General features: G+C 67.9%; 88 protein-coding genes and 1 tRNA gene (2 of these 89 cut by a window edge). 40 read left to right on the plus strand and 49 right to left on the minus strand.

Features of this window, described 5'->3' with window-relative positions; all coding sequences use genetic code 11:
* The 10 genes from K4G53_RS02420 to K4G53_RS02465 all read right to left on the minus strand — a co-directional run.
* Positions 1-414, minus strand: the 5' portion of a protein-coding gene (locus K4G53_RS02420) for a PP2C family serine/threonine-protein phosphatase (RefSeq protein WP_260323071.1). It extends 570 nt beyond the left edge of the window; the window shows 414 of its 984 coding nt (coding positions 1-414); the start codon lies at positions 412-414; the stop codon falls past the left edge of the window.
* The gene (locus tag K4G53_RS02425) at positions 411-1,991 is read right to left on the minus strand and encodes an RDD family protein (protein ID WP_221383900.1); all 1,581 of its coding nucleotides are present in this window, start codon (positions 1,989-1,991) and stop codon (positions 411-413) included. The genes K4G53_RS02420 and K4G53_RS02425 overlap by 4 nt, the downstream gene beginning before the upstream one ends.
* Positions 1,988-4,603 carry a transglutaminase family protein gene (locus K4G53_RS02430; protein ID WP_221383901.1) on the minus strand — a complete coding sequence of 872 codons (2,616 nt, stop codon included), beginning with the start codon at positions 4,601-4,603 and terminating at the stop codon, positions 1,988-1,990. Before K4G53_RS02430 ends, K4G53_RS02425 begins: the two co-directional genes overlap by 4 nt.
* Positions 4,600-5,943, minus strand: coding sequence for a DUF58 domain-containing protein (locus tag K4G53_RS02435; protein WP_221383902.1), 1,344 nt, complete (start codon positions 5,941-5,943; stop codon positions 4,600-4,602). The genes K4G53_RS02430 and K4G53_RS02435 overlap by 4 nt, the downstream gene beginning before the upstream one ends.
* A gap of 63 nt (positions 5,944-6,006) precedes the next feature.
* Positions 6,007-6,978 carry a MoxR family ATPase gene (locus K4G53_RS02440; RefSeq protein ID WP_221383903.1) on the minus strand — a complete coding sequence of 324 codons (972 nt, stop codon included), beginning with the start codon at positions 6,976-6,978 and terminating at the stop codon, positions 6,007-6,009.
* 75 nt (positions 6,979-7,053) lie between these two features.
* Positions 7,054-13,197 (minus strand): Ig-like domain-containing protein, encoded by a 6,144-nt coding sequence (locus K4G53_RS02445; protein WP_260323072.1) that lies wholly within the window; start codon positions 13,195-13,197, stop codon positions 7,054-7,056.
* Between the two features lie 151 nt (positions 13,198-13,348).
* Positions 13,349-14,539, minus strand: a complete 1,191-nt coding sequence (locus K4G53_RS02450; protein ID WP_221383904.1) for an adenylate/guanylate cyclase domain-containing protein — start codon at positions 14,537-14,539, stop codon at positions 13,349-13,351.
* Positions 14,529-15,125: a PH domain-containing protein gene (locus K4G53_RS02455; RefSeq protein ID WP_221383905.1), complete on the minus strand. Its 597-nt coding sequence runs from the start codon at positions 15,123-15,125 to the stop codon at positions 14,529-14,531. The genes K4G53_RS02450 and K4G53_RS02455 overlap by 11 nt, the downstream gene beginning before the upstream one ends.
* Positions 15,118-16,026, minus strand: coding sequence for a biotin--[acetyl-CoA-carboxylase] ligase (locus tag K4G53_RS02460; RefSeq protein ID WP_221383906.1), 909 nt, complete (start codon positions 16,024-16,026; stop codon positions 15,118-15,120). The genes K4G53_RS02455 and K4G53_RS02460 overlap by 8 nt, the downstream gene beginning before the upstream one ends.
* A gap of 56 nt (positions 16,027-16,082) precedes the next feature.
* A complete protein-coding gene (locus K4G53_RS02465) occupies positions 16,083-16,970 on the minus strand; it encodes an NAD(P)-dependent oxidoreductase (RefSeq protein WP_221383907.1) in 888 nt (295 codons plus the stop codon).
* A gap of 214 nt (positions 16,971-17,184) precedes the next feature.
* Here K4G53_RS02465 and K4G53_RS02470 point away from each other — a divergent pair, with 214 nt between their 5' ends.
* The 4 genes from K4G53_RS02470 to K4G53_RS02485 all read left to right on the plus strand — a co-directional run bounded on the left by K4G53_RS02470 (position 17,185) and on the right by K4G53_RS02485 (position 22,356).
* Positions 17,185-18,768, plus strand: a complete 1,584-nt coding sequence (locus K4G53_RS02470) for an acyl-CoA carboxylase subunit beta (RefSeq protein WP_221383908.1) — start codon at positions 17,185-17,187, stop codon at positions 18,766-18,768.
* Entirely contained in the window at positions 18,765-19,022 is a 258-nt protein-coding gene (locus K4G53_RS02475; RefSeq protein ID WP_374226134.1) for an acyl-CoA carboxylase subunit epsilon, read from the plus strand. Before K4G53_RS02470 ends, K4G53_RS02475 begins: the two co-directional genes overlap by 4 nt.
* Before the next feature lie 39 nt (positions 19,023-19,061).
* The gene (locus tag K4G53_RS02480; protein ID WP_221383909.1) at positions 19,062-20,747 is read left to right on the plus strand and encodes a DUF885 domain-containing protein; all 1,686 of its coding nucleotides are present in this window, start codon (positions 19,062-19,064) and stop codon (positions 20,745-20,747) included.
* A 169-nt stretch (positions 20,748-20,916) separates the two neighbouring features.
* A complete protein-coding gene (locus K4G53_RS02485; protein WP_221383910.1) occupies positions 20,917-22,356 on the plus strand; it encodes a dicarboxylate/amino acid:cation symporter in 1,440 nt (479 codons plus the stop codon).
* A gap of 78 nt (positions 22,357-22,434) precedes the next feature.
* Here K4G53_RS02485 and K4G53_RS02490 read toward each other — a convergent pair whose 3' ends face one another.
* Positions 22,435-22,992, minus strand: coding sequence for a hypothetical protein (locus K4G53_RS02490; RefSeq protein ID WP_221383911.1), 558 nt, complete (start codon positions 22,990-22,992; stop codon positions 22,435-22,437).
* A gap of 163 nt (positions 22,993-23,155) precedes the next feature.
* On the opposite strand from K4G53_RS02490, the gene K4G53_RS02495 reads away from it, so the two are divergent.
* From K4G53_RS02495 to K4G53_RS02520, 6 genes are all read left to right on the plus strand, one after another.
* Positions 23,156-23,830 carry a TetR/AcrR family transcriptional regulator gene (locus K4G53_RS02495; protein WP_221383912.1) on the plus strand — a complete coding sequence of 225 codons (675 nt, stop codon included), beginning with the start codon at positions 23,156-23,158 and terminating at the stop codon, positions 23,828-23,830.
* Between the two features lie 17 nt (positions 23,831-23,847).
* Positions 23,848-26,370, plus strand: a complete 2,523-nt coding sequence (locus K4G53_RS02500) for an MMPL family transporter (RefSeq protein WP_221383913.1) — start codon at positions 23,848-23,850, stop codon at positions 26,368-26,370.
* A 9-nt stretch (positions 26,371-26,379) separates the two neighbouring features.
* Entirely contained in the window at positions 26,380-27,027 is a 648-nt protein-coding gene (locus K4G53_RS02505; protein WP_221383914.1) for a nucleoside triphosphate pyrophosphatase, read from the plus strand.
* Between the two features lie 130 nt (positions 27,028-27,157).
* Positions 27,158-28,966, plus strand: a complete 1,809-nt coding sequence (locus K4G53_RS02510; RefSeq protein WP_374226135.1) for a biotin carboxylase N-terminal domain-containing protein — start codon at positions 27,158-27,160, stop codon at positions 28,964-28,966.
* A gap of 14 nt (positions 28,967-28,980) precedes the next feature.
* Positions 28,981-29,418: a nuclear transport factor 2 family protein gene (locus tag K4G53_RS02515; protein ID WP_221383915.1), complete on the plus strand. Its 438-nt coding sequence runs from the start codon at positions 28,981-28,983 to the stop codon at positions 29,416-29,418.
* A 48-nt stretch (positions 29,419-29,466) separates the two neighbouring features.
* The gene (locus K4G53_RS02520; RefSeq protein ID WP_221383916.1) at positions 29,467-30,198 is read left to right on the plus strand and encodes a glutamine amidotransferase; all 732 of its coding nucleotides are present in this window, start codon (positions 29,467-29,469) and stop codon (positions 30,196-30,198) included.
* A 134-nt stretch (positions 30,199-30,332) separates the two neighbouring features.
* On the opposite strand, the gene K4G53_RS02525 is transcribed toward K4G53_RS02520, so the two are convergent.
* The gene (locus K4G53_RS02525) at positions 30,333-31,742 is read right to left on the minus strand and encodes an MFS transporter (RefSeq protein WP_221383917.1); all 1,410 of its coding nucleotides are present in this window, start codon (positions 31,740-31,742) and stop codon (positions 30,333-30,335) included.
* A 278-nt stretch (positions 31,743-32,020) separates the two neighbouring features.
* On the opposite strand from K4G53_RS02525, the gene K4G53_RS02530 reads away from it, so the two are divergent.
* Genes K4G53_RS02530 through K4G53_RS02540 form a run of 3 tightly spaced genes read left to right on the plus strand, consistent with a single transcriptional unit; the run spans position 32,021 to position 37,273 of the window.
* On the plus strand, positions 32,021-33,496 hold the full coding sequence (locus K4G53_RS02530) for an MFS transporter (protein ID WP_221383918.1): 1,476 nt from the start codon (positions 32,021-32,023) through the stop codon (positions 33,494-33,496).
* A gap of 1 nt (position 33,497) precedes the next feature.
* Positions 33,498-35,714: a molybdopterin oxidoreductase family protein gene (locus K4G53_RS02535; protein ID WP_221383919.1), complete on the plus strand. Its 2,217-nt coding sequence runs from the start codon at positions 33,498-33,500 to the stop codon at positions 35,712-35,714.
* Entirely contained in the window at positions 35,711-37,273 is a 1,563-nt protein-coding gene (locus K4G53_RS02540; RefSeq protein WP_221383920.1) for an FAD-dependent oxidoreductase, read from the plus strand. The genes K4G53_RS02535 and K4G53_RS02540 overlap by 4 nt, the downstream gene beginning before the upstream one ends.
* A gap of 75 nt (positions 37,274-37,348) precedes the next feature.
* Here the strand turns inward: K4G53_RS02540 and K4G53_RS02545 are convergent, their stop codons facing one another.
* The 6 genes from K4G53_RS02545 to K4G53_RS02570 all read right to left on the minus strand — a co-directional run bounded on the left by K4G53_RS02545 (position 37,349) and on the right by K4G53_RS02570 (position 42,371).
* Positions 37,349-37,732: a hypothetical protein gene (locus tag K4G53_RS02545; protein WP_221383921.1), complete on the minus strand. Its 384-nt coding sequence runs from the start codon at positions 37,730-37,732 to the stop codon at positions 37,349-37,351.
* A gap of 8 nt (positions 37,733-37,740) precedes the next feature.
* Entirely contained in the window at positions 37,741-39,327 is a 1,587-nt protein-coding gene (locus K4G53_RS02550) for a radical SAM protein (RefSeq protein ID WP_221383922.1), read from the minus strand.
* Between the two features lie 16 nt (positions 39,328-39,343).
* On the minus strand, positions 39,344-39,682 hold the full coding sequence (locus K4G53_RS02555) for a hypothetical protein (protein ID WP_221383923.1): 339 nt from the start codon (positions 39,680-39,682) through the stop codon (positions 39,344-39,346).
* A 1-nt stretch (position 39,683) separates the two neighbouring features.
* The gene (locus K4G53_RS02560) at positions 39,684-40,037 is read right to left on the minus strand and encodes a hypothetical protein (RefSeq protein WP_221383924.1); all 354 of its coding nucleotides are present in this window, start codon (positions 40,035-40,037) and stop codon (positions 39,684-39,686) included.
* Positions 40,034-40,792: a prolipoprotein diacylglyceryl transferase gene (locus K4G53_RS02565; RefSeq protein WP_221383925.1), complete on the minus strand. Its 759-nt coding sequence runs from the start codon at positions 40,790-40,792 to the stop codon at positions 40,034-40,036. The genes K4G53_RS02560 and K4G53_RS02565 overlap by 4 nt, the downstream gene beginning before the upstream one ends.
* Before the next feature lie 163 nt (positions 40,793-40,955).
* Positions 40,956-42,371 carry an NAD(P)H-quinone dehydrogenase gene (locus K4G53_RS02570; RefSeq protein ID WP_221383926.1) on the minus strand — a complete coding sequence of 472 codons (1,416 nt, stop codon included), beginning with the start codon at positions 42,369-42,371 and terminating at the stop codon, positions 40,956-40,958.
* Positions 42,372-42,476: 105 nt separating this feature from the next.
* Here K4G53_RS02570 and K4G53_RS02575 point away from each other — a divergent pair, with 105 nt between their 5' ends.
* Together K4G53_RS02575 and K4G53_RS02580 are read left to right on the plus strand one after the other, a co-directional pair.
* Entirely contained in the window at positions 42,477-43,295 is an 819-nt protein-coding gene (locus tag K4G53_RS02575; protein ID WP_221383927.1) for a purine-nucleoside phosphorylase, read from the plus strand.
* 59 nt (positions 43,296-43,354) lie between these two features.
* Positions 43,355-45,115 carry a phospho-sugar mutase gene (locus K4G53_RS02580; RefSeq protein WP_221383928.1) on the plus strand — a complete coding sequence of 587 codons (1,761 nt, stop codon included), beginning with the start codon at positions 43,355-43,357 and terminating at the stop codon, positions 45,113-45,115.
* A 60-nt stretch (positions 45,116-45,175) separates the two neighbouring features.
* On the opposite strand, the gene nirD is transcribed toward K4G53_RS02580, so the two are convergent.
* Complete coding sequence (gene nirD, locus K4G53_RS02585) at positions 45,176-45,556, minus strand: nitrite reductase small subunit NirD (protein ID WP_221383929.1); 381 nt, start codon at positions 45,554-45,556, stop codon at positions 45,176-45,178.
* A 279-nt stretch (positions 45,557-45,835) separates the two neighbouring features.
* On the opposite strand from nirD, the gene nirB reads away from it, so the two are divergent.
* The 6 genes from nirB to K4G53_RS02615 all read left to right on the plus strand — a co-directional run bounded on the left by nirB (position 45,836) and on the right by K4G53_RS02615 (position 52,931).
* Positions 45,836-48,478, plus strand: coding sequence for a nitrite reductase large subunit NirB (gene nirB / locus K4G53_RS02590; protein ID WP_221383930.1), 2,643 nt, complete (start codon positions 45,836-45,838; stop codon positions 48,476-48,478).
* Between the two features lie 2 nt (positions 48,479-48,480).
* A complete protein-coding gene (gene cobA / locus K4G53_RS02595; RefSeq protein WP_221383931.1) occupies positions 48,481-49,515 on the plus strand; it encodes a uroporphyrinogen-III C-methyltransferase in 1,035 nt (344 codons plus the stop codon).
* Positions 49,516-49,529: 14 nt separating this feature from the next.
* Positions 49,530-50,678, plus strand: a complete 1,149-nt coding sequence (locus tag K4G53_RS02600) for a uroporphyrinogen-III synthase (protein WP_221383932.1) — start codon at positions 49,530-49,532, stop codon at positions 50,676-50,678.
* A gap of 217 nt (positions 50,679-50,895) precedes the next feature.
* Complete coding sequence (locus K4G53_RS02605; RefSeq protein ID WP_221383933.1) at positions 50,896-51,777, plus strand: FAD-dependent oxidoreductase; 882 nt, start codon at positions 50,896-50,898, stop codon at positions 51,775-51,777.
* A gap of 115 nt (positions 51,778-51,892) precedes the next feature.
* Entirely contained in the window at positions 51,893-52,615 is a 723-nt protein-coding gene (deoC, locus tag K4G53_RS02610; protein WP_221383934.1) for a deoxyribose-phosphate aldolase, read from the plus strand.
* A gap of 52 nt (positions 52,616-52,667) precedes the next feature.
* Positions 52,668-52,931, plus strand: coding sequence for a hypothetical protein (locus K4G53_RS02615; protein ID WP_221383935.1), 264 nt, complete (start codon positions 52,668-52,670; stop codon positions 52,929-52,931).
* A gap of 77 nt (positions 52,932-53,008) precedes the next feature.
* Here the strand turns inward: K4G53_RS02615 and K4G53_RS02620 are convergent, their stop codons facing one another.
* Complete coding sequence (locus K4G53_RS02620) at positions 53,009-53,821, minus strand: metal-dependent hydrolase (protein WP_221383936.1); 813 nt, start codon at positions 53,819-53,821, stop codon at positions 53,009-53,011.
* A 6-nt stretch (positions 53,822-53,827) separates the two neighbouring features.
* The gene (mfd, locus tag K4G53_RS02625; RefSeq protein WP_221383937.1) at positions 53,828-57,478 is read right to left on the minus strand and encodes a transcription-repair coupling factor; all 3,651 of its coding nucleotides are present in this window, start codon (positions 57,476-57,478) and stop codon (positions 53,828-53,830) included.
* A gap of 279 nt (positions 57,479-57,757) precedes the next feature.
* Here mfd and K4G53_RS02630 point away from each other — a divergent pair, with 279 nt between their 5' ends.
* Genes K4G53_RS02630 through K4G53_RS02640 form a run of 3 tightly spaced genes read left to right on the plus strand, consistent with a single transcriptional unit; the run spans position 57,758 to position 60,030 of the window.
* Entirely contained in the window at positions 57,758-59,263 is a 1,506-nt protein-coding gene (locus tag K4G53_RS02630) for an SDR family oxidoreductase (protein WP_221383938.1), read from the plus strand.
* 43 nt (positions 59,264-59,306) lie between these two features.
* Complete coding sequence (locus tag K4G53_RS02635) at positions 59,307-59,804, plus strand: DUF2505 domain-containing protein (protein ID WP_221383939.1); 498 nt, start codon at positions 59,307-59,309, stop codon at positions 59,802-59,804.
* 4 nt (positions 59,805-59,808) lie between these two features.
* Complete coding sequence (locus K4G53_RS02640) at positions 59,809-60,030, plus strand: SCO4848 family membrane protein (protein WP_221383940.1); 222 nt, start codon at positions 59,809-59,811, stop codon at positions 60,028-60,030.
* A 67-nt stretch (positions 60,031-60,097) separates the two neighbouring features.
* Here the strand turns inward: K4G53_RS02640 and sufU are convergent, their stop codons facing one another.
* From sufU to K4G53_RS02685, 9 genes are all read right to left on the minus strand, one after another.
* Positions 60,098-60,547: a Fe-S cluster assembly sulfur transfer protein SufU gene (gene sufU / locus K4G53_RS02645; RefSeq protein ID WP_221383941.1), complete on the minus strand. Its 450-nt coding sequence runs from the start codon at positions 60,545-60,547 to the stop codon at positions 60,098-60,100.
* 18 nt (positions 60,548-60,565) lie between these two features.
* Positions 60,566-61,891: a SufS family cysteine desulfurase gene (locus K4G53_RS02650; protein ID WP_221383942.1), complete on the minus strand. Its 1,326-nt coding sequence runs from the start codon at positions 61,889-61,891 to the stop codon at positions 60,566-60,568.
* A 508-nt stretch (positions 61,892-62,399) separates the two neighbouring features.
* Positions 62,400-65,057 carry a LuxR C-terminal-related transcriptional regulator gene (locus tag K4G53_RS02655; protein WP_374226139.1) on the minus strand — a complete coding sequence of 886 codons (2,658 nt, stop codon included), beginning with the start codon at positions 65,055-65,057 and terminating at the stop codon, positions 62,400-62,402.
* Entirely contained in the window at positions 65,044-67,776 is a 2,733-nt protein-coding gene (locus K4G53_RS02660; protein WP_221383943.1) for a LuxR C-terminal-related transcriptional regulator, read from the minus strand. Before K4G53_RS02660 ends, K4G53_RS02655 begins: the two co-directional genes overlap by 14 nt.
* 115 nt (positions 67,777-67,891) lie before the next feature.
* Positions 67,892-68,488 carry an aminoacyl-tRNA hydrolase gene (pth, locus tag K4G53_RS02665; RefSeq protein ID WP_221383944.1) on the minus strand — a complete coding sequence of 199 codons (597 nt, stop codon included), beginning with the start codon at positions 68,486-68,488 and terminating at the stop codon, positions 67,892-67,894.
* A gap of 117 nt (positions 68,489-68,605) precedes the next feature.
* Positions 68,606-69,229 (minus strand): 50S ribosomal protein L25/general stress protein Ctc, encoded by a 624-nt coding sequence (locus K4G53_RS02670; RefSeq protein ID WP_221383945.1) that lies wholly within the window; start codon positions 69,227-69,229, stop codon positions 68,606-68,608.
* A gap of 281 nt (positions 69,230-69,510) precedes the next feature.
* Positions 69,511-70,491: a ribose-phosphate diphosphokinase gene (locus K4G53_RS02675; protein ID WP_221383946.1), complete on the minus strand. Its 981-nt coding sequence runs from the start codon at positions 70,489-70,491 to the stop codon at positions 69,511-69,513.
* Positions 70,492-70,494: 3 nt separating this feature from the next.
* Positions 70,495-71,973, minus strand: coding sequence for a bifunctional UDP-N-acetylglucosamine diphosphorylase/glucosamine-1-phosphate N-acetyltransferase GlmU (gene glmU / locus K4G53_RS02680; protein ID WP_221383947.1), 1,479 nt, complete (start codon positions 71,971-71,973; stop codon positions 70,495-70,497).
* A gap of 103 nt (positions 71,974-72,076) precedes the next feature.
* Positions 72,077-72,148 (minus strand) — tRNA-Gln (locus K4G53_RS02685).
* Positions 72,149-72,283: 135 nt separating this feature from the next.
* On the opposite strand from K4G53_RS02685, the gene K4G53_RS02690 reads away from it, so the two are divergent.
* Positions 72,284-72,910 carry a TetR/AcrR family transcriptional regulator gene (locus K4G53_RS02690; RefSeq protein ID WP_221383948.1) on the plus strand — a complete coding sequence of 209 codons (627 nt, stop codon included), beginning with the start codon at positions 72,284-72,286 and terminating at the stop codon, positions 72,908-72,910.
* On the opposite strand, the gene K4G53_RS02695 is transcribed toward K4G53_RS02690, so the two are convergent.
* The 5 genes from K4G53_RS02695 to K4G53_RS02715 form a co-directional block, all read right to left on the minus strand.
* Positions 72,907-74,739 (minus strand): ABC-F family ATP-binding cassette domain-containing protein, encoded by a 1,833-nt coding sequence (locus tag K4G53_RS02695; protein WP_221383949.1) that lies wholly within the window; start codon positions 74,737-74,739, stop codon positions 72,907-72,909. The two genes, K4G53_RS02690 and K4G53_RS02695, sit on opposite strands and share 4 nt — an antisense overlap.
* A 33-nt stretch (positions 74,740-74,772) precedes the next feature.
* Positions 74,773-75,750 (minus strand): 4-(cytidine 5'-diphospho)-2-C-methyl-D-erythritol kinase, encoded by a 978-nt coding sequence (locus K4G53_RS02700; protein WP_221383950.1) that lies wholly within the window; start codon positions 75,748-75,750, stop codon positions 74,773-74,775.
* Positions 75,747-76,619, minus strand: coding sequence for a 16S rRNA (adenine(1518)-N(6)/adenine(1519)-N(6))-dimethyltransferase RsmA (rsmA, locus tag K4G53_RS02705; protein ID WP_221383951.1), 873 nt, complete (start codon positions 76,617-76,619; stop codon positions 75,747-75,749). Before rsmA ends, K4G53_RS02700 begins: the two co-directional genes overlap by 4 nt.
* Before the next feature lie 108 nt (positions 76,620-76,727).
* Positions 76,728-77,888, minus strand: a complete 1,161-nt coding sequence (locus K4G53_RS02710) for a resuscitation-promoting factor (protein ID WP_221383952.1) — start codon at positions 77,886-77,888, stop codon at positions 76,728-76,730.
* Between the two features lie 283 nt (positions 77,889-78,171).
* Positions 78,172-79,074 carry a TatD family hydrolase gene (locus tag K4G53_RS02715; protein WP_221383953.1) on the minus strand — a complete coding sequence of 301 codons (903 nt, stop codon included), beginning with the start codon at positions 79,072-79,074 and terminating at the stop codon, positions 78,172-78,174.
* A gap of 162 nt (positions 79,075-79,236) precedes the next feature.
* Here K4G53_RS02715 and K4G53_RS02720 point away from each other — a divergent pair, with 162 nt between their 5' ends.
* Genes K4G53_RS02720 through K4G53_RS02730 form a run of 3 tightly spaced genes read left to right on the plus strand, consistent with a single transcriptional unit; the run spans position 79,237 to position 84,339 of the window.
* A complete protein-coding gene (locus K4G53_RS02720) occupies positions 79,237-80,331 on the plus strand; it encodes a MoxR family ATPase (RefSeq protein WP_221383954.1) in 1,095 nt (364 codons plus the stop codon).
* Between the two features lie 10 nt (positions 80,332-80,341).
* Positions 80,342-81,808: a DUF58 domain-containing protein gene (locus K4G53_RS02725; RefSeq protein WP_221383955.1), complete on the plus strand. Its 1,467-nt coding sequence runs from the start codon at positions 80,342-80,344 to the stop codon at positions 81,806-81,808.
* Positions 81,805-84,339, plus strand: coding sequence for a DUF3488 and transglutaminase-like domain-containing protein (locus tag K4G53_RS02730; protein ID WP_221383956.1), 2,535 nt, complete (start codon positions 81,805-81,807; stop codon positions 84,337-84,339). The genes K4G53_RS02725 and K4G53_RS02730 overlap by 4 nt, the downstream gene beginning before the upstream one ends.
* A gap of 60 nt (positions 84,340-84,399) precedes the next feature.
* On the opposite strand, the gene K4G53_RS02735 is transcribed toward K4G53_RS02730, so the two are convergent.
* Positions 84,400-85,899: an NAD-dependent succinate-semialdehyde dehydrogenase gene (locus K4G53_RS02735; RefSeq protein WP_221383957.1), complete on the minus strand. Its 1,500-nt coding sequence runs from the start codon at positions 85,897-85,899 to the stop codon at positions 84,400-84,402.
* Positions 85,900-86,079: 180 nt separating this feature from the next.
* Entirely contained in the window at positions 86,080-86,955 is an 876-nt protein-coding gene (gene rsmI / locus K4G53_RS02740; protein WP_221383958.1) for a 16S rRNA (cytidine(1402)-2'-O)-methyltransferase, read from the minus strand.
* A 45-nt stretch (positions 86,956-87,000) separates the two neighbouring features.
* Between rsmI and K4G53_RS02745 the strand changes: the two genes are divergently transcribed.
* Together K4G53_RS02745 and K4G53_RS02750 are read left to right on the plus strand one after the other, a co-directional pair.
* Entirely contained in the window at positions 87,001-88,728 is a 1,728-nt protein-coding gene (locus tag K4G53_RS02745) for a dolichyl-phosphate-mannose--protein mannosyltransferase (RefSeq protein ID WP_221383959.1), read from the plus strand.
* A 67-nt stretch (positions 88,729-88,795) separates the two neighbouring features.
* Positions 88,796-90,625, plus strand: a complete 1,830-nt coding sequence (locus K4G53_RS02750; RefSeq protein WP_221383960.1) for a long-chain fatty acid--CoA ligase — start codon at positions 88,796-88,798, stop codon at positions 90,623-90,625.
* 4 nt (positions 90,626-90,629) lie between these two features.
* Here the strand turns inward: K4G53_RS02750 and K4G53_RS02755 are convergent, their stop codons facing one another.
* Together K4G53_RS02755 and K4G53_RS02760 are read right to left on the minus strand one after the other, a co-directional pair.
* Positions 90,630-91,883 (minus strand): TIGR01906 family membrane protein, encoded by a 1,254-nt coding sequence (locus K4G53_RS02755; RefSeq protein WP_221383961.1) that lies wholly within the window; start codon positions 91,881-91,883, stop codon positions 90,630-90,632.
* A 125-nt stretch (positions 91,884-92,008) separates the two neighbouring features.
* Positions 92,009-93,001, minus strand: a complete 993-nt coding sequence (locus tag K4G53_RS02760; protein ID WP_221383962.1) for a stage II sporulation protein M — start codon at positions 92,999-93,001, stop codon at positions 92,009-92,011.
* Positions 93,002-93,072: 71 nt separating this feature from the next.
* Here K4G53_RS02760 and K4G53_RS02765 point away from each other — a divergent pair, with 71 nt between their 5' ends.
* Entirely contained in the window at positions 93,073-93,873 is an 801-nt protein-coding gene (locus K4G53_RS02765) for an RDD family protein (protein WP_221383963.1), read from the plus strand.
* Position 93,874: 1 nt separating this feature from the next.
* Here the strand turns inward: K4G53_RS02765 and K4G53_RS02770 are convergent, their stop codons facing one another.
* The 4 genes from K4G53_RS02770 to K4G53_RS02785 all read right to left on the minus strand — a co-directional run bounded on the left by K4G53_RS02770 (position 93,875) and on the right by K4G53_RS02785 (position 97,409).
* The gene (locus K4G53_RS02770) at positions 93,875-95,113 is read right to left on the minus strand and encodes an Ig-like domain-containing protein (protein WP_221383964.1); all 1,239 of its coding nucleotides are present in this window, start codon (positions 95,111-95,113) and stop codon (positions 93,875-93,877) included.
* A 64-nt stretch (positions 95,114-95,177) separates the two neighbouring features.
* Positions 95,178-96,644, minus strand: coding sequence for an adenosylhomocysteinase (gene ahcY / locus K4G53_RS02775; RefSeq protein WP_221383965.1), 1,467 nt, complete (start codon positions 96,642-96,644; stop codon positions 95,178-95,180).
* A gap of 72 nt (positions 96,645-96,716) precedes the next feature.
* Positions 96,717-96,944 (minus strand): Trm112 family protein, encoded by a 228-nt coding sequence (locus tag K4G53_RS02780; RefSeq protein ID WP_221383966.1) that lies wholly within the window; start codon positions 96,942-96,944, stop codon positions 96,717-96,719.
* A 78-nt stretch (positions 96,945-97,022) separates the two neighbouring features.
* Positions 97,023-97,409 carry a DUF3499 domain-containing protein gene (locus K4G53_RS02785; protein WP_221383967.1) on the minus strand — a complete coding sequence of 129 codons (387 nt, stop codon included), beginning with the start codon at positions 97,407-97,409 and terminating at the stop codon, positions 97,023-97,025.
* Positions 97,410-97,528: 119 nt separating this feature from the next.
* Between K4G53_RS02785 and K4G53_RS02790 the strand changes: the two genes are divergently transcribed.
* The gene (locus K4G53_RS02790) at positions 97,529-98,041 is read left to right on the plus strand and encodes a metallopeptidase family protein (protein WP_221383968.1); all 513 of its coding nucleotides are present in this window, start codon (positions 97,529-97,531) and stop codon (positions 98,039-98,041) included.
* 40 nt (positions 98,042-98,081) lie between these two features.
* Here the strand turns inward: K4G53_RS02790 and K4G53_RS02795 are convergent, their stop codons facing one another.
* Genes K4G53_RS02795 through K4G53_RS02805 form a run of 3 tightly spaced genes read right to left on the minus strand, consistent with a single transcriptional unit; the run spans position 98,082 to position 103,700 of the window.
* Positions 98,082-99,788, minus strand: a complete 1,707-nt coding sequence (locus K4G53_RS02795) for a DUF5719 family protein (protein ID WP_221383969.1) — start codon at positions 99,786-99,788, stop codon at positions 98,082-98,084.
* The gene (locus K4G53_RS02800) at positions 99,781-103,140 is read right to left on the minus strand and encodes a glycosyltransferase (protein ID WP_221383970.1); all 3,360 of its coding nucleotides are present in this window, start codon (positions 103,138-103,140) and stop codon (positions 99,781-99,783) included. Before K4G53_RS02800 ends, K4G53_RS02795 begins: the two co-directional genes overlap by 8 nt.
* A gap of 29 nt (positions 103,141-103,169) precedes the next feature.
* On the minus strand, positions 103,170-103,700 hold the full coding sequence (locus K4G53_RS02805; RefSeq protein ID WP_221383971.1) for a WhiB family transcriptional regulator: 531 nt from the start codon (positions 103,698-103,700) through the stop codon (positions 103,170-103,172).
* Between the two features lie 393 nt (positions 103,701-104,093).
* Here K4G53_RS02805 and K4G53_RS02810 point away from each other — a divergent pair, with 393 nt between their 5' ends.
* The gene (locus K4G53_RS02810) at positions 104,094-104,795 is read left to right on the plus strand and encodes a TIGR03089 family protein (protein ID WP_221383972.1); all 702 of its coding nucleotides are present in this window, start codon (positions 104,094-104,096) and stop codon (positions 104,793-104,795) included.
* Between the two features lie 32 nt (positions 104,796-104,827).
* Here K4G53_RS02810 and K4G53_RS02815 read toward each other — a convergent pair whose 3' ends face one another.
* Complete coding sequence (locus tag K4G53_RS02815) at positions 104,828-105,382, minus strand: GtrA family protein (RefSeq protein ID WP_221383973.1); 555 nt, start codon at positions 105,380-105,382, stop codon at positions 104,828-104,830.
* 222 nt (positions 105,383-105,604) lie between these two features.
* Here K4G53_RS02815 and K4G53_RS02820 point away from each other — a divergent pair, with 222 nt between their 5' ends.
* From K4G53_RS02820 to manA, 4 genes are read left to right on the plus strand one after another with little or no spacing between them, the layout of a single operon-like run.
* Positions 105,605-106,753, plus strand: coding sequence for a 5-(carboxyamino)imidazole ribonucleotide synthase (locus tag K4G53_RS02820; RefSeq protein WP_374226140.1), 1,149 nt, complete (start codon positions 105,605-105,607; stop codon positions 106,751-106,753).
* Entirely contained in the window at positions 106,750-107,322 is a 573-nt protein-coding gene (purE, locus tag K4G53_RS02825; RefSeq protein WP_221383975.1) for a 5-(carboxyamino)imidazole ribonucleotide mutase, read from the plus strand. Before K4G53_RS02820 ends, purE begins: the two co-directional genes overlap by 4 nt.
* Before the next feature lie 10 nt (positions 107,323-107,332).
* Positions 107,333-108,997 carry an LCP family protein gene (locus tag K4G53_RS02830; RefSeq protein WP_221383976.1) on the plus strand — a complete coding sequence of 555 codons (1,665 nt, stop codon included), beginning with the start codon at positions 107,333-107,335 and terminating at the stop codon, positions 108,995-108,997.
* Positions 108,998-109,033: 36 nt separating this feature from the next.
* Entirely contained in the window at positions 109,034-110,278 is a 1,245-nt protein-coding gene (manA, locus tag K4G53_RS02835) for a mannose-6-phosphate isomerase, class I (protein WP_221383977.1), read from the plus strand.
* A gap of 6 nt (positions 110,279-110,284) precedes the next feature.
* Here the strand turns inward: manA and K4G53_RS02840 are convergent, their stop codons facing one another.
* Both K4G53_RS02840 and glpX read right to left on the minus strand, forming a co-directional pair.
* Complete coding sequence (locus K4G53_RS02840; RefSeq protein WP_221383978.1) at positions 110,285-111,328, minus strand: peptidoglycan bridge formation glycyltransferase FemA/FemB family protein; 1,044 nt, start codon at positions 111,326-111,328, stop codon at positions 110,285-110,287.
* A gap of 90 nt (positions 111,329-111,418) precedes the next feature.
* Positions 111,419-112,441 (minus strand): class II fructose-bisphosphatase, encoded by a 1,023-nt coding sequence (gene glpX / locus K4G53_RS02845; protein WP_221384065.1) that lies wholly within the window; start codon positions 112,439-112,441, stop codon positions 111,419-111,421.
* A 222-nt stretch (positions 112,442-112,663) separates the two neighbouring features.
* Here glpX and K4G53_RS02850 point away from each other — a divergent pair, with 222 nt between their 5' ends.
* The 3 genes from K4G53_RS02850 to K4G53_RS02860 all read left to right on the plus strand — a co-directional run.
* Positions 112,664-113,344, plus strand: coding sequence for a DUF4245 domain-containing protein (locus K4G53_RS02850; protein WP_260323076.1), 681 nt, complete (start codon positions 112,664-112,666; stop codon positions 113,342-113,344).
* 10 nt (positions 113,345-113,354) lie between these two features.
* Positions 113,355-113,969, plus strand: a complete 615-nt coding sequence (locus K4G53_RS02855) for a carbonic anhydrase (protein WP_221383980.1) — start codon at positions 113,355-113,357, stop codon at positions 113,967-113,969.
* Between the two features lie 87 nt (positions 113,970-114,056).
* A protein-coding gene (locus K4G53_RS02860) for a class II fumarate hydratase (RefSeq protein WP_221383981.1) crosses the window boundary here: on the plus strand, positions 114,057-115,343 show its 5' portion. It continues 141 nt past the right edge of the window; the window shows 1,287 of its 1,428 coding nt (coding positions 1-1,287); the start codon lies at positions 114,057-114,059; its stop codon lies beyond the right edge, outside the window.

The following is a 115,343-nucleotide window of genomic DNA, read 5'->3' on the forward strand; positions in this document are numbered from 1 at the left end:
GCTGAGCCGGTACGTGCGGGAGTCGCCGATGTTCATGACCAGCCAGTAGGGCATGCCCATCTGCTCCACGACAACTGCCCCGGTAAGGGTGGTACCGGCGCGGGCACCGGTGGCCTCCCGGATCGAGTTGTCCGCGCGCACCAGGTACTGCTGGAGCACTGAGGCGGTGATGCTCCGCTCCCCCGTGGCAAGCTGCGGCATGGCCGCCAGGGCGCGCACGCACAGGCCGCTGGCGATCTCGCCGGCCTCATGGCCGCCCATGCCGTCCGCCACCGCGAAGACGGGGTCGGATGCGATATAGGAATCCTCGTTCAACTCCCGGCGGAGTCCCCGGTCCGTCCCGTAGCCGTAGGTGAGGCTGAGTCCAGGCCCCTGCCCGGCGATGGAGGGAACACTGGCGGGGTGATGGTTCATGCCTGTCCTAGGTAAAAGGTGCGGTCTCCAAAATGCACGCTGGATCCCGGGGTAACAAATGTGGGGACGCCCGGCACCAGGGTGGTGCGCAGCCCGTCGGGGGTGGTTACGGCGCTGCCGTTGGTTGACTGGCGGTCGGTCACCCAGATTCCTGCACCGTCGGTTAGCAGGTGCAGGTGGGTCTTTGAAATCGAGCGCCCGGGGTCGTCCACGGCCAGCAGCTGCGCGTGCTGCTCGCCGGCCTGACCCACCGGGTTGCGGCCCACCAGGACACTGCGGTCAAGCTGGAAATCTCGGCCGTCATCCAGGCGGATTCGGAGTACTGCCACCGGGGCGGGGCCGCCGGAACCGGGGCGCACCTGGGTGCGCTCGACGTCGTCGTCAACGTGCTGCTGCGGCCGGTGGCCCGGGGCAGGAAGCTGCGGGGCGGGGAATCCTGCTGCCGGGCCAGCCGGGCCTGCCGGACCTGCCGGTGCAAAGGATGCCGGGCTGGTGTAGGGCATCGTCTGGGACGGCATGGTCGCCGACGGTGCAGGGACGTGGCGGGAAACCGGCTGGGGTGCTGGAGCTTGGGGCGCCGGAGCCTGGGGAGCCGGAGCCTGGGAGGCGCCTGCCACCGGAGACACCACCGGCTGGACGGGCGGGAGGTCCAGCGGCGCGAAGCTGTAAGGGCCCTGGATACCGCCCGTGGTGATCGGGTCCCGGCCGGCCTTGACGTCGAAGACCAGGGTCCTGGCGGCGGCATCGTGCCAGCCGCGCAGGCCGCCGTCCTTGTCCCACCGGTTGGAGACCACCACCAGCACAGCCCACACGGCGCCGAGCAGGAGCAGCGGGCCAAGGATGAACAGCGCGGCGTCGAACCACCTGAAAACCACCACGAGCACCGCGGCCACCACGGCCAGCAGGACACCGGCGCCGGTGATCAGGCCGCGCAGGAAGACACCGCCGGCACCCGGCGCGTAGCCGTCCTTGTCGGCGCTGCGGATCCCCATGAGCAGGTTGCCCGGTGTCTTGCCGGTGCGGGCTTCCAGGCCCAGGAGCACGAAAAGGTACACGAGGGTAACACCGAGCCCGATGCCGCCGAACAGCACCAGGGAGGAGGTGTCGTAGACAATGAAGCCGCCGCTTCGGGTCCGGGTGATTCCGGCGAAGCCGATGGCAAAGGTCACCACCAGTACGGCCAGGGCAGGCAGCCAGTCAATGACGGCAGCACCAAGGCGCTTGCCCGCCGTAGCTGGAACAAGCTGAAGGTTCACTGCCATTCCCGTTCCTCCCCCTGGAGCGGCTTCCACCGTGGTGGATCCGCCGGCCTTGCCCGGCTCGGTGCCCTTACCTGCGATGGCCACCGGCTGAGCTGCCGGGGGCCTTTCCACTACCGGGATAGTACCGGGAATCCCCGGTGCGTGCGCGGGCCACGCTCCCTGTGCCGCGTCAAAGCTGCCGCTTCCGGCGGTACCGGGAGTGCGGGGGCGGCGCGCCGCCCGGTTGGGCAGCGGCGCGCCGCAGGCAGTGCAGAAGGTGGCACCCGCGCGGATGTGCTGGTGGCAGCGCGGGCAGCGTTCGGCGTCGGAGCTCACTGCTGGCCATGTCCTTGCTGGTGGTGGCCTGGCTGGCCTTCTGGCTGGGTTTGTCCGTGCGGCGTGCCGCCTTCCTGCGGCACGGTCCCTTGCGCTGGCGCAGCTTCCGGACCGCCAGGGGCACGACGGCGGCGCGCACCCAGGAGCCCGGCCGGCGCGGGCAGCCGCAGCCGGGCGCCGCGCAGGGTCAAGCCCCCTCCCGAGCCCATGGCTGTGCGGGCATCGGCCAGCAGGGACCGCGGCGAGAACCGTGCCTGCTGGCGCCGCCAGAAGCCCACGGTGGCGGTCATTTCCTTCAGGGACCCGTCGACCACCGTCCAGTAGTCGCGGACCTCCTCCTCGCTGGGCTGCCCGGCGCCAAAGATCGACGCGTCGGCCCGGCGTGCCAGCAGGGTGGTGGTCGCCTGGCTGGCCGGGAATGCCTCGGCCAGGACGGCAGCGCTTTCGCGGCGCGTCGAACGGGTGTCGACGGCGGCACCCATGTCGGTTGCCAGGCTCACCACCTCGCTCCATCCTCCGCCCACGCGCTGGGCCGGATTGCCGTCGCTGAAACGCGACTTCCGGCGTCGTGTCTTCAGCAGGGCAATCAGCAGCAGCGGCAGGGCAAGGATAGCGAGCGGAATCGCGACGACGCCCAGCGCACCCAGCAGGGCACCCCAGAACAGCCAGGGGTTGTTTTTCTTCTGGTCGGCGTCCAGCGCGTCGGGCGAGGAGTCCGGCGGCAGGTCCGCGGGCTCCTGCGGCGGGGGCGGCGGCTGCAGCACCTGCGGCTTGGGCTTGGACTTGTTTTCGGGGTCCGGCGGGATGGGGATGTTGTCCTTGGGCGGCGTCGGGTCGAAGCTGACCCAGCCCACCCGCTCGAACGCGACCTCCACCCAGGCGTGGACATCCTTTCCGGTGATCTTCACCTCGCCGGCGCCGTTTTCGGGGCTGGTCGGCTCCGGGTAGAACCCCATCACCACGCGGGACGGGATGCCCAGGTGCCGGAGCATCAGGGACATGGCGACGGCGTACTGTTCGTCGTCACCGAGCATCTGCTTGGCGGTCAGCAAGTTGCGGATCCGCGCGGACCCGTGGCCCGAGACGCTGGGCAGCTGCCCCTCGCTCACCAGCCCGTTGCTGAAGGCGCCGGTTTTCTGGAAGTGCGCCTCGATCTGGCGGACCCTGTCGATCGCCGTGGGCGCATCCGCCGAAAGGTCGTTGGCCTGCGAGCCCACGACCGGCGGTACCTCCAGCGGGTCCGGCAGGGAGACTTTCGCGAAGTCGTACTGTGTCAGCTGGCCGTGTTCGAGCTTGACGGGGTCAGACACCTGGACGCTGTAGGAATCCCCGCGCGCCAGCCCGTTCGTGCTCACGGCGGTGTCCGTGCCCGGGTTGAAGTAGAGGCCGGAGGCCGCGGCGGAGCCACCCTGGTCGAAGCTGATGCCGGTGGTCTTGCGCCCGCCGGGCACGAAGTAGCCCTGGTAGTCCTCGATGCTGATGCTGATCGAGTAGTCATTCGTCGGGACCACTCCGGAGGCTTCGGCGAGGGTGTTGATGGATTTCGCATCCCCCACCTTGCTGAAGTTGCCGGAACCGTTCGGGTCCATGTTGTAGTTGGTGCCGTTGAAGGCATCCAGGGCGCCGAGCCGCACCCGGCCGTCCCGTGGCAGGCCCTTGACCACGAACAGGGTGTCGTCCTTCTTGTCCTTCACGTAGGTCCGGAAGCTGGCCAGGGGCGTGATGTAGTCCTTGGGATCGAACGGTGGGACCACCACGTTCCGGAGGACCTTCCGTTCATCGCCGGCGCTCACCAGCGGGGCAGACACTGCCGTGACGCCGACACTCAGCGCGATCACGCCCGCGGCCATGCCCAGCCTCCTGATCCTGGCGCGCCGGGCGGCTGCGGAGTCGGTCTGCGGGGAGTTGACGGACACCCGCCGGGTGTTGTTCCGGCGCAGCACGTCGCGCCGGAAGGTGGCCCAGGCGATGCCCAGGACCGTCAGGCCGATCCCCCGCTCCAGCGTCAGGAACGCGGCGTTGGTGCTGAAGGCGATCCCGGTGACGAAGAGGACCAGGACCGGGAGGAGGGGCAAGTAGGGGCTCCTGGCCCGCCAGGTCAGGACCGCTGCCACCAGCGCCGTCACGAGGCAGCTGAGGAACGGGACGATGAGCACGCCACCCGCCGTTCCCACCGGGACCCCTACGGTGAGCATGTCCTTCCAGGCGAACACGATGCCCAGGAGCAGGGTCCGAAGGGACTCCAGGCTGGGCACGAAGCCGGCGATCGCCGCGTCGGGGACGGCCAGCCAGGTTCCCAGGACCAGGTAGGCGCCGAGGGCCAGGGCGGTGGTGATCAGCAGCCCCAGCCGCAGGTGGGCGTTGGCTGCGCCGATCGCCAGGCCAAGGAGGATGCCGCCGAATCCGGACAGCAGGTAGTAGGGGTCGCCGCCGAAGCTCAGGCCGAAGCCGAGCAGGCCGAGCCCCAGCAGGACCACCAGGGCTCCGGCGTCGAGCAGGAAGTGCCACGGCGGCTGGCCGTCCGCGAAGGCGGAGTCCTTGCCGGCGGCCTTGCGGCTGGTACGCGTCCGCCGGGGCTGCAGGTGTGGGGAGGTGCCGGGCGCGGTGCTCATGCGGCCGCCTTTCTCAGCACGATGGCGAGGTCGCCCAAGTCACCGAGCGTGAGGACGGTCAGGTCCGCGATGTTGGCGCGGCTGGGTGCTGCACCGGCTTCCACCCGGACCGCCAGGCTGCGCACGCCGGGCAGGACCGAGGATGCGGCGGAACGGAGCTGGGTGGCAGTGACGTTGCTTCCCACCACGAAGAACACCACGGAGGCGTTGGGAACGGTGTCCGCCAGGGTCCGGGCAAGGTCGACGGCGGTGCGGCGCATGGGTGCGCCGGCAACCCGGGTCATGTCGTCGAGCATGTTCCGCCCGGTTTCGCAGCGCAGCGGTCCCTTTTGGGTGAGGACGTCCAGTTCGCGCTGTTCGCGGATGGCCTGCCGGCCGATGGAAGCGGCAACGGAGATCGCCATCTCGAACTCATTTTCCGAGGCGTATTCGTCCGTGTTGATGGACAGTGAGATAGCCAGGTGGGCGCGGCGGGTTTCTTCGAACTGGCGCACCATCAGCTTGTTGGTGCGCGCCGTCGTCTTCCAGTGGATGTGCCTGCGGTCATCGCCGGGAACGTAGTCGCGCAGGGCGTGGAACGAGACGTCCGCGCTGGAGAGGTCGGTGGTGGGCATGCCTTCCAGGTCCCGGATGAAGCCCGCTGCCGAACCTGCCAGGGCGACGGTGCGGGGGTGGACGAAGAGGTCCTCCGGGTCCGTCCAGAGGACCTGGCGGCGCAGGAGGTGCAGGGGGTCTGCCCGGACCGAGCGTACCGGCCCCACCACGATGACGGCGCGCCGGGCGGTGGGGATGGTGAACAGGTCCTCGTGGACCTGGCCGGGTTTCATCCGGGGAAGGTGGAAGACGGCAGTGGTGCTGCCCACCGGCAGTTCCAGGGCGGCGGGCAGCAGCGGCCGGGCGGACGTGTTGGACACGGCAATGCTGCCTACGGCGCTGTCCCCCACTGCCACCCGCGTCCGGGCGAGGTCCAGCACCACCCCGTAGGACGAGCGGCCCAGGATGAAGGCGACCGCGATGATGAACATGGCGAACGCCGCGATGGCCGCGGCCTTGGCTTCCTGCCACCCAAAGGCCTGCCCCGTTGCCCAGAGCAGGATGGCGGCGGCAAGGACCGACCAGCCCAGGATGCTGACCACTGACAGCACCGGCCAGGCGTACTTGAGCCAGGTGTCCCGGACGGCACGCCACGCAGGCGTAAGGGCAAGGGCGGCGGTGTTGGTGGCCTCGGCCCACACGGCCGCTGGGTGCAGGCGGGTGGGGCGGCCGTTCCGGTGGAAGGGTTGCTGGAGTCGCTCCGCGAGCCGGGTCAGCGGGGTGCCGCTGGACGTGCCGTCGGACATAGGGTGTGCCTTCGTTGTTGCGCTGAAAGGGAGTGTGCTGGTGCGGGGCGCGTGCCCGGCGGGTCAGGCGCTGGTGCGCTGCTGCGGGGCGGCGACTTCGGCCAGGATCCTGGTCAGGACCGCTTCAGCGGTCGCACCCGAAAATTCGGCCTCCGGGTCCATGACGAACCGGTGGGTCCACACCACTGCCGCCAGTTCCTTGATGTCGTCCGGCAGGACGAAGTTCCGTCCCTGCGATGCTGCCCAGACCTTGGCGGCCCGGACCATGGCCAGGGCGCCGCGGACGGAGACACCGAGCCGGGTCTCCGGCGCGTTCCGGGTCTCCTCGCACAGCCGGGAGATGTATTCCAGCACCGCGGTGTCCACGTGGGCGGTGGCAGCGAGGTCAGCCATGTCCGCCACCGCCTGCGTGGTGATGACGGCGTTCAATTCCTTGGAACGGTCCTTCAGGTTGGATCCGCCAAGGAGCCGGACCGTGGAGGCGTGGTCCGGGTATCCGATGGAGGTCTTGATCAGGAAGCGGTCCAGCTGGGCCTCGGGGAGGCGGTAGGTACCGGCCTGCTCGATCGGGTTCTGGGTCGCCATCACCATGAAGGGCCGGCCGGCGGAGTACGTGACGCCATCGACCGTCACGCGGGATTCCTCCATGACCTCCAGCAGGGCGGACTGGGTCTTGGGCGAGGCACGGTTGATCTCATCGGCCAGGACGATGTTGTTGAAGATCGGGCCCTTGTGGAATTCGAATTTCTGCGTCTTCTGGTCGTAGATGGTCACACCAGTGACGTCGGAGGGCAGCAGGTCAGGGGTGAACTGGATGCGGTTGTTGGAGCCCTGCACGGTGGCCGCCAGGGCCCGGGCCAGGGAGGTCTTTCCGGTACCCGGCGCGTCTTCGAAGAGGACGTGGCCTTCGGCCAGCATCGCCGTGAAGGTCAGCCGGATGACGTGTTCCTTGCCCAACACTGCCTGGCCGACGTTGGCAACGAGCTTTTCGAACGTGTCGGCAAACCACGCGGCCTGCTCGGTGGTCATGGTCATGAGGTGGTTCCTTCTGCTGTGGTCAGGTTCTCCGCGGGGCCCGGCGGGCCCCGCGGCTGCGTTGCGGTCGGTTGGTCAGCGGTTGGGCATCCCGTTGGGTGGGTTGCACCCGACGTTGGAGGTATCGCAGCGGAGCCAGTTGCCCGCTGCCATGCCTTCGCTCAGGTGGTACCAGATGCCGCTGGGGTTGTTCGAGGTCTTGTACCAGACCTGGTAGCGGTCGGCCCGGGAGTAGGCGCCGGCGTCGAGCCATTTTCCTTCTCCGGTGCACTGGGACGGGTTCCCGGCGATGTAGCTGTCGGTGCCCTTGCGGGGTTCGGTGCAGCTGCGGACCGGGCTGGCGGTGACGTTCCAGGACGTGGGCGGGGGTGGGGTCGGGTCGGCGCCGGAAGTGGATGTGGCGGGTCCACCAATGGCACCATCCACCACGGTCACGGCACGTACGCGCAGCCTGTGGCTCTGGTCCCAGCCACCGGCACCGGCGTCGAACCTGTTTGCAGTCCCGACGTTCTGCCAGCCCCCGCCGTCCATGCTGACCTCGTAGTACTTGAGCGGCCGGCCGTTGGTGTTGGGGTCGTTCCACGTCCAGTGCACCTGGCCGTCGCCCTTTGCCGAGGTGGTGCCGTTGACATTCGGTGCGTTGGCCGGCCCGTACGGGTTGCCGTTGCCGATGGCGCTGGCATCGCCGGAAACGTTGTTCTTGGTGGAGGTGGCGATGATCGTCACGGTGATGTCCCGGCCGTTGGTCATGCCGCCGATGGTTCCGCCGCCGGCCGCGATGGGCCCGCTCCTGCCGTCGGCGTTGTAGGAGTACACGATTTCACTGGCGGTGGATCCGTTACGCTGGGCCTCCGTCAGGGGCGTGAACGTCACCTTAAGCTGCCCGCTGGTGCCGGTAGGCGCCACGCTTCCGCTGCTCACCATGCCCGGCTTGCCCACGGCACGGATCGCCGCCGACTGGGCGCTGGTGGCGCTGGTGCCGGCCTTGTTCGTGGCCGAAACCGTGAACGTGTAGTTCGTCTCAGAGTTGTCCACGGTGACGTTCTGCGAAGTTCCGGCGACCTGCTGGCTTGCCACGACGGCACCGCCGCGGAGGGTAGTCAGGGTGTAGGCGGAGATGGCGTCACCGTTGTTGTTGGGCGCAGCCCAGCTGACTTTCAGCTGGCTTTGCGATCCCACGGACGCGGCCTGTGACGCCGAAGGCGCAGTCGGCGTCGCGGGGACACCGGCCGGTACTTCGGCTGCCGAGTATGGGCTCCATTCGGACGGTTCCTTGGCGTCGTTCCGGGCCAGGACCCGCACCTTGTAGGACACGCCGTTCTGCAGGCCCTTCCAGACATAGCTGACCGAGGTCAGCCCCTGGACCTGGGCGTTCTGCCCTGCAGGCGCGGGTGAGATTTCCAGGTCGTAGGACTTGACCGGCGAGCCCTTGCTGGCCGGAGCCGTCCAGTTGATGGCCAGTTCCCTGTCGCCAAACTTCAGCGACGGTGCCAGCGGGGTATCGGGCTTGACGTCGGGCCGGACGTCGGCCGAGGCCGGGGACCGGTCCGACTCGCCGAACTCATTGGTGGCCGTCACCTGGAAGTGGTACGTGGTGTTGTTGGTCAGCCCGTTGAGCGTGCACGTGTTGGCCGGGCAGTCCTGCCGGAACCCGCCTTCGCCATACACGGTGTATTTGGTGATGGGCGAACCCCGGTCCGCCGCGGCGGACCAGTTCAGCAGCGCGGTTTGGTCGCCCACGCTTTGCGCCTGCGGCGTGGTGGGGGCGGCCGGCTTGTCCTTGACGGTCAGCCGCACCCGCGCAGTGGCGTGCCGGGATGCGTCCCCGGTCTTGTCCTCCACGGTGTAGGCCACCACCATGGTTCCGGTAAAGCCGGGGGCCGGCGTGACCGTCACCGAGTCACCGTTAACCCCCACGTTGCCGCTGCCCGTTTCGGTATTGGCCGCGATGATCTTCAGCGGTGTTTCCGGGAACGGGTTGGCATCGTTCGCCAGGACGTTGATGGTGACCGGTTTGCCGGCGGCGGCGTTGGCTTCGACGTCGTCGTTCGCCACCGGCTTGGGCCGGTTGGAGGCCGTCACGGCAAGCTGGTAGGTCGCCGTCGCTTCGAGCCCGCGCGGGTCCGTCGCCTTCACCTGGACCGCGGCCTTGGAGCCGGTGCCGGTGGAGTCCGCCGCCGAAACCTTCAAGGACTTGCCCTCGACGCTGGCGTTGAACCCGGCGGGGGCGCCGCCCACCAGTTCGTACTTCATTTTCCCGAGGTCGTCCCGGTCGGGATCGGAGGTCAGTTTCGCGAGGTCGGTGGTGGCCGAGTCACCCTTGGGGACGTCGATGGCGGCGCCCAGGAGTTCGGGCGGATTGTTCTTGTTCGGGTCGGGCAGGACCTTTGTGCGGATGCTGAGGGTGGCCTTCAGCCCGGCCGGATCGTCCGGTCCGGTGCCGTCGGTCACTTCGAAGGTCAGCGAACCGGGACCGACGTAGTCTGCGCCGGCGGTGTACTTCAAGCCGGTGCCGTCGCGGGTGACCGGGTTGCTGCCGTCAGCACCGATGAGCTTGATCCGGTCGGCCTGGGTCAACCGTGGCGACTTGCCTTCGCGGACCTTGACCCACTCGTTGAGGTCGACGTCGACGGATTGCCCGGACACCACCTCGAGGACCTCGTCCTTTGCCAGTGTGGGGACCTGCTGGCCGAGGCCGGGAACCCAGATGACGGCCGTGGACTTGAGCCCGTCCACGTCCTCCACGGTGTAGGGGATGAGCTGGGGCTGATCGGTGAGGTCGACCAGCATGTTCCCGTTGCCCCCGGGCCTGGCCGTGGCGGCCTCGGTGCTGATCTTCAGGTTCTCCCCCACCCCGTCGGGGTCTTCGTCGTTCTTGAGGACGGGAACATCCACGGCGGTCTTGCCCATGGTCTGGGCGGACGTCACCCTGTCGTCCCGGGCGAGCGGTGCCTTGAGCGGTACGTCGTTGTCCACCACCATGCGGATGGTGGCCTGGGCTGTGGCGTCCCGGTCGTCGGCGATGGTGTAGCGGACGTTGACCGTCCCGGCCTCGTTGGGGGCCAGGAGGAGGATGCGGCCGCTGTTCCTGCTCACGGTAGCCTGCAGCGCGGGATCGGCCTCGATGCCGTCGGTGAGGATGCGGATGCGGTCGCCGTCGGGATCGGTGTCGTTTGCGGTGGCGTCGACGGCGATCTGGCGGCCGGGCCGGACCCGGACCTCGTCGTCCACGGGCGTTGGCTTCTGGTTCATGTCACCGCGGGGGGCGACGCCAACCGTCACGGTGCCGGTGTTCACGGCGCCCTGGCGGTCCACCACCTTGTAGCGGAAGGTGTCGGTACCGGCCCCGTCCCCGGCGGCGGTGAAGTCAATGAAGCTGCTGCCCACGGTGGCCGTGCCCATGGCCGGGGTGCTGTCGATGCCGGTCAGTTGGACGGAGTCGCCGTCGGGATCGATGCCATCGAGCGGGACAGGGATCCGGACGGTCCCTGCAGCCACCACACGCGCGGTGAGGTTGCGCGGCTGCGGCCGGGAGTTCTCCGCGCCTTCGAGCGGCAGGATATGGATGGTGACGGCGGCGGCGCTCTTCTGTCCCTGGGGGTCCACGGCGTTGTAGATGGCGCGGACGGTCTTGGGCTGGCTGCCCGCGATGAACCGGAGCGTGTTCTCGGAGACGAAGCTCTTGCCGTCGGCCGGGTCCACGGCCTGCGGCAGGACGGGGTCAACGGTCAGTTCCTGGCCCTGCGGGTGCGTGTCGTTGTCCAGGACAGGGATGGTGACGACGTCGTTGACGCGGACATTGACTTCATCCGGCTTGGGCTGCGGTGCCTCGACGACGGCCGGGGCCGGGACGGGCACCACGGAGACGCTGCCCGTGGCGGACTTCCTGCCGTTGGACATCGTGTATTCGAAGAGGATGGGGTCCTTGGTTCCCAGGATGTCCGTGATCCTCAGGACGCTGTGGTTGATCACGCTGACGGATACCGGCGCGTCTTCGGGCAGTTTGACTGACTGCAGCACGAGCACGCCGCCGGAGGGGTCGGAGTCGTTGGCCAGCGGGTCCAGCAGCACGCTTCCGCCGGCAGGCATCAGCGCAACGTCGTGGACTGCCACGGGGTCGCCGGTGTCGTTGCCGGATTCCACATCCACGCGGATAAGGCCCTGGCTGCTTTGGGGCCCGTTGCTGGCGATGTACGTCAGGTAGACCGGGCCCGGGGTGGTGCTGCGGAACGTGAAGGTGCCGCCGTCGGTCACCGGGCCGAGATCGGCCGGACCGTTGGCTTCCACCTGCGCCAGCCGGAGCGCGCCGCCGTTCGGGTCGACGTCGTTCTTCAGCGGCGAGATGACCAGGTCCTGGCCCACCACGGCCGTGACATGGTCCGCGTTGACCACCGGGGCCAGGGCGCCCGGCGGCTGGACGTTGACCACCACCTTGCCGGTGACCGTGGCGCGGCCGTCCCAGATGGTGACCTGGACGTTCTTCTTGCCGGCGGTTGCGCCGGAGTCCTGGAAGGTGAGCAGGCCGTCGCGCCGGACCTTGACCTGGTCCTGGTCGTTGTCCGCCTTGGCGTCCAGCAGGACCAGATCGTCGCCGTCGGGGTCGATCCAGTCGGTCAGGATGTTCTGGCTGACGGTTTTGCCCTGTTCCACCAGCATGGTGGTGTCCTCGCCGCGCTTGAACTTCGGCGGCTTGTTGTCGTCCGGGCCCACCACGCTGAGCGTGACCTGGCCGGTGGCGGACAGGCCGCGGCCGTCGGAGGCGCTGTAGTTGAACGTCTCCGTGCCCGGTTTGGCGTCCGCGGGGACGGTGATCTGGAAAGCTGTCCCGCCATAGATGTTTTCCAGGGTGCCGGACTTGGGCGCGGCCTCCGGCGCCACGGCAGCCGTCAGGACGTCGCCGTCGGGGTCTGAGTCGTTGTCCAGGACGCTGAGGATGGTGGTGCGGCCGGGGCGCACGCCGACGGCGTCGGGCTTGGTTTCCGGCGGCCGGTTGGGTTTGGTCCGGTCCGGCAGGACGTTGATGGTGTTGTTGTCCGCCGATTCCTGGTCCTGGTCGTCGGATTCGTTCTTGGGTGGGATGACGTCGTCCCAGTTGTTGACCAGCTGCATGTTCTGGTTCACCAGCCACACATTGCCCGAGTTCACATCATTCAGGACCACCAGGTCCCGGTTCACCCGGAAAACATACGACGGCGACGCACTCGCCTTGGGCACCTCAACGTTCCTGTCATCACCATCATTGACGCAATCACGCACATACTTGTTCGCACCCGACCACGCCGCATGCACACACCCGCCCAACTGCACCGGCGCCGCAGGAACACCCTCGCCATCGAACGCCACCACCTTCGCCGTCCCGCCATCCAACGGCTGCTTCAACAACGCCTTCCGCGTCGCCACCGCCACGACATCACTGCCCGGCCCCGCCTGCTGCAACTTCGCATCCCGCGCATTCTCCAGCTGCAACCGCTTGCCACCGGGAAGGAACAGGCTGCCCGCGGCAGCATCCAACACCACCGGCCGGTCCCCCACCACCGTCATCTGAAGATCCCCAGCCCCCCTCAGGTCAGCCCACGTATCCGACTCCGACGACGTCACCCCGCCGTCGGCATCGACCCCCGTCACCGTCACCGTCCCGGTCTTCGGATCCGCCGAATAAATCCGGTCATCCGAACCCACAGCAGACACCGTGCCCTCCGAACCCACCAACACCGGCTCAGACGCTTCCTGATCAAAACCATTCACCGTCGACGGCGAAACAGCCCACACCTTCCCCGACGCAGCATCCGTCACCGACATCGTCCGCGCCCCAAAACTCACATCAGCAGCCCCCGGCAACTGCTTATCCCCACCAAGGCGCATATTCGCCGGCGACACCTGGTTCAACGTCGAACCAGTCTCATCATCAACAAACACCTCACCCGCATGCTGCAACACATCAAACGTCGCCGACGCCGGCGTCACCGCACCATCCAAAACACGCGACGGATAATTCAACCGCCCCACCGCATTCTTCGACTTACTGACCACCCACACGCCACCGTCGTTCAACTCCACCTCAGTGGTCTTAAACCCCGGATACAACACAGCACCCGTCACCACAACAGCCAAAACAACACCAAACGCCGTCCCGGCAAGGCGGCGGGAGCGCAGCAGGCGGCGCCATGCGGGCACCCCTGTGGCAGGGCTTTGGGCGCGCGTTTGTCCGCGACGTTTCATTCCTTGAATCCCCCGAAAATATGTGGCCTGCGGCCGGCCGGCTTCCTCAGGAGCCGGGCACCACAACAATACCGCCAATCCACCAACAAGTGGATAAATTCAGTGCAGCGGCGGCGGTTACCACAGCAGCCCCGTTTCCAGTCTGGAATTCCTAGTCCAGGACCAGGCCCTTGCCACGGCCGCGCGTAAGGCGGACCGGCCGGATTTCGCCGAAGCCGCGGACGTTTTCCGGCGGCTGCGGGATCATGATGAACCGTTCGTCATGTTCCAGGGCCGACGCGGTCATCGAGTCCACCAGGACGGTGCCCGGATCGGCAAGGCTGGTCAGGCGTGCGGCGAGGTTGACCGTGGGGCCGTAGATGTCCCCGAGCCGGGACAGGATGCGGCCCCAGACCATCGCCACCCGGGCTTCGGGCAGGATCTCGTCCTCGGTGAAGGCCTCGGCCAGGGCGAGCGAGATCTCGGCGCCGGCCGCCGGGGTTTCGGCAATGTAGAGGACTTCGTCGCCAACGGTCTTGACCAGCCGGCCGCCGCCCACCGAGATGATTTCCGCGCACTTGTTTTCGAAGCGCTGGACCAGCCGGGCGAGGGTCTTCTCATTCATCCGGCGGGACAGGCTGGTGTAGGAGACCAGGTCGGCGAAGCCGACCGCGCGGGCCAGGGGCAGCGGCGCGTCGTCCTCGTCGCCCTCCCGGCCCTCTTCGCTTGCCTGCAGGCCGGCCTCGGCCCGCACCGCGAGCCGCTGGACTCCGGCATTGAGTTGGCGGCGCCAGGAGTAGACCAGCACCTCCTCGAGTGCGTCCACCAGGGCGGGAAGTTCGTTGACCAGGCGTTTGCGGGCCACCGCGTCCGTGACGCCCTGCTCGTGGACCATGTCCTCCACCAGGGCCTCGATCTGCCAGACCACCATGCGGTCGGTCATCTGGCCGATGGCGCGGGTGACGGAAATCGCCGCTTCCTCGGTCAGCTTGCCGGCACGGACCAGGTCCACCACAGTGGACAGGGCCGCCTGGTCACGTTCAGTGAAGGCCACGTCCTCGTCCCCGAAGTTGGGGAAGCCAAGGGCGCGCCAGAGTTTCCGAGCAGAGAGCAGTGAGAGGCCGGCACCGGCTGCGACTTCACGACGGCGGAGCTTGCGTTCGCCGCCGAGGAGCCGGGCTTCGAGCGCTTTCATGGCCAGCCGCTCGGCGGACATGGCGCCTGTGGCGGGATGCCGGTCCACACCGGGCGGCGGTGCGGCGGGTTCCGGCGATGTCGCGGAGTATTCAAAGGAGGCCGTATCAACGGAGCGGGTGTCAGGGGCGATGCTGTTCATGCGTTCCTGCTGGTCCTCATCGTTCATCCCGTCCACCTTCTCTCAAACTTTCCGGTAAAGCCCCGGCTGCGTATTGCCCCGCTGCACCCGGCCCTGCGTCGTCGTCGTCCGGCAGTTCCCCGATGGCATCGAGGATAAAGTCCCGGAACCTGGAGACCTCGGGTACGTCGCGGAAGACCACCACGCCCTGGTACCCGGTCTCCAAGGATATATTCCCGGACCGCACCAGGCGTTGCAGCAGCGTCTCGTGGACTGCCAGGTTGCGCACCGAGGCGAGGTTGACCTGCTGCTCCCGGCGGTTCAGGATGCCGTAGCGGGCCACCATCCGCCGGCTGGTCAGCGTGTAGCGGGTGCCGTGCCAGCGGAGCAGCCGGGGCAGGCAGTAGCCGAGCCACACCGCTGCGGCCGCTGCAACGCAGGCAGCCACCAGCCAGGGCGTCCCCCTGGCGCCGAGGGCCGGCACCGCGCGGGCGCCGCCGCGGATGATCCAGGCGGAGGCGAAGGCGGCCAGTGCGGGTGCCAGCACGAAGGCCACGGCTGCTCCGGCGAGTTTCCTCGGCTGCGGGCGGGTGGTGACTATGACTTGCTCGCCCGGGACGAGGCCTTTACGCATAACCGCCTTCGCCGGGTCCTTCAGGCGCATTCCACGGCCGCAGGTGCACCACGTCCCCCGCTGTCACCACGTGCTCGTGGGAGTCCTTGTCCACCACAAGCAGGGAACCATAGTCGTCCAGCCTGGTGGCGTGTCCGATGATCTCATGGTCACCGGGAAGCTGTGCCCGCACCTGCTTGCCGAGTGTCACCATGGCTGCTTCCACCCGTTTGTGCAGTGACGGGCCGCCTGCCATGCCCGCGGTGGGGTCGCCGTCGGCATTGCAGAAACTGCGGTACAGGACCGCGAAGTGGGACAGGTAGCTCTTGAGGAGGGCGGTACGGTCCGTGGTGCGCGCCCCTTCCAGGAGCACCGACGTCGCCGTGGGGACCGGCAGGTCTTTTTCGCCCAGGGTCACGTTCAGCCCCGTACCGAGGATGACCGGCGGGACGCTGCCGTCCGCCATGGGACCAAGCTGGGCCAGGATGCCGGCAATCTTGCGTCCCCGCACCAGGACGTCGTTGGGCCACTTGAGTTCGGCGGGGAGGCCTGCCGTTTCCACGAGTGTCTCGCGCAGCGCCAGGGCCGCGATCAGGGACAGCCAGGAGTAGCTCTGGGTGGGAAGGGGCCTGCGGTCGGCGTTGACGGGGCGCAGGACCACCGAGACGGACACAGAGCTCAGCGGCGGCGCTTCCCAGCGCCGGTCCAGGCGTCCCCTGGCGGCGGTCTGGTATTCGGCGGTGAGGACGGATAGGTCCGGCCAGGCCGCAGGCTCGACCGCGACGAAGCGGAGGAGGTCGGCATTCGTGGAGCCGGTGGAGTCAACGACGTCGATGCGGGGAATCCCCGCAGCCGAGAGGAAGCGCTCGTCGGCCAGGTCACTTCTGTCCAGGGGGGTGCCCGGTGCGTGTGCGTCGTCCATAGCTAAATCCTACCGAGCCAAATCCCGCCAGGCGCCGTACAGCCCGGGCGCAGGCGCTAGAGGAAGATGTCCGGAACCAGCTGGTCCTCCGGTGCCCCAAGACTGTAGGGGCGGAAGTCCGCCACTCCTGCCGCCGCCAGGACCTGCTCGTCCGTGTAGAAGTTTCCGGTAGCGGCGGCGCCGGCATGGAGGTTGCCTCCGGTCAGGACCGCGTGGGCGGCGTCGGCCATGATCTGCGGCCCGCGGGCAGCCAGTACCATCGTGTCGCCGTGGGGCATGTTCCGGATGGCTGCGGTGTCGATCAGGGTGCACGGCCACAGCGAATTGACCCTGATGCCGTCCTCTTTCAGTTCCTCGGCCAGTCCCAGCGTCGTCAGGCTCATCCCGTATTTCGCCATGGTGTAGGCAAGGTGCTTCCCTGCCCAGTGGGGATCGAGGTTAAGCGGCGGCGAGAGCGTCAGGATGTGCGGCTGCGCCGAGGCGCGCAGGGCGGGCAGCGCCAGCTTGGACAGCAGGAAGGTACCGCGCACATTGATGTCCTGCATCAGGTCGTACTTTTTCATGTCCACGTTGTCCGTGGTGGACAGGTCAATGGCGGAGGCGTTGTTGATGACGATGTCGACGCCGCCGAAGCGCTCCACAGCCGCCGCCACAGCCCCTGCCACATCCTCGTCCCGGCGGACGTCGCCCACCAGCGGCAATGCCTGGCCGCCTGCCTGCACCAGTTCCTCCGCGGCAGTGAAGACCGTGCCCGCCAGCTTGGGGTGGGGTTCCCCGGTCTTGGCCAGGAGCACGATGTTGGCCCCGTCCCGGGCAGCCCTCCTGGCTATGGCAAGGCCTATGCCGCGGCTTCCGCCGGAGATCAGGAGCGTACGTCCGGCGAGGGTGCCGGAGGCCTGGTACGGGCTGCCGGAAGCGGGCAAAGCCTCATCGCTTGAAGTCATGGAAACACTGTAACCCAGGCAAGTTACCGGTGAGTAACATTGCGTGCGGGGTGCCGGATCGACAGAAAATTGTAGGTTCCCTACAGCTGTGGGTGCCCAAACCGTCACTAGACTTGCCACCAGGGTTCGTCTTTTGTGTGGATGCTACTTAATCTCCGCAGCGCCGGGCCCGCCAGCGAACAGAACCAATCTGCAACAGAGCCGGAGACACTTGATGAGCCACGATCTGACAACGACAGCGGGAAAGATCGCCGATTTCCGCGACCGCCAGGCGCGTGCAGAACAGCCCTCCGGCCCCGAGGCCATCGAAAAGCAGCATGCCCGCGGCAAAAACACGGCCCGCGAGCGCATCGAACTCCTGCTCGACGAAGACTCGTTCGTCGAATTCGACGCCCTGGCCGTGCACCGCTCCACAGCCTTCGGCATGGAAAAGAAGAAGCCGCTCGGCGATGGCCTGGTGTCCGGCTACGGCACGGTGGATGGCCGCCTGGTGGCGGTCTACAGCCAGGACTTCACGGTGTACGGCGGATCGCTGAGCCAGGTCAACGGCGAAAAAATCGTCAAGGTGCAGGAGTTCGCACTGCGCAACGGCTGCCCCGTGGTCGGCATCCTGGACGGCGGCGGCGCCCGCATCCAGGAAGGCGTTGCCTCGCTGGCCATGTTCGCGGACATCTTCCGCAACAACGTCCACGCCAGCGGCGTGGTACCGCAGATCTCACTCATCATGGGCCCCTCCGCGGGCGGCGCCGCCTACTCCCCCGCGCTCACCGACTACGTGGTGATGGTGGACAAGACCTCGCACATGTTCATCACTGGCCCCGACGTCATCAAGACCGTCACGGGCGAAGACGTGGACATGGAAACCCTGGGCGGCGCCCGGCAGCACAACGCCACCACCGGCACGTCCACCTACCTGGCGTCCGACGAAACCGACGCCATCGAGTTCGTGCGCGAACTGCTGGATTTCCTGCCATCCAACAACCTGTCCGAGGCCCCCGTGCTGGGCCACCAGCAGGAGCTGGAAATCGACGACGACGACCTCGCCCTGGACGCGCTGGTGCCGGATTCCGCCAACCAGCCCTACGACATGCGCGCCGTCGTCGAGCAAATAGTGGACGACGGGCATTTCCTGGAGATGCAGGCCCTGTACGCCCCCAACGTGATGATCGGCTACGGCCGGGTGGAGGGCCACACGGTGGGCATCGTGGCCAACCAGCCCCTGCAGTTCGCCGGGACCCTGGACATCGCCGCCTCGGAAAAGGCAGCCCGCTTCGTGCGGCACTGCGACGCCTTCAACATCCCGATCATCACGCTCGTGGACGTTCCCGGCTTCCTGCCCGGCAAGGACCAGGAATTCCAGGGCATCATCCGCCGCGGCGCCAAACTCCTCTACGCCTACGCCGAAGCCACCGTCCCCAAGCTCACCGTCATCACCCGCAAGGCCTACGGCGGGGCGTACATCGTGATGGGCTCCAAGAAGCTCGGCGCCGACCTGAACCTGGCCTGGCCCACGGCCCAGGTCGGCGTGATGGGCGCCCAGGGCGCCGTCAACATCCTCTACCGCCGCGACCTCGCTGCGGTCGCCAAGGACGGCGGGGACGTCGAGGCCCGGCGCGCCGAAGTCATCCGGCAGTACGAGGAAGAGCTCCTGAACCCCTACCAGGCGGCCGAACTCGGCTACGTGGACGCCGTGATCGCCCCCTCCGATACCCGCATCCAGATCATCAAGGGACTGCGGGCACTGCGCGACAAGCGCGCCAGCCTGCCCGCCAAGAAGCACGGGAACATCCCGCTGTGACCGCGGCACACGGGCACGAATCCAGCGCGGCGGCCGCCGAAGCCCCGGAAGCCCAGGCCGCTCCCCTGCTCTCGGTTGTCAAAGGGCAGCCGAACGCCGAGGAACTCGCCGCCCTGACCGCCGTCGTCCTTTCCCTCGGCGTCCCTGCCCCCGCCAAGGCAGGCGCCCCGAGCGTCCGGCACTGGGTGCGCAGGCAACAGCTGCGTCTCGCCCCCACGCCGGGGCCGGGAGCCTGGAAGCGCAGCGGCCGGTAATCCCCACCCACCGCCGGCCTGCCGGGTTAGGCTCGGGGGGTGACTATCGAGACTGCACCCGCTTCCCGTCCGCACACCCGGATTGACGCCGTCGCGGACGCGTATACCGACACCCTGATCCGGCTCAACCCAACCCTGGCCACCACCCTTGGCCTGCCCGGGCACGAGACGGAATACCAGGACTTCTCCCCTGCCGGCATCGCCGGGTTCGCTGAGGCCGCACGGGATGCCCTGGCCGCGCTGGAGGGCCTGGAGCCGGAGGATGACGTGGACGCCGTCACGCTCGACGCGATGCGGGAACGCCTCGGCCTGCAGCTGCTGATCCACGCCTCCGGATGGGAATACGCGGAGCTGAACAACATCGCCTCGCCCGCCCAGGACATCCGCGCCATCTTCGACCTCATGCCCACCGCCACCGAACGGGACTGGGAGCACATCGCCGGCCGCGCGCAGAACGTTCCCGCGGCACTGGACGGCTACAGGGAATCTCTGCGCATGGCCCGCGACGCCGGCAAGGTAGCCGCAGCACGCCAGGTGCGGATTGTCATTGAACAGGTCGCCAAGTACGCGGCGCCGGACGGCTTCTTCGCCAAACTCGCGGCAGGGGCCGCCACCGCTGCCGGGCCGTTGCCCGCCGCGCTGCAGGACAGGCTCGACGCCGGCGCCGGCGCCGCCCGCGACGCTTACACGCGGCTGGCGGAGTTCCTCCGCACCGAACTGCTGCCCGCCGCGCCGGAAAAAGATGCGGTCGGCAAGGCCCGCTACGCCCTGGCGTCCCGCTCCTTCCTGGGCGCCGAGGTGGACCTGGAGGAAACGTATGCCTGGGGCGTGCAGGAACTGGACCGGCTGATCGCGGAACAGGAACAGGTGGCCGCCACGATCAACGCCGGCGCCACCATCGCCGAAGCCAAGGAGATCCTGGACAACGATCCGGCCCGTCAGCTCAAAGGCACCGACGCCCTGCGCACCTGGATGCAGGAACTCTCCGACAGGGCCATCGCGGAGCTGGCAGGGGTTCACTTCGACATCCCCGACGTGATGAAGAAACTCGAATGCCGGATCGCCCCCACGGACGAGGGCGGCATCTACTACACGGGCCCGTCCGAGGACTTCAGCCGGCCCGGGCGCATGTGGTGGTCCGTCCCCGCCGGCGAGGACACGTTCACCACCTGGGCCGAAACCACCACCGTGTACCACGAAGGCGTCCCGGGCCACCACCTGCAAATAGCCACCGCCACCTACCGGCGCGAGCTGCTGAACAAGTGGCGGCGGAACGTGTGCTGGACCTCCGGCCACGGCGAAGGGTGGGCACTCTACGCAGAGAAGCTGATGCAGGAACTGGGCTACCTCAAGGACCCCGGCGACCACATGGGCATGCTGGACATGCAGCGCATGCGCGCCGCGCGCGTGGTCTTCGACATCGGCGTCCACCTCGAACTCGACATGCCGGAACGGTGGGGCTCCGGCACGTGGACCGCCGACAAGGGCTACGCGTTCCTCCAGCAGAACCTTCCCATCAGCGAAGGCCAGCTCAACTTCGAATTCATCCGCTACCTCGGCTGGCCCGGCCAGGCCCCCTCCTACAAGGTCGGCCAGCGCCTCTGGGAACAGATCCGCGCCGAACTCGAGGCACGGCCAGGGTTCGACCTCAAGGAGTTCCACACCAAGGCCCTTAACATCGGCTCCGTGGGACTCGACACCCTGCGCCGGGCGCTCCTTGGGTAGCGCGCCCTGCTCCGCGAGACATTAAGCACATCCATGCCGGGAATAAGTAACAAACCGGGCTGCAAGCCCTGATTTTACGGGGCTTGCCAGCTCCGGCGGCATTTTGTCCTGCGTAATATTTCTCAATGTTCTTTCGACGTGGTATGCGCATGCCGTCTAGCTTGTTCTGGTGAGCACTTCTACCAGCAACCCCGCATCCTCCGGGAAGACCGCATTCCAGCTGCCCAAGTGGGCCGGCTCGTTCGGCTTCCAGATCATCGCCGCCCTCATCGTGGGCCTGGGGCTTGGCCTGCTGGCCAAGTACACCGGCAGCACCAAGGCCAACCCGAACGGCCTCGGCGCGACGCTGCAGACCATCGGCTCCAGCTACGTCTCCCTGCTGCAGACCGCCGTCGTTCCCCTGATTTTCACGGCCGTCGTCAGCTCCATCTCCAACCTCCGCCAGGTGTCCAACGCCGCAAGGCTGGCGTGGAACACGCTCCTCTGGTTCGCCATCACGTCCCTGATCGCCGTGCTGATCGGCATCGGCCTGGGCGTCCTGCTGCAGCCCGGCGCCAACACCGGGATCACCGGCGAGGCCAAGTACTCCGGCAAGTCCGGTGACTGGTGGTCCTTCCTGGTCGGCCTGTTCCCCAAGAACTTCCTCGGCCTGGGTGCCAGTTCCACCGTTGCCGAATCCGGCGCCGTCACCACCTCCGTCAGCTTCAACGTCCTCCAGATCCTGGTCATCGCCATTGCAGTGGGCGTCGCCGCCCTGAAGGTGGGCAAGGCCGCAGAGCCCTTCCTCAAGCTCAACGCCTCTGCCCTGGCCGTCATCCAGAAGGTCCTCTGGTGGATCATCCGGATCGCGCCGCTGGGCACTGTCGGCCTCATCGGCAACGCCGTGGCCGTCTATGGCTGGGACACCATCGGTTCGCTCGGCAAGTTCACTGTTGCCATTTACATCGGCCTGGCCCTGGTGCTCTTCGCGGTCTACCCCGTCCTGGTCCGCAGCCACGGCCTGTCCATCAAGCAGTACTTCTCCGGCGTGTGGCCCGCCGTCCAGCTGGCCTTCGTCTCCCGCTCCTCGGTGGGAACCCTTCCGCTGACCCAGCGGGTCACCGAGCGCAGCCTGGGCGTCCCCCGCGCCTATGCATCCTTCGCCGTCCCGCTGGGCGCCACCACCAAGATGGACGGCTGCGCCGCCATCTACCCCGCCGTATCGGCGATCTTCGTGGCCCAGTTCTTCGGCATCCAGCTCGACTTCAGCCAGTACCTGCTGATTGCCCTGGTCTCCGTGCTGGGCTCCGCGGCAACCGCCGGAACCACCGGCGCCGTCGTCATGCTCACGCTGACGCTCTCCACTCTGGGCCTGCCGCTGGCCGGTGTCGGCCTCCTGCTGGCCATCGACCCCATCCTGGATATGGGCCGTACCGCCGTCAACGTGGCAGGCCAGGCCCTGGTCCCCACCATCGTGGCAAAGCGCCAGGGCATCCTGGACGAGTCGCTCTACAACGCGCCCCGCAACGGCACCCCCTTCGTTGAAGAGGACGCAGCCAATGGCAGCACCGCCACGGACGGAAACAGCGCCGACACCGCATCCCGCGAACTGCAGGATGCCAAGGCCTAGCCTCAACCGGTAACCGCAGGGTGCTCCGGGAAGTCCCCGGGAATCTGAACGCCTCAGATTCCCGGGGACTTCTTTGCCTTAACGCCCGCCGCCTCCGATGATGCCGTTCTGCACGGCCTTCGTGACGGCGTCGGCTTCAGCCTGGGTCAACTTCCCGTCCGCCACGGCCTTGTCCAGCCTGGTCTTGAGCTCAGCCGCATGCTCGGCCTGCTCCTCGGTGCGCAGTTCCTGCAGGGCTGCGGTCACCTTCGATTCGTCGATGCCCAGGGATTCGGCCAGCGATTTGGCCAGCACCGCCTCACGGGCGGCGGGGTCCGGCCTCTGGCCCTCCGCCGGGGGCGTGGTGGGCTTGTTGGCCTCACGGAAGGCCTTCAGCGCGTCGGTCACCTTGGCCTCATCGACGCCCAGCTTGGCTGCCAGCTCGGAAGCCTGTACGGGACCGTGGCCACCGCGGCCACCGTGCCGCCCCATGCCGTCCGGCGCGGTGTTGCCATCAGCCGGGGCGCTGGAACTCGTGGTCGGTGCCGGCGCAGGCGCCGTGGTGGTGGCCGATGCCATCCCGGCCACCCCGATCCCGCCTGCCAGTGCCAGCGCAGCCGCTGACAGGCCCAGGGTCATTTTCTTCGTGCGTGTCATCTTCGTTGTCTCCTCGATGGGCCGTCGCTTGACGGCGGATGGTCTGCCTCTTTCGAGACACCTCCAGCATCGGCGGCCAGCTTCTGGAGAGCCTGTTGGGAACCTTTCGTTCTGCTGTGAATCTAAGTTGCCCTGAGTGCAAAGTTGCACGTAGTGTAATTCCGTGACTTCCGCGACTTCACCCGGCGACAGCGGACCTGCCGCACCCTCCCGCCGCGAGCTCAACAAGGCCGCCACCCGGCAAGCCATTACGGACGCTGCCCTCGGGCTCCTGCGCGCCAAGGGCCCGGGGAACTTCACCGTGGAGGACATCGCGGACGCGGCAGGGATCTCGCGCCGCACCTTCTTCAACTACTTCGGCAGCACGGACGCCGCACTTGCCTCCATCGTGCACGGCTTCCTGGACAACGCCATCCAGCAACTGCGGCTTCGGCCCGCCGATGAGCCACTGCTCGAGTCAGCGCAGGCGGCCCTGACGGCCCTCGCCGACCCTCAAGCCGTGGCCCCCTTGGCGGAGCTGTTCACCCTTACCCAGCAGAGCCCGCTCATGCAGCACAGCGAGCTTGAGGCCTGGGACCACTGCAGGGCCCAGGTTTTCGACGTCGCGCGGGAGCGGCTGGGCGGCGGCGCTGAACAGGATGAGCTGTACGTCCACGCGCTGGCCGGCTCCATCATCTCCTGCGGCAAGGCTGCCATGGAGGTCTGGTTCAACCGGCGCGGGCCGGACCTGACGCCCTCCTCCCTGGCCGAGCTCCGCCAGCTGCTCATCGATTCCATGGCCCTGCTGGGCACCGGCTTCACCAACCCTGCATTCCTTTCCGCTTCCCGTTCCTCCTGATCAGATCGGCCCTGCGCATGGCACTCCTCCTCTACCGGCTCGGCACGTTTTCCTACCGCCACCGCTGGCTGGTCATCTCGCTCTGGCTCGCCGTACTGGTGGCCGTGGGCGGATCAGCCGCAGCGTTCCACGGCACCCTTTCCAACAACTTCCAGATCCCGGGGACCGAAACCCAGCGGATCGCGGACAAGCTCAAGCAGGAGCTGCCCTCAGCCTCCGGCGGCAGCGCCACGATCGTTTTCGAAGCCCCCGACGGCGGTTTCACGGCTGAGAGCCGGGCGGCAGTGACGGATGCCTTGAAGAAGCTCCAGACCCTTCCCGAGGTGCGCGGCACGGTCGACCCGTTCGCAACCCAGGCCCAGGTGGACCAGGCGGGCAAGGCCGTCACCGACGGCGAACAGCAGCTGGCGGCAGGCCAGGGGCAGCTCGACGCCGCCAGGGCGCAGCTGGAGGCCGGCAAGGCGCAGCTGGCTGCAGCCGAGCAGCAGCTCACCGCTGCCGGCGCACCGGCAGCCCTGGTCGACGCACAGCTGGGCCAGCAGAAGGCAGCGCTGGCAGCCGGCCAGGCAAAGCTCGACGCCGGCACCCAGGAACTGGAGGCCAACAGGGCCAAGCTGGAACTCGGCAAGCGCCAGGCCCAGGCAGCCTCGGCCATCCGCTTCGTTTCCGAAGACAACAAGGCAGCCGTGGCACAGGTGCAGTTCAAGACCTCCATCAACGGCCTGGGCCCGGTGGTCCGGAAACAGGTGCAGGACATCGCCCACGGGACGTCCGCAGCCGGCGTCACCGCGCTGGCCAGCAAGGAAATCACCGAGGACATTTCTGCGTTGTTCGGCACCGCTGAGGTCGTCGGCATCGCCGTGGCCGCCCTCGTCCTGATCCTCATGCTGGGCACCCTGATCGCCGCAGGGCTTCCGCTGCTGATGGCCATCATCGGCGTGGGAGTCGGCGTCGGGGTCACCTTCGCCCTCTCCGGGCTCTTTGACATGAGTTCAATCTCCCCCATGCTGGCGCTCATGCTGGGCCTCGCCGTGGGCATCGACTACTCGTTGTTCATCGTCAACCGGCACCGGACCCAGCTCCTGGCCGGCATGGACCCCGAAGAGTCCGTCGCCCGGGCCAACGGCACCTCCGGCAACGCCGTCGTCTTCGCAGGCCTCACCGTGATCATCGCCCTTGCTGCGCTGGTGGTCCCGGGGCTTCCGTTCCTCACCGTCATGGGCCTTGCCGCCGCGGGCACCGTAGCCGTGGCCGTGCTCGTTGCCATCACCCTGACCCCGGCCATGCTGTCCCTGATCGGCCGCCGCATCATCTCCAGGCGGGCCTGGGCAAAGGCCGAAGCGCACAATGCCGAGCCCGGCCACGAAGCGGCAGATGACGCCGTCGACCGCGAGCGCAGCACCCGTGGCTGGGGCGGCCTGGTCACCAAGCACCCGTGGGCAGCGCTGGTGGCCGGTGTCCTCCTCCTAGGCACCCTGGCCCTTCCCGCCACCCAGCTGCAGCTGGCCCTTCCCGACGGCGGGTCCGAGCCCCTGGAATCCGAGGCGTACCAGGCCTACGACCTGACCGCCCGCAGCTTCGGCGAAGGCGTCACCGGCCCCATCGTGGCGGTCGGCGAGTTCCCCGCGGACCTGGACGAAGCCCAGGCACAGAAGCTGCAGTACGACATCGCGGACAAGCTCCGCGCCGTGGACAACGTGGTGGCCGCCGTGCCGGTGGCGCTCAGCGAAGACCGCCGCACCGCCGTCTTCCAGGTCATCCCCCAGGAGGGCCCGGCCAGTGCGAGCACCGTCCGGGTGGTCTCGGACCTGCGTGGCCTCAACAGCGACATCAAGGCCGACTATGACGTTGCCATGGGCCTGACCGGGCAGACTGCCGGCAACGTGGACGTCTCCACCAAGCTCGGTGACGCCCTGCCGCCCTACCTGGCGATCGTCGTCGGGCTCTCCCTGGTCCTGCTGCTGCTGGTGTTCCGCTCCATCGTGGTTCCGCTGCTGGCCACGGGCGGCTTCCTGCTCTCCCTGTCCGCCGCCTTCGGCGCCGTGGTGGCCGTGTACCAATGGGGCTGGCTGGGAAACATCTTCGACGTCGCGAACCCCGGCGCGGTACTCAGCTTCCTGCCCATCATCCTGATTGGCGTGCTGTTCGGCCTGGCCATGGACTACCAGGTGTTCATCGCTTCCGGCATGCGCGAGGCCTACACGCACGGGTCCACCGCCAAGGAAGCGGTCCGGGTGGGCTTCCGGCACGCCGCCGCTGTGGTGACCGCCGCGGCGATCATCATGGTCAGCGTCTTCTCCGGCTTCATTTTCAGCCACCTCACCATGGTCCGGCCGCTGGGCTTCGCCATGGCCTTCGGGGTCCTGTTCGATGCCTTCGTGGTGCGCATGACCATCGTCCCGGCCGTCATGTACCTGCTGGGCAGCAAGTCCTGGTGGCTGCCGCGCTGGCTGGACCGGATCCTGCCGGACGTGGACGTGGAGGGCGCCAAGCTCAACCGCGGCCAGGGCGCTCCGGCGTCCGCCGAGCTGGTCCACTAGGCTGAACCCGTGGTCCGCCTGATTCTCGCTTCCCAGTCCCCCGCCCGCACCAAGCTCCTGGCCGAGGCCGGCATCCGGCACACCGTGCTGGTTTCCGACGTCGACGAGGCCGCCGTCCAGGAACGGTACGGCGTCACCGACCCGCACGACACGGCGCTGCTGCTGGCCCGGGCCAAGGCCGAAGCCGTGGCGTCGCTGCCGGAAGCCGAAGGTGCCCTGGTGCTGGGCTGCGACTCCGTCTTCGAGTTCGACGGCGAGGCGCACGGCAAGCCCTACACCCCGGACGTCGCGCGCGAACGGATGCTGCGGATGAGCGGCAGCACGGGGGTGCTGCACACGGGGCACTGGCTGGTGGACTGTCGGGACACGGAGGCCGACGCCGGCGGGGATGCCGAGGGATCGGGCGCGACTTTGGGGGCGGTCGCCTCCGCCGAGGTCTTCTTCCAGGAGATGGACGCCACCGAGATCGATGCCTACATCGCCACGGGCGAGCCGCTGCATTGCGCCGGCTCCTTCACCATCGACGGCCTGGGCGGGGCCTTCATCCGGAAGGTGGACGGCGACCCGCACGCCGTCGTCGGCCTTTCCGTCTCGACGCTCCGGGGCCTGCTGGCAGCCGCCAACGTGCGCATCACGGACCTGTGGCCCCCGCGGTAAAGGCGCCCTTTTTCGGAACCGCTTGTAGCATCCCTACAAAGCAGGGCTGGTTTACACGCGGATTCCGCAAGTAATATCGGCGGAACCTCCAAAACCGCGCTAGGCTCCCTGAAGGAAAGAAGGAGACGCCTTGTCAGCAAATTTGGAGCAGTCCGCAGGAACCACGCAGCCGAGCCTCACAAAGGTGCTGATCGCGAACCGCGGCGAAATCGCCGTACGGATCATTCGGGCGGCCCGGGATGAAGGTATCGCCTCCGTGGCGGTCTACGCCGACCCGGACCGCGACGCACTGCACGTCCGCCTGGCTGACGAGGCCTACGCCCTCGGCGGCAGCACCGCCGCAGAGTCCTACCTGGTGATGGATAAGATCATCGACGCCGCCCGCCAGTCCGGCGCGGATGCCATCCACCCCGGGTACGGGTTCCTGGCCGAAAACGCCCAGTTCGCCGCCCGCGTGATCGAGGCCGGCATCACCTGGATCGGCCCCTCCCCCGAGGCCATCTCCGCGCTGGGCGACAAGGTCCAGGCCCGGCACATCGCCGAAAAGGTTGGCGCTCCCCTGGTACCCGGCACGGCCGACCCCGTGGAGTCCGCGGACGAGGTCCTGGACTTCGTGGACCGGCACGGCCTGCCCGTCGCCATCAAGGCGGCGTTCGGTGGCGGCGGCCGCGGCATCAAGGTGGCCCGCACCCGCGAGGAAATCCCCGAACTCTACGAATCCGCCGTGCGCGAAGCCACGGCAGCCTTCGGCCGCGGGGAATGCTTCATCGAGCGCTTCCTGGATGCTCCGCGCCACGTCGAAACCCAGTGCCTGGCCGACGCCTACGGCAACGTGGTGGTCGTGTCCACCCGCGACTGCTCGCTCCAGCGCCGCAACCAGAAACTGGTCGAGGAAGCTCCGGCACCATTCCTGACCGAGGACCAGAACCGCCGCCTCTACGAATCCTCCAAGGCGATCCTGAAGGAGGCCGGTTACCTTGGCGCCGGCACCTGTGAATTCCTGGTGGGCCAGGACGGCACCATCTCGTTCCTCGAAGTGAACACCCGCCTCCAGGTGGAGCACTGTGTCTCCGAGGAAGTCACCGGCATCGATCTGGTCCGCGAGCAGTTCCGACTGGCCCGCGGCGAGGAGCTTGGCTACGGCGATCCCGAGGTTCGCGGCCACTCCATCGAGTTCCGCATCACCGGCGAGGACCCGGGCCGGAACTTCCTGCCGGCCCCCGGCACCCTCCGCGTCCTGAAGAACCCGACGGGTCCCGGCGTCCGGGTGGACTCCGGCGTGGAGCAGGGCGACGTCATCAGCGGGAACTTCGACTCCATGCTGTCCAAGCTCATCGTCACCGGCGCCAGCCGTCCGCAGGCCCTGCAGCGCGCCCGCCGCGCCCTCGAAGAGATGGTGGTGGAGGGCATCCCCACCGTGATCCCGTTCGACCTCGCAGTGGTGACCGATCCCGCCTTTGCACCCGCCCAAGGGCCGTTCAAGGTCCACACCCGCTGGATTGAAACAGAGTTCAGCAACAACCTGCCGGCCTGGACGCCGGACAGCACCGCCGAGGGCGAGTCGGCGGAGGAGCGCCAGCGCGTGGTAGTCGAAGTCGGCGGCAAGCGCCTCGAGGTGGTCCTGCCCGCATCCCTCGGCACACCCGGCACTGGGGTCGCCGCTGCCGGCAAGCCCGGCAAGTCCAAGAAGCGCTCGCGCTCCGCAGGCCCTGCCGCTGCCACCGGCAACGCGCTGACCTCGCCGATGCAGGGAACCATCGTCAAGGTGGCGGTGTCCCACGGCGACGTGGTGTCCGAGGGCGACCTGGTGGTGGTCCTCGAGGCAATGAAGATGGAGCAGCCGCTGACCGCGCACCGCTCGGGAACCATCACGGGCCTGGCGGCAGCTGCCGGCGAGACCGTCTCCGCCGGCGCCATCATCGCCACGATCGAAGACTAGGAAGCGCCACAGGCATGCTCGCACCAAGTTTCCAGGAAGAAGTGGACCGCTACCACCTGGCGGTTCCCGAGATCACCCGGGGCAACCCTGGCCCCGTCAAGGACCTGTACTCCAGGGCGGACGACGTAACCCTGGCCAACCCTTTCGGCGGCATCGCCCGCGGCTGGGCGCAGGTGGAGGCCCGGCTGGACCAGGCCGCGCGGCAGTTCCAGGACGGCGAGATGCTCGGCTTCGACACCGTCACCTCCTACACTGCCCGCGACACTGCCTACCTGCTGGAAACCGAGCACTTCCGGGCACGGCTGGACGGAGCGGCCGCCACCGAGGAATTCGCGCTCCGGGTCACCAGCATCTTCCGGCGCGAGGAAGGCTACTGGAAGCTGGTGCACCGCCACGCGGACCCGGCGGCGCGGCCCCAGTCGCGCCGTTCCCTGACGCAGCCCGCCGCCTGATCCGCTGCCGCGCTGGCAGGAGGTGCCGCCAGGATGCAGACTTAGGACATGCTGCCGTTCCTGCTCCTCGCCTCCCGTGCGGAAGATGCTGCCGCAGAGGACGAATACGCCGCGTACCTGCGCTACGGCGGGCTTGAGGAGCGGGAACTGCACCGGGTCCGGCTGGAAGCCGCTCCCCTGCCCCCGCTGGACCTATCGAAGTACTCCGGCGTGATCGTGGGCGGCAGCCCGTTCACCTCCAGCGACCCGCCGGACAGCAAGAGCCCTGCCCAGCACCGGGTGGAGCAGGAATTGTCAGGCCTGCTGGATGAGCTGGTGGCCCGCGACTTCCCGTTCCTGGGCGCCTGCTACGGAGTGGGAACGCTCGGCACGCACCAGGGCGCCGTCATCGACCGGACCTTCGGTGAACCGCTGGGCGCAGTGGAGGTGGAACTGACCGCCGCCGGGCTGCAGGACCCCCTTCTGCAAGGGCTGCCCCGGACGTTTACGGCCTTCACCGGACACAAAGAAGCCGTCAGCTCACTGCCCCCGCACGCCGTGCTGCTGGCAAAAGCGGACTCCTGTCCGGTCCATATGTTCCGTATCCGGACCAACCTCTACGCCACCCAGTTCCACCCGGAACTGGATGCGGACGGCCTCTGCACCCGCATCGATATCTACCGGCACGCCGGCTACTTCCCGCCCGAGTCCGCGGAGGACCTGATGGCCGCCGCGCGCCGGTTCACGGTCGCGGAGCCGATGAACATCCTGAAGAACTTCGTGGCGCGCTACGCCCGCTGAGCACGTACGGGGCCGCGTGCGCTCCCGCCCGCTTACCTCCGGCACTTAAGGCACATGCCCGGCTCCACCCCCGTCTTTGCAGGGGCGGCGCCGGGCATGTCAGCCACTAACTGGGCTGGAATGCACGCGGGGCGTCAGGCCACGTTGTTCTCGTAGTCCACGTCGCGGGTTTCGCGGGTCAGGAACAGCGCGATCAGGGTCAGCACCGCCATGGAGGTCAGGTAGATGCCCACCAGGACCGGACTCCCCTTGGCCGTTTCCCAGAGGGCCACGGCGATGAACGGGGCCACCGCGGCGCCCAGGATGCTGGAGAAGTTGTAGCTGATGGCCGAGCCGGTGTACCGCACGTTGGTGGGGAACAGTTCCGGCAGCAGCGCTCCCATGGGCCCGAATGTCAGGCCCATGAGGGAGAACCCGATGACCAGCAGGCCCATGGTGCCCACGAAGCCGCCGCTGAACAGCGGGACGAACAGCAGGCCGAAGACGAAGATGCCTGCCGTGACGGCGAGGAGCATTTTGCGCCGGCCGTACTTTTCAGCAAGGGGTCCGGAGACAAGGGTGAAGATGCCAAAGAAGACGACGCCGGCAATCAGCATCCAGAGGAAATCGTTGCGGCTGTAGCCAAGGCCCGGAACGAACGCGGCGGCAGCTGCTTCAGACATGGGCTTACCCGCCTTTTCGGCCGCGGCCCTGGCACCCTCCAGGGTGGGCTTCGTGCCGTACGTGAGCGTGAACGTGGTCATCAGGTAGAACAGCACATAGGTGGCCAGCATGATGAAGGTGCCCAGGATCAGCTGGCGCCAGCTGGTCTTGAAGACGCGGCCCAGGGGCAGCTTCGCCACCTCGTTGGATTCCACCACTTTGGTGAAGGCGGGGGTTTCGATCAGCTTGAGCCGGACGTAGAGGCCCAGGATCACCATGACGGCGCTGAGCAGGAACGGCACGCGCCAGCCCCAGGCCTGGAAGGCCTCCGGGGCCAGCGTGTAGCTCGCAACAAGGAAGATCACGTTGGCGATGATGAAGCCGATCGGGGCGCCCAGCTGCGGGAACGTCCCGTAGATGGCGCGCTTGTTGGCGGGGGCGTTCTCGGTGGCCAGCAGCGCGGCCCCGCTCCATTCGCCGCCGAGCGCCAGGCCCTGGGCGAAGCGCATGACCACCAGCAGGGCCGGAGCCCAGAACTCCCAGCCCGGAACCAGCGCAGTGGGGAGGCAGCCGATGAGGAAGGTGGCGATACCCATGGTCAACAGTGAAGCCACCAGTGTGCCCTTGCGGCCAAACTTGTCGCCGAAGTGCCCGAAGACGATCGAGCCGAGGGGGCGGGCAATGAAGGCCACGCCGAAGACGGCGAAGGAGCTCAGCAGCTGGGTGGTTTCGTTCGCGCTGGGGAAGAAGAGCTTCGGGAAGACGAGCACGGCGGCCGTGGCGTAGACGTAGAAGTCGTAGAACTCCACGGTGGTGCCGATCAGGCTGGCCACGATGACGCGACCGCGGGAGTTCACCGGCTGCTGTGCACCTGGCAGCGCGGTGGTATCGGTGGAAGACATAAGTAAACGCTTTCGTGAGACCGGCCGGGACCCAGGCAGGATTGCCTCCCGGCGTAAGTAGTTAGAGTCCAATCTTACTTGCCCACGTCCAGTCAATGGACGAAAGGTCCAGCATGCGGACTTGTGTTGTGCGTCTCACCCAGTGGCCCATCACACGGCCTCACGTGGGTCCGGAACACCGGATAGGCAAAAGTCACAGCATGGAAACAAACATCGACCGTCCGTGAAACGCGCCGTACCTACCGTGGAGGAACAACATCCCCCGAAGGAGGTAACCCGTGACTGTCGACCGCACCGTTGATGCCGCCCCCGGCAATTCCCTTGACCTGGATGACGCCGCAGGGCCCGCAGCCGTTGCCACATCAGCCAGCGCACAGCCCGGCTCTACCCGCACCACAGACACCCCCGTCCTTGAATTCCGCCCCGGCCGCTGGATCGCCAACTGGGATGCCGAGAACAAGGAACAATGGGAAACCGCCGGCCGGTCCATCGCCCGCCGCAACCTGAACTGGTCCATCTTCGCCGAATTCCTCGGCTTCGTCGTCTGGCAGCTCTGGTCCATCGTGGTGGTCCAGCTTCCCGCCGCCGGCTTCACCTTCTCCACCTCGGAAATCTTCTGGCTCATCTCGATGCCCAGCCTGGTGGGTGCCACCCTGCGCATCCCCTACACCTTCATGGTCCCCCGCTTCGGCGGGCGGAACTGGACCATCGTGTCCGCCCTGCTGCTCCTGATCCCCTCCATTGGGCTGGCCCTGTGCGTCTCCAACCCGGAAACCCCGTTCGGCGTGATGCTCCTCGTGGCAGCCCTGGCGGGCTTCGGCGGCGGCAACTTCGCCAGCTCCATGGCCAACATCACCTTCTTCTACCCGGCCCGGGAAAAGGGCTGGGCGCTGGGACTGAACGCCGCAGGCGGCAACCTCGGTGCCGCCGTCGCCCAGCTTGCCGTGCCCATCGTCATCACCCTGCTGGCCGCCGGCACCGTCAACCTTCCCATGGCCGGATGGATGTGGGTGCCCTTCATCCTGCTGGCCGCCTTCGGTGCCTCCAAGTACATGAACAACCTCACCAGCGCCAAGGGTGATGTGGCAGGTTCTGTTGCAGCCCTGAAGGAACCGCACCTGTGGGTCATGGCCCTGCTGTACATCGGCACCTTCGGTTCCTTCATCGGCTTCGCCGGGGTCTTCCCCAAGCTGATCAAGGACTACTTCCCGGCGTTCTCCTCCATCGGGGTCGGAACCGTGGCACTGTCCCTGGCGTTCCTCGGCCCGCTGGTCGGCTCGCTGGCCCGCCCCTACGGCGGACGCATGGCGGACCGGATGGGGGGCGCCCGGATGACCGTGGCGGCATTCGCCTCCATGGCCGTCATCACGCTGACTATGATCTGGACCCTGCCGCTGAAGAACTTCTGGCTCTTCCTGGTGCTCTTCCTGATGCTGTTCACCGCCAGCGGCTTCGGCAACGGGGCCACCTACCGGATGATCCCGGTCATCTTCGCCACGTCCAGCCGCGCCGCACGCTCCGGCGCCAGCTCACAGGCCACCCAGCGGCTGGCGTCCTCGGCCCTCGGACTGATCTCCGCCATCGGCGCCTACGGGGGATTCGTCATCCCCCAGGTGCTCAACGCCTCCAACACCGCCAGCGGCTCCTACACCCCGGCGTTCTACGGCTTCGTCGGCGCCTACGCCGTGATGCTCGTAGTCTGCTGGGCCTGCTACCTCCGCAAGGCCAACCGAAACGCGATGGGACACGTCTAACATGACCACAAGCGCCGACACGCACTGCCCTTACTGCGCCCTGCAGTGCGCCATGACGCTGACGTCCCCAGCGGACCCGGCCCCGGCTTCCCAGCCGGGGCCGGGCCCCGCGCCCGTTCTGCCGGCACCCCTCCGGGCACCGCTCGAGGTCAGCCCGCGCGACTTCCCCACCAACCGCGGCGGCCTCTGCCGCAAAGGCTGGACCTCCGCCACCCTCCTGAACCATGCCGGCAGGATCACCGAGCCCCTGCTGAAGGGCCCGGACGGCGTACACCGCCCCATCAGCTGGGACACCGCCCTGGACCTTGCCGCCGCGGCGGTCCGCGACGCGCGCGCCCGGCACGGCGCAGACGCCGTCGGTGTTTTCGGCGGTGGCGGCCTGACCAACGAGAAGGCCTACCAGCTGGGCAAATTCGCCCGGCTGGCCCTGGGCACCTCACGCATCGACTACAACGGCCGGTTCTGCATGTCCTCCGCCGCCGCAGCCGGTATGCGCGCCTTCGGCGTGGACCGCGGCCTGCCGTTCCCCCTGGAAGCCCTGGACTCCGCCAGCACCATCCTGATGCTTGGCTCCAACGTGGCCGAAACCATGCCTCCCTTCGTGCAGCACCTGCAGGGTGCCCGCGACGCCGGCGGCCTCATCGTGGTGGATCCCCGCCGCTCCGCCACGGCTGCCTTCACGGCCGACGGCGGCGGGATCCACCTGCAGCCGCTCCCCGGCACCGACCTGACGCTGCTCCTGGGCCTCTCGCACGTGGTCATCCACGAACACCTGGCGGACACCGCCTTCATCACAGAACGCACCTCGGGCTACAGCGCCGTGGCCCGCAGCGTCAACGCGTTCTGGCCCGAACGGGTCCAGTCCCTCACCGGCGTCCCGGCGGACCTGATCCGGGAAACCGCACGCCGGCTCGCTGCCGGCGCCCGGGAAGGCGGCAGCTACATCCTCACCGGCCGCGGGGTGGAGCAGCACGTGGACGGCACCGATACCGCCACTGCCGCCATCAACCTCAGCCTCCTGCTGGGCCTGCCCGGTTCCGCCCGCAGCGGGTACGGCACCCTCACCGGCCAGGGCAACGGCCAGGGCGGCCGGGAACACGGCCAGAAGGCGGACCAGCTGCCCGGCTACCGCAAGATCACCGATCCGGCCGCCCGCGCCCATGTGGCCGCAGTATGGGGCGTTGCCGAGGAACTGATCCCCGGCCCGGGACTGCCCGCCGTACAGCTGCTGCAGTCACTCGGAAAGCCCGACGGCGTCCGGTGCCTCTTCGTCCACGCCTCCAACATTGCGGTGGCCGCCCCCGACGCCAATGAGGTCATCAGGGGCCTGCGCAGCTTGGACTTCCTGGTGGTCTGCGACTTCTTCATGTCCGAGACGGCGGCCGAGGCGGACCTCATCCTGCCGGTACTGCAATGGGCCGAGGAGGAAGGCACGCTGACCAACCTGGAGGGACGGGTGCTGCGGCGCAGGCGCGCCATCACCCCGCCGGCGGGTGCCCGCAGCGAACTGTGGATCATGGCCCGGCTGGCGGAGCGGCTGGACGCCCCCTCCACCTACAGCGAAGACCCGGAAACAGTCTTCGAAGAACTCCGGCTCGCCTCCGCCGGGGGCCTGGCCGACTACTCCGGCATCGACTACGCCATGCTGGACCGCGGCGACGCCGCCTACTGGCCTTTCCCTGCCGGCAGCACCGGAACTCCGCGGCTGTTCCGGGACGGCTTCGCGCACCCCGACGGCAAGGCGGTCCTGGTCCCCGTGGCGCCGCGCCGCCGTCGTACTCCTGCCGCGCCCCCCGCAGTGGACGGCACAGCCACCGCCGCCCAGGCCATGACCCTCATCACCGGCCGGCTCCTGGAGCATTACCAGTCCGGGGCCCAGACCCGGCGCGTCGCCGAACTCCTGGCCACCCGGCCCCAGGCGACGGTCCAGATCCACCCCTCGGCTGCGGAGGCGATGGGCATCACCGCCGGGGCGCTGGTCTCCGTGTCCAACGCCCGCGGCGAGGTGGCGTGCCGGGCCGAACTGAGCAGTGCCATCCGCCCCGAAACGGTGTTCCTGCCCTTCCATTTCCCGGAACTTGAAAGCGCCAACCGCCTCACGGAAGCCGCCACGGACCCGGTCTCCGGGATGCCCGAGTTCAAGTTCAACACCGTGTGGGTCCGGCCCGTGGCCCCACCCGTTTCCGCCCGCATGCTTCAAACGACGGAGGCCTCATGACCGAGCAGATTGTCATCGTGGGATTCGGCCCGGTGGCCGCCAGGCTGGTGGACGAGCTCCTGCCCGCAGTACGCGGCGGGACAGTCCGGCTCACCGTGCTGGGCGAAGAGCCGGAGGCGGCGTACAACAGGGTCCTCGTCGCCGACCTCGGCGTGGGCCGCACCACGGCGGACGCACTGGCACTCGCCGATGCCGCGGCACTGGCTGCCGACGGCGTGGATGTCCGGCTCGGCGTCCGCGTGCGGCGCGTGGACCGGGCCCGTCAGCAGGTCCTGCTTGCCGAAGGCGAGCCTGTGCACTACGACCGGCTGGTCTTCGCCACGGGGTCGCGCCCGGTCATCCCCAACCTCACCGGCATCAACCCCGACCCCTCCTCCCCCGTGCTGCCCGCCGGCGTCACGGCTCTTCGCGACCTCCGCGACGCCGACGTCCTCCGCCGCGCCGTGGCCGGCGGCAAGCGCGTGGTGGTGCTCGGCGGCGGTGTCCTGGGCCTGGAAACCGCACTTGCGGCAGCCGAGGAAGGCGCCACGGTCACGGTGGTCCACAACGGGCCGCACCCGCTGGGCCGGAACATCGACCGCGGCGGCGGGGCCGTCCTTGCTGCGGGGCTGCGCCGCTGCGGCGTGCGGATGGCCGGCAACGCCCGCTCCACGGGGGTGGAGCACAACGCGCCCGACGGCGGTTTCTCGGCCTTGCTGCTCGACGACGGGTCCGCGATTGACGGCGACCTCCTGGTCATCTCGTGCGGCGTCCGTCCCCGGACCGAGCTGGCCGAGGGCTGCGGACTGTCCACGGGCGCCGGGATCCTGGTGGACCACCGCCTGCGTGCCCACCATGAGCCGCACATCTTCGCCATTGGCGACTGCGCCGAGGTGCGTTGCCCTGACCCCGGCTGCCCCACCTGCCGGAACGCGAAGGGTCCCTCGGGACTGGTGGGCCCCGGATGGCGGCAGGCCGAATGGCTGGCCGAATACCTCACGCTCCTGGCATCGGCCCTGGCCGACGAGGCCGAACTCGTGCCCGCCCTGCCGCCCGAGCAGGCAGCGGTGGTAGTGCTGAAGGCGCGCGGCATGAACATGGCCGTGGCCGGCGACAACTCCGCCGATCCATGGGACGAGGAAGTGCTCACGGCCGGGGCCGCCAGCGGGCGGCCGCGCCTGCAGGTGGCCCAGTGGGCAGATCCGGAGCACGGCCGGTACGTCAAGATGACCACCCGCGGCGGCGTCCTGGAAGGCCTGGTGGCAGTGGGCATGCCGCGCACGGCCGCCGAGCTGGTGGGGCTCTTCGAACGCGGCGCCGAACTGCCGGCGGACCGGTCGCTGCTGCTGCGCCTCGACGGACCGGACCAGCTGGCAGGCGCGGCCGCCCCAGATCCCGCGGGAACAGTCTGCCGGTGCGCCGGAGTCAGCGGGGCCACCATCCGGGACGCGGTGGAGGAAGGCTGCTCCACCGTGGTGGAGGTGTCCAAGGCCACCCGGGCAGGGACAGGGTGCGGCGGTTGCCACGAGGACATCAAGGGCCTGATCGAACGGCACTTCCAGGCGGTGGCGGCCGCCTGACCGTGCCTGGTGGCATGCCGCCCATGGCCTGGGCTGCCTGCAACCCGGTGCTGGTCACAACCCGATGGCCGGGGCTCACGTGCCCAGGATTCGGCCTGCCAGCAGGTATGAGCCCCAAACGCCGGCGGCCAGGAGGACTCCCAGGTAAGCCAGCACCAGCCGTGTGTCGCGCAGGAAGCACTTCGATCTTTCCAGGCCACGCCGGCGCGCCTTCCAGTACCCCAGAAATCCGATGCCGGCAAAGACGGCCAGCGCAATGGGGCCGGCCAGCCACCCGAGCAGTGCGACCGTGGCGAAGATGCAGAGCCGGAGCGGATCAAACGGTGGCTCGTTCGGGCCGGCCCCGGCCGCATCCTTGTGGCCGGCGGGTGTTGCGGAGGAGCGTGTGTGTCCGCCACCGATCAATTGCGACGGCGGGGGCCCGGCAGCAATGCGGCGGGCGTCTGAATCAGGGTCCACGGATCCTCCTAAATCCGGCGCACCGGGAGCAACCGCGCGCCCGTTGCCGTGCTCATCCGTTGCCTGGCAAGCGTAGGCCATGCCTGGACGGCGCAGAACGGCGCGCACTGGTGATCGCCGGCGTCGCTCTTGGTGCCCACATGGACGCAGCATTGGGTGAGCCGTTCCTCGATCATGGTGGAGATATCCATGAAGGGCTTGACCATGATGCGGGTGACCCGCTCGGCGAGGAGCCGGCGCAGGCGCTGCCGCTGCCCAGGCAGCTTGCCCGAAGCCAAAGTGGTGAGCGTTCCGATGCCCAGGTCACACTGCGTGCAAATGTTCTTCCAGAGTTCCGTTGTCCGCGGATGGGACAGGGATGACTGTTCGCTCAGCAAGTCCAGCAAAGAAGTCTTCATGAGGTTCCGCAGCTCCAGCGGGATGGCGCTGTCGGCGATCCTGTTCGCGATGCTGTCCGGATTGAGCTCCAGCCAGGCGAGCAACCGGTCGTGACCGATCAATGCTGCCAGGGACCGCCAGACCCCGGCATCGTCCTTCAGCATGTAGCCCACAGACGCACAGTGCGGATGCGAGCACGGCAGTGCGGTGAGGTCGTGCCAGGAGACCACACCTCCGGTTTGCCCGGCCAGCCTGTCCAGGACGCCTGTGTGGGTGAGCCGTTCCATGGGATCTATGCCGTGCCCACGGCCGGAACCGAAGACCGGCTGCAACGCCACACCGCCCACGAACGGAGTCTCCAGTGCGCGCATCACCACGTCACCGATCCCGCCGTCGTTGACGCCCAGGGAAGCGGTCATGGTCAGGGTGGTGAAGATGCCAGCCTCGGAGAGGCGGGAGATCGCCGCGTCCTTGTAGCGGGTCAAGTCGCCACCACGGTGGTATATGGAGGCTTCCCGGGAAGGCCCGTCGTATTGCAGGTACACCTCCACCCGGTCCCGGTGCCGCGCCAGCAGGGCAAGCAGTTCATCGTCCGTGGCGATCAGCATGCCGTTGCTGTTCACCATGATGCGCACGATCGGCCGGGCAACGAGCTCGTCCAGCAGCTCTTCCAGGTACGGGTAGAGCGTAGGCTCGCCACCGGACAGCATCAGCACATCGAGGCGGTTGTTCTCACGGCCCAGGCGGGTATCAACGTTCTCAAGCACCTCGGCGAGCGGCGCCACACCCTGCAGCTGGGGGCCGGAGGCGGTGAAGCAGGTGGGGCAGCGCAGGTTGCAGTGCTCGATGACGTCCTGGAGCAGGATGCACGTGTGCTGGGTCTGCAGGACGGGGAGCCCATACGCATATGCCTCGGGCACCGGGCGGAAATTATCTGGCTGGTCGGGTACGTGCTGCTTGGTGGGCGCCTGCCACTTCTCCAGGTAGCGAAGGATCTCCGGTGACTCGTCGTACAGCGTCCGCACCAGGCCATGGTCCGGGCAGCCGCGTTCAAGCCAAACGCGACCGTCCCGGACCAGCAGTGCTCCCGACAACCGGCGCACCTGTGCCAGCGGAGGGTTCGTCTCGTGGCACTGCGGGCAGAACGCGGTGACGTAGCGGTGAATCCTGTCGCCGCGCAGCGGCTGGCCCGGACCTGGCAGCTCCCGAATTCCCATTGATCAGCACCCTTTCTCAAATTCCGGCCTGCACGAGGGCACCCACGCAAAGTCCCCCACCGAGCAAGATGAAAATGCCGAACCCAATCAACAGCCCCGCCCCCAGGCCCGAGGTCCGCCGCCGGACCGCCAGCAGAATGGCCATCAGCAGATAGTAGGCAAGGGGTACAAACGCAAGCGCGCCGCGGAGGTAGCTGGAGGACCACATAGTCGGCCCGCCGAGGGGAAGCGTTGCGCTGATGTAGAGCGCATAGAGGGCAAATCCACCGACCAGGACTCCCGCTCCCACGGAGCCGATCTTCGGTTCGCCGGGCTGCGGTTCCCCTGCCGGTGGAACTTCCGGGACGTCGTTCATGTCAGGCCCGGACCTGGACAAGGAAGCTGATGCAGAGGCCCCCGCCGAGCAAGATAAAAGCGCCAAGGCCGATCAGCAGCCCTGCCCCCCACAGCGACGTCCGGCGCCTTACTGCGAACGCGATCGCCACGGCCAGGTAAAGGATGATGGGGATGAAGGGGGCCGGCACGGCGAGAAAGCTGACGGACCAGGCGTAGGGCCCCTGGGCCATCGTTCCCAGCACGTAGACCGCGTACAGCACCACAGCGCCAACCACGGCCCCTATCCCCAGCGACCCGCCCCGTGGTTCGTTGTCCTGTTCGTTCCCCCACGGCGGCGGCGGGATATTCGGAACGCCGGGCGTGTCTCCACTCATGCTGCGGTTCCTTCCATCTCACGGCGGAGCGGTGAGCTGAACACACGCCGTACCCGCCAGGCCAGCAGGGGCAGGACTGCCAGGAGGAACAATTGGGGACGGCTCATCCCCAGCCAAAGCACCTCGTTCCCCCGGACAAACTCCACGAAGAACCTGAAAACGGCGTACGCGCCGACGAAGCAGATGAAAAGGTCCCCTGAATGCGGCAGCCTGTCGCGGAAACGCCACATCAGGGCGAAAGCGGCCAGATGGAAGACAATCTCGTAGGCAAAGGACGGATGAAGCGGGACCCCCGCCGGGGCGCCGGTGAGCGCAGCCTGCGCGGGGGTGAGGACAATTCCCCAAGCCATTCCGGTCGGAGTGCCGGGAAGTTCAGTGAGGAGGCAGCCAACCCGTCCGATCACCATGGCCAGTGCGACCGCCGGCGAAAGCAAGTCCCCTGTGGACTCCTTGTAGCCCGTCAGGCGCTTGCCCAGATGGACGCCAAACCAGGCTCCCACCAGGCCCGCGAGGATGCTGCGGTCGCCATTGCCCCACCAGTCGGCCAGGGAAACCTGGCGCGAGATGTCCCAGGTGAGCACCCTGGAACCGATGGCGCCGAAAGCCACTGCGAAACCGGCAATCGGCCACAATCGAGGGTCTGTGAGGGCGCGGCGGCGCTTCTCGTAGGCGTAGAACAGGAGGGCTGCTCCGATCCCCAGCCCTACCATGCCGGCGTGCACCAGCGCGTTTCCCGCAAAGGGAAGCCCGATCATGGGCAGAGTGTAGCAGCGGCCGCCGTACCGCCTGGCTGCACCTCGACGACCCCTGCGGGTTTCCACAGGCAGGTGCAGGCATGGCCCCGTCAATCCCAACGGCTGGTTAAGGCCGAAGGGTTGGTCCCGGCTTCGGAACCAACCCTTCGATTGCAGGGAACCGCTACATGTGCACGTGCAGCCGGCGCGCGGCCTCGGAGATCGACCCGGTCAGCGACGGGTAGACGGTGAAGGTGCTGGCGACGTCGTCCACGTGCAGCTTCTGTTTCACCGCGATGGCGATCGGGAAGATCAGTTCGGAGGCGTTGGGGCCCACCACCACACCGCCGATCACCGTACCGGAGCCCTTCCGCGCAAAGATCTTCACGAACCCGTCCTTGGCATTGCGCATCTTGGCACGGGCGTTGCTGCGCAGCGACAGCTTGATGACGTCGCCCTGGTACTTGCCGGCATCGATCTCGGCTTCCGACACGCCCACGTTCGCGATCTCGGGCGAGGTGAAGATGTTCGATGCCACCTGGTGGAGCTTGAGCGGCGTCACGACGTCGCCCATGAAGTGCGCCACGGCGATGCGGCCCTGCATGGCGGCCACCGACGCCAGCGGCAGGACACCGGTGCAGTCGCCGGCGGCGTAGATGTTCGGCGCGGTGGTGCGGGAGACGCCGTCGACCTTGATATGGCCGCTTTCGCTGACCGCAACGCCGGCCTCTTCCAGGCCGATGCCAGCGGTGTTGGGGATGGAACCGAGGCAGAGCAGGCAGTGGCTGCCGGTCACCGTGGTGCCGTCGCCCAGGGTCACCAGCACGCCGTTGTCCGTGCGCTCCACTGTCTGGGCTCGGGAACGGGACAGGACACGGACGCCGCGGCGTTCGAAGACTTCTTCAAGGACGACGGCGGCATCCACGTCCGAGCCCGGCAGGACCCGGTCGCGGCTGGAAATCAGGGTGACCTTGGAACCGAGGCCGTTGTAGGCGGAGGCGAATTCGGCGCCGGTCACGCCGGACCCCACCACGATGAGGTCCTCGGGGAGCTCGTCCAGGTTGTAGATCTGCGTCCAGTTCAGGATGCGTTCACCGTCCGGCCGGGCCGTTTCCAGCTCCCGGGGGTGCGCGCCAACGGCCAGCAGGATCGTGTCCGCTTCGACCGTCTCGGTGCCGTCCACGGTGATCACTTCGATGGTGTGGTTGTCCAGCAGCCGGCCGGATCCGGCAATGATCCGCACGCCCTGTTTGTCCAGGGCATCGCGGATGTCCTGGGACTGGCTGCGGGCCAGGTTGAGCAGGCGGTCGTTGATGTGTTTGAGGTCGGCGCGCATCACCGGCACAAAGTCGCCATCGTCGACGTCGAACTTCACTCCCAGTTCCCCGGCCTCGGCAACGCGGGTCATCAGGTCCGCCGTGGCAATGAGCGTCTTGGACGGCACAACGTCGGTCAGCACTGCGGATCCGCCCAGGCCGGCGCGTTCGATGATGGTGACCGTCGCCCCGAGCGAGGCGGCCACCATGGCGGCTTCGTATCCGCCCGGACCACCTCCAAGGATTGCGATCCGGGGTGAGCTGAAATCTGGATGCGTAGTCACAATCACCCATTCTGGTCCATCCGCGGCCGGACCACCAAGAAAACCGGGCGGCCCGGGAGCCCGCCGTGACGGGGGCAACACGGGCGGGCAGGATACCTTTTACTGGTGAGTACAACTGACTTCCTGAACACGGACCCGTTCGCGGCCGCCCGCGCCGCCGCCGACTACATCGCCGAGGAAACCGGGGTGGACCGCCACGATGTCGCACTGGTGCTCGGCTCCGGCTGGGGCGAGGCCGCCGACCTCATTGGCGATACCACCGCGACCCTGTCCGCCGAGGAAGTCCCCGGCTTCCACGCGCCTGCCGTGGAGGGCCACGTCGGCACCATCCGCTCCGTCCTGACCACCGCAGGAAAGCGGGCCCTGGTCCTGGGTGCCCGGACGCACTACTACGAGGGCAAGGGCGTTCGCGCAGTGGTCCACGGCATCCGTGCCGCGGCGGCCGCCGGGTGCGGCACGCTGGTCCTCACCAATGGCTGCGGCGGACTCAACGAGGCGTGGACACCTGGCACCCCGGTGCTGATCCGGGACCACATCAACCTCACCGCGGCCTCTCCGCTGGAGGGTGCCACCTTCGTTGACCTGACAGACCTTTACTCCCCTCGGATCCGCGGCCTGGCCCGCGAAGTGGATCCCACGCTGGATGAAGGCGTGTACGCACAGTTCCCCGGCCCCCACTACGAAACGCCGGCGGAGGTGCAGTACGCCAAACGGATCGGTGCGGACCTGATCGGCATGTCCACTGCCCTTGAGGCCATCGCCGGGCGGCATGCGGGGATGGAAGTCTTCGGAATGTCGTTGGTTACCAATCTCGCGGCCGGCATCAGCCCCCAGCCGCTCAGCCACCAGGAAGTCCTCGAGTCGGGCCAGGCCGCGGGCCCCCGGATTTCCCGGCTGCTGGCGGACATCATCGCCAAGCTCTAGGCCCCGGCCGGACCCGGGGTTGCGGGTGCGGGACGGGTAATGACGATAGCGTTATGCCCATGACGTCTTCCGAAGCCGATGTTCGCCTGCTCGATGAAGCCCGCGAATGGGCTGCCCAGGACCCGGATCCCGCAACGGCAGCTGCACTGCTGGAGCTCGTCCGGCTCGCCGGTGACGGTGACCTCGCTGCCCGGCAGGAACTGGAAGACAGCTTCCGCGGCACCTTGCAGTTCGGTACCGCCGGGCTCCGCGCAGCGCTGGGCCCCGGGCCGAACCGGATGAACCGGATGGTGGTGCGCCGCGCCGCGGCGGGCCTCGCCGCATTCCTGCTCGACGCCGTCGCCACTGCCGCTCCCGGCACCCGGCCGCGAGCCGTCGTCGGCTATGACGCCCGGCATAATTCGGACATCTTCGCCGCCGAGACCGCCGCCATCTTCACCGCGGCGGGGATCGAGGCGTTCCTGCTTCCGGAAGCACTCCCCACCCCCGTTTTGGCCTACGCCGTCCGCGCCCTGAAGTGCGACGGCGGCGTGATGGTCACCGCCAGCCACAACCCCCCGCAGGACAACGGATACAAGGTCTACCTGGGCCGGCACGCCGTGGGCTCCGATGGGGACGGGGCGCAGATCGTGGCGCCCTACGACGCGCAGATCGCCGCGCGGATCAGCGCGGTGGGTCCAGTGGAATCCATCCCGCTGGCAACGGAGGGATGGACGGTCCTGGACAGCTCGCTGGCAGCCGGCTACCGGCAGGCGACGGCGGCACTGGCCAGGGCGGACCTCTTCCCGGCACGCGACCTGCGCATCGTCCTCACCCCGCTCCACGGTGTGGGCGGCGGAACAGCGCTTGAGGTCTTGCAGGCGGCAGGTTTCGCGGATGTCACCGTCGTGGCCGACCAGGCCGAACCGGACCCCGACTTCCCCACCGTGAGCTTCCCGAACCCGGAGGAACCCGGCGCTCTGGACCTTGCCCTGGAGACTGCCGCGCGGCTGGACGCCGACATCGTTATCGCCAACGACCCCGACGCGGACAGGGCTGCCGTCGCCGCGAAGGACCCGGACACCGGTGCCTGGCGCATGCTCCGCGGCGATGAAGTGGGCTCACTGCTGGGCGCGCATATCGCCGCCAGGCTTGCCGCCGGCGGGGGCGCCGGGAGCGCCGGCCCCGACGCGGACAGCAAGGGGGTGTTCGCCAATTCGATCGTGTCCTCCCGGCTGCTGGCGCGGATTGCCGCCGCTTCCGGCTTCGCGCACGCGGAAACGCTGACCGGTTTCAAGTGGATCTCCCGGGTGCCGGGACTGGTCTACGGCTACGAAGAAGCACTCGGGTACTGCGTCGCCCCGGACCTGGTAAAGGACAAGGACGGCATCTCGGCAGCCGTGCTGATCGCCGAACTCGCCGCTGCGGCGAAGGCGGAAGGCAGGACGGTCTTCGACACCCTGGATGAGCTGTACCTGCAGCACGGCGTGCACGCCAGCGACCAGCTGAGCATCAGGGTGGCGGACCTGGGGCTTCTGGACGCCATGATGAACCGCCTGCGGGTCTCCCCGCCGGAATCGTTCGGCTCCTCCGCAGTGGAGGTCTTCACCGACCTCGCCCAAGGCAGCGACCAGCTGCCGCCCACCGACGGGCTCCTCTACATCACCCGCAACCTGACCCGGGTCATCATCCGGCCCAGCGGCACGGAGCCCAAACTCAAGTGCTACCTGGAGGTCATTGAGCACGCCGCGTCAGCCGCGGAGCTGCCCGCCGCACGCCAAGCAGCACGTGCTGCGCTGGACCAGGTCCTGCGCGATGTCAGCGAAGCGCTGGGGCTCTGACCCGGCCTTAAACCAGAAAAAGGGGCGCCCCTGGCGCCCCTTTTTGATGTCCGGGAAAAGCTACAGCTCCACCTCGACGAAACCGTCGGCGATGCGGGTGCGGAATGCCTCAAGGCGAAGGCCGGGGGTGGTGAAGCATTCGCCGGTCTCAAGGTCGTAGACCTCTTTATGCAGGGGTGAGGCGATGGTGGGACGGGTACCCTTCGAACCCAGGATTCCGCGGGCCATCACGTGCGCTCCGGTGGCGGGGTCCCGGTGTGCGACGGCGAAAACCTCGCCCGGACCTGTACGGAAGAGGGCAACCTGGCGCCCGTCCACCAGGGCGGCTTCACCCCACGCGGGTTCGAGGTCCTCCACGGCGCAAACACGGTGCCAGCCGGTTTCGAGTCCGGCGAGGTCTGATTCGGCGGCGAGCGCCCCAAGTTCCAGTGTTGCCGTCATATCCGGCTCCTTCCTGTGCCTGTTTTCCTGTGCTTGTTGCCGCTTGTTGTCCCGGCAGTGGCTGCCTTTGCGGCCGTGTCCCACGCTAGGCCGCGGGTGTTTCAACCGGGTGCGGTGAATGTGTCCGGCGGGTAAAAGAGACCTAACCCGGCCGGAAATGCGTTCGTGATGCAGAAGTTAAGTTGGCGAAACAATTGGGAAACTGAGGCGAAACTGCCCCTCCCTAGGCTGGATGCACAAGCTGCAGAGCACCGTCTGCGGCCCTGCGAAAGGCCCACAGTGACCGAACAGACTTCAAGCACAGAGACTCCGCGCCGCATCGTCGTCGCCGGCGGCGGCCCAGCGGCCCACCGTTTTGCGGACGCCATGCATGCCCGCGGCCTCGAGGGCTGGCATGTCACGGTCCTCACCGAGGAAGCCCACCTCCCCTATGACCGCGTGGCGCTCTCCAAAGCCCTGACCGACACCGGCGTGGACCTCACCCTGGGAACGGCCTCCATGTGGGAGCACGGCTCACTTGCACTGAAGACCGGTGAACGCGTGGTCAAGATCAACGCAGAGGCAAAGACGGTGGAAACCGCGGCCGGGAACGCCTATGAGTATGACGAACTGGTGGTCGCCACCGGCTCGGACGCCATGCGCCTGCCGCTCCCCGGCGCCGAGCACGCCCACGTGTACCGGACCCTTGAGGACGTCTGGGCCATCAACAAGGCCATTGCCGGGCTCACCGAAAAGCTTGGCCGCAAGATCAACGCCGTCACCATCGGCGGCGGCCTCCTGGGCCTGGAGTCGGCGGCGGGCACCGAGCAGCTCGGTGCCACCCCCGTGGTCATCAACGGCGCGCCCTGGCTCATGAACACCCAGCTGGATGAGGGTGCCGGCCAGGCGCTGGGCCGCCTGATCGAAGCGAAGGGCTTCGAGGTGCACGGCGGTGTCTTCCCGTCGGAGATCCTGACGGACGACGACGGCCAGGTCACCGGCGTGCTGATGGCCGACGAACGCATCATCCCCGCCGACATCGTGATCGTGGCCATCGGCGTCAAGCCCCGCGACGAACTCTTCCGCGCCGCCGAGGGCGAAGAACAGGTTTTCAGCCTGGGCCCCCGCGGCGGCGTGGTCATCAACGACTACTGCGCCACCGAGGTGCCGGGCATCTGGGCCATCGGCGAGGTGGCCAACTTCGGCGGCATGTGCCTGGGCCTGGTCGCCCCCGCCAACACCATGGCGGAAATTGTTGCCGACCGCCTGCACGGCGGCGACGCCACGTTCCCCGGCTTTGACACCGCCACGAAGCTGAAGCTCTCCGGCGTGGACGTGGCCAGCTTCGGTGACGCGTTCGCCAGGACCGAGCACGCCCTGGAGATCGTCTACGCCGACCCCGCCAGGGGCGTCTACCAGAAGATCGTCACCACCGACGACGCCAAGACCCTCCTGGGCGGCATCTTCGTAGGCGACGCTTCCCCTTACATGAGCCTGCGTCCGCTCCTGGGCCGCGAACTTCCCGCCGAGCCCGGCGCGTTCCTCAGCGCGGCAGGCGGCGGCGAAGCGCCCGAAACCGAGCTCCCCGACGATGCCACCCTGTGCTCCTGCAACAACGTCACCGCCGGCAGCATCCGTGACGCCATCAACGGCTGCGGCGCCTGCGAGGGCAACGCCCCCGTCCAGGAACTCGGTGAACTGAAGGGCTGCACCCGCGCCGGCACCCAGTGCGGCTCCTGCGTGCCCATGCTGAAGAAGCTGCTGGAAACCGAGCTGACCAAGTCCGGCGTCGAGGTTTCCAAGGCCCTGTGCGAGCACATCGAGCTGTCCCGCCAAGAGCTGTTCGACGCCATCCGTGTCCTGGAGCTGACCTCCTTCGAGGAGATCATGGCCAAGTACGGCACCGGCGCAGGCTGCGACATCTGCAAACCCACCATTGCCAACATCCTGGCCAGCCAGAACAGCGCCTACGTCCTGGACGCCGGCCGCGGCACCCTGCAGGACACCAACGACCGCGCCCTGGCCAACATGCAGAAGGACGGCACCTACTCGGTGGTCCCCCGCATTGCCGGTGGTGAGATCACGCCGAAGAAGCTCGGCGTCATCGCCGCCGTCGCCGAAAAGTACGGCCTGTACACCAAGATCACCGGCGGCCAGCGGATCGACATGTTCGGCGCCCGGCTGGAGCAGCTGCCTGAGATCTGGAAGGAGCTGGTGGACGCGGGCTTCGAGTCCGGCCAGGCCTACGGCAAGAGCCTGCGCACCGTGAAGTCCTGCGTCGGGTCCACCTGGTGCCGCTTCGGTGTCCAGGACTCGGTGGCCATGGCCATCCAGCTGGAGCTGCGCTACCGCGGCCTGCGAAGCCCGCACAAGCTCAAGATGGGCGTCTCCGGCTGCGCCCGCGAATGCGCCGAGGCCCGCGGCAAGGACGTGGGCGTCATCGCGACGGCGGACGGCTGGAACCTGTACGTCGGCGGAAACGGCGGTGCCACCCCGGCGCACGCCCAGCTTCTGGCCAAGGACCTCGACGACGAAACCCTGATCAAGTACATCGACCGCTACTTCATGTACTACATCCGCACCGCTGACCGGCTGCAGCGCACGGCACGGTGGCAGGAAGAGCTCGACGGCGGCATCAAGCACGTCGAGGACGTGGTGGTCAAGGACACCCTGGGCATCGCCGCGGACCTTGAGGCCGCCATGGCCAAGCACGTGGACACCTACGTGGATGAATGGGCCGACACCCTGAAGGACCCCGAGCGCCTCCGCCGGTTCCGTTCCTTCGTCAACGCACCCGACCAGAAGGACGATTCCATCACCTTCGTCCCCGACGAGCGCGGCCAGATGCGGCCTGCCACCGCGGAGGAAAAGGGCAAAGTGCTGATCGGTGCCTCCATCCCGGTCCGCTCCGGCTCGCAGGAACCCAACGGGAACGAGGCATAGCCATGCAGCTCAGTATCGATCTCACCGGCCGGGACGTCCTGGTCACCGGCGCGGACTTCGCCGCGCGGCAGGCCGTGCGCCGCTACGAAGCCGCGGGCGCCGTCGTCTACCGCCTTAGCACCCCCCATGGCGCGGGCCACGACGGTCCCCTGCCCGAGAAGCCCTTCCTGGTGGCAGCGGTCGACGACGGCCAGCCGGGGTGGGAGCCCCTGCTGGACAGGTGCCGCGCAGCGGGCATCCCCGTGGCGGCCGAACCGGCCGCCGGTCCCGCAGGCCACGTCACCCTGGTAGGCGGGGGCCCCGGCACCACCGAGCTGCTCACCGTCGGTGCAGTCAAGGCGCTGCGCGACGCCGACGTCGTCTTCTATGACCGGCTGGCACCGTGCCAGGACCTGCCGTCCCTGACGTCCGCCGAACTGGTGGACGTGGGCAAGAAGCCGGGGCACCACAAGGTCAGCCAGGGCGACATCGAAAAGCTGATGGTGGAAAGTGCCCTCGCCGGCAACAACGTGGTCAGGCTCAAAGGGGGTGATCCGTACGTCTTTGGCCGCGGCGGCGAGGAAGTTGCCTCCTGCGTCGCTGCCGGTGTTCCGGTCCGCGTGATCTCCGGCGTCACCAGCGCCATTTCCGTTCCCGCAGCTGCCGGAATCCCGGTCACGCACCGTGAAGTCAGCCATATGTTCACCGTGGTCTCGGGGCACGCACCGCTGACCGAGAAGGAGCACCAGCACCTGGCAGGCCTGGGCGGAACCATTGTGGTGCTGATGGGCATTGGCACCCTGCACCAGCTGGCTGCGGGCCTGCGCCGCGCTGGAATGCGTGCGGACATGCCCATGGCCGTCGTGGAACGCGGCTACCGGCCCGGGCAGCGCACCACCGTCGCCGACCTTGGCACCATCACCTCCGCGGCCGCCGGCTGCAGCAACCCGGCCGTGCTGGTCATCGGTGAGGTGGTTCGCGTGGCTGAAGCCAGCCGCGGGCATGCTGAGGCGGCCGCCGACCTGGACAGGCTGGCGGCCTCGCTGCTGGGCTCGTGAAAGGATTGACCTCCATGAATGCACTCGCACCGGCCGAATCCGCCCAGGTCGAAGAATCGCCAGACGCAGCGGATGCGCCCCTGGAGGGATTCCGCATCGGCGTCACTTCAGACCGGCGGTCCCAGGACCTGATTGATGCGCTTGAACGCCGAGGCGCGGAGGTGCTGCACGCCCCTGCCCTGAAGATCGCCCCCGTGCAGGAAGACATGCGCCTCATCGAGGACACCCGGGCCATCATCGCTGCCAGGCCGGACCTCTGCATCGCCACCACCGCCTACGGCATGCGCCGCTGGTGCGAGGCCGCAGACTCCTTCGGCATCGGCGATGAACTCCTCGAAACGCTGGGTGCCTGCCGGATGTTTGTCCGCGGCCCCAAAGCCCGGGGGGCCGTGCGCGCGGCGGGCCTGGCCGACGTCGGAATCAGCAGTGACGAGACCACGGCAACGCTGGTGGACATGCTGCTCGCCGAGGGTGTGCGGGGCAAGACAGTGGCCGTGCAGCTGCACGGCTATACGGATGTCCGGCAGCTGGAGCGCCTGCGCATGTCCGGCGCCACCGTCCTGACCGTCACGCCCTACCGCTGGGTGAAGCCCGACGGCGAGGATAAGCTCCCCCGCCTCATCGAGGCAGTGTGCAGCGGAAACCTGGACGTCCTCACCTTTACCAGCGCGCCCGCCGTCGATGCCCTGTGGAGCACCGCGCACGAGATGGGCCTGTACAAGCAGCTGATCGACAGCCTGAAGACCAATGTCACCACCGCCGTGGTGGGACCGGTGACCGCGCAGCCTCTGCTCGACGCCGGTGTCACGCCCCTGATTCCGGAACGGTTCCGGATGGGCGCACTGATCAGGCTGGTATGCGAGCACCTGGCCCTGAACCACGTCCGGCGTCTGGACACCAGGTCCGGCAACATCGAACTGCGCGGCCGCAGCCTCCGCATCGACGGGCAACCCGTGGAACTGGCGCCCGCTCCCCTGCTGCTCCTGCGTGCCCTGCTCGGCGCCGGCGGGGCGGTCCTGTCCCGCGAATCCCTGTCCGACCTGCTGGAACTGCGCGGTTCCGTCCACGCCCTGGACATGACGGTGAGCCGGCTCCGGTCCTCGCTGCCGGACGGGCGGCTGGTGGAGACCGTGGTCAAGCGCGGTTACCGGATCCGCGTCTAGCTGTACCACCCCAGACTGGTCCGGCGGCCCGAATGTGTCGGCCGCCGGCCGGATGAGAGATGGATCACGGGTTCTGTTACCGGCCGGTAAATAGTGGCGAACACGGCCGTGCTAAACGGCAATGGAGGGGTAACACAACTGAAAAAGCAGGCACCTACGCTGGGTTCCATCACGAAGTTCCGGCCGGTCCTCCGGCCGCCAGCGAAAGGGCCAGCACATGTCCGCTCCGGCACCCTCCTCCACCTCCGCCGCCACCCGCATCGTTATCGCCGGGGCCGGCCCCGCCGCGCAGGCGCTGGTGGCGCAACTGTCCCGGGCACGGTTTGCCGGGACCATCACGGTCCTGAGCAACCGCGACGACGCGCCGGAGGAGCTGCTGGAGCTGGCCATGCTGCCCCGGGTGTCCGTTCGCTTCGGCCAGCCTGCCAGCCACATCGACTCCGTGGGGCGTACCGTAGCCACCGCGGACGGCATGGAGTTCGCCTATGACCAGCTGGTCATCGCTACCGGATCCGTCCCGGTAGCCAGCCCCGTCGAGGGCGCCTCGCAGTGCCTGAACTACTCCACGATCGACGACGCACCCCGCATCGCGGAGGCCGTCCAGGAAGTCGCAAGGGAACTCGGCCGCCGCCCGCTGGGCATCCTGGTGGGCAACGGGGCAGCAGCCGGGCAGGCCGAAGCGGTGCTCCGCGCCAAGGGTGTCCGGCCCATCCGCACCACCGCCCGGCCCGCCGCCGTCGTCCCCGGAAAATCGGTCCCGGGGCTGGCGGCGTCCGCGGTGGTCTTCGAGGACGGAAGCAGCATGAGCGGGGACCTGGTGGTCCTGGCCGAGGAACGGGTGGCCCTGGACAGCCTGGCGGCCACAGCCGGCCTCGCGACTGCCTGCAGCGGCGGCATCGTCATCAGCAAGGACTTCCGCACGTCCGTGGCCGGCATCTGGGCGATAGGGGACGCCGCAGCGTTCGACGGCGTCCGCCTGGGCCTGCTCGTGGCGGCAGCGTCCGCGGCGGGAGCCTGCGCAACGGAGTTGTTGACCGCTGCTTCGGCGTCGCCCGCCGCTGCGCCCTCCGGCGCACGGCCCCTGCAGGCGGCCGCCTGACCCGTAGGAAGCCTGAGCCGTGCACCGCTGGGGGGCGGGCCTGCTGTGACAAGATGGTTCCCGAAACGAGTCAAGGACACCCGCCGGGCCCACGAGGCCCTTCGAGAGGACCATCATGAGCAACGAAGCCACCCCTTCCGCCACTGCGGGGACCGGCGCCGCCGGCCCGGGAAACATCGCCGGTTACATCGACCACACCCTGCTCAAGCCGGAGGCATCCGAAGCCGATGTGCTGAAGGTCTGCGCCGAGGCGGCGGAGTACGGTTTCAAATCCGTCTGCGTCAATCCCATCTGGGTTAAGACCGTCACCACCGCGCTCAAGGGCTCGGGGGTCCTCACCTGCTCAGTGGTGGGCTTCCCGCTGGGTGCCACCCCCACCGACGTCAAGGCCTTCGAGGCCCGCGGTGCCGTGCTGGACGGCGCCGAGGAAGTGGACATGGTCATCAATATCGCCGCGGCCAGGGCCGATGACAAGGGCGCCCTGGTGGAGGACATCGCCGCCGTCGCTGAGGCCGTCCATGGCGGCGGCGCGATCCTGAAGGTGATTATCGAAACAGCACTGCTGACGGACGCACAAAAGGTGCTGGCCTGCCAGGCTGCCGTGGAGGCGGGCGCTGACTTCGTGAAGACGTCCACCGGGTTCAACGGCGGTGGCGCCACCGTGGAGGATGTGGCCCTGATGCGCAGGACGGTCGGCCCGGAGGTGGGCGTCAAGGCGTCCGGCGGGGTGCGTTCCCTGGCTGACGCTCAGGCTATGATTGCTGCAGGTGCAACACGAATTGGCGCGAGTTCCGGAATTGCCATCGTCAAGGGTGAACAGGGTTCAGCCGCGTACTGACCGGAACGGGAAGCCGCCACAGATTGAGCCCCGCGGGGCCGAGGAGGAACACATGTCCAGCCAGGTTAATGCGTCCAGCCAGGACACTACGTCGAACCAGGGCTACGTCCGGACCCCGCAGAACGAGAACAAGCTCTCCGGCAGCATTGTCCTCTTCGTCATCCACATGGCCATCTTCCTGGGTTCCATCTACTCGCTGTCCTTCCTCTCTCTGGGCAACCCCTGGCCGATGGCTGTGTGCCTCGGACTGTTTGCCCTGGCTTTCTGGATCCCGCAGACCCTCCTGGGCCGCTCGGACTCCGCAGGCGAGCACTAAGCCCGCAGTAACAGACTGAAAGACCCGGACACTTCGCAGTGTCCGGGTCTTTTGCTGTCTGCCGTGAATGCCTGCCGCTAGAACCACAGCCGCAGCCAGGCGCCGGCGGCAGCCGCCAGCCGCGGCCAGTGGTTCTGCGCCATGGACCACCCGGCCATGCACAGGCCCACCATTGCGTACGCGCTGACCGGAATCAGCACCAGCCACTCCCGCTTGGACCCGGCCCGGCCCAGGAGGGGCACGGACAGCGCACCGTTGGCCCGCCACACGTTCCGCAGCAGCGGCAGCCGGCGCAGCAGCCTGGGCGGTTTGACCACCAGCGGCCAGAGCAGCGGCACTCCCCCGGTGGTGATGAGGTCCCCGACGATGTGCACCACCACGCCGATCAGCATCGACATGGGCAGCCATGTCCACTGCTCCGGCGCGTACACCGTCACCAGGCCCGCCATGATCAGCGCGAAGATCCAGTTCGAGATGAAGCCGCTTTTGGGGAAGAGCTTCAGCGCCTTCGCGGCAATGTTGATCAGGAACATGCACAACAGGCCGGCGCCGACTGAGAGCCGGCCCCAGCCGGTGTCCATGTGGACCTGGGATGCCAGGCCGGCCATGAACACGAAGACTGCCGCACCCAGGATCGAGTGCGTGCCCTGCCGGTGGCCGCCGCTGGCGTTTTCAATGCCCCGCGCAATCGCGTTGGACAGCGGCGGCAGCGCATGGGCCACGGTGCTGGAGCGGTGGTCCCAGTCGCAGACCAGGGCGGTGCCGGCGGTGGCCATGCCGCCGATCAGGATCCCGGTGGGGTCCAGCGGGTACCAGCCCAGGGTGTAGGGGCCGGTGGACGCAACAGCTACCCACGCCGCGGCTCCCGACGCGGCGTGGTGTCCTCCCATCACGTGCTAGCTCACCGCCAATGGGGCATCGGAGAAGATGTTCCGGATCACGCCGTTGGCCCACTCCAGGATCTCGGCGTCCTGCAGGTCCCGGCCGCCGATCCGCGCTGTCTTGGGCTTGGGAATGAGCACTGCGTCCAAGGCAGGCTTGGCTTGCGAGCCCGGGTACATCCGGTTCAGGCGCATGGTCTTGGACTCCGGCAACGTGGCCGGGGAGAACTTGATGAAGTTCCCCTGGAGCGCAACGTCGGACAGGCCTGCTTCACGGGCACCGACCCGGAACCGCGCCACGGCCACCAGGTTCTGGGCCGGCAGCGGAAGTTCACCGTAGCGGTCCACGAGTTCTGCCTGCACCTCATCGATGGCCTCGTTGGTGAGGGCGGCAGCGAGTTTCCGGTAGGCCTCCAGGCGCAGCCGCTCGCCGGGAACGTAGTCGTGCGGCAGGTGCGCGTTGACCGGCAGCTCGATCTTCATCTCGGCCGCCTTTTCCTCGGCTTCGCCGCGGAAGTCCGCCACCGCCTCGCCAACCAGCCGGATGTACAGGTCGAAGCCCACCCCCTGGATGTGGCCTGACTGTTCACCGCCCAGCAGGTTGCCGGCGCCGCGGATCTCCAGGTCCTTCATGGCCAGCTGCATGCCGGCACCCAGTTCGTTGTGCGCGGCGACGGCCTTCAGCCGCTCCAGGGCCACCTCGCCCAGCGGCTTCTCCGACGGGTAGAGGAAGTACGCATAGGCACGTTCGCGTCCACGGCCCACGCGGCCCCGGAGCTGGTGCAGCTGGGACAGGCCGTATTTGTCCGCCCCGTCCACGATCAGCGTGTTGGCATTGGAAATGTCCAGGCCGGTCTCGATGATGGTGGTGCACACCAGGACGTCGAAGCGCCGCTCCCAGAAGTCCACGATGATCTGCTCCAGGCGGCTTTCGGACATCTTGCCGTGGGCCACTTCAACCCGGGCCTCGGGCACTAGCTCCCGGATCTTCGCCGCGGTCCGCTCGATGGTGGACACCCGGTTGTGCACCAGGAACACCTGGCCCTCGCGCATCAGCTCACGGCGGATGGCCGCGGTGGTCTGCTTGTCCGTGTACGGGCCCACGTAGGTCAGGACCGGGTGGCGTTCCTCCGGCGGGGTGGCCAGGGTGGAAGTTTCCCGGATCCCCGTCAGGGACATTTCCAGTGTTCGAGGAATCGGGGTGGCGCTCATGGCCAGCACGTCCACGTTGGTGCGCATCTTCTTCAGCGCTTCCTTGTGCTCCACGCCAAACCGCTGTTCCTCGTCCACGATCACCAGGCCCAGGTCCTTGAACTCGAAGTCCTTGGACAACAGCCGGTGCGTGCCGATCACCACGTCCACGGCGCCGGACTTGACGCCCTCCGCCGTCTCCTTGGCCTCCTTGGCCGACTGGAAGCGGGACAGCGGTTTGACGCGCAGGGGGAAGCCGGAGAACCGCTCGGTGAAGGTTTCGTAGTGCTGCTGGGCCAGCAGCGTGGTGGGCACCAGCACCGCCACCTGCTTGCCGTCCTGGACGGCCTTGAACGCGGCACGCACCGCGATTTCGGTCTTGCCGTAGCCAACGTCGCCGGACACCAGGCGGTCCATGGGGATCTCCCGCTCCATGTCCGCCTTGACCTCGTTGATGGTGGTCAGCTGGTCCGGGGTTTCCACGTACGGGAAGGCTTCCTCGAGTTCGCGCTGCCACGGGGTGTCAGGGCCGAACGCGTGCCCGCGGGAGGCCATCCGGGCCGAGTACAGCCGGATCAGCTCACCGGCGATCTCCTTGACGGCCTTGCGCGCCTTGGACTTGGTGCTGGCCCAGTCCGCGCCGCCCATCTTGCTCAGGACGGGGGTGTCGCCGCCCACGTAGCGGGTCACCTGGTCCAGCTGGTCCGTGGGGACGAACAGCCTGTCGCCCGGGGCGCCCCGCTTGGCCGGGGCGTACTCAAGGACCAGGTATTCGCGGACGCCGTCCCCGCCGCCTGCCACCTTGCGCTGGATCAGTTCCACGAACCGGCCGATGCCGTGCTGTTCGTGGACCACGTGGTCGCCCGCCACCAGCTGCAGCGGGTCCACGGCGTTGCGCCGCTTGGACGGCATCTTCCGCATGTCCTTCGTGGACCCGGCAGAGGTCCGGCCCAGCAGGTCTGCCTCGGTGAGGAGGCCCAGTTTCAGCCCGTCCAGGACAAAACCGCGTCCGACGGCGGCAGTGGTCACCTCGATGATGCCCGCCTGCGGCTCGTGGTCCAGGCTGTCCACGCGGGCGCACGGGATGTCGTTTTCATGGAACAGCTCCGCCAGGCGCTGGGCTGGGCCGGGACCTTCGGTGGCCACCACAATCCGCCACTGGTCACGCACGTGCGAGCCGATGAAGTCCATCATTTCGGCGACATCGCCCTGGTAGCCGCGCGGTTCGCGGGAATGCAGGTTCAGGACGTCAATCTCGGGGAGCAGTTCCGCGTCCTGGGCCAGCGAGGTGATGGACCACCAGGACACACCGTGCGCCAGGGACGAACTGCGGGTTTCAGCCAGTGAACGGAAGCTGGCGGAATGCAGCGCCTCCGTGGCCTGCGCACTCAGGTCCAAAGGTGCCGCTCCGCCATCGGACGCGGTGGACCAGGCGGCCTCGAGGAATTCCTCGTTGGTGGCGGCGAGGTCATGGGCGCGGGTGCGGACTTTTTCGGGTTCGATCACGACGGCGATGGAGTCGGCGGGCAACTGGTCCACGAACGGAACCATGGCATCCACCAGCACCGGCGCCAGCGATTCCATGCCCTCCACGGTGATGCCGCCGGCGATTTTTTCAAGCATGTCCGCCGCGGCCGGGAGCTGGGCCTTCAGTTTCGCGGCGCGGGACATCACGGACGGGGTGATGAGGATTTCCCGGCAGGGCGGGGCATGCAGTTCCGTGGGGTGGTGGATGCCGGGCGCGGACAGCGAACGCTGGTCCGCGACGGCGAACCAGCGCATCTGGTCCACCTCGTCCCCGAAGAACTCGACGCGGATGGGATGGTCCTCGGTGGGCGGGAAGACGTCGATGATGCCGCCGCGGACGGCGAACTCGCCGCGGTGCGTCACCATGTCCACGCGGGCGTAGGCGGCGTCGGCAAGGCTTTTCACCACCTCGGTGAAGGGGACGTCCTGGCCCACCTTCAACGTGACAGGAACCAAATCGCCCAGGCCCGCCACCACCGGCTGGACCACGGCGCGGACGGGCGCGACGACGACGCGCAGCCGGGCCGCCGTCGAGCTTTCCGGGTGTGCCAAACGGCGCAGGACGGACAACCGCCGGCCGACGGTGTCCGAGCGCGGTGAGAGCCGCTCGTGCGGCAGGGTTTCCCAGCTGGGGAACTCTGCCACCGAGTCAGCCGGCAGGTAGGCGCGAAGGGCGGCTGACAGGTCTTCGGCTTCCCGTCCCGTGGCGGTCACGGCCAGTACCACGCCCGGGTCCCTGCCCTCGGCAACGGACGCGAGCCCGTCAGCCATCTCCGCCAGCAGCACCGGACGCAGCCCTGCGGGCGCGCTGATCTGGTAGTCCTGGCCGCGGACGGCGAAGCCACGGGCTGACTCGGCGCGGACGCGGGCGAAGGTCTGGTCCTGCGCCAGCGCGCGGCGCAGTCCGTCCAGCGATGGAGTGGCGGCGGGCTGGCCTGGAAGACTCATGGCAGAAGCTCCTGTGGTGTTCATCGAAGAAGAGCAGGCAACGCGAAAACCCGAAATTCGCTGCGAATCCCGGGTACACCCAGCCTACCGCGCAGCAGTGACATCCCGTCGCGGCCGGCAGCGGCGCCATGTGTATTCAGCGCGAGGTGCGCCCGGTCAGTAGGCTGGCAGGACCGGGCACTATTCGGGCGGCGCGGCCGTCCGGACGGGCTGCCGCTCCGAACCCCAAAGGACGACGTGGGGCCGGATGGCCAGGAATTGCGACGAACAGGAGCCAGCATGACCGGAAGCAATGCCCAGCCTTCGCCGAAGACCGTCCTCGTCACCGGGGCCACCGGGTATATCGGCGGCCGCCTGGTGCCCAAGCTGCTCGAGGCGGGGCACACCGTCAAGGTGCTGGTGCGCTCGCCCGACAAGATCGCCGGGGTGCCATGGCGGGAGAAGGTGGAGGTGGTGCAAAGCAGCCTCGACGACGGCGACGCCCTCCGCAAAGCGCTGGCCGGCGTCGACGTTTTCTACTACCTGGTGCACTCGATGGCTGCCGGCGCCGGCTTCGAGGCGAAGGAAAAGGCGATGGCCGGGACGGCGGCGGACGCTGCCGCGACGGCCGGTGTGGACCGGATCGTCTACCTGGGCGGCCTGCACCCCCAGGGCGTGCAGCTCTCCACCCACATGCGTTCACGCGAAGCCGTGGGCAAGGTCTTCCTGGACAGCCCCGTCAACGCCATCGTGTTCCAGGCCGGGGTGGTGATCGGGTCCGGCTCCGCTTCCTTCGAGATGATCCGCCACCTGTCCGAGACACTGCCGCTGATGCCGGCGCCAAGCTGGGTGCGGAACCGGATCGAGGCCATCGCCGTGCGTGATGTCCTCTACTACCTGGTCGAGGCTGCGTCGCTGGAAGGCAGCATCAACCGGACCTTCGACATCGGCTGCAGGCAGGTGCTCACCTACGCCGGGATGATGAAGGAATACGCGGCGGAAGCGGGCCTGCCGTACCGTGTGGTGCTGGCGCTGCCCGTGCCCGCGCCCAAGCTGGCGGGTCTGTGGGTGGCGCTGACCACGCCCATCCCGCTGTCCATGGCCGTGCCCCTGGTCCAGTCGCTGCAGCATGATGCGGTGTCCAACGAACATGACATTGACCGCTACATTCCGCAGCCCGACGGCGGCCTGACCCCCTACCGCGCGGCCGTCGCCCTGGCGCTGGGCAAGGAACGCGACGGCCAGGTGGAGACGACCTGGGCCAATGCGGGGGTGGCCTCCGATCCGCTGCCCAGCGACCCGGATTGGGCCGGACACAAGGTTTACATCGACGAACGCACCTTCCACGGGAACGTGGATCCTGCCCACGTCTGGACCGTGATCGAGGGCATCGGCGGCAGGAACGGCTGGTACTCGCTGCCCCTGGCCTGGCAGGTGCGCGGCTGGCTGGACAAGCTCACCGGCGGGGCGGGCCTGCTGCGCGGCCGCCGCCACCCGCACACCCTCGCCCAGGGCGAGGTGGTGGACTGGTGGCGCGTGGAACGGATCGAGCACGGGCGGCTGCTGCGGCTGCGCGCCGAAATGCGCGCCCCCGGGCGTGCCTGGCTGGAACTCTCCGTGGAGCCCGACGGCGCTGGCAGCCGCTACCGGCAGCGGGCCATCTTCTTCCCGAAGGGACTGAGTGGGCGGCTCTACTGGCTCGCCGTGCTGCCCTTCCACAGCCTGATCTTCCCGGCCATGGCCCGGAACATCACGGCGGCGGCGCAGAAGCTGGCCGATGCGGACCAGGCACCGATGACACCGTAGGATGTTGGAGGCTTAATCCGTTCCCCACGTCCCAGGAGGACCCATGGCGCTGAGCGCAACCACAACCCTTCCCCACTCCGTCGACAGCGTTGCCGCTGTCCTGGTCAACGAGGACTTCCAGCGCCACGTCAGCCAGCTGGTGGGCGGCGACCTGGAATCCTTCACCGTTGACGGCGACGTTGCCGGAGCGTTCAGCACCACCTCCGTGCGCACCCTCCCCACCACCCGCCTGCCCGACATCGCGCGGAAGGTCGTTGGCGAGCACCTCAAGGTGACCCAGGTGGAAAGCTGGGACGCTCCTGCCGCCGACGGTTCCCGCCAGAGCAACATCTCGCTCAAGATCGCCGGCGCCCCGGTGGACGTCACTGCCGTGCAGCGGCTGGTGGCCGAGGACGGCGGCACGCGCGTGGAGCTCGAAGGCGCAGTCAAGTCCTCCGTGCCGTTCCTGGGCGGCAAGATCGCCGACGCCGCCGAGCCGATGGTGGCCAAGGCGCTGAACCTGCAGGCACAGCAGGCCCAGGCCTGGCTGGAAAGCCACTAGTTCCGTGACGCTTCCCGTTTTCCCTGCGCTGGTCCTGATTGTCGCCGGCGTTTGGTCGCTGGTGGTCTGGCCGCAGTTCCTGCGCCGGGTGATGAAGGACCCGCGTGCCCGTGACGCCGCCGGCAAGGCGACGAGGTTCCTGACCGTGCATGTGGTGCTGGTGAGCATCTCCATGGTGCTTGGACTCGCCACGGCAGTGATCGGTGTCCTCGGGCTGCTGGGGTAGCTCCGCACGTCAGAAGGCTCTCCTCCCGCCGGGAGGAGAGCCTTCTGTCGTCTGCAGGATGTCAGGTTCAGGCGGCCTGGTTGAGCGCATCCTCCGCGGCAACCCAGGAGATCATGGCGCACTTGACCCGCGCGGCATAGCGGGCCACCCCCTCGAAGGCGGCGGCGTCGCCCAGGAGCTCCGGGTCAGCGTGCACCTTTCCCCGTGAGCGGAGGACGTCGCGGAAGCTGTCGATCACATCGTGCAGCTCTGCCACGGTGAGGCCCTCGGCGAGGTCGGTGAGGACCGAGGCCGACGCCATGGAGATGGAACAACCGGCCCCGTCCCAGGCGACCTGCGCCACCTTGCCGTCCTCGACAGCGAGCCGGAGCGTGACTTCATCCCCGCACACCGGATTGAGCTGGTGCGACTGGCCCGTGGAGGCGCCCGAGGGCGCCTCGGTCTCCGCCAGGCCGCTGCCGTGGCGGGCTTTGGAGTGGTCAAGAATGATCTGCTGGTACAGCTGGTCAAGGCTCATGGATTCGACCTTCGTCGGTTAGGCGCGGAAATAGGCACGGACGCCGGCGACGGCTTCCAGGAAACGGTCCACGTCGTCAGTGGTGTTGTAGAGATAGGCGCTGGCCCGGGTGGTGGCGGTCAGTCCCAGCCGCCGGTGCAACGGTTGGGCGCAGTGGTGGCCCACACGCACGGCGATCCCCTGCGAGTCCAGGAACTGTCCCACGTCGTGGGCGTGGACGCCTTCGACGTCGAACGCGGCAAGGCCGATGCGCTCCTGTCCTGCGGCCGGGCCAAGCACGCGGATACCTGCGATGGATTCCAGTCCCGCCACCATGCGCTGCCCGAGCTCCGCTTCCCATCGGTGGATGCGGTCAAGTCCCGTTTCGGTGAGGTAGTTGGCTGCCGCCGCCAGGGCCACCGCCTGCGATATGCGCTGGGTGCCTGCTTCGAAGCGCTGGGGCGCCGGAAGGTACTCGGCGCGTTCCATGGTGACAGTGGTGATCATGGAACCGCCGGTCAGGAACGGCGGCAGGACGTCAAGGTGTTCCTGCCGGCCGTACAGCACGCCGATGCCCGTGGGCGCCAGCATCTTATGCCCCGAAAACACGGCGAAGTCGACGTCCAGTTCCTTGACATCCAGCGGCAGGTGCGGAGCGGACTGGCAAGCATCGAGGACCACCAGGGCTCCGGCGGCCCGGCCCAGGGCAGCCAGCTCTTGCACGGGGTTGATGATCCCCAGGACGTTGGAGGCGTGGGTAAACGCCAGGACCTTGGTACGCGGCCCGATGACGTCCCCGGCCCGGTCCATGCGGAGGCTGCCGTCGTCGGCAATGGGGATGTAGCGGAGCGTCGCGCCGGTGCGGAACGCCAGTTCCTGCCAGGGAATGAGGTTGGCGTGGTGCTCCATTTCGGTGACCACGATCTCGTCCCCTGGGTTCAGGGCGAGATCCTTGAGCCGGCTGTCCCCGCGTCCCTGCGCAGCCCAGAGGCCTGCATTGGACAGCGCGTAGGACAAGAGGTTGAGACCCTCCGTGGCGTTGGAGGTCCAGACCGTTTCCTCGTAGTCCGCGCTGATGAAGTCAGCAATGGTCTGGCGCGCGTCTTCAAAGGCTTCGGTGGCCTCCACGGCGAGGTGGTGTGCGCCGCGGTGCACGGCTGCATTGCGTTGTTCGTAGAACTCCTGCTCGGCCTCGATCACGCTCACCGGGTTTTGCGACGTGGCACCGGAGTCGAGGTAGACCAGTGACTGTCCGTTGACCAGCTGGTTGAGGACCGGGAAGTCGTTGCGGATGCGCAGCACCTCGGCGTTATCCATGACCGGTACGGCACGTTCCAGTGTGGCTGGCGTTGATACTACGGCCAAAACGAACTCCTTGAGCTGCCAACGGGTGACACTCAATTGTCCCACAGCATGGCTGTGGCGGCCGCCCGGGAGGGCGGCCGCCACTACCACCCCGGGCTTCGGCCGAGGGAGCAAAGGGGCCGGCGACGGCTGGGGGGAGAGTCTCGGTCTCAGAAGACTCTAACGTCGCCGGCCCCGTCTAAGCCCGGTCCCGAAGGACCGGAAGTTGATGGGGGTCTTGCTGGTTTTCCTGGCCTGCTCCGCGGCGGGTGCCGCGTTGCCTTGCCTCTTTAAGTAAAGCCTGCGGCGCCCGGTGGTACACGAGTAGGGTGTACTCGAATCCGGGACGGCGAACTACCGGGTGCCCGGACACTGCTACGCAACAACCGGTGCCTGCCGGGTGGACCCGGTTCCGGGAGGCTGCAGGCGGTGGCCAAGGACATCGCGGGGGCATCGCGGGCGTGGCATGAAAGCACGCGGCTGTTACCGGCCGTGCCGGTGGCGGAGGCCGGTTCCGCCGTGCGGGTCCCTACCGGGGCAGGGCCGACTCCAGCTCATCACGGCTGCGCACACCGAGCTTTACGTACGTGCGGTAGAGGTGCCCCTCCACGGTACGGACGGAAACCATGAGCCGCTGGGCAATTTCACGGTCCGTCAGGCCCTGCACCGCCAGCTCGACGATGTCCTGTTCGCGGCGGGTGAGATGGACAGCGGGAGCCGCTGCGATGAACCGGCCCTCGCGGAACCGCTCGCCCAGTTCATGGTCGCACCGCTCGCGCTGGGCCACGGCCTGCCGCGCACGGCGACGTTCCCCGGACTCCTCCAGCACTGTGCTGGCACGGGCATAAGCCTCACGGGCGAGGTTGGCAAAGCCTGCCTCCTCCAGCGAGGCAGCCGTTGCCATCAGGGCATCACCGTCAGCGTTTTCCCAGGCGGTGGACAGGGTCAGCAGGGCTTCGGCCCAGCGTCCCTCCACTCCCGGGGCCGTCTCCTGGATGATGGGTATCACGGAGGGGTCCCCCAGGTCCCAGCAGATGGCCAAGACCTCGAGCAGGTTTCCTGCCCGTGCGGTTGCTTCAGGGGTGGTCATCTGGGTCTGCAGTGCTGCCAGGCCTTTGCCGTCCCGCGCCAGATACTCGGCCGCCGCGGCAGCGTAGGCCTCGGCGAGGAAGTCATATGCCGGCCCGCCGGCAACGGCATCCTTGTAATCCTGTTCCAGGCGCCGGGCCTGTTCCGCATCGCCGAGCCGTGCGGCCACGTAGAAGGCCAACGCTGAGCCGAACCTGTTCAACTGCAGCGGATCATTGAGCCTGAGCGCCTCAACCGCAGGCAGCAGGACCTGGTAGGCGCGTTCCATCCTCCCTTGCCGCAACAGGGAATAGCCGCGGAGGACCTGGAGGCTCCCGTTAAAAGTCGCAGCACCGGCCGGGTGCCCCGCAGCGTAGCTGTCAAGTTCCCGCTCAGCCGACTCCCATTCGCCCATGGCCAGGTAGTCTGCAACCAGGCGGCACAGCACGAATTCAGGGAAGAAGAAAAGGCTGCCCTTTAATGGGGGCAGTTCCGAGGCAGCCAGGAGCGCAGCATCCAGCCCCTGGCCCGCGCGGCCCGCCGCGGCCAGGGCCTGGGCCAAAAGGCCTTCCGCCAGGGCCCGCAATGGGTCAGCGCTCTGATCGTCCGGGGAGGACTGCCGGAGGGCTGCAACCCGTCCGGTGAGGGCCTCAAGATCCACCTCGGCGCCAAGCCGCAGGAGGCACAGCAACTCCTCCTGCCAACCCACCGCACCACCAGGACCGGCGGCGAGCTTACGGACGTCCTCCGCGACCGCCGCCAGGGGCTGGCCGGTCGCCTGGTAGGCCGAGACCTGGAGCAGCAGGACGGCCGGCCCGTGGGGATCGTCAGCCAAGTGCGGCCAGCATTCGTCAAGGAGGGCAGCGGCTTCCGCGTAGGCGCCCTCGTTGTAGAGGGCGCGGGCCTGGATCGCCTGTGCGAGGGGAAGCAGCGAGGGGTTGTGGATCCGGGCTGCAATGGAGCGTGCGCTGTGGTTGCGGAACCTCTGCAGTGCCTCCCTGGCCGCCGCCAGCATCTGGTCGTCGTCCGGGCGAAGGCCGCACTCCAGCGCCCACTCCACCGACCGCAGCAGGCCCTCCCCCCGGAGCAGCCCTGGATCCTGGTGGGCTTTGACCTTTTCGAACAGCTGCAGGCTGCGTGAAACCGAAATGGTGTGCCGGATGGCACTGCCGAAAAGGCCGTTCCAGATGCTGAGCGCGGCTGGAACGCCGGGCATCTCCACCACCATCTGCTGGTCCAGGAGGGACCTGACCAGGGCTGCGCCGCTGATGTCTTCTATGACTTTGCGGCCTACGGGCCCGGCCAGGGCAATCAGCTTGAGGGCTTCCTGTTCCTCCGGACTGCGGCGCAGGTGGTCCTTGGCAACTACGCGCCCGAGCCGGGGCCCGTCCGCGGGCAGGGGGCCCAGAAGGATCCAGATGCCGTTGCGCTTGGCGAGGATTCCGGCTTCGGCGGCGTCATGGAGCAGCGCGTCCAGGATGCGCGGGTTGCCCCCGGAGGCACTCCAGACGGCATCGACCGTTGCCGCAGGAATGGTGCCGTCGAGGACATGGGCCAGGACCTCCTCGATTTGTTCCCGGTTGAGGGGCCGCAGGTCCACGCGCTCGGCGAGTCCGTCGTACCAGAGCTGGTCCAGGGGCTGCGGCAGGCCCGGCCGCGGACTGGCAGCCGCCAGCACGGTGGCCCAGCCGGCCGAAATCAAGTCCGCCAGGATGCCGGCCGAGGCCTCGTCCAGCTGGTGTGCATCGTCCACCGACAGCAGGACCGGGGCCTGGTTGCCGGCCTTGAGCTTTTCAAAGTACGACCACATCGACCGCAGCACCGCTACCGGCGAGACTGACTCTTCCGCCGTGAGGTCACCGGTGTAAGGCGTCAGGACCCCGAACGGCACCGCGGACAGGGCGGAACTGGCGTGGATCCGCAGGACGTTGAGTTCGCCCGCGAGCCGTTCGGTGACGGCGTCCGTGACGGACGACTTGCCAATGCCCGGCCCGGCCATGACGAAGACGGCGTGGCTGGTGCCGTTGCGGATGATGTTGCAGATCCGTTCCACCGGCTCCCGGCGGCCGGTGAGGAGCCTGTGGGCGGCCGCGGGCCGGTGTCCGTTAGACGAGTCCAGTTAGATCACCCCTGGAAGTTACGCCGAGCTTGGTGAAAACCTGGTAAAGGTGGCCTTCCACGGTCCGGACTGAGACGCCCATTTCCAGGGCGATATCGCGGTTGGAAGCACCCCGGCCCGCCATGCGCGCAATCTGCCGTTCGCGGCTGGTGAGCAGCGGGCTGCCACTGCTGGGCACGATGGGCAGGTTCGCCACCGTGGAGGCGAGGATGTCGAGCCGGGCCTGGGCGGTCCTGGCGGACGCGGCGTCCCCGTCCTGGCGGGCGAAGTCCACCGCGAGCGCCATGCACCGGGCCTCGACCACGTCCAGCTCGAGGGTTGCGGCAAGTTCGGCGCCGGCCAGGAGTGCCTTGGCGTTCTTTGTCCTGCTCCCGATGGCCGTCAGCCGGGAGATCTCCGCCAGCGGGCCCTGCCTGTGGCCGGCGATCTCCTCCAGCAGGCGGAAGTCGGCATCGCTGCCGTTCACAGTGGCCGCGAGCAGGTTGATGCCGGCAATGGTCCACCGCCCGGCTGCCATGTTCCGGCGCGCCGATTGCTTCAGGGCGGTGACGGCCTCGGAATCACCCAGCCACCGGCCGGCCACGTGCGCGCAGAACTCGATGATGCTTTCGGCAGCGAACCCCGCTTTTCCAGGTGTCCTTTGCAGCTTCCCGAGGTACCGGCGGGCCTGTGCCGTGTTGCCCGTCTGGGCGTAGGCCAGCGCGGTAGCGGCATACGCGCTGCGAAGTGCTGTCTCGACCGGCTGGAGCTCCAATTGCGCGGCGGCCGAAATGAGGGGTTCCAGGGCAGCGTCGCCGCGGCCGGAGAAGACGTAGGCCATCCCCACCGCCAGCTCCGTGGCGGCACTGCGGTACGGAAGGCTGGTGGCCTGGGGCTGGCCGGTGGAGCGGAGGAGGTCGATGCAGCGCCGCCACTGGCCGGCCACCAGCAGGACGAAATATGCCTCCTTCGTGTACCTCTCGCGGAGGCCTACAACGTGCGAGGCGTCGCTGATCTGGCCGCCGAGCTGCCTCATCAGGCCCAGTGCGTCCATCTCGCGGCCGGTGGTTGCCAAGGCGCCCATCAGGATGATCGCCGACCGGTACCGGAACGCGCTGTCGGGGTTCCGGGCAGGATCCGCTGCCCGTTCCAACTGGGGAATCATGGCGGCGAAGTCGCCGGCGTGGGCGCGGTATTCAAATTCGCTCAAAGCGATCCGGTTCGCTGCCACGGCCACCGGCGCGGGCCACACTGCCTGGTGGCCCACCTTGTCGAGCCGCTGCCGGGCCGAGGCGAAGAGGTCCGGGACCTTGGCCGCGTGCGCAGGCAGCCTGAGCATGACATGCGCCTTGGCGGCGATCACCTCGGCGTACTCTTCAAGATCCAGGCCTTCCAGCTCCGGCTGGGAGATGTCGTCCAGGGCCGCGAGCGCCTGGACCGGCATGTCCAGCTGGAGGTAGGCCGCGGCTTTTTGCCGCTGCGCGGGCGCCCACTCGCGGTCGGTTCTTTGAAGCATGTCCGCGTAGGTCAGGGCGAACCGGGGGTCGAAGAGCTGCACTGCCGCTTCTGCGGCCGCAAGCGCCAGCGCGGGGCTCAGCGCCGCCTCACACTCATGCGTCCATGCGGCGGCGGACATCAACTCCTCCACCGTCATGGTGGCGGGGTCGGGTTCCTGGCCGCCCAGCAGGACGGCGCGGAGCTCACGGCGGCGTGAAATGCTGAGCCAGGTCCGGACCACGTCGCCGATATACTTCTCCCGCAGGGACACCCAGCGGCAGTCCGAGTCGTCGATCTCCAGCAGCCCGCCGTCTTCCATGTCCGCCACGACGTCCGCGCCGTAGACAGCTGTCAGCCTTGACAGTTCCACCCGCCGGGCGCAGGACAGCATCTCGATCACTTCACGGGTTTGCGGTGCTTCGCGTGACCAGCGGGACCGGACGATGTCATCAAGGCTGGCGGCGCCGTCGAGCACTACTTTGTCGCGGAGGGTCCACACGGAATCGGACAGCACCAGGTTGCCGGACAGTTGCTGCTCGGTGACCAGGGCTTTGAGCAGCAACGGATTGCCGCCCACCATCTGGTGGAAGGTGGTGACCAGCGAGGATGAGACGCGGTGCCCCAGCAGGGACAGCAGGACCTGCCTGGTCTGCAGTTCATTGAGGTTGCTGAGCCGGACCTCGGCCAGCCTCCTCTCAGTCAGCAGCCAGTGGAAGTCGGCCGGAAGGTCGCTGGAATTGGGCGCGACTGCGATGATGCGTGCCGTGCGGGTGAGCATGACGTTCAGCAGCACGCCCGCGCTCATGTCGTCGATGCTTCCGGAAGTATCCAGGGTGATGACGCAGGGCCTGCCGGCAGCGTCGCTGCGGATGAGTGAGGTGATGCCGCGGAGGATGGCGGTGGGCGAGCCCATGTAGGCCCGCGGCAGCCGGGCCAGCAGGAAGGACAGGCAACCGTACGGCGTGGCGGCGCCGGAGGGGCCGGAGCGAAGCTGCAGGGACCAGACATCCGGTCCGAGGTCAGCCACCGCGGCCCTGGCCAGGGAAGATTTGCCCACACCCCGCCCGCCGGTGATCACCACACCGAGGGAGTTTTCGCTGGTGAGCGCGCTGCGGACGGCCTCAAGGTTGGCGCTGCGGGCGGGCACGGACCATTTGCCCTCCGGCGGAGCGGAGGGTTTCGTGGGCAGCCCGTCGTCGGGAGGTATTGACCCACGTCCCCAGCTAAGTGGCTCGATTGACATGAACTTATCCCCTACATCCTGCAGTAGCGGGATGTAGCCCCATTGCTCCCCCGCATAGGAAGAAGAGTACCCTGCCCAGCAGACAACGAGACAGGCCAAAGGGCCTTTAAGTTTTTTATTGCAAACGACTGGATTTGTCCGGGTGGAACTTCTGCTGGGCTGCCGTGAGCCCGTCCCGGAGCAATGACTCAACGGCGTCGGCGGCCTCGTCCAGCAGGAACGGAAGCTCCTTGAGCTCGGCCGCACCGAAGTCGCGCAGGACGAAGTCTGCCGTGTCCATCCTGCCCGGAGGCCTGCCAACCCCCACGCGTACCCGGTGGTAGTCCTTGGTGCCGAGCGCCTTGGAGATGTCGCGCAGGCCATTGTGGCCGCCTTCGCCCCCGCCGATTTTTAACTTGACCGTGTTAAAAGGGATGTCGATCTCGTCGTGGACGGCCACCACATGGTCCGGCGCGATGCCGAAGAAATTTGCCAGGCCGGCGACGGGTCCGCCGGAGACGTTCATGTACGTCATGGGCTTCGCCAGGACGACGCGGGGCCCGCCGATCCCCAGGCGCCCCTCGACTACCTGCGCCCGGGCCTTGTGCGTCTTGAAGCCGGCCCCGATGCGGCCTGCGAGTTCATCGAGCACCATCTGGCCGATATTGTGCCGGTTGCCTTGGTACTGCGCCCCGGGGTTGCCGAGGCCGACGATCAGCCAGGTGTCAGTCATGGATCCATCCTATGGTGGGCGGTTCGGGCGGGCGGGACACTGCACTGCCGGACAAGGCTGACATGGCAGTGGCCGGACCCCTGGGGGATCCGGCCACCGGCATGAGCGCGGAAGTGCTTACTCGGCTGCGGCCTCTTCGGCTGCTTCCGGAGCTTCCGCTGCTGCACCTTCGGCAGCAGCTTCGGCTTCTGCTTCCTCGGCGATTTCGATGGCCTCGGAGATGTTCACCACGAGTGCTTCGGCGTCGGTCAGCAGGACGGTGCCCTTGGGCAGGACCAGGTCGGAAGCGTGGACGTGCTCGCCCGCGGCGCGGCCTTCGATGCTGACCTCAATGGCGGTGGGCAGGTGCGTTGCCTCGGCCTCGAGGGACACAACCGTCAGTTCCAGGTTGTGGACAGTGCCGGGAGCGGTCTCGCCCGCAAGGTGGACCGGAACGTCAACCGTGACCTTCTCGCCCTGGCGGACGGTCAGGAGGTCGATGTGCTCGATGATCTGCTTTACGGGATCACGCTGGACATCCTTCACCAGGGCCAGGTGGCCTTCGCCGTTGATGTCCAGGGACAGCAGGGCGTTGGGGGTGCGGACGGCCAGGGTGGTGGCCTTGGCCGGCAGGGTCACGTGGATGGGCTCAGCACCGTGGCCGTAGATGACGGCGGGGATCTGGTGGTTGGCGCGGGCGCGGCGGGCGTAGCCCTTGCCGAATTCGGTGCGCAGTTCTGCTGCGAGCTTCTGCTCAGACATGGATATCTCCTTGAAGACTAAACGGTGTTCAGCAAGGGCGGAGGTCTGGTGTGACCTTCAACGCCGGGCCGGTTGGCAGCCCTTCAAGAAGGCAGTCCTTCAGGTGAAGGACAAGCAGACCCAGTCGATAACGGAGGCTATGCCCTCCCTCGCCAAGGTATCGGGTACTAGGCTACCAGTGCGGGGCCCGTTCCCTGAAATCCCCACCGGTTCCCTGAGCCCGCAAGCTCGCGCGGGGAACCCTGCCGGCGTGGGCCCAGGCCGGCAGGGTTAACGCCCGGCTAGGCCTTGCCGTCGAACAGGCTCGTGACCGAACCGTCGTCGAACACTTCGCGGACCGCACGGGCGATCAGCGGGGCGATGGACAGCACCGTCAGCTGCGGGAAACGCTGGGACGCGGTGAGCGGCAGCGTGTTGGTGACCACCACTTCGCGGGCCCCGGACTCGGAGAGGCGCCGGGCCGCCGGATCGGAGAAGACTGCGTGGGTTGCGGCGATGATGACGTCCTTGGCGCCGGCGTTCTTCAGCACGGTGACAGCTCCGGAGATGGTTCCGCCGGTGTCGATCATGTCGTCGATCAGCACGCAGGTGCGGCCCTCGATCTGTCCCACCACCGTTTTGGAGACCGCCTGGTTGGGCACGGTGAGGTCACGGCTCTTGTGCACGAACGCCAGGGGCGCGCCGCCCAGGCGCTCCGCCCACTGTTCGGCCACGCGGACGCGGCCGGTGTCCGGGGAGACAACCGTGATGTTGTCGGCTTCGACGCGGGTGCGGATGTAGTCGGCCAGCAGCGGGATGGCCATGAGGTGGTCCACGGGCCCGTCGAAGAAGCCCTGGATCTGCGAGGTGTGCAGGTCCACGCTCATGATGCGGTCGGCGCCGGCGGTCTTGTAGAGGTCGGCCACCAGGCGGGCGGAGATGGGCTCGCGGCCGCGGCCCTTCTTGTCCTGCCGGGCATAGGGGTAGAACGGCGACACCACCGTGATGCGCTTGGCGGAGGCCCGCTTCAGCGAATCGATCATGATCAGCTGTTCCATGAGGTGGTTGTTCAGCGGGGCCGGGTGCGCCTGGATCACGAAGGCGTCGGTGCCGCGAACGCTCTCCCCGGCACGGACGTAGATCTCTCCGTTGGCGAAGTCGTAGGCGTCCACGGGCAGCAGGTCGGTGCCGAGTTCCTTGGCGATTTCCCGCGCCAGCTCCGGGTGGGCCCGCCCGGTGGCGAGCACCAGCTTCTTTTCGCCGTGCGCCGTAATTTCGCTCATTTGTTACTTGCCCTCTTCTGTAGATGCCGGGGTACTTGAGGAGTGTTGGGTGGCCGCCTGGGCCAGTTCGGCGGAGCGGGTGCCCGGACGGTTCGCGGCAACCCAGCCTTCAGCGTTGCGCTGCGGCGCAACGTTGATTGCGAGGGCTCCCGCCGGTACGTCCTTGCGGATCACCGCGCCGGCGCCGCTGTAGGCGCCGTCCCCCACGGTGACCGGCGCAACAAAGACCGTGTTGGAACCTGTACGGACGCCGGAGCCGATCACCGTGCGGTGCTTCTTCTCGCCGTCGTAATTGGCCGTGATGTTGCCGCAGCCGATGTTGGTGTCTTCGCCGATTTCGGCGTCGCCCGCGTAGCCCAGGTGGGACAGTTTGGAGCCGCGGCCGATGGTGACGTTCTTGGTTTCGTAGAAGGCGCCGATCTTGCCTTTCTCCCCCAGGACCGTGCCAGGGCGGAGATAGGTGAAGGGGCCGACGGCGGCGCGCGGGCCGATGACGGAGCCGGAACCGTGCGTGCGGACCACCTGCGCGCCTTCACCGACCGTGACGTCGGTCAGGGTGGTGTCGGGGCCGACGACTGCGTCCCTGGCCACAGTGGTGGCCCCGTGCAGCTGCGTGTTGGGCAGGAGCCGGACATCCTCGTCGAGCGTCACGGAGGAGTCGATCCAGGTGGTGGCGGGGTCCACTACCGTGACGCCGGCCCGCATCCATGCCTCCACGGTGCGGCGGTTCAGCTCGGCCCCGAGGGCGGAAAGCTGGACGCGGTCGTTGGCGCCTTCCACCTGCCAGCGGTCGGCGGTGACGACGGCGGCCACCCGGCCGCCCGCCTCGCGCGCCAGTACCAGCACATCGGTCAGGTACTTCTCGCCCTGCGCGTTCTCGGTGGTCACTTTGGCCAGCGCGTCCCGGAGCACGGTGGCGTCGAAGGCGTAAATGCCGGAGTTGACTTCACGGATCAGGTGCTCGTCCTCGGAGGCGTCCTTGTGCTCGCGGATGCCGCTGACGGTTCCGTCTTCCCCGCGGAGGATGCGGCCGTAGCCTGCGGCGTCGTCCAGGACTGCGGTCAGGACAGTCACGGCGTTGGCATCACGCTCGTGGGTGGCGACGAGTTCGGCGAGCAGTTCGCCGGAAAGCAAGGGGACGTCTCCGTAGGTGACCACCACGGTGCCCGTCAGGTGGCCGTCAGCGTCCAGCACCTCGAGGGCCGCCTCGACGGCGCGGCCGGTGCCGGGGATGTCGTCCTGGTCCACGATGACTGCCTTGGGATCCAGCGCTGAAACGTGCCCGGCCACGAGGTCGCGTTCGTGGCGCACCACGATGGCCAGCCGCTGCGGGTTGATGCTGCGCGCGGCCCGGAGGGCGTGGCCCACCATGGACAGGCCGCCGATTTCATGGAGGATCTTCGGTGTACGCGACTTCATCCGGGTACCGGCGCCTGCTGCCAGAACGATTACAGCGGCCGGGCCGGCATTCTCGGGGATCACGTACGGGCTCTCCTTGCTTGATTGGGCTGGCGCCTGGCGGTGTACAGCCGGCTCGCCGGCCCCGCACCGGGCGCCATCCTGCTGAACGCTCCTCGCACAGCAGTTCCGCCCATAGGATTCGAACCTATACTCCACGGCTCCAAAGGCCGGGGTGCTGCCGTTACACCAGAGCGGACCGTGCCGTAGGCGCAAGGCCCGGGCACAAGTCCCTATTTTGCCACGGGTTCAGGGCAGCGCGCGACCAAGGGGCTTCCGCCCCCGGCCGGCCGCACCGGAAAGCGCGCCCCGGCAGGTGGTGCATGATGGAAATGTGAGCAACAACCTTCCGCGGACGCGGATGACTGGCCTGCAGCGGCGAAGCCAGCTGATCGGCGTCGGCCGCGGACTTTTCGCCGTGCGCGGCCTGGACGGGACCACCATCGAGGAAATCGCCGCCTGTGCCGGCGTGTCCAAACCGGTCATCTACGAACACTTCGGTTCCAAGGAAGGCCTCTACACCGAAGTGGTCAACTGCGAATTCCACATCCTGCTGGACGCGGTCAACACCGCCCTCACAGAGGAAGCCAAGCCCCGCGTCCTGGTGGAACGTGCGGCACTGGCCCTGCTGACCTACATCGAAGACCGCACGGAGGGTTTCCGGATCCTGATGCGTGACGCTCCCCCGTCCCAGCCGGAGGGCGCGTTCTCCACGCTGCTGTCCCACGTGACCGCCCGGGTGGAGCACATTCTCTCCGACGAGTTCTCGCGCCGCGGCTTCAGCGGGGAGGACGGGGCCATGTACGCCCAGATGCTCGTCGGCATGGTGGCCATGACCGGCCAATGGTGGCAGGACAGCCGGACGCCCGACAAGCACACCGTCGCCGCGCACCTGGTCAACCTCGCCTGGAACGGCCTGACCGGCCTCAAGAAGGAACCGGAGCTGCAGAGCGGGCCCTAGTCGCCCAGGAGCTCCGATGCCTCAAGCCACTCCAGTTCCAGGGCGTCCTTTTCGTCGGCAAGGTCCTTGAGCTGGCTGTTCTGCTGGGCGAGGGCGTCGAAGTCGTTCTTCTCCGTGCTCTTGACCATGTCGTCGTGGAGTTTCTTCTCCTGCTGGTCAAGCTTCTTGAGCTGCCGCTCGATCCGGTTGAGGGCCTTGCGGGCCTCCCGCTTTTCGGCTTCGGAGGGGCCGGAGGCGGTAGCCGTGGAGGCCGCACCGGATCCTCCCGCGGTGACGGGGCTGCCGCCGCCGGCCACGGTGGAGCCGGCCAGCGCCGCTTCACGCAGCTCGAGGTACTGGTCCACGCCGCCAGGCAGGCCGCGGAGCTTCCCGTCGCCCAGCAGTGCCATCTGGTGGTCCGTGACGCGTTCAAGCAGGTAACGGTCGTGGCTGACCACCACCAGGGTGCCCGGCCAGCCGTCCAGGACATCCTCCACGGCGGCGAGAGTGTCGGTGTCGAGGTCGTTGGTGGGCTCGTCGAGCATCAGCACGTTCGGCTCCCCCACGAGCAGCCGCAGCAGCTGCAGGCGCCGCCGCTCCCCGCCGGACAGGTCCTTCACCGGCGTCCACTGCTTCTGGTTGGTGAAGCCGAGCTGTTCCACCAGCTGTCCTGCCGTGAATTCCCTGCCACCGACGTTGAAGGAACGCTTTTCGCGCTCGATGACCTCGATGACGCGCAGGTCGGCGACGTCGTCGAGCTCCTTGACTTCCTGGGTGAGGACTGCGGTGACCACGGTCTTTCCCCGCTTGAGCTTTCCGGCGTCCGGCGTAATCTCGCCGTTCAGGAGCTTCAGGAGGGTGGTCTTGCCGGCGCCGTTGACACCCACGAGCCCCAGCCGCTCCCCCGGGGCCAGCCGGAGGGTGATGTTGTCGAACAGTTTCCTGCCCCCGTCGCCATCCCGGAAATTCAAGGAGACGTGTTCCAGGTCAAGGACGTCCTTGCCCAGCCGGGCGGTGGCCATCTTGCTCAGCGCCGTGGAATCCCTGGGCTCCGGGACGTCGGCGATGAGGGCGTTGGCCGCCTCGATCCGGAATTTCGGCTTGGAGGTCCGTGCCGGGGCGCCGCGGCGAAGCCACGCAAGCTCCTTCTTGACCAGCTGCTGGCGCTTGCCCTCCACCACCGCGGCCATCCGGTCACGCTCGGCGCGGGCCAGCACATAGGCGGCGTACCCGCCCTCGAACGGGTCCACGATTCCGTCGTGCACTTCCCAGGTCTTGGTGCAGACCTCATCCAGGAACCAGCGGTCGTGGGTGACCACCAGGAAGGCGCCCTGGTTGGCCCGCCATCGTGTCTTCAGGTGCCGGGCCAGCCAGGCAACGCCCTCGACGTCGAGGTGGTTGGTGGGCTCATCCAGCATGATGACGTCGTGGTCCTCAATGAGCAGCTTGGCCAGCGCCACCCGGCGCTTCTGGCCGCCGGAGAGGGCGTGGACGTTGGCGTGCCAGTCGACGTCGGACACCAGGCCGCCCATGATTTCACGGATGCGGGGATTTCGGGCCCACTCGTAGTCCGCCTGGTCACCGACGATGGCCGCGCCGACTGTCAGGTCGCCGTCGAGCACGTCGCTTTGGTCCAGGTACCCGATATTAACGTCGCCACGCTTGGTAACGCGGCCGGAATCCGGGGTGGAGCGGAGGGCGAGCAGCCTCATCAGGGTGGACTTGCCGTCGCCGTTGCGGCCCACCATGCCGATCCGGTCGCCCTCCTCGAGCCCCAGGGTGACGCCGTCCAGGACGGTGCGGGTTGCGTAGGAGACCGTGAGGTTTTCGCCGCCAAGAAGGTGTGCCAAAGGGAACTGCTTTCTGCTGCCGGGCTGGAGGAACTAAAGGAGGGTGTCGGAGATGATGCGCGCGCCGGGGACCGGGCCATGGACGGGAAGGGCAGTCAGGCCGTGGTGCCGCAGGTCCTCGGCCAGCGCCTCGGCCGCGGCGGAGCCGTCCGCCAGCAGGGCCACGGTGGGGCCGGAACCGGAAACGATGCCCGCCACGGCGCCGTGGGACTCCCCGATCCCCAGCGTATCCCGCAGCGCCGGGGACAGTTCGATGGAGGCACGCTGAAGGTCGTTGACCAGGACGCGGCTCAGGGATGCAGCATCGCCGCTGCGGAGGGCGGTCAGGATCCGGGGGTCCACACCCGTGGGTTCCCCGGCAACGATCCCTTCGGCCCCGCGCAGCCGGTCCAGGGTCCGGTAAACCTCAGGTGTGGACAGGCCGTAGTCCGCCACCACCAGCACCCAGTGGGTCTGTGCCTTGGCCAGGGCCGGGGACAGCTCGTCCCCGACGCCGAGGCCGACGGCGGTGCCGCCCAGCAGGGAGAAGGGCACGTCGGCGCCCAGTTCCGCGGCCAGGTGCGCGAGTTCCTCCCGGGACAGTCCGCTGTTCCACAGGGCGTCGCAGGCCAGGAGCGTGGCTGCGGCGTCCGCGGACCCCCCACCCATCCCGCCGGCCACGGGGACCCGCTTGGTGATTTCCAGATGCACGCCTGTGGCATGCTCGGAGACGTCGGCCATGATGGCGGCTGCCTTGTAGGCCAGGTTGCTGCTGTCCAGGGGGATGTCGGCGGCGTCGAGGTCCAGCGTGCTCGCAGGGCTGAGGCTGATGGTGATCCCGGGGGCGGCGGTACTGGTGGCGGCGACCTCTTCGTAAAGGGATACGGCGAGGTACACGCTGGCCACCGAATGGTAGCCGTCCGGCCGGAGCGGGCCCACGGCGAGCGACACGTTGACCTTGCCGGGAGCTTTGACCCGGACGGTCCTGGCGGCGAAGCGCCCTGTGCCCGCCCTTTCAAGTCCCGCGCTCACGGGCGGTTTTCCTTGGCTTCCGCGATCCTTGCGAACGCCGCGATGTCGATGACCTCGCCACGGGCTGTCGGGTCGACGCCGGCAGCGAGCAGGCAGCGTTCGGCCTCCGGTGCTCCTCCCGCCCATCCGGCAAGGGCAGCCCGGAGCGTCTTGCGGCGCTGGGCAAAGGCGGCGTCCACCACGGCGAACACCTGTTCGCGGGTTGCCTTGGTTGCCGGCGGCTCACGCCGGGTAAAGGCCACGAGCCCGGAGTGGATCTTCGGCGCTGGCCAGAAGACGTTCATTCCGATGACGCCGGCCTTGCGCATCTGGCTGTACCAGGCGGCTTTGACGGACGGAACGCCGTAGGTTTTGGAACCGGGGCCTGCTGCCAGCCGGTCCGCCACTTCGTCCTGCACCATGACCAGCCCGTGCTGCAGGCTGGGAAAATGCTGCAGGAGATGCAGCACCACGGGCACCGCCACGTTGTACGGCAGGTTTGCCACCAGCGCGGTGGGCTCCACGGGCAGTTCCGTGACTTTCATGGCGTCGGCGTTGACCAGGTGGAAGGATCCTGCCGCGGCCGGGCGCCATTCCTTTACGGTTTCCGGGAGCTTTGCCGCCAGCACGGGATCGATTTCGACGGCGACCACGGCGGCCGCCGCATCGAGCAGCCCCAGCGTCAGGGAGCCCAGGCCGGGGCCGACTTCGAGGACGGTTTCGTCCGGCCGAACGCCGGCGGCGGCGACGATCCTGCGGATGGTGTTGCCGTCGATAACGAAGTTCTGGCCCAGCGTCTTGGTGGGCCTGACCCCGATCTCCTCTGCCAGCCGGCGTATGTCGGATGCACCGAACAGCGGTGCGGGCGTAGCGGGGATGGGTTCAGTCACCTAGGTATCCTATCCCGCGCCGCCTCCCTGCCCGCCCGCTTAACGGCAGTGGCCGGGCCCGATAATCACGGGCCCGGCCACTGCTGCTAAGGGTTTTGCGCTAAGGAATCAGCGGCTTGCTGCCCAGCCGCAGCCCCACGGCTGCAGGCCGCGCTGGGCGTACACCCGGTTGGCGATGTCGATCTGCTGGGCCTTGGTGGCAAGGCTGGCGTTCGGAGCGTAGGCACCGCCGCCGGATCCGATCCAGGTGCGGATATCGAACTGGAGGCCGCCGTAGTACCCGTTGCCGGTGTTGATGCTCCAGTTGCCGCCGGACTCACACTGGGCAATCTTGTCCCACATGGCTTCGTTCATCATTGCCGGTGCTGCGGCCCCGGTGTTGGCCCCTGCCGGGGCAGCTTCCACGGCCGGCTTGGCCTTGGTGCCCACAGTGACCTTTTCGGTAACAGGCTGGACGGCGACGTTCTCGGAGACCAGGGAGCGGGAGGCTTCACGTCCGTCCACCAGCACCAGCTTGAAGGTGCGCTCGATCTTGCCTGCGGCACCTGCCTGCGTTACTTCCTTCTCTCCCTTGAGCATGTCCGCGCTTTCGGCGGTCACCGTCTGGAAGGGCACCTCCTCGGTGCTGACGGCGGTCTGGCTGGTATCGACCCGCGAAACCTTGATGACCATGTCGTTCACGACGTTGGCATTGGCCGGCTGGGACGTGCGGTCGTTCGCGCCGAGGGTTATGCCGGCCTCTTCGAGGACCTTGCCCACGGTGGCTGCCGTGGTGGTGGCGGTGTTTGCCTTGCCGTCAGCCACGATGCTGACGGACTTGGGGGTGGAGATGGCGACGTAGGAGCCCGCCAGCGACAGCTGCGCGTCCTTCGGAGCGGAAACCGATGACGCACTGGCGACACCGAGCTCGGTGACGAGGTCTTCAACATCCTGGGCGGTGGTGTTGACCGTCTTCTCGGCCCCGTCCAGGCTCACCTTGACCTCTTTGGCCTGGTTGATGTTGATCACGGTCCCGTTGTGGACGGTTGCGTCGAGCGAGGGCGAGACCCGGTCGCTGGGCTTCAGGTCCAGGTTGGCGCTCTTGACCACCTGACCCACCGTCCCGCCGAACGACTGGACGGATGAGACCTTGCCGTCGACGTTCAGCGTGATGGTTTTGTTATTGCCGACGAAGGCTACGAGGCCTGCCACCAGGCCGCAAAGCACCAGCAGCTGGGCGCCAACCTTGATGAAGCTGAACTTGCCGTCCGTTGTGAAGAACTTGATCACGATTGCCCGTAACTCTAGGTCCATCCGGGCACGGGGATCATGCGCAGTAAAATGCCCGGCACCGTCGCCAAAAAGGGACAGTCCGGGCACCAATGCGCCGCCACACTTTCGGCAGCCGGGACACGGGATTTCCCCGTCAGAATCGGCTGCGAAATAAAGTGAAAATATCCGATGGCCTTCCCCGACCCCGGCTAATAGATCTCCACTGTAACCGTAGCGTTATAAAGGGGCCAACATTTTTGCATACCAGGTATTCTCCGGCGTTACCGGAACGGTATCCCGCTCAGGCCCATGAACCGTATGCCCGCACGGTATTTTCGCTGATTCCGGCACAGAGACCGGCCAGGTCAGATCCTGTCAATTCCGCCATGGTCCGCACCGTGTAGGGAACCATGTAGCTGGCGTTGGGCTTGCCGCGATGCGGGTGCGGGGTCAGGAACGGGGCATCGGTTTCCACCAGGAGAAGCCGGGGGTCCGCAACCGCCAGGGCGGAGCGGAGGTTCGCGGCATTCCTGAAGGTCAGGGTGCCGGCGAACGACATCCACCAGCCTGCCTCATTGCAGGTCCTGGCCAGTTCCTCGTCGCCGGAGAAGCAATGGAACACCACCCGCTCGGGGGCGCCCTCTTCGCGGAGCACCCGCACCACGTCGCCGTGCGCATCCCGGTCGTGGATCTGGAGGGTGAGGTCCAGGCGCTTGGCGATGTCGATGTGCCGGCGAAAGGAGTACTCCTGGTGGGCCAGGCCTTCGCCTTCCGTGCGGAAGTAGTCGAGCCCGGTCTCGCCGATGGCACGGATACGTGGGTGGGCGGCGAGGCGTTCAATCTCCTCAAGCGCCGCCTCAAGGTGGCCGCGGGCGGCGTAGTGGGGAGCGTCGTTCGGGTGCAGCGCCACCGCCCCCAGGAGCCGGGGGTCCCGGTCCACTGCTTCCACGGTGAAGCGCGACGATTCCAGGTCGCAGCCCACCTGGACGGCGCCCTGGACGCCCACGGCCGCGGCGGCATCGAGGGCAGCCTTGATGCCTACAGGCGCCTTGCCGTCGGGGAAGTCCAAATGGGTGTGGTTGTCCATGACGGGGACCGGAAGCGGCTCCGGGGCAGGAGGAAATTCCTTCCGGGGACGGCCTTCCAGTCCGGAAGCTTCGTCGGCGGGCGCCTGGTACGCGGCGGGAATCAGCGTATTGCACATCCAAACAGCCTAACCGGCGGCAGATGCCCCCTAATCGCCGGAACATTCTGTCTGCCGCGGCAGTTGTCTTAGTAGTCTGGTACGAACACATGCGAACGCCCACCGACGGGCGCAGGCAGGCTTGCTGTCCCGTCCAGGTGAAACCGGGCTGAAAGGTTGCCGATGGAACCCCACCGACGCACTGCCGACAATGTGAGCGCTCCGAACCTTAACCTGGCCGGCGTCGCAGATTCCGTGAGCCGCTTGAACGCGCACCGGCCTGACCCCATGGACGTGGAGGCGTTCCACGCCGCCAGCGAGCGCATCCTTTCCACCGTAAACACCGTGATTGACGGCAAATCCGACGCCGCCAGGCTGGCGCTCACCGTCCTGCTCGCCCAGGGGCACCTGCTGCTGGAGGATGTGCCAGGCGTGGGCAAGACCCTGCTGGCGAAGACCCTCGCGCGCACCATCGACTGCACGGTCAACCGCATCCAGTTCACACCGGACCTGCTGCCGTCCGACGTGACCGGCGTATCCATCTACAACCAGTCCTCCCGGCTGTTCGAATTCCGACCCGGTGCCGTATTTGCGAACATCGTCATCGGCGACGAGATCAACCGGGCCTCCGCCAAGACGCAGTCCGCCCTGCTCGAATGCATGGAGGAGCACCAGGTCACGGTGGACGGCACCTCCTACCGGCTCGATGAGCCATTCATGGTGGTGGCTACCCAGAACCCCATCGAGATGGAAGGGACCTACCCGTTGCCGGAGGCCCAGCGCGACCGCTTCATGGCCCGGATCTCGATGGGCTACCCGGACAAGGACGCCGAAATCGAGATGCTGGAGACCCACCAGTCGGCCTCCCCGCTGGCGTCCGTGGCAGCCGTGGTGTCGGCCGCCGACGTCGCGTCGATGATCGCCACGGTGCAGCAGGTCTTTGTGTCGCAGTCGGTGAAGGAGTACACGGTCTCCGTCGGCCGGGCGACCAGGGAGAGCCCGCTGCTCCGGCTCGGCGCCAGCCCGCGTTCAATGTTGCAGCTGCTCAGGGCGGCCAAGGCCACGGCGGCACTGGATGGTAGGGACTTCGTCCTGCCGGACGACGTCCGGGAGGTCGCCGAAGCGGTCCTGGCGCACAGGATCATCCTTGACCGGAAGGCGGCCGGTGCGGGCGAAACACCGCACAGCGTGCTGCGGAACATCCTTTCCCGGCTGCCCGTCCCCCAGGACGCCCCCGGCTCCCGGGCCGCGGCGGTAGCCGGCAGCAGGAACCGCTGAAGGCCGAACCATGGCGCTGCTGGACAGACTTCCCCGGCACCTGTTCACCAGGCGCGGATGGGGCATGCTGGCGGCCGGTGCCTTTACCCTGGCCGCGGCCCAGGTCATGGGGCGCCGGGACCTGCTGACGCTGGCGGTCCTGCTGCTGGTGCTTCCGCTGGTGTCCCTGGCCGGCACGCGGCTGGTCAAGCCGCGGTTCCGGGTGTACCGGGAATTCAACCCGGCACCAGTCGAAACGTCCGCCCCCACAACCGTCAGCCTGGCGGTGGCCAGGACCGGCCCGGCCAGCGGGCCGGTGACCATGGAGGAACGGCTGCCCGTCCGTTTTGGCGAGACTCCCGCGTTCCGGTTCCCGTCCCGCTCCGCCGCCGGCGGCACCAGCCGATATGAATACCAGCTCCGGTCCAGCCAGCGCGGCCAGTTCCGGATCGGGCCTGTCACTGCCGAGTTCACCGACCCCTTTGGGCTGTCCCTGCACCGCCAGGCGATAGACGACGGCGACGTCCTCACCGTGACGCCGGCCGCCGTCGTGCTTCCCATGACCGGCCTGGCAGGCGCGCGGGGCAACGACGGCGTGACGGCCACCCGCATCCGCGCCAACCCCAGCGATGACGACGTCATGACGCGTGAATACCGGCACGGCGACCCGATGCGCCGGGTGCACTGGGCCGCCACCGCCAGGCATGGAGCCCTGATGGTGAGGCAGGAGGAATCGGTCACCACGCCCGAGGCCACCATCATCCTGGACCACCGCTACGGGGCGTTTTCCGGCGGGGCCGGTTCTGCGGTGCCGGGGCTTGCCGGGCCGGACGGCCACGCGCTGGCCAGCAGCAAAGCGTTCGAATGGGCGGTGGTTGCCGCCATGTCCATCAGCGCACACCTCGCGGAGCGCAACTATGGGCTGCGGCTGCTGGACGCCGGCGGGGAACCGGCGTTCCTCCACTCCCCCTCGGCGCCGGACCCTGCCGCCGAGGAATTCACTGGAACGGCCGGGCTGCAGTCGGTCGCCGAGAGCCTGGCGGCCATCCAGCTGACCGGGGCACACCATGTGCGGCGGGACGGCGTCCTGGCCGACATCGCACGGAGGAACGGCGGCCGGCGGGGAGCCCAAGAAGTCCGCGGCCACGGCCACCCGGACCCTGGCCCGGCACCTTTCGACGACCACCTCATGGACAAGCTGTCCGCCCACCGGATGCGCGGCCCCCTGATCGCCGTGCTGGGAAGGGTCAGCGCCGAGGAGGCGTTGGCCCTGGCCCCCGCGGCCGCGTACGGAACCAACGCCTTTGCGCTGGTGGCCGCGGAAAAGCCTGAGGAGTTCCAGGACGTCCTCGAAGTGCTGCGACAGGGCGGCTGGCGGGCGGCGGCCGTAACTCCACAGGTCAGCGTCGCCGCCGCCTGGAGCCAGTTCGACCAGGACCCCGCCCTGCCGGCGGCACCGGCCGCGGACGTCCGGCGTGGAGCGGGGATGCCGACATGACTGTTGCACCGGCCAGGCCGCAGGGCACCGGACAGGAAACCCCGCATCCGGCAGGACCCGGGGGCCGCAGGAGGGCGGGCGCTTATCCCTGGGCCATGGCGGTGTCCATTGCGGTGGCTGTCAGCGGGGCCGCGCTGTCCCTGAACGGTGTCCTGCGCGGCTGGAACTGGTATTGGGCCGTCCTGACAACCGTGGCGGCGGTCAGTTTCACCCTTGCCGCCCTGCGGTCCATCCGCGCGCAGCCCCTGCTGGTCACGGCGGGAGGCTTCCTTGCCCTGGGCGCTGTTTTGACCCTGACGTTCTTCCGCAGTTCAAGCATCCTGTGGATCATTCCCAGCGGCGCGAGTTTCCGTGACTTGGACCGGCTGATCAGGCGTGCCAGCGAGACGGTCCTGGCAGAGACGGCACCGGTTGCGCCCAATGTGGGCATTGTGATGGTCATTTGTGCCGTGCTCGGCCTGGCTGTCATCCTCGTGGACGCTCTCGCCGTCCCGCTGGGCATGCCGGCCGCCTCCGGGATGGGGCTGCTGGCACTCCTGGTGGTGCCGGCCATGATCAAGCCGCAGAGCGTGGGTCCGTGGAGTTTCGCCGTGACCGTGGCCGGGTACCTTATGGTCCTGGCCTGCAGCCAGTGGTTTTCGCCGGACGGCAGGATGCAGGCCAACTCCGCCCGCAGTCCCGGCATGCTGCGCCGGGCGGCACTTACCGGCGCAGTTGCACTGACCGCCACTCTGGTCCTGCCGCTGGCCATCCCGGGTTTTGACCGCGGAACCTTTCCGCAGGGCTCCCGGCTGAACCCCTGGGGCGGCTCCACCGGCCTGAATCCCATGATCACCCTTGGCAACAGCCTCCGGACACCGGACGGCAGCGGCCGCATCACCTACGCCACCAGTTCGTCCGCGCCGCTCTATTTGCGCTCAGTCACGGTGGATAATTTCGACGGCGATTCCTGGGGCCCGGACGACCGCGCCGGGTCACGGCTTCCGCTCGCCGGCCGCATAGACCCTGGTTACGCCGTGCTGGCCGATGAGCAGGTACGGCAGGTGACCGCCATAGAGACCGGATCGTTCAGCAGCCCCTACCTTCCCGCCCCCTACGCCCCGGAGACCATCCGCGGCCTGAGCGGCCAGTGGACGTGGGACCCCGCCACGCTCTCCATCAAGGGGACGGACACCACGTCGCGGCGGCAGGAGTATGTGGTTACGTCTGCCGTGCCCAAGCTTTCGGCAGCCCTGCTCGCCCAGTCCTCAGGCGCTGCCCGCGGCATCCCCGACGACTTCACACGGATCCCGGGCAACGTTCCGGACATCGTGAAAAGCACTGCCAGGACAGTGGCCGGTTCCGCTGCCACCCCCTATGCCAAAGCAATCGCCATCCAGAAGTACCTGCGCTCGGCCGAGTTCACCTATTCGCTGCAGTCCCCGGTGCAGGGCGGCTACGACGGCAACGGGCTTTCCGTCCTGGCTGACTTCCTCCAGCAAAAGAGCGGCTACTGCATCCACTACGCGTCAGCCATGGCCGTCATGGCCCGGCTGGAAGGGATCCCGAGCCGGATCGCGGTGGGCTATGCACCCGGCAGGTTGACGGGGGCTACGGCATCAGTGGCAGGGCAGGGCACCCTCCCCGAGTACGAAGCGGACGCCCGGGACGCCCATGCCTGGCCTGAACTGTACTTCCAGGGCCTGGGCTGGGTGCCCTTCGAACCCACGCCTTCACGGGGCGTGGTTCCGGACTATGCCACCGAGGCGGCCGTTTCCTCAGTGCCGGATGCGCTTGGCAACAACGATGGCCTGGTGCCCGATGCCGCACCCGCTCCCACGCCCGCCCCCAGCGCCGCTCCGCTGCCGGCCCCCGGGGCGGGCAACGGCGCCGGCGGTGACGCCCCGCTGCTGCCTTGGCTGCTGGGCACGGCAGCGGCGCTGGGAGCTGGCCTGGTGGCGGCCGCGCCACGCTTGGTCCGCACGGCCATCAGGGCACGGCGGCTGCGGCCGAAGCGCCCGGGCGATGCCGTCCCGCTGGCATGGAGCGAACTCCTTGACCTCGGCACGGACTACGGCCTGCCGCCCGGTGCCAGCGAGACGCCAAGGGCCTACGCCGCACGGTTCCGCCAGGCACTGCTGGGGGAAGCGGGCGGCATGGATGAACAGGCACGCCAGGTTGTCGCCTCCCTGACCGCGGGTTTCGAACGGTACCGGTACGGCCGGCCGGACCCCGCCGACGGCGCTGCAGGCTTGCTGCCTGCAGCGGACGTGCCGGATCCCGGCACCGGCGTGGCCGCGCTTGAAACAGCGCTGCGTGAAAATGCCACCCTCCCCCGGCGCCTGCGTGCGGCCTGGCTGCCGCCGTCCGTCACGGAGCGCCTGGGCCGGCTGGCCGGCCTGCCGTTCCGGGTGGCCGGCAGTGCGGCCAGGAAGGTGGCAGCAGCCGCCGTGCACCGCCGGCGGCATGGCCGGGCGGAAATTCCGGCGCGGGTCACTCCAAGGCCAGGGCCTTCCGCTCCAGGCAGGCGTGCCGGCGGCACCCGAAACTGAAAGGGCGCTGCCGGCCGGGGATGTCCCGGCCGGCAGCGCCCGATCCTTCAGCCGTCAGGCCTACCCGGCGTAGGGGTCGGCGATGCCGATGTACTGGGTGTAGAGGTATTCCTCGATGCCTTCGAGGCCGCCTTCGCGTCCCAGCCCGGACTGCTTGACACCGCCGAACGGTGCCGCGGCGTTGGAGATGACCCCGGCGTTCAGGCCGAGCATGCCCGTCTCGAGCTTTTCGCCCATCCGGATGCCGCGGTTGAGGTCCTTGGTGAAGACGTAAGCCACCAGGCCGTACTCGGTGTTGTTGGCCAGACGCACCGCGTCGTCTTCACTGCTGAAGGTGATGATCGGCGCGACCGGGCCGAAGATTTCCTCGGACAGGATCCGCGTGCCCTCCGTGACCCCGGAGAGGATGGTGGGCTGGTAGAAGTAGCCCGGGCCCTCCACCGGTCCGCCGCCCAGCACGGCCTTGGCGCCGGAGGCAACGGCGTCGGACACCAGTTCGTGGACCTTGTCCCGGCTCTTGGCGTCGATCAGCGGGCCCACCTTGGACTCCGGTTCGGTGCCCCGGGCGGTGGTCATTTCCTTCATCTTCGCGGCGAACTTCTCCGCGAACTCGCCGGCGACCGATTCGTGCACGATGAAGCGGTTGGCAGCAGTGCAAGCCTCGCCCATGTTCCGCAGCTTGGCCAGCATGGCCCCGGCGACGGCGGCGTCCAGGTCGGCGTCCTCGAAGACCACGAACGGGGCGTTGCCGCCCAGTTCCATCGAGGTGCGCAGCACGGTTTCGGAGGCGTCGGCCAGCAGGCGCCGGCCCACCTCGGTGGAACCGGTGAAGGACAGCTTGCGAAGACGGGAATCCTTGATCAGCGGCCCGGTGGTGGCACCGGCGGTTGAGGTGGGAATGACGTTCAGGACGCCGGCGGGCAGGCCGGCTTCCATCATGACGGCCGCGAACAGCTGGGAGGTCAGCGGCGTGAGGTTCGCGGACTTCAGCACCATGGTGCAGCCTGCGGCGACCGCGGGGGCGATCTTGCGGGTGGCCATGGCCAGCGGGAAGTTCCACGGCGTGATCAGCAGGCAGGGGCCCACCGGCTTCTTGGTCACCAGCAGGCGGGACTTGCCGTCCGGCGAGACGGAGTAGCGGCCGAACGCGCGGACGGCTTCTTCGGAGAACCAGCGGAGGAACTCGGCGCCGTAGGTTACCTCGCCGCGGGCTTCGGCCAGCGGCTTGCCCATTTCCATGGTCATCAGCAGGGCGAAGTCCTCGGCCCGTTCGGTCACCAGGTCAAACGCCCGGCGCAGGATCTCGCCGCGTTCGCGCGGCGGGACTTTTGCCCAGGACTCCTGGGCCGCGGCGGCGGCGTCCAGGGCCGCGGCGCCGTCCTCGGGGCCGGCGTCGGCAATGCTCAGCAGCACTTTCCCGGTGGCGGGATCCTCGACGTCGAACGTCTTGCCCGAAGCGGCGTCGCGCCACTCGCCGTTGATGAGCAGCCCGGTGGGAACGGAGGCCAGAAGCCGGCTTTCGCGCTCGGCGCTAACGGCAGGCTGTGCGGTGACAGTCACGATGACTCCCTCGTCAGTAGGGTTGTGGCAGCCCGTGCTGCGGCCGGAGTGACCGGGCTCATTGGGCTGATTAACAGCCAGACTACTGCCGGGCCCGCCCGGGGTCTACGCCGTTGCGCACTGCCAAAGCGCAGCCCTGCTGTGCAGCTGCACAGCAGGGCTGCGGGGCCTGCGGACCCGTCAGCGGGCGGCAAGGACCGCCGCGTACAGCTCCCGCTTGCTGACCCGCACGTCTTCAGCGACTGCCGCCACGGCTTCCTTGAGCCGGATGCCCTGGGCCATCAGCTCGGTGACTGCCGCCACGTGGTCCTCGGGGGTTCCGGCCGCCTGCTCGGGCGCGCCGCCCAGCACCACCGCGATCTCGCCGCGGACTTCAGTCGTTTCCGCCCAGTGCAGCAGCTCACCGACCGTGCCCCGGATGACTTCCTCGTAGGTCTTGGTCAGCTCCCGGCACACAGCGATGGGCCGGTCCGGGCCGAACCTTTCACGCAGGGCCCGCAGCATTGCTTCGAGCCGGTGCGGGGCCTCGAAGAACACCATGGTGCGGCGCTCCCCGGCCAGATCGGCCAGGCGCGAGGCGCGTTCGCCGGCTTTGCGGGGAAGGAAGCCCTCGAAGCAGAACCGGTCCGTCGGCAGGCCCGACAACGCCAACGCGGTGAGGACGGCGGAGGGGCCGGGGACGGCGGTGACAGGCAGCCCTGCAGCGATCGCGCCTTCCACCAGCCGGAAGCCAGGGTCCGACACTGACGGCATCCCGGCGTCGGTCACCATCACCAGCGTGCTGCCCGCCCGGACTTGATCCAGGAGGTCGGAGGTCCGGGACGCCTCATTGTGCTCGTGGTAGCTGATCACGCGGCCGGCGACGGTAACGCCCAGGCTCTGGACCAGGCGGTGGAGGCGGCGCGTATCCTCGGCGGCCACGATGTCAGCCGTGGCGAGCAGCTCGACCAAGCGGGCCGAGGCATCGCCCGTGTTCCCGATCGGCGTGGCGGCGAGCACGATGCGCCCCGCCGTTGAGGGTTCGGGAGCGGGGAGGGGGCTGGGGTTCTGGTCCACCCAACCAGCCTACTGCTGCCGGGTCTTCCAGCCGCAAAAGGTAGCATGGGGCTCGTGACGCAGACCTCGACGCGGCCGCCCGGGGCCGGTGAACCCACCCCTTCGGCCTCCTCCACCGGACCAGGGGCACCTGCGGCCCATACCTCCACAGCGGCCAGGCGTCCCTGGATCAGCCGGCCCGCGGAAACGTTCACCGTCGAAGCCCTGCAGGAAAGGCTCCTCGGCGCGGCCCCTGCCTGGCGGGCCTATCCCCTGTCGCTCCGGCTCTGGTTTGTCCTGGTCCCGGTCCTGACTGCAGTGGCCGGGGGCCTGCTCCGGTTTGTCCGCCTGGAAGTCCCGCACAAACTGGTGTTCGACGAGACCTACTACGTCAAGGACGCCTACTCGTACCTGATCAGCGGGTACGAACGCAGCTGGCCGGACAAAGCCAACGATTCATTCAACGCCGGGGATCCCACGGTCCTGCTGGATTCCCCCGAATATGTGGTCCACCCGCCGGTGGGCAAATGGATGATTGCGGCCGGAATGTGGCTGTTCGGGCCGGACAACCCCTTCGGCTGGCGTTTCGCTGCCGCGCTCACCGGAACACTGACGGTGCTGTTGGTTTCCCTGATCGCCCTGAAGCTGTTCCGCTCACTCCCCCTTGCCGGCGCCGCCGGGCTGCTCCTCGCCGTCGACGGCCACCACCTGGTGATGTCACGTACCGCGCTGCTTGACGTCTTCCTGACGTTCTGGGTCCTCGCCGCATTCGGCGCCCTGCTGCTGGACCGGGACGACGGGCGGCGCCGCCTGGCCTGCCGGCTTGCGCAGGCTGCCGCTTCGAACGGCGGGCAGCCGACGGCCCGCATGCTGATGGCCGGACCATGGCTGGGCATCCGCTGGTGGCGGATCGCGGCAGGAGTCTGCATGGGACTCGCGGTGGGCACCAAGTGGTCCGGACTCTTCTTCCTCGCCGGCTTCGGGCTCCTGACCGTGCTCTGGGACCTCAACGCACGGCGCGTGGCCGGCATCCGCGGCTGGATCAGCGGCGGCGTCATCCGGGACGGCCTGCCGGCCTTTGCAAGCATGGTCCCCGTGGCCGGAGCCGTCTATTCAGGATCCTGGACGGGATGGTTCCTGTCCGGCAATGCCTACTTCCGCCACTGGGCCGAAAGCAACCCGTCCGCGCAGTGGGGCTGGCTGCCAGACTCCGTCCGTTCCCTCGTCCACTACCACCTCGAGGCGTACAAGTTCCACCAGGGCCTGAGCTCCGAACACCCGTACCAGGCCAGTGCCTGGAGCTGGCTGGTCATGGGGCGGCCGACGTCGTTCTTCTATGAATCCCCACCGCAGGGAACCCCCGGGTGCGCCGTGGAGAAGTGCACCTCCGCCATCCTTTCCGTGGGAAACCCACTGGTCTGGTGGCCGGCGGCCATCGCACTGGTCGTCGTGCTGTTCTGGTGGGCAGGGCGCCGGGACTGGCGGGCCGGTGCCGTCCTGGCAGGTGTGGCCGCGGGGTACCTTCCGTGGTTCATGTACCCCGAGCGCACCATGTTCTACTTCTACGCCGTATCCTTCGAACCGTTCCTGGTCCTGGCGCTGGTGTATTGCCTCGGCCTGGTCCTCGGCAGGGCAACGGACCCGCCGTGGCGCCGGCGCTCGGGCCTGTACCTGGTGGCCCTCTTCCTTGCCGCGGCCGTCCTGCTCTCGGCATTCTTCTACCCCATCTGGACGGCGGAGGTCATCCCCTACGTGGACTGGAAGGTCCGTATGTGGATGCCCTCCTGGATCTAGGGCAGGATTGCATGAGACCACCTGAGGAGCCGCTGCCGCGGCGTGGCAGCGGAAACGGAGACCTGCTGTGAGAGAAGCAAGCACGGAACTGCTGGTTGAGCTTGACGCCGACAGCAACGTGACTGACCTGCTGCTGGAGCAGCATGCCGCCAATCCCGCCCATGCGCTGTACCGGCGGAAGGGGCCCAACGGCTGGGTGGACGTGTCGGCGCAGAAATTCCTCCAGGACGTCAGTGCCCTGGCCAAGGGCCTGATCGCCGGCGGCCTGGAGCCAGGGGACACGGTGGCAGTGATGTCCCGGACCTCCTACGAGTGGACCCTGGTGGACTTCGCGATCTGGTTCGCCGGCGGCGTCACCGTTCCCATCTACGAAACATCGTCCGCGAGCCAGGTGGAGTGGATCATCCAGGATGCCGGGGTGCGCCGCGTCTTCGCCGGCGACCGCGCCACGGTGCAGCTGGTCAACGGCGTTGTTGCGGAATCCGCTGCGCTGCGTGACCGCCTGGTCAACGTAGTGCGGATGGATTACGACGGCGAGGCACCGGACCTTGCCAGCCTCGCCGCCGCGGGCGCCGGGGTCAGCGACGCGGAGCTGGAGCGGCAGCGGAGCCGGGCCGGGCTGGACGACATCGCTTCCCTGGTTTACACGTCCGGCACCACCGGAAGGCCCAAAGGGTGCGAGATTACCCACGGGAACTTCGCCCTCGTGGCCAAGAACATCGTTGCCTTCCTGCCGGAAATCCTCCAGGAAAGCAACGCCCGCACCCTGATGTTCCTGCCCCTGGCCCACGTGCTGGCCCGCGCAGTCCAGGTTGTGTGCCTCACGGCCGGAGCAACCCTGGGACACACCCCCGGGGCGGCACAGCTGCTGGAGGACCTGGGGACGTTCAAGCCGACCTTCCTGCTGGTTGTCCCCCGGATTTTCGAGAAGGTGCGGGCAACCGCGGCGCATAAGGCGGCTTTGGCGGGCAAAGGCCGCCTTTTCGAGGCCGCTGCCGCCGCCGCCATCCAGTACTCGCGGGAGCAGGACAGGCAAAGCCGGGGCGAGGGACCCGGGCCGGGGCTCTTCAGCCGCCTGCGGCACGCAGCCTACGACCGGCTGCTGTATCCCCGGCTCCGCCAGGCCCTCGGCGGCGAGGTGGGGTACACCGTGTCCGGTGCCAGCCCGTTGGCCTCGGAGGATGCCCACTTCTTCCGCGGCGTCGGCATCCCCGTCCTCGAAGGGTACGGACTGACCGAAACCACGGCACCGTGCACGGCCAATACGCCGTCCCGCACCAAGGTGGGGACTGTGGGGATACCCATTCCCGGGACCACCATCCGCGTCGCCGAAGACGGCGAGATCCTGGTGAAGGGCATCGGCGTCTTCAAGGGGTACCACGCCAACCCGGCGGCCAACGCCGAAGCATTCGTGGACGGCTTCTTCCGGACCGGCGACTTTGGTGTCCTGGACGCAGACGGCTTCCTCACCGTGACGGGGCGGAAGAAGGACCTGCTGGTCACGGCCGGCGGCAAGAACGTGGCACCGGGCCCGCTGGAGGAACGGATCCGCGCCCACCAGCTGGTGGGGCACGCCGTCGTCGTCGGTGACGGCAAGCCGTTCGTGTCAGCCCTGCTGACCCTGGACCCGGAGGGCGTCGCGAACTGGCGGTCGGAGCGGGGGCTGCCCCCGCTCCCCCTCCGGGAAGCCACCAGCGATCCCCAGATCCTTGCCGCCGTCCAGGAGGCCGTGGACCACGCCAACGAACTGGTGTCGAAGGCGGAATCGGTGCGCACGTTCGCACTCCTGGACACCGACTTCAGCGTGGAATCCGGGCACCTGACGCCGTCGCTGAAACTCAAGCGGGCCGTCGTCGTACAGGACTTCCAGGCGGAGATCGCCAAACTGTACGGCTGAGCTGCTACGCCGTCTCTGCGGCCTCCGGGCCGTCCTGGGCCGCCGACCGCTCCTTGGGTGCCAGGCCACGGCGCCGGCGCGTGGGCCAGGTAAGCACCACGGTCACCAGCGAGGTCACCAGCACAAGGCCGGCGATGGCGATGCCGGCGTCGATCCAGAACTGGCCCGGGAAGAGCCTGATCAGCGTGTCATCGAGGCTGAACGTCCAGGACCCGTCGGCGAAGAAGATCCGGTGGAATTCGGTGAAGAACTGCTGCCAGCCCAGGGCCGCCAGGGTGCCGAGGCCAAGAATCAGCACCAGCGTGATGACCGATCCCGCGAACAGGCCGCGGCGGACGCCGCCGGTGCTCCGCTTGCGCAGGTAGAGGACGGCAATAAGTGCCAGGAGCAGCAGCGCGGCTCCGGCACCGAAGGTGGAGAGGATGACCACCTTCACGTCCGCCATGTGGCTGACTTCGCCGTCCTTGAACAGTTTGTCGCCGCTGCGGTGCACCAGGTCGCCCAGGTAGCGGGGGCCCGCCCAGTTGCTGAGGTAGTCCACCGCGTAGGAGCCGTAAGTCATCCTGTCGTCGGTGCTGAAGCCGTAGCCATCGCCGGGGAATCCGGGACGGTTGTACTCCACCCACAGGAAGAGCGGGCTGGTCACGGCCCGGACGGCCAGGATCAGGAGGATGAACGGGTAGGCGATGGCCAGCAGGACCTGCATGACGCGCGGGGCCACGGGCCGGGCGTTCGCGGCGCTCTCCCGCTGGGCGTTGCGTCGTTCCACCTCTTCCTCGGGCGGGCGGACGTGCAGCGCTGATGTGGGCAGGGGCTCCCGGAAAACCGGAGAGCCGGACTGGCCATCGGCCGCGCTGGAATTGTCGGCGCGCGAAGTTGCGCGCCCGGAAGGTTCGACGGCGGCTTCCGCGGCTTTGCGGTCAGCCCTGCTTTCTGGCTGGGCTGCCTTGCGCACGGCGCCACCGTCCTGCGTGTGGCGCGGGCCGGACGCCTCCGTCCGGGTGGTGCCTGCTGCGGAGGCAGCGGCGGTGGCTGATGATCCGGAGGCAGCGGCGGTGGCTGACGATCCGGCGGTTGATGAACCGGCGCCGGGGGCCGCGCCGGCTTCGGCGGAGCGTCCGGAGTCCCCGCCGGAGGCTTCCCCATCGGCGGGCTTCAGCCAGGAAAACGCGGGCTCGTCGGAGTCCCCGGACGTGTCCAGGAAAGGTTCCGGCTGCGGCGCAGCGCTTTTGGCGCGGGCCGGTGTTTCGTCGTTCACAGCAGCGTCACTTCCGTTGGGTTCCACGCCGGACCCAGTACGCCGGCGCGATTCATTTCTGTTGACGAGCCTACCGTCAGGGACTTCGGCACGGCGAGGAACCACCCCGGCTGGATTACAACGATTCAGGCAGCGATTTCTGCGTATCCGGAATCCTCGTCCCGAAGATCCCCGCGTTCCCCCGCCAGGTACGCCCGCTTCCCCCATACCAGGACGTAGGTCCAGTACGCTGCCAGCACCGACGCGCCGATGCCGATCCGAAACCAGGCCGGCAGCGGGCTGGGCGTCACGAACCCTTCCACCAGTCCCGAGACGAACAGGACCAGGACCAGTCCCAGTGCCACGGTGACCAGGGACCGCCCCTCCACCGCCACCGCGCGGCCCCTTGTCCGGGGCCCCGGCGAGACCATCGCCCAGAAGATCCGAAGGCCGGCGGCGCAGGCAACAAAGACGGCGGTGAGCTCCATGAGGCCATGGGGCAGGATGTAGCTGAAAAAGACGTCGGACTTGCCCGCTGCGGCGAAGATCCCGGCGGCAATTCCCACCCCTTGGGCGTTGCTGAACAGGATCATCGGCACCCAGATCCCGGTGATTCCCAAGGCCACGGCCTGTGCGCTGATCCAGGCGTTGTTGGTCCACACGGCGCCGGCAAAGGAGGCCGCCGGGTTTTCGGAGTAGTAGCCAACGAAGTCTTCGTTGACATACCGGGCGGCCTCCGCCTCGGAGGCGACTGCCCGGAGCGCTTCCGGGGACGTGCCCAGCCAGGCGGCGTAGGCCGCGGCTATGAGGACAAAGGCGGTTCCGCAGGCCAGGGTTAGCCATGTCAGCCGGTACAGCGCCGCCGGCAGGGCCACCACGAAGAACCGGGCGAGGTCCGCCATCGTGTTGGACCGTGCACCGGTGAAGCGGGTCCTGGCCAAGGCGAGGGTGGCGGACAGTGATGCGGACAGCCCGCTTTCCGGAGCCACGGAGCGGATCAGGGACAGGTGGCCGGAGACGGCCTGGTACAGAGCCAGCAGCTCATCGGCTTCGCGGCCGGTGAGCCTGCCTTTGGAGGCCAGGTTCTGCAGCCGCGCCCATTTGTCCGCGTTGACTGCGGAAAAGGCGTCCATATCCACGGCCTCAGCCTAGCGTCCCGCATTAGACTTTGACCGTCCAACACCAGCACCGCGAAGAACAGGGACGCAGCGTGAGCCTGATAGTCACCGGTGAGGCCGTAGTCCTGGAACTGCGGCCCGCGTCCTTTGCCGCGCGGGCGTTGGGCCTGGCCATCGACGTCGTGTTCCATGCGGTCCTGCTGGTGGCAGTCCTGTGGGGCCTGTCGGCGGCTGGGCGGGACCTCGATGACGCAGCCGGGCGCGCCCTGGTCCTCACCGGCGTCGTGTTTTCCCTGGTGGTGGTGCCCGTGGGGCTGGAAACGCTGACCCGGGGCCGGTCCCTGGGCAAGCTCGCCACTGGGTTGCGGGTGGTCCGCGACGACGGCGGCGCCATCCGGTTCCGGCATGCCGTGATCCGCGGACTGACTGGATTCCTCGAGATCTATCTGACGTTCGGCGGCCTGGCACTCGCCGTCGCGCTCTTCAATGACAAATCCCGGCGGCTCGGAGACCTGCTGGCCGGGACCTACTCCGTGCGCGGCCGGGTTCCGGTTGAGCGCGCTGCTGCGGTCTTCGTTCCACCAGCCCTCCTGCCATGGGCTTCGACGGCGGACATCGGCAGGATCCCCGACGCCACGGCGCGCCGTGCCGCACAGTTCATCCGCCAAGCGGGCCGCATGGCGCCGGCGTCCAGGGCGGCGATGGCAGCGTCGGTCGCCGCGGAACTGTCAGCGCACGTGGCTCCGTCTCCGCCACCAGCGACGGGGCCGGAGGATTTCCTGGCCGCCGTCGTCGCCGAGCGCCGGAACAGGGAGTTCAGCAGGCTGGCCCAGGCCCGCCGCCGGAACAGCGCTGTGGGCGAGCGGCTGCAAAAGCTTCCCTTCGGCGAGTGACTTAGTTGTCGTACTCGTTCCAGGGGATGTTCCAGTCCCCGTAGCCGTCGTCAAGGGCTGCGAAGTCGCCTTCGGTATTGATGATCTGGACCACGTCCCCGGTGCCCATGTTGTCGAAGACCCAAGCAGCGCCGTCGGGAGCGAAACCTATGCAGCCGTGCGAAACGTTGGTGTTGCCGATGTAGGGGAAAGCAGACGGCAGGGCCTGGTGGATATACGCGCCGCTGAGGGTGAGCCGGATGGTGTATTCGACGTCCACATCGCCGTAGTAGGCCGGATCATCCGGCTTGAGACCGATGCTTGAGGCCCGGAAGTGGTCATAGCGGTTCTTCTCCATCAGCACTGCGTAGCCCTTGGCCGACGGGAAGCGCTTGTCCCCCATGCTGACGGGCAGCGTCTTGACGGGCTGGTCATTAACGCTGAGCGTGAAGGTGTGTGCGGTGGCATCGGCGACCGCCACCTTCTTGTCACCGATCGAGACGTTCACCTTCTTGTTGAAATTGGCGATCTGCCCGTTCCCCAGGTCCACGCCGAACAACTGCATGTCCATGGAGACGGTGGAGTTGGCGGTCCAGAAGTTCTCGGGCCGGTACCGGACCATGGTGTCGCTGTGCCAGTGGAACGCTCCCACCTGGCCGGCACTGCTGGTGACCTTGATGGCCTTTTCCACGGCCTCTCGGTTGACCACCGGCTCGCTGAAGATGATCTGCAGGGGCTGGCCGACGCCAACCTTCATGCCGTTCAGTGGGTAGACGGCGGCATCTGCCTCATGCGAGCTGGACACTGTGCTGAAGGACTGGGTGGTGCTGGTTTCCCGTCCGGCACCGTCCTTGACCACGTACGTGTAGCTGTATCCGGTGTTGAATTCGAGCGGGCCGGACGCAGACCATGCCGTCCTGTTCGCATCGATGCTGCCCTCGACGGTCTTGCCGGCGGTGCTGGTCAGGGTGACGCGCTCAATGGTGCCGTTGCCCACCTTCAGGGAGACAGGAGCGGCAGGGTTCACCTGCTTGGCGCCGTTGGCCGGCGCGGCATCCAGGCGCACCGGCGGCACCACGGGCGAAGCGATGCCTGGCGAAGTGCGCAGCGCCGATCCGGCTTCGGATTCCACGGGGCCGCCTGCCAGGCCCGGCGCCACGGCGGCGAAAACCCCGCCAACGGCCGCCAGCACGCAGACGGCAGCCACGGCAAGGATCTTTTTCACGGTCCCCCGGCGCCGGGGCTTCACATCAGGCTCCATCTTTCCGATCCTAGGCGCAAAAAATAACGGCCCGGGCGCGTTGCCGCGCCCGGGCCCTTACATCTCAGTAACGGTAATGCTCCGGCTTGTACGGGCCGGCGACGTCGATGTCCAGGTATTCGGCCTGGTCCTTCGTCAGCTCGGTGAGTTCCACGCCCAGTGCGTCCAGGTGCAGTCGGGCAACCTTCTCGTCCAGGACCTTGGGGAGGACGTAAACCTCGTTGGCGTATTCCTTCTGGTCCTTCTTGGTCCACAGTTCAATCTGCGCGATGGTCTGGTTGGCGAAGGAGTTGCTCATGACGAACGACGGGTGGCCGGTGGCGTTGCCCAGGTTCAGCAGGCGGCCCTCGGAGAGGACGATGATGGAGCGCTCGGCGTCCGAGCCACGGTCAAAGACCCACTCGTGCACCTGGGGCTTGATTTCCACCTTTTCGATGCCCGGGATCCTGGCCAGGCCGGCGATATCGATCTCGTTGTCGAAGTGGCCGATGTTGCCCACGATGGCCTTGTTCTTCATGGCCGCCATGTGCCCAGCCATGATGACGTCCTTGTTGCCCGTGGTGGTGATGAAGATGTCGCCCTGGGCGAGCACCGACTCCAGCTTGGCCACCTGGTAGCCGTCCATGGCTGCCTGCAGGGCGCAGATGGGGTCAATCTCGGTGACGATGACCCGTGAGCCCTGGCCGCGGAGAGCTTCCGCGGCGCCCTTGCCGACGTCGCCGTAGCCGCAGACCACCGCAACCTTGCCGCCCATCAGGACATCGGTGGCGCGGTTGATGCCGTCGGGCAGGGAGTGGCGGATGCCGTACTTGTTGTCGAACTTGCTCTTGGTGACGGAGTCGTTGACGTTAATGGCCGGGAAGAGCAGCTTGCCCTGCTCCGCCAGCTGGTACAGGCGGTGGACACCGGTGGTGGTCTCCTCGGTAACGCCCTTGATGGTGGCTGCGGTGCGGGTCCACTTCTTGGGATCGGCGTCCAGCGAGCGGCGCAGGACATCGAGGAAGATGCCGTATTCCTCGGAGTCGGTGGGATCAGCGGAGGGCACATTGCCGGCAGCTTCGAACTCCACGCCCTTGTGCACCAGCATGGTGGCGTCGCCGCCGTCGTCCAGGATCATGTTCGGGCCCAGCTCGGGATCGGTGTCGGCACCGGGCCAGGTGAGGATCTGTTCGGCCGTCCACCAGTACTCTTCGAGGGTTTCGCCCTTCCAGGCGAACACCGGAACACCCTGCGGATCCTCCACGGTGCCCTTGCCCACCACAACAGCGGCGGCGGCTTCGTCCTGGGTGGAGAAGATGTTGCAGGAAGCCCAGCGCACTTCCGCGCCCAGCGCGGTGAGGGTTTCGATCAGCACGGCGGTCTGCACCGTCATGTGCAGGGACCCGGCGATCCGCGCACCCTTCAGCGGCTGGCTTTCACCGAACTCCTCGCGCAGGGACATCAGTCCCGGCATCTCGTGCTCGGCCAGGCGGATCTGGTGCCGGCCGGCTTCCGCCAGGGAAATATCGGCAACCTTGTAGTCAAACGTCATGGGTGGTCCTTTGCTTCGTCCGGGCCCCGTCCGGTTCCCGTGCTGCTGGGTCTGAAAATCGTGCGGGCTGAACTAGTGCCTGTCGGCGCCGGGATCGTGCTGGTCCGATCCGGCCGTGGCTGCTGCGGCCAGCAGTTCCGGTGGCAGCAGCAGGGGGATTCCATCCTCGATTGCGTAGCGGTTCTTTACCCCGTCTTCGCCGGCCGTGGTGGCCACCAGCTCTTCGCCTTCCTGGACCAGGGGCGAGCCGGTCACGGGGCAACGCAGGACGGACAACAGCTCGGGACTGATCTTTGGCATTTGTTCATGCTCCCTGGCGGGCGCGCTCGCGCCGGTAGCGGAAAGATGTGCAGGTCCAAGCCTACCGCCAGATGGGCGTCAGGACGGTTCGCGGAGGACCCTCAGATGCCCGCGGCGCACCCCTTCAGCACCTGGCGGCGCCTCGAGCGCGGAGTGGTGCCCGCGCTGCGCCGGCGGCTGCACCTCGGGGGGAAGGGCCGCGGCATCCCTTACGGCGTTGGCAAGGGCCAGCAGGTCGTCCGGCCCGGGCTGCTGCGGCGTTGACGGCATTGCCAGGCGCAGGACTTCCCAGCCCCGGGGAACTGTCAACGAGTCGGCATGCTGTTCGCAGAGGTCATAGCAGTGCGGCTCGGCATACGTGGCCAGCGGACCCAGGACTGCGGTGGAATCCGCATACACGTACGTCAGGGTGGCTACCGCTGACTGGCGGCAGGCAGACCTTGAACACTGACGTATAGCTCCCACGACATCCCAGACTACCCGGTCGCACCAGTTAACCCGCGCATTGGCGCCCGGTGGGACACACGCCTTTCCTGCCCTGGAGATGTATCGCGTAAATCCACGCCCGGGTTTAGAGTCGATATATGCAGTCATCGAACCATGAATCAGGTTTTTCGGTCCGGTTGGCTGACCCGGATGCCCCGGTTGGTCCGGGCACGGAGCCCGTGGGCCGAAGCTTCTCAAGGCGGCGCCGCAACCGCCATGGACGCGGCCTCCGCGGTGAGGTGGTTCTTCCCACCCACCCCGGCCACCGGACACGGTCCGACCGTTTCGACGACATGGTGCTGGACTCCGCCCAGCGGTTGCACGATATCTGGGGTAAAACCCTGGACGGCGTACGGTTCGGCGTCGACGAGATACCGCCGGACCTTGAGGAACTCGCAGCGAACGCAGCCCCGGTGCCCATGGGCTCCTACACACCCGCCGCTGGAGGGGAAGGACCGATGATTACGGTCTACCGCCGCGTGGTTGAGCAGGCATGCTCAACTGTGGAGGAACTCCAGGACCTGGTCCATGACGTGGTGGTGGAGCACACAGCGGAGATGCTGGGCGTCGCTCCCGAGACCCTCGACCCCGTCTATCGCCGGCGTTACTGACGAGGGCCCGCAGGCGAATCCCCGGGCGGGTGAGGCGTCGCTAGTAGCCCAAACGGACGGGAACTGTTTCCTGTCCCGCGGCCGCCGGCAGGAACGCCAGGGCCGAGACATCGTTCCGTCCGTCCTGCCCCAGCAGCACCGCGCCGTATGCGGCGTCTCCGGAGGCGGACACCACGTAACCCACAACGTCTGATTCTTCGGCCTTTTCCGGGATCGCGATCGCAGCGGTGGTTCCGCCGGCGATGTCTGCGGTGGCAGCCGCCCTGACTTTTCCGTCGGCCGTGATCGGCGCATAGGTGATGGTGGCCCTGGTATCCAGTGCACCGAACACCAGTTGGCGAAGACCGCCCTTGGGGACAGGGACGACGTGCTGGCTGCCCAGCCGTACGCCGGACGGCACCCAGGCCACATCTGAAGCCTGACCGGGCTGCAGCCCACGGCTCATGCGCGCCCCGGCAATGAAGGAGACGTCTGACGAGGCTGCAACCGTGTACTGGCCGGCCGGCACACCAGCCAACGAAACCTCGGTTACGGCGCCGGCTTTCGCCGTGACAACGCCGCCGGACGGCAGGGCCTTTTGGCCGTCCCGCCCGTACAGCTTGATTTCCACCACCGCATCGGAGGCTCCCGGAACCGTCAGCTGCAGGGAAGGCCCGGCGTCCCCGTATCCGGGGCGCCCGGTCAGGGCGGAAATTCCGGCCGGGTCCTGGATGTCCACGCCGGTGACAACCTGGCGGACGGCCGGGGCAGTGCCCGGCGCGATGAAGTCCACGCCGCCCGGGGTCAGGCCCCGCAGGACGCTTTGCTGGATGGACGCGGCCACCGGGCCGCCAGCGCTGCGCACATGCACACTGAGCTGGGATTGGTTTGCCGCCAGCCCTGCCAGGACAACCGACCGGGTGGTGCCCGGGGCCACCAGCAGGCCGCGGCTGCCAGGCGCCTGGATTTGTCCGCCAGGACCGAAGAGTTCAAGGCTGACTGTCGCCGGGGTGCTGGACGCGTTGGTCAGCGCCAGCACGGACGTGCGCCCCACGGTGGTACTCGCTCCGGCCAGCCATTGGTCATTGGAGGGCTGCGCACAGCTGGCCGCGGCGCTGCCCTGCAGGTCGCCGTCGCCCGCAGTGTATTTCATGGCAGCCGCTGCAGAGGCATTCTGGTTTGCCACCGCGTTCGCGCTGAGGACACCCACTTGGTCCGTCGGCTTATCCGCCACAACCCCGGCGCGGAGTTCCTGCGGCGGCGCGGTGGCGGGCGCCGCCCCCGGATCCTTGGCGATCTCAACTGCCCCGCTTCCATCAAGGCGCGCAAGGCGGCTTCCGGGCACCACGCCGCCGGCACTGAGCACGGCGGCGGTTACCGTGGTCGCGGCGGTTGCCGACTCCGGCCGGAACTGGGCGTCGGTGCCTGCTTCCGTGCCCTCCAACAGCCTCGCCGGGCCGGGACAGACGCCAACGCTGGCGCCGGCGGGAACAGCGGCTGCCGCCGGCGGAAGGCTCCTGCTTGACTCCGGGAGGGGGAGCAGCGAGCCCGCCGCCACCAGGGCGGTAGCGCCCGCGAGGATGATGGCCCCCGCCGCCACACCGGCAACGGCAGCGGTGCGCGTCCTGCCCATGGGCAACGCGCTGGCGCCGCTGCCGGTGGCCTTGCCGCTACCGTCTTTTCCTGCTCCGGGGGCCACCGGAGCACTGGCCGGGAGCTCCGTTACGGCCGCGCCCGGTGTTTCGTCGGCCGGTGTCTGCTCATGCATTCTGGTGTTCCTTACGCAGGGAGCCCTCATCGCGTGAGAGGCCGGTCCGCGGCCTTTGCGCGGGCATGGGAATGGCCAGGATTACCGTCAAGCCGATCACGGTTATTTGGGCAGCGGCAGCCCACCATGCCCAGGGATTCCCGTAGCGGATCGTGAGTTGGCCACCCGATGCCGGCAGGGTGAAGGCCTGGGACCAGCCGGAGGTGGTTGAGGTCAGCTTCCTGCCGTCGAGCCAGGCGCTCCAGCCGGGATCGGCGCGCTCGGACAGAACCACGAGGCGGCCTTCCGGCCCCGCCGGAACAGTAGCCTCGACGTCGTCCTTGTTCGAAGGGACCTGTCCCACTGTGGCGCCCTGCGCATCGATAATTCGTACGCGGTGGGCGACGTCGGCGGCCTGGACCACCGGCTGGTTGAGCGGGCTGATGCGCCAGAGCCAGCCAACATCCGTCTGCCCCACGGCAACCAGGCCGGGCACGGCGTCCATGCGGCTGGCTGTGAGCTGGGCTGCGGTATCGGCGGAACGGAGCACGACAAATCCGGCGCCGAGCTGCTCAAGGTCACGGCGCGGGTCCACGCCCTGGCCGGCCACCAGGGTTGCGACAACCCGGCGGATGGAGGCAGTCACGTCGTCGTCGGCGCGCACTTCTTCGGCACCCGGGGCACCGAGGATGTTGCGCGCGGACGCCATGGCGGAGAGGCTGTCGAGGGTGGTTCCTGCACCTCGGACGAGGGACGCGGAGAACGTGCCGTCGTCACCCGTGCTGATCAGGAGCGTACGTGTCTGTTCCGGACCGGTGCCACGGTCGATGGCGGTGGCGGGGAGGGTCCGCGCCGTACCGGCTTCAACCAGGCGCGGTGTACCCAGCGCTCCCCCGGCACCCGCTTCCGCTGCGGACCGGACCTCGCCAGTCCCCTCGGCGGAAGTGGCGGACGTGCCGGCCGGGTGCAGCAGGTTCTGCGCGGACCATACGGCCATGCCGGCGAGCGGACCGGCGAGCAGTACCGCCATCACCACTGCGGCGCCCGCCCTCACGGCCCTCCGGGGCTTGACCCCGCGGGCAGAGGCGGCGTCCCCCCGGGCCAGCAACTGCTCAGCCCCCAGGAGCGCGGCCGCAAGGAGGGCGAACCCGGCTGCGGACACGGCCGGCCCGGTAAAGGGTGTCACCAACGTGTCCGCATTCATTCCCGTGACGACGTGGCTGGCCAGCCAGCCGGACGCCAAGGTGAGGACCGCTGTGATCCAGAACCACCTGGCTGCCCGGTTCCGGCGCCCGGGGAGGAAAAGGCCGACGACGGCAAGAACCAGTAGCGGCGCCGCCACGAAGACTGTGAGCAGCAGGGCCCATGGCACTGTCCCGCCGGCAAAGGCGGCCAGTCCCTGCAGGCCGCCCGCCGGATCGAATTGCAGTGGCTGGCCCAGGAGCTGCTGCCACAACGGAGCCGCATTGAACGCCAGCGGCAGCCCCGGATCCGCCAGGAGCGCGCGGGGCCGGTCAAGGGCGGTGAGTGCGAACGGGATGAACAATGCGGCGCTGGGCAGCAGCGCCCACCAGACAGTGCGGCCGCGCCGGCCCAGAAGCAGGCCGCAGAGCACGATGAGCACGGTTGCCGGGATAAGCAGGGAGGGCGCCGAGGCCGTGGTGGCCGCCAGCGCCAGGCCTGCCGCCGCAGCGGCCGTCCAGGAAGGCGTGCCGTTGATGCCGGGTTTGCCGGCAGAGGGGTCGGCCGCGCTCTCCCCGCCGTGGGACGGCAGGAGGAAGCGCCCGTGGCCCGTTGCCGAGCCTGTGGCACGCAGCAGGCCAAGGACTACCAGCGGGATCATGACGTGGGCAACCAGGGCGCCTGCACGCCCCTGGTTCAGGGCAGCTTGCAGGGCGGGGGCCGCCGCCCAGAAGAGGGCGGCTACGAGGCGAAGGCGGCGCCGGACGGTGAGCCCGCCGGCGGCAAACCAGGCCGTGAGCCCCGAGAGCGGCGCCGCCAGCAAGAGCAGCCACGCCATGGCAGCATTGGCATCCCCGCCGCCGAGGACGCCGAGGATCCAGAGCACGTAGCCGAACGGGTCCCCCCGTCCGGGAAGCCCCGCGCCAAGGCCCACCCACCAGCTTGAGGCGTTGTGCCAGATGTCACCCAGGGTGGCCGAAACCGGAAGCAGGGCGCCACCGGTTACGGCACCGGCACGGAACAGCCCCGTCAGGGCCAGCAGCGAGGCTACCGAGGCGATGATAATGGCCGCCAGGGCACCATTGCCCACCCAGCCCCGCTTGCTCACTGCCAGGGATGCAAAGTCGTCTGCGGCGTCGCCGCTGGGCTGGTGGGCCAGGGGATCCTGGACGAGGTCGTCGGCGCCCGATCCGTCCGATCCGAGCGCCTCCATCAGGGACCGGCGGTGGCTCCAGACCTCGCGGCGGGGGGTCTGCAGCTTACGGATGACGGATCTGCGGATCCGCCGGGTCCGCCGCGCTGCCAGCCTGGCCTTGGCCACGGCCCGCGGCCGCCCGAGGGCCGCACAGGTGGCAAGGAGTTGGCTGATGCCGTGCCCTGGATCCTTGACGACAATGCTCAGAATGAGTTTGAAGAGGCTGCCGAGAAGCGCGCCGACGGCATGGACGGGGACCATCCATGGCGTGCTGTGCTTCAGGCGCAGGTGGACCTGGGCCTTGCGTGCCGCCGCGGGGTTCCCCAGTGCATGCGGGCGGTGGGCCACGTGGAACATCCGGGCGGCCGGGACCACCACCACGCGGTGGCCTGCGAGCCGGTTCCGCCAACAGAAGTCAACGTCGTCGCCGCTGCCTGGCAGGGCGGGGTCGAAACCGCCGAGGTGGTCCCAGACGTCCCGGCGCACCAGCATGCCCGCGGAGTTAACGGCGAACGTGTCAGTGCGGCCGTCGTACTGTCCCTGGTCCAACTCATCCGCGTCGATGAGGGTGAGCCGCTCAGCCCAGCGGCTGGTGGAAAGCCCTACGTCTATCAGCTTCCGGGGCTCGTGCCAGTCGAGTTGCTTGCAGCCGGCCACGGTGACCGAGGGTGCCCGCTCCACTGCGCCCAGGAGTTCGGCGAGGGCTTCCGGCGCCGGGGCGGCGTCGTCGTGGAGCAGCCAGATCCACTCGGTTCTGCCGTCCATGGCTCCATGGGACGGCGCAAGGGCTTCAAGGGCGGCTGAGACGGCCGCCCCCATGCCGCTCCTGCCCCGGTGCTGGACAACGCTGGCTTCACCCAGGCCCTGCCCGAGCAGGGCCGTCGAATCATCAGCGGACCCAGTGTCCACGCCGATGGCACGGTCAACCGGGCGGGTTTGATTCGCCAGGGCTGACAAAGTTCTGGGCAGATAGGCACTGCCGTTGTGGGCAACCACAACGGCAGTGACATGGACATCCTGAAGAATTAGATTGCTCGCTTCCTTAGCCGCCGGCGCTCACGCTCGGAAAGGCCGCCCCAAATACCGAACCGCTCATCGTTGGCCAGTGCGTACTCCAGGCACTGGGACCTAACGTTGCAGGCACCGCACACCTTCTTGGCGTCGCGGGTTGAGCCGCCCTTTTCCGGGAAAAAGGCTTCCGGGTCAGTCTGGGCGCACAGGGCATCCGTCTGCCAGCCCAGTTCGCCCTCGTCGTCGAAGTCCTGCTGGAAGGGCAGGCCGATCCATACCGGCTGGGCCGGCCCGCTGGCAGGCAATTCCATGGGCGGATCGAGGTCGTCCTCGAGGTCCCCGCCTTCCAAGAGCGCCTCATGCGCTGCCAGGAAGGCAGTGGCCTGGTCCTCCAGGACGCTGCTGGAGTTCCTGTTGTAGCGCTCTGCCGCATCAGGATCCGCGGGGTCCACGTACCAATCGCTTGGCACCCCCCGTGCACGGTATTTCGCCGTTGCCTGGCCGGCTACGACGGCATCTTCCTGGATACGCTCTGCTTGCCCCATGGCGACCCTCCTGATGTTGCAGCCCCTGCCTGGATACGTGGACACTCGGTTTGTGTGCCGGTATTTACGCAATTGCTTTAGTTACCTAATTACACGTGTGTAACTAGGGCGAGTCAAGCCGTGGCCGGGATAATAATCAGTCGAACCTGGGAACATCCGGCACGCCACGCCCGGGAATTTTCAAGACCAAGCGCAGGGATGGGCCCAGTCATGGGCATTGGGGGGCTTTTACCCCGGAAAAAGCGCTCAATAGCGGGAAAATACCCGCTCCGCCACAAAATAGCAAGCACGCTTAGCATTGGGAGTGATAAGAATCACTTCGCCTGCGCCGCGTCTCCGGCAGCCGTTCCGGACCGCAGTGACGAGCCACGGCGCCAATGGCAGGATGGAGCCATGACGACTATCCCTGCCACCGACCTGACGGCGCTCCTGCGCTCGGGCAATTCCACCGCCCCGCGCCTCACCTGGTACGGCCCCGACACAGAGCGCGTGGAGCTGTCAGGCCGGGTGCTGGACAACTGGGTGGCAAAGACCAGCAACCTTCTGCAGGACGAGCTCGACGCCGAACCAGGCATGCGGCTCCGGCTAAGTCTTCCCGCCCACTGGAAATCCATGGTGTGGGCGCTGGCCGGCTGGCAGCTTGGACTCGAACTGGTACTTGACGCCGCCCCGGCGGACTTCCTGGCCACGGACGAACCGGCGCAGGTTAGGGAACAGTACGACGCCGTCATCGCAGTGGCGCTGCCCGCACTCGCCATGCGGTGGACCGGGGACCTCCCGGACGGCTGCATCGACTACGCAGCGGAGGTGCGTTCCCACGGCGACGTGTTCATGCCGCACGGCGATCCCGATCCGGAAGCCTGTGCGCTGGTGACCCATGACGGCCGCAGGATCGTGCACGCAGATCTGCTCAGCCGCTTTGCCCGCCCCCACGGGGAGGGGGCCAGGCTGCATGTCCCCGCGGAGCGGGGGCTCGAGTCAGCGCTGTCCGACGCCCTCGGAGTGTGGAACCAAGGGGGCTCGGTAGTGCTGACGCACCCTGACGTGCCGCTCACGGACAAACTGCTGGCCGACGAGCGCATCCACGGAAGCTAGGCGATGCCCGCTGCGGCCAGGCGGCCCGGCGGTTAGGCCTGCGGCCTTCGGCCGGCGGACGGCTCGCGCTCGGCGGCCGGCGCGTGGTCCTTGTGCGGGTGCGCTTCGATGAGTTCGTGGTCGTGGGAGAACTCCGGCTCCTGGTCCAGTTCCTGGTTGAAGACGAGGAAGCGGTAAGCGAAGAAGCGGACCACGGTGGCCACGAGGATGCCCGCCACGCCGGCCAGGAACAGCAGGTTCTTGTTATCGATCCCGAGCCCGTACTTGGCCAGTGCCGTGAACCCGGTCGAAATACCGATGCCGATGCCGTTGATGAGCACGAACATCGCAAATTCACGGAGAATGTTGGCCTGCCGCCGGTGCCGGAAGGTCCAGAAGCGGTTGGCGATCCAGGAAAAGACTGTGGCGACGGTGGCGCCCACGAAGCGGGCTTTGGCTTCGCTGTCGGACATGGGCCCGTGCATGAGGTAGTACGTCAGACCGTTGTCGATGACGAACGCCACACCGCCCACGGCGCCGAATTTTGCCACTTCGCGCCAGAAAAGTGAGGCAAGCCCCCGAATACGATCTGCAAGTGTGCTAAACATGACCCTCCATGGCCGTGACGAACTGTGGGCCACTTGGCCAAAAGCCCATTTTAGCTCCCAAACCTTGGGGCTTCCCCGGCGAGGGCTGTTGGCGGGTGCCGCAATACCGGAAATGTCTCCCCCGACAGACCCCAAAAGCGGGATACCGTTGCCGACTTCGGTAGGCTGGCACATGTGACTTTTCCAGTAATAGGTGTAGTTGGCGGCGGCCAGCTCGCGCGCATGATGGCCCCGGCCGCGACAGCCCTCGGTTTTGAACTCCGCGTTTTGGCGGAGGGCCACGACGTCTCCGCGGTGTCCGCGGTACCGGAGACCCCAGTGGGTGACTACAAGGACCTGCAGACCCTCCTGGACTTCGCCCAGGGCCTGGATGTTTTGACGTTCGACCATGAGCACGTGCCGACGGAGCATCTGCGCGCGCTCCGGGAGGCGGGCGTCAACGTCCAGCCCGGACCCGAGGCCCTTGAGCACGCGCAGGACAAGCTGGTCATGCGTGCGGCTGTGGACCGGCTGGAACTCCCCAACCCCGCCTGGGCTTCCGTCGCCGACGTCCCTGCCCTGGTCCGCTTCGGCGAGGAGACAGGGTGGCCGGTGGTACTGAAGATGCCGCGCGGCGGTTACGACGGCAAGGGCGTACGCATCATCTCCTCCGCGGAAGAGGCTGAAGGCGCCGGGGACTGGTTTGCGGCAATGAGCCCACTGCTGGCCGAGGCAAAGGTGGAATTCACCCGCGAGCTTTCCGCCCTGGTTGCCCGGACGCCGGACGGCGAAGCCCGGGCATGGCCGGTGGTCCACACCATCCAGGTGGACGGCGTCTGCGACGAGGTCATCGCGCCGGCCCTGGATATCCCGGTGGAAGTGGCAGCAGCTGCGGAAGACGCGGCCCTGCGCATCGCCGCCGAGCTGGACGTCACCGGCGTTCTGGCCGTGGAACTGTTCGAGACGCCCGGCACGGGGGCCGGCTTCCTGATCAACGAACTGGCAATGCGCCCCCACAACACGGGCCACTGGACCCAGGACGGCTCCATCACCAGCCAGTTCGAGCAGCACCTTCGCGCGGTCCTTAATCTGCCCCTGGGCGCCACCGATGCGCTGGCGCCCGTGACGGTAATGAAGAACTTCCTGGGCGGCGGGAACCTGGACCTGTATTCAGCCTTCCCCCTGGCCCTGGCCAGCGAACCTGCCGCCAAGGTCCACTGCTACGGCAAGTCCGTTCGGCCCGGCCGCAAGATCGGCCACGTCAACCTGGTGGGAAGTTCGACGGCGGATGTCGACTCAGTGCGCCGGCGGGCGGCTGCGGTGGCAGCCATCATCCGGGACGGACGCCCCGGCACAGAGGAACCGTCAGTAATTTTCGAGGAGAATGCATGAGCGCCGAAGCCACCCCCGCCACCAGTCCCTTGGTGGGCCTGGTCATGGGTTCCGACTCCGACTGGCCCGTCATGGAGGCTGCGGCGGACGCCCTGGCCGAATTTGGAATCCCGTTCGAGGCGGACGTGGTCTCGGCCCACCGGATGCCTACGGAAATGATCCGCTACGGCCAGACGGCGCACGAGCGCGGCCTGCGGGTGATCATCGCAGGTGCCGGCGGTGCCGCGCACCTGCCGGGCATGCTGGCCAGCGTTACGCCGCTGCCGGTCATCGGGGTTCCGGTCCCGTTGAAGACCCTGGACGGCATGGACTCCCTGCTTTCCATCGTCCAAATGCCTGCCGGCGTTCCGGTGGCAACCGTCTCCATTGCAGGGGCCCGCAACGCAGGTCTGCTGGCGGTACGGATGCTGGCCTCCGGTACGGATGAGCTCGCCGCGTCGCTGCGTGCGGATCTCCTGGACTTCGCCGCCGACCTGAACGCCGTTGCCAGCCGCAAGGGTGCCAGCCTGCGCCAAAAAGTGAGCGAGGTCTTCCCAGAAGGCCCGGGCACCTTCCGGGGCAGCCGTTAGGGCGGCGGGCATGGCCAGCAGCAACGTGCCGCAGACCGGGCCGGGAGCGCTCCTGACGGACCCCGTACGGTATCCGGCCAGCGCCTCCCCCAATGTCCGCACCAAACGGGCGTTCGTGCTGGTCCTGCTGACGCTCCTGGTCCCAGGCAGCGCCCAACTGGTGGCCGGTGACCGCAGGCTGGGCCGGATCGCGCTGCGCGTGACGCTCTGCGTCTGGGTGGCCCTTCTCCTGGCACTGGTACTGCTGCTGCTCAACCGGACGCTGCTCATCAGCATCGTCACCAACCCTGTCACGTCGCTGCTCGTGGTGCTGCTCCTGGCGGCCCTTGCTGTGGGCTGGGCTGTCCTGTTCGTGAACACCCTGCGCCTGATCCGCCCCGTCCTGCTGGCACCGTCGGCGCGGCCCGCCGTCGGCATCGCCCTGGTGCTGGCGCTGGTCCTGGGCAGCGGCTCCCTCGGTTATGCGGCCTACCTGCTGAACGTGGGCCGGAACGCGATTGGCAGCATCTTCTCGTCGGGCCCGGCCATCGAGCCCGTGGAGGGACGCTACAACTTCCTGATGATCGGTGGTGACGCCGGTGACGACCGCACCGGGCGCCGCCCCGACAGCCTCTCGGTGTTAAGCGTGGACGCCAAGACCGGCCAGACAGCCATTATCTCCATCCCCCGGAACTTCCAGAACGCCCAGTTCAGCGCCGATTCGCCCATGCGCAAGATCTACCCCGACGGCTATGACTGCGGCGACGAGTGCCTGATCAACGCCATCAACACAGAGGTCACCAACGAACACGCCGACCTCTACCCCGGCGTTGCCGATCCCGGCGCGCAGGCCACCCTTGAGGCCGTTTCAGGGACGCTGGGCATGGACATCCAGGCCTATGTCCTGGTCGACATGGACGGCTTCTCCAAGCTCATCGATGCCATGGGCGGCATCCGGATCAAGGCCGGTGGCTGGGTCCCGATCAGCGGCGAGACCATTGATGAGATCAATGGAATCCACGGCATGCCGCTGGGCTGGATTCCTGCCGGCGACAACACGCTGGACGGCTACCACGCCCTCTGGTACGGCCGCTCGCGGGAATTCGTCGATGACTACGCACGGATCGCCCGCCAGCAGTGCGTCCAGCAGGCCATGCTCAAGCAGCTTGATCCCGCCACCTTGCTGGCCAAGTTCGAAGACATCGCAGATGCCGGGACAAAGGTAGTGGATTCCAACATCTCCTCCTCGCAGCTGGGCAGTTTCCTTGACCTGGCGATGAAGTCAAAGGGCAAGGAGGCCAAACGGCTCACCCTTGGGCCGCCGGATTTCGACCCGACGTTCTCCACGAACCCCGACTTCGACGAGATCCACGCGCGCGTTGACCAGCTGCTGGCCTCCGCGTCCGGGCCACAGGCTGCCGGCCCGGCTTCCGGGCCGCAGGACGACGCCCTCGAGGTGCCGGCGGCGGGTGCGGGACACCTGCAGGCGGCCGGCCCCGCCCCCGCGCTCCTCCCCCGGCCCTACACCGGAGGCTTTGCGCAGGAGTCACCGGCGCCGTCGGACTTCACGCCCGTGACCACCACCCCCGACGGCGAGCCCATCACCGAGGAGTTGCTGAACGAGCTCAAGCGCGAGGGCAACGAGCAGGCCATCCGCGAACTCGTGGCCACCAACGGACAGTGCGCCGCGCTGTAACTGCACCCATGACTAGCTAGGGAAACGGAACCATCCTTGTACGAGATTGAGAATGTCCTCCGGAACTACGCCTGGGGTTCGACGACAGCGATCGCTTCGCTGCTGGGCCGGCCCGAATCGGGACAACCGGAGGCGGAGCTGTGGATCGGGGCGCATCCCGATTCGCCCTCGGTGGCCCAGGTGCCGGAGGACGGGACGCACAGGCCGCTCGACGCCCTGATCGCATCGGACCCGGAACACTTCCTGGGAGCCGAATCAGTGGCCGCTTTTGGCCCCCGGCTGCCCTTCCTGGCGAAAATCCTGGCCGCCGCCCAGCCGCTTTCCCTCCAGGTCCACCCGAGCCTGGACCAGGCCAGGGCCGGTTTCGCACGCGAAAACGAAGCGGGGATGGATCCCCACGCCCCGAACCGGAACTACCGGGATGACAACCACAAGCCCGAGATGATCTTCGCCCTGACGCCCTTCGAGGCACTGTGCGGCTTCCGGCCGGTGGCCGGGACCCGGAAGATCCTGCTGCATGTTGCGGAGGCACTTACTGCGGACGGCAAGTCCCCGGCGCTCATCCAGGCCCTCCTTGACGACCTCGCCGCCGCGGACGAGGGCGCTGGCCTGCACCGGGCGTTTGAACGGCTGATCACCGGCGGGCCGGCCGTGGCAGAGGAAACGGCGCTCGTGGTGGCCGCCCTGCTCGCAGGGGCGCCGCTGGCACCGTATGAAACCGAACTGCGGACGGTCATCAGCCTCAACGAGAAGTACCCGGGCGACCCCGGCGTCCTGATCTCGCTGCTGCTGAACAGGATCTCGCTGCAGCCGGGCGAGGCGGTATACCTGCCCGCAGGGAATGTGCACGCCTACCTTCACGGTTTGGGCGTGGAGGTCATGGCGTCGTCTGACAATGTCCTGCGCGGCGGGCTGACACCGAAGTTCGTCGATGTTCCCGAACTCCTGCGCACCATCGACTTCCATCCCGTGGCCGTGCCGATGATCAGCGCCGAAAAGACCGTGATGGACCAGGAGCTGTTCCGTCCGCCGTTCGGGGAGTTCCAGCTCCAGCGCATCGAGCTGGGCCCGGATGCCGGCCCCGTTCCGCTGGCCCAGGCCGGTCCGGCGGTGGTCATCGTGCTCGATGGTGCCGTCTACCTCGACTCCCCCAAGGGCGACCTGGAGCTCGCACGCGGCGGCAGCGCCTTCGTGGCGGCGGCGGAAGCGCCGGTCAACGTGCACCGGGTGGCCGGCAGCACGGGACCGGTCCTCGCCTTCGCGGTGACCACCGGGCTTTAGCCGGACTTAGCCGCGCCGCAGCAGGGCAGTTGCGCGGCCCGCCGCGCCCTTGACGAGCCGGCGGGCCGTCTGCAGCCCCTTGCGGGCCAGCGGCATGGCCTGCGCGTACGCGGGGTACAACGGTGAGAGCGGCTTCTCCCATGTTCCCAGCAGCATGTCTTCGTGCTTGGCGAACTGCTTCTTGAAGTCGGAGATGCCGTCGTTGAGCAGGCCGTTGAAGTCGTAGCGGCGGCAGCCGTCCTCCCGCATCGACTGCAGTGCCGCCCACTTCACGCCGTAGTTCACGCGCTGTTTCTGCCCTTCGGAGGACACTCCGCCGTACAGCTCGAAGGCGGTTGAGGCACTGCGGGAGAGCCAGGTGAACGCCAGCATCTGCTCGCCGTCGAACGCTGCAATGATCGGGGACGCGTCCCCAAGGTTCCGGAAGATGTCGCGGTAGTACTGGTCCTCGTGGATGCCGAATCCGGCCCGCTCCGCCGTTTCATGGTAGATGGCCAGCACCTGCTCCAGTTCGGAGTCGTTCTTGACCTTGCGGAATTCCACGTCGCTGCGCATCGCCTTGCGGATGTTGGCGCGGGTGGATTTCGACATCTCTGCCATCAGCTCGTCATCGGACCGGGTGAGGTCCAGGATGAGCGTGCGGGGAATGAGCACGGTGTTTGTTGTTTCGCGGAAGCCCGCGGCGGCGACCGCCCCGGCATAGGCCGAGCCGCGGTCCCAGTCCGGTTCAATGCTCAGGGCGACACCGTGGTGGCGGGAGGCGGCGTATTCGGCCAGGCGGTTCAGCACCACCTGGGCGTTCTCCACGGTGCACATCGGGCCGCGGGGAACGTAGACCAGCGCCTTGAATGGAAACGGAAGCCTCCGGACCAGGAGCTGGGCGCAGCCAATGGTCTCATCGCCGGCCTGGACGAGTACACGGTCCACGGACCAGCCGTGTGCCGCCTTGGTCTCACCCCATCCCCACAGCTGCTGCGGATGCCCCTGGAACCGGTCGACATATTCGTCCCAACGGGCGCGGTCAGTACAGGGCACAACAGCAGGAATCATGGCTTAAACCCTATACCAAGCCCTTAACGCCAAAGCCCCCGGTGCGCGCCAGGCGCACCGGGGGCTGCCGTAACCGGCGGGAGCCGTGGCTCAATTCTTGCGGGCGTAGCCTTCCCACTTGCTGGCCTGGTGCTCGCCCTCGACGAACCGGATGGTGCCGGACTTGGAACGCATCACGATGGACTGGGTCAGGACCTTGTCCTTGGAGTACCGGACACCCTTGAGCAGGTCGCCGTCGGTGATGCCGGTGGCCGCGAAGTAGCAGTTGTCGCTGGAGACGAGGTCGTTGGTGGAAAGCACCCGCTCCAGGTCGTGGCCGGCGTCGATGGCCTTCTGCTTCTCCTCGTCGCTGGTGGGCCAAAGGCGGCCCTGGATCACGCCGCCGAGGGACTTGATGGCGCAGGCCGCCACGATGCCTTCAGGGGTGCCCCCGATGCCCATCAGGGCGTCCACCCCGGTGCCGGAACGTGCGGCGGCAATGGCACCGGCGACGTCGCCGTCCATGATGAACTTGGTGCGTGCACCGGCTTCACGGATTTCCTCCACCAGCGGGCGGTGGCGGTCACGGTCCAGGATCATGACATTGAGCTGGTTGACCTTCACGCCCTTGGCCTTGGCAATCAGGTGCAGGTTCTGCTTGACGGGCAGGCGCAGGTCCACCATGTCAGCGGCTTCGGGTCCGGTGACGAGCTTTTCCATGTAGAACACGGCCGAGGGGTCGAACATGGAGCCCCGCTCGGCCACAGCCAGCACGGCAAGGGCGTTGTTGATGCCAAGGGCCGTCAGGCGGGTTCCGTCGATGGGGTCAACCGCGACGTCGACCTCGGGCCCGGTGCCGTCGCCCACACGCTCGCCGTTGAACAGCATGGGCGCCTCGTCCTTCTCGCCTTCGCCGATGACCACGACGCCGTTGAAGTGGACGGTCTGCAGGAAGGAGCGCATGGCGTCGACGGCGGCGCCGTCGGCCTTGTTCTTGTCACCGAAACCGACCCAGTGTCCGCCGGCGATGGCCGCGGCCTCGGTGACGCGGACCAGTTCCAGGGCAAGGTTGCGGTCGGGCTCATCAATGCCGACGGCGAGCGACGGGGAAAGCGTGGAGTACTTCTGGGTCATGGACGCTGGTGACACGTGAACCTCTTCTTCGAGTGGCGATCATTGAACCCGCCAGCCGGGAGCTGTGCGGTGATTCCTCTGCTATCGATCATAGTCGTGGCACCGCGGCGCGGGGCGGTGCATGACGCGTCCGCGCAATGTCTGCGCTGCAGCGCTCCAGGGCGGGATCCGGCCGAATGGAATCCATGGTCCCCGATGGGGGACTATGGAGGGGTGAATGACATGCAGGAAACCACCAGCCCGAACTCCGGCCAGCCAGCGCCGGAAGGGCAATCCCGTTCCGCCGGCAGCAGCGCGGAGGCACCGGTAAAGCCTGTCATTCCGGCCGCGGCGGCCAAGCGCGCCAACGCTTCCGTGATCGGGATGATCATTGCCCTGGTCCTCAGCATCGCGGCCTTCCTGCCGGTCGTCCTGATGAATCCCCAGCCCAGGAACGAGGGCTACCGGCCGGACATCGACGTCGCCTCCGTCGCACGGAATGCCGCGGATGTGGCAGGATTCACACCCGTGGCACCGGATACCGGCAACGCATTCCGGGCAAACTACGCCCGGTGGGAAGCCGGGACGGGCAGCGGGGTTGCCGCCTGGGAAGTCGGGTACCTGACGCCCAAGGGCTCCTTCATCGGCCTGGTCCAAACCAAGAGCGCCAACCCCACCTGGCTGCTGCAGCAGACAAAGAACGCGCCCGTCACCGGTTCCCGGAACGCGGGCGGGCAGGAGTGGGAGCTGCGGGACACCGGCAAGGGCGAAAAGTCGATGGTGCTCGCCTACCGGGGCACTACCGTCATCCTCTCGGGCGCTGCACAACTGGACGAATTCGCCACCTTGGCGGACGCCGTCGTGAAGTCCCTTGACAGCAGCGGCGCCGTCACAGTTTCCCCCTCTGCCAGCGCCACGCCGTAAGGTAAGGGCCGTGACGACTTATCTGACTCCTGCACTGGCCTGGCGCCGCCTGCGCGAAGGCAACGAACGTTTCGTAAACGGCGAGTCCTCGCATCCCAACCAGAACGCTTCACGGCGCTCGTCCCTGGTGGAGACGCAGAACCCTTTCGCCGTCATCTTCGGCTGCTCCGATTCCCGGCTTGCGGCCGAGATTATTTTCGACGTCGGCCTGGGCGACGTCTTCGTGGTCCGCACCGCCGGCCAGGTCATTGACGACGCAGTCCTGGGGTCCCTGGAGTACAGCGTCGGCGTACTGAACGTGCCGTTGATCGTCATTCTCGGGCACGACAGCTGCGGTGCCGTCACGGCCACCAAGGACGCCGTGGAGACCGGCGAAATGCCGGCGGGCTTCATCCGGGACCTCGTGGAGCGCATTACGCCCTCCGTGCTGACATCCCTGCGCAATGACCAGCCCGAGGTCAACGACATGGTGGTGGAGCACGTCAAGCAGACGTCACAGCGCCTTGCGGACAGCTCGCGTGTGATTTCGGACGCAATCGAGGGCGGCCGCACCGCCGTCGTTGGACTTTCCTACCGGCTTGCAGAAGGCCGCGCGGACTTGGTTTACGGAATCGGCGAGCTCTAGGAGCCACCTGCCGGCGGTCCAGCGGACCGCCGGCAGCCCCCACTTAACGGTTTTCGATGGGGCGCCCCTCCGCCATAAGCTAGCCCCATGACTTCCACTGAAGAGTTCCGCATTGAACATGACACGATGGGCGAAGTCCGCGTCCCCGTGAACGCACTGTACCGCGCGCAGACGCAGCGGGCAGTGGAGAACTTCCCCATCTCCGGCAAGACGCTGGAGCGCACCCACATCGAGGCCCTGGCCCGGGTCAAGAAGGCCGCTGCCCAGGCCAACGCAGAACTGGGCGTGCTCGACGGCGAGCTGGCCAAGGCGATTGCTGACGCAGCCGATGAGGTGGCCGCCGGCAAGTACGACGGCGACTTCCCGATCGATGTGTTCCAGACCGGTTCCGGCACGTCCTCCAACATGAACACCAACGAGGTGCTGGCCGAACTGGCCACCCGTGCGCTCAAGGCCGCCGGCAGCGACAAGGTGGTCCACCCCAACGACCACGTCAACGCCTCGCAGTCCTCCAACGACGTGTTCCCCACGTCCGTGCACGTTGCGGCCACGTCCGCACTGATCAATGACCTCATCCCCGCCCTGGGCTACCTGGCCGAGTCGCTGGAGCGCAAGGCAGCCGAGTTCAAGGACGTCGTCAAGTCCGGCCGCACCCACCTCATGGACGCCACCCCCGTAACCCTGGGCCAGGAGTTCGGCGGCTACGCTGCGCAGGTCCGCTACGGCATCGAGCGCATCAACGCCTCGCTCCCCCGCGTTGCGGAGGTTCCGCTGGGCGGCACCGCCGTGGGCACCGGCATCAACACCCCTGCCGGCTTCCCCGAGCGCGTGATCGAACTGCTGGCCACGGACACCGGACTGCCGCTGACCGAGGCCCGCGACCACTTCGAGGCCCAGGCCAACCGCGACGGCCTGATCGAGGCCTCCAGCCAGCTGCGCAACATCGCCATCTCGTTCATGAAGATCAACAACGACCTTCGCTGGATGGGCTCGGGCCCCAACACGGGCCTCGGCGAAATCGCCATCCCGGACCTGCAGCCCGGCTCCTCCATCATGCCCGGCAAGGTCAACCCGGTCATCTGCGAAGCCTCCATCATGGTCGCCGCCCAGGTGATCGGCAACGACACCGCCATCGCCTGGTCCGGCACCAACGGCGCCTTCGAGCTCAACGTGGGTATCCCGGTCATGGCCGCCAACCTGCTCGAGTCCATCCGCCTGCTCGCCAACACCAGCCGCGTCATGGCGGACAAGATGATCGACGGCATCACGGCCAACGTGGAGCGCGCCCGCTTCCTGGCCGAGGCTTCGCCGTCCATCGTGACCCCGCTGAACAAGTACATTGGCTACGAGAACGCCGCCAAGATCGCCAAGACC

Origin of the sequence: Arthrobacter sp. MAHUQ-56 (genome assembly GCF_019710585.1) — a bacterium.
Classification (GTDB): domain Bacteria; phylum Actinomycetota; class Actinomycetes; order Actinomycetales; family Micrococcaceae; genus Arthrobacter.

Excerpts from the sequence above, each read along its gene's own strand:
- K4G53_RS02430 (WP_221383901.1), bottom strand. The coding sequence starts at position 4,603 with ATGAGCACCGCGCCCGGCACCTCCCCACACCTGCAGCCCCGGCGGACG.
- K4G53_RS02435 (WP_221383902.1), bottom strand. The coding sequence starts at position 5,943 with ATGTCCGACGGCACGTCCAGCGGCACCCCGCTGACCCGGCTCGCGGAG.
- K4G53_RS02440 (WP_221383903.1), bottom strand. The coding sequence starts at position 6,978 with ATGACCATGACCACCGAGCAGGCCGCGTGGTTTGCCGACACGTTCGAA.
- K4G53_RS02445 (WP_260323072.1), bottom strand. The coding sequence starts at position 13,197 with ATGAAACGTCGCGGACAAACGCGCGCCCAAAGCCCTGCCACAGGGGTG.
- K4G53_RS02450 (WP_221383904.1), bottom strand. The coding sequence starts at position 14,539 with ATGAACGATGAGGACCAGCAGGAACGCATGAACAGCATCGCCCCTGAC.
- K4G53_RS02455 (WP_221383905.1), bottom strand. The coding sequence starts at position 15,125 with ATGCGTAAAGGCCTCGTCCCGGGCGAGCAAGTCATAGTCACCACCCGC.
- K4G53_RS02460 (WP_221383906.1), bottom strand. The coding sequence starts at position 16,026 with ATGGACGACGCACACGCACCGGGCACCCCCCTGGACAGAAGTGACCTG.
- K4G53_RS02465 (WP_221383907.1), bottom strand. The coding sequence starts at position 16,970 with ATGACTTCAAGCGATGAGGCTTTGCCCGCTTCCGGCAGCCCGTACCAG.
- K4G53_RS02470 (WP_221383908.1), top strand. The coding sequence starts at position 17,185 with ATGAGCCACGATCTGACAACGACAGCGGGAAAGATCGCCGATTTCCGC.
- K4G53_RS02490 (WP_221383911.1), bottom strand. The coding sequence starts at position 22,992 with ATGACACGCACGAAGAAAATGACCCTGGGCCTGTCAGCGGCTGCGCTG.
- K4G53_RS02500 (WP_221383913.1), top strand. The coding sequence starts at position 23,848 with ATGGCACTCCTCCTCTACCGGCTCGGCACGTTTTCCTACCGCCACCGC.
- K4G53_RS02515 (WP_221383915.1), top strand. The coding sequence starts at position 28,981 with ATGCTCGCACCAAGTTTCCAGGAAGAAGTGGACCGCTACCACCTGGCG.
- K4G53_RS02520 (WP_221383916.1), top strand. The coding sequence starts at position 29,467 with ATGCTGCCGTTCCTGCTCCTCGCCTCCCGTGCGGAAGATGCTGCCGCA.
- K4G53_RS02525 (WP_221383917.1), bottom strand. The coding sequence starts at position 31,742 with ATGTCTTCCACCGATACCACCGCGCTGCCAGGTGCACAGCAGCCGGTG.
- K4G53_RS02535 (WP_221383919.1), top strand. The coding sequence starts at position 33,498 with ATGACCACAAGCGCCGACACGCACTGCCCTTACTGCGCCCTGCAGTGC.
- K4G53_RS02540 (WP_221383920.1), top strand. The coding sequence starts at position 35,711 with ATGACCGAGCAGATTGTCATCGTGGGATTCGGCCCGGTGGCCGCCAGG.
- K4G53_RS02550 (WP_221383922.1), bottom strand. The coding sequence starts at position 39,327 with ATGGGAATTCGGGAGCTGCCAGGTCCGGGCCAGCCGCTGCGCGGCGAC.
- K4G53_RS02555 (WP_221383923.1), bottom strand. The coding sequence starts at position 39,682 with ATGAACGACGTCCCGGAAGTTCCACCGGCAGGGGAACCGCAGCCCGGC.
- K4G53_RS02560 (WP_221383924.1), bottom strand. The coding sequence starts at position 40,037 with ATGAGTGGAGACACGCCCGGCGTTCCGAATATCCCGCCGCCGCCGTGG.
- K4G53_RS02565 (WP_221383925.1), bottom strand. The coding sequence starts at position 40,792 with ATGATCGGGCTTCCCTTTGCGGGAAACGCGCTGGTGCACGCCGGCATG.
- K4G53_RS02580 (WP_221383928.1), top strand. The coding sequence starts at position 43,355 with ATGACGTCTTCCGAAGCCGATGTTCGCCTGCTCGATGAAGCCCGCGAA.
- nirD (WP_221383929.1), bottom strand. The coding sequence starts at position 45,556 with ATGACGGCAACACTGGAACTTGGGGCGCTCGCCGCCGAATCAGACCTC.
- cobA (WP_221383931.1), top strand. The coding sequence starts at position 48,481 with ATGCAGCTCAGTATCGATCTCACCGGCCGGGACGTCCTGGTCACCGGC.
- K4G53_RS02600 (WP_221383932.1), top strand. The coding sequence starts at position 49,530 with ATGAATGCACTCGCACCGGCCGAATCCGCCCAGGTCGAAGAATCGCCA.
- K4G53_RS02605 (WP_221383933.1), top strand. The coding sequence starts at position 50,896 with ATGTCCGCTCCGGCACCCTCCTCCACCTCCGCCGCCACCCGCATCGTT.
- deoC (WP_221383934.1), top strand. The coding sequence starts at position 51,893 with ATGAGCAACGAAGCCACCCCTTCCGCCACTGCGGGGACCGGCGCCGCC.
- K4G53_RS02615 (WP_221383935.1), top strand. The coding sequence starts at position 52,668 with ATGTCCAGCCAGGTTAATGCGTCCAGCCAGGACACTACGTCGAACCAG.
- K4G53_RS02620 (WP_221383936.1), bottom strand. The coding sequence starts at position 53,821 with ATGGGAGGACACCACGCCGCGTCGGGAGCCGCGGCGTGGGTAGCTGTT.
- mfd (WP_221383937.1), bottom strand. The coding sequence starts at position 57,478 with ATGAGTCTTCCAGGCCAGCCCGCCGCCACTCCATCGCTGGACGGACTG.
- K4G53_RS02630 (WP_221383938.1), top strand. The coding sequence starts at position 57,758 with ATGACCGGAAGCAATGCCCAGCCTTCGCCGAAGACCGTCCTCGTCACC.
- K4G53_RS02635 (WP_221383939.1), top strand. The coding sequence starts at position 59,307 with ATGGCGCTGAGCGCAACCACAACCCTTCCCCACTCCGTCGACAGCGTT.
- sufU (WP_221383941.1), bottom strand. The coding sequence starts at position 60,547 with ATGAGCCTTGACCAGCTGTACCAGCAGATCATTCTTGACCACTCCAAA.
- K4G53_RS02660 (WP_221383943.1), bottom strand. The coding sequence starts at position 67,776 with ATGTCAATCGAGCCACTTAGCTGGGGACGTGGGTCAATACCTCCCGAC.
- pth (WP_221383944.1), bottom strand. The coding sequence starts at position 68,488 with ATGACTGACACCTGGCTGATCGTCGGCCTCGGCAACCCCGGGGCGCAG.
- K4G53_RS02670 (WP_221383945.1), bottom strand. The coding sequence starts at position 69,229 with ATGTCTGAGCAGAAGCTCGCAGCAGAACTGCGCACCGAATTCGGCAAG.
- K4G53_RS02675 (WP_221383946.1), bottom strand. The coding sequence starts at position 70,491 with ATGAGCGAAATTACGGCGCACGGCGAAAAGAAGCTGGTGCTCGCCACC.
- K4G53_RS02715 (WP_221383953.1), bottom strand. The coding sequence starts at position 79,074 with ATGTGCAATACGCTGATTCCCGCCGCGTACCAGGCGCCCGCCGACGAA.
- K4G53_RS02720 (WP_221383954.1), top strand. The coding sequence starts at position 79,237 with ATGGAACCCCACCGACGCACTGCCGACAATGTGAGCGCTCCGAACCTT.
- K4G53_RS02725 (WP_221383955.1), top strand. The coding sequence starts at position 80,342 with ATGGCGCTGCTGGACAGACTTCCCCGGCACCTGTTCACCAGGCGCGGA.
- K4G53_RS02730 (WP_221383956.1), top strand. The coding sequence starts at position 81,805 with ATGACTGTTGCACCGGCCAGGCCGCAGGGCACCGGACAGGAAACCCCG.
- K4G53_RS02745 (WP_221383959.1), top strand. The coding sequence starts at position 87,001 with ATGGGGCTCGTGACGCAGACCTCGACGCGGCCGCCCGGGGCCGGTGAA.
- K4G53_RS02770 (WP_221383964.1), bottom strand. The coding sequence starts at position 95,113 with ATGGAGCCTGATGTGAAGCCCCGGCGCCGGGGGACCGTGAAAAAGATC.
- ahcY (WP_221383965.1), bottom strand. The coding sequence starts at position 96,644 with ATGACGTTTGACTACAAGGTTGCCGATATTTCCCTGGCGGAAGCCGGC.
- K4G53_RS02780 (WP_221383966.1), bottom strand. The coding sequence starts at position 96,944 with ATGCCAAAGATCAGTCCCGAGCTGTTGTCCGTCCTGCGTTGCCCCGTG.
- K4G53_RS02790 (WP_221383968.1), top strand. The coding sequence starts at position 97,529 with ATGCAGTCATCGAACCATGAATCAGGTTTTTCGGTCCGGTTGGCTGAC.
- K4G53_RS02795 (WP_221383969.1), bottom strand. The coding sequence starts at position 99,788 with ATGCATGAGCAGACACCGGCCGACGAAACACCGGGCGCGGCCGTAACG.
- K4G53_RS02805 (WP_221383971.1), bottom strand. The coding sequence starts at position 103,700 with ATGGGGCAAGCAGAGCGTATCCAGGAAGATGCCGTCGTAGCCGGCCAG.
- K4G53_RS02810 (WP_221383972.1), top strand. The coding sequence starts at position 104,094 with ATGACGACTATCCCTGCCACCGACCTGACGGCGCTCCTGCGCTCGGGC.
- K4G53_RS02815 (WP_221383973.1), bottom strand. The coding sequence starts at position 105,382 with ATGTTTAGCACACTTGCAGATCGTATTCGGGGGCTTGCCTCACTTTTC.
- K4G53_RS02820 (WP_374226140.1), top strand. The coding sequence starts at position 105,605 with ATGATGGCCCCGGCCGCGACAGCCCTCGGTTTTGAACTCCGCGTTTTG.
- purE (WP_221383975.1), top strand. The coding sequence starts at position 106,750 with ATGAGCGCCGAAGCCACCCCCGCCACCAGTCCCTTGGTGGGCCTGGTC.
- K4G53_RS02830 (WP_221383976.1), top strand. The coding sequence starts at position 107,333 with ATGGCCAGCAGCAACGTGCCGCAGACCGGGCCGGGAGCGCTCCTGACG.
- K4G53_RS02840 (WP_221383978.1), bottom strand. The coding sequence starts at position 111,328 with ATGATTCCTGCTGTTGTGCCCTGTACTGACCGCGCCCGTTGGGACGAA.
- glpX (WP_221384065.1), bottom strand. The coding sequence starts at position 112,441 with ATGACCCAGAAGTACTCCACGCTTTCCCCGTCGCTCGCCGTCGGCATT.
- K4G53_RS02850 (WP_260323076.1), top strand. The coding sequence starts at position 112,664 with ATGCAGGAAACCACCAGCCCGAACTCCGGCCAGCCAGCGCCGGAAGGG.